98 protein-coding genes and 4 pseudogenes (2 of these 102 running past the window's edge) are annotated in these 115343 nt (G+C 58.1%); 54 read left to right on the top strand and 48 right to left on the bottom strand.

Annotated features, from left to right (window positions below; all coding sequences use genetic code 11):
- The 5 genes from BST95_RS16475 to BST95_RS16455 all read left to right on the top strand — a co-directional run.
- Positions 1 to 759 carry the 3' end of a phytoene desaturase family protein gene (locus BST95_RS16475; protein ID WP_084200586.1) on the top strand. Its footprint begins 861 nt before the window's first position, so the window shows 759 of its 1620 coding nt (coding positions 862–1620); its start codon lies off the left edge, out of view; it ends in the stop codon at positions 757 to 759.
- Between the two features lie 3 nt (positions 760 to 762).
- Complete coding sequence (locus BST95_RS16470) at positions 763 to 1959, top strand: aminomethyl transferase family protein (protein WP_084200585.1); 1197 nt, start codon at positions 763 to 765, stop codon at positions 1957 to 1959.
- A gap of 65 nt (positions 1960 to 2024) precedes the next feature.
- Positions 2025 to 3239 carry an MFS transporter gene (locus tag BST95_RS16465; protein WP_169843975.1) on the top strand — a complete coding sequence of 405 codons (1215 nt, stop codon included), beginning with the start codon at positions 2025 to 2027 and terminating at the stop codon, positions 3237 to 3239.
- A 154-nt stretch (positions 3240 to 3393) separates the two neighbouring features.
- Positions 3394 to 5343 carry a tetratricopeptide repeat-containing sulfotransferase family protein gene (locus BST95_RS16460; RefSeq protein ID WP_084200583.1) on the top strand — a complete coding sequence of 650 codons (1950 nt, stop codon included), beginning with the start codon at positions 3394 to 3396 and terminating at the stop codon, positions 5341 to 5343.
- Positions 5344 to 5498: 155 nt separating this feature from the next.
- Positions 5499 to 8054 (top strand): TonB-dependent receptor, encoded by a 2556-nt coding sequence (locus BST95_RS16455; RefSeq protein ID WP_169843974.1) that lies wholly within the window; start codon positions 5499 to 5501, stop codon positions 8052 to 8054.
- Between the two features lie 15 nt (positions 8055 to 8069).
- On the opposite strand, the gene BST95_RS16450 is transcribed toward BST95_RS16455, so the two are convergent.
- On the bottom strand, positions 8070 to 9002 hold the full coding sequence (locus BST95_RS16450; RefSeq protein WP_084200581.1) for a hypothetical protein: 933 nt from the start codon (positions 9000 to 9002) through the stop codon (positions 8070 to 8072).
- A 114-nt stretch (positions 9003 to 9116) separates the two neighbouring features.
- On the opposite strand from BST95_RS16450, the gene BST95_RS16445 reads away from it, so the two are divergent.
- Both BST95_RS16445 and BST95_RS16440 read left to right on the top strand, forming a co-directional pair.
- The gene (locus tag BST95_RS16445; protein ID WP_084200580.1) at positions 9117 to 9677 is read left to right on the top strand and encodes an aspartyl/asparaginyl beta-hydroxylase domain-containing protein; all 561 of its coding nucleotides are present in this window, start codon (positions 9117 to 9119) and stop codon (positions 9675 to 9677) included.
- A 66-nt stretch (positions 9678 to 9743) separates the two neighbouring features.
- A complete protein-coding gene (locus BST95_RS16440; protein WP_084200579.1) occupies positions 9744 to 10511 on the top strand; it encodes a helix-turn-helix domain-containing protein in 768 nt (255 codons plus the stop codon).
- An 18-nt stretch (positions 10512 to 10529) separates the two neighbouring features.
- Here the strand turns inward: BST95_RS16440 and BST95_RS16435 are convergent, their stop codons facing one another.
- Entirely contained in the window at positions 10530 to 11915 is a 1386-nt protein-coding gene (locus BST95_RS16435; protein WP_084200578.1) for a glutamine synthetase family protein, read from the bottom strand.
- A gap of 339 nt (positions 11916 to 12254) precedes the next feature.
- Between BST95_RS16435 and BST95_RS20710 the strand changes: the two genes are divergently transcribed.
- From BST95_RS20710 to BST95_RS16425, 3 genes are read left to right on the top strand one after another with little or no spacing between them, the layout of a single operon-like run.
- The gene (locus BST95_RS20710; RefSeq protein ID WP_240500222.1) at positions 12255 to 12401 is read left to right on the top strand and encodes a hypothetical protein; all 147 of its coding nucleotides are present in this window, start codon (positions 12255 to 12257) and stop codon (positions 12399 to 12401) included.
- An 8-nt stretch (positions 12402 to 12409) separates the two neighbouring features.
- On the top strand, positions 12410 to 13555 hold the full coding sequence (locus BST95_RS16430) for an NAD(P)/FAD-dependent oxidoreductase (RefSeq protein ID WP_240500221.1): 1146 nt from the start codon (positions 12410 to 12412) through the stop codon (positions 13553 to 13555).
- A 1-nt stretch (position 13556) separates the two neighbouring features.
- On the top strand, positions 13557 to 14963 hold the full coding sequence (locus BST95_RS16425) for a sulfatase-like hydrolase/transferase (RefSeq protein ID WP_229801603.1): 1407 nt from the start codon (positions 13557 to 13559) through the stop codon (positions 14961 to 14963).
- A 5-nt stretch (positions 14964 to 14968) separates the two neighbouring features.
- Here the strand turns inward: BST95_RS16425 and BST95_RS16420 are convergent, their stop codons facing one another.
- Positions 14969 to 15331, bottom strand: coding sequence for a cupin domain-containing protein (locus BST95_RS16420; protein WP_084200577.1), 363 nt, complete (start codon positions 15329 to 15331; stop codon positions 14969 to 14971).
- Positions 15332 to 15489: 158 nt separating this feature from the next.
- Between BST95_RS16420 and BST95_RS16415 the strand changes: the two genes are divergently transcribed.
- Positions 15490 to 17073: a phytoene desaturase family protein gene (locus BST95_RS16415; RefSeq protein ID WP_084200576.1), complete on the top strand. Its 1584-nt coding sequence runs from the start codon at positions 15490 to 15492 to the stop codon at positions 17071 to 17073.
- Here the strand turns inward: BST95_RS16415 and BST95_RS16410 are convergent.
- The 6 genes from BST95_RS16410 to BST95_RS16385 all read right to left on the bottom strand — a co-directional run bounded on the left by BST95_RS16410 (position 17070) and on the right by BST95_RS16385 (position 20922).
- A complete protein-coding gene (locus BST95_RS16410; protein WP_084200575.1) occupies positions 17070 to 17618 on the bottom strand; it encodes a GNAT family N-acetyltransferase in 549 nt (182 codons plus the stop codon). The genes BST95_RS16415 and BST95_RS16410 overlap by 4 nt on opposite strands.
- On the bottom strand, positions 17611 to 18111 hold the full coding sequence (locus BST95_RS16405; RefSeq protein ID WP_084200574.1) for a GFA family protein: 501 nt from the start codon (positions 18109 to 18111) through the stop codon (positions 17611 to 17613). Before BST95_RS16405 ends, BST95_RS16410 begins: the two co-directional genes overlap by 8 nt.
- Before the next feature lie 16 nt (positions 18112 to 18127).
- Positions 18128 to 18472 (bottom strand): hydroxylase, encoded by a 345-nt coding sequence (locus BST95_RS16400; protein WP_084200573.1) that lies wholly within the window; start codon positions 18470 to 18472, stop codon positions 18128 to 18130.
- Between the two features lie 56 nt (positions 18473 to 18528).
- Positions 18529 to 19149 (bottom strand): MarC family protein, encoded by a 621-nt coding sequence (locus tag BST95_RS16395; RefSeq protein ID WP_084200572.1) that lies wholly within the window; start codon positions 19147 to 19149, stop codon positions 18529 to 18531.
- A 240-nt stretch (positions 19150 to 19389) separates the two neighbouring features.
- On the bottom strand, positions 19390 to 19995 hold the full coding sequence (locus BST95_RS16390; RefSeq protein ID WP_205737295.1) for a CPBP family intramembrane glutamic endopeptidase: 606 nt from the start codon (positions 19993 to 19995) through the stop codon (positions 19390 to 19392).
- 132 nt (positions 19996 to 20127) lie between these two features.
- A complete protein-coding gene (locus BST95_RS16385; protein WP_084200571.1) occupies positions 20128 to 20922 on the bottom strand; it encodes a methyltransferase in 795 nt (264 codons plus the stop codon).
- Between the two features lie 384 nt (positions 20923 to 21306).
- On the opposite strand from BST95_RS16385, the gene BST95_RS16380 reads away from it, so the two are divergent.
- Positions 21307 to 22335, top strand: coding sequence for a reverse transcriptase/maturase family protein (locus BST95_RS16380; protein WP_084200570.1), 1029 nt, complete (start codon positions 21307 to 21309; stop codon positions 22333 to 22335).
- Between the two features lie 23 nt (positions 22336 to 22358).
- Here the strand turns inward: BST95_RS16380 and BST95_RS20165 are convergent, their stop codons facing one another.
- Positions 22359 to 23252: a hypothetical protein gene (locus tag BST95_RS20165; RefSeq protein ID WP_205737294.1), complete on the bottom strand. Its 894-nt coding sequence runs from the start codon at positions 23250 to 23252 to the stop codon at positions 22359 to 22361.
- Positions 23253 to 24050: 798 nt separating this feature from the next.
- Here BST95_RS20165 and BST95_RS16365 point away from each other — a divergent pair.
- Positions 24051 to 24302, top strand: coding sequence for a TIGR03643 family protein (locus BST95_RS16365; RefSeq protein ID WP_066048773.1), 252 nt, complete (start codon positions 24051 to 24053; stop codon positions 24300 to 24302).
- A gap of 185 nt (positions 24303 to 24487) precedes the next feature.
- On the opposite strand, the gene BST95_RS16360 is transcribed toward BST95_RS16365, so the two are convergent.
- Positions 24488 to 26950 (bottom strand): GcvT family protein, encoded by a 2463-nt coding sequence (locus BST95_RS16360; protein ID WP_084200567.1) that lies wholly within the window; start codon positions 26948 to 26950, stop codon positions 24488 to 24490.
- Positions 26951 to 27037: 87 nt separating this feature from the next.
- Complete coding sequence (locus tag BST95_RS16355; protein WP_066048767.1) at positions 27038 to 28531, bottom strand: aldehyde dehydrogenase; 1494 nt, start codon at positions 28529 to 28531, stop codon at positions 27038 to 27040.
- A gap of 243 nt (positions 28532 to 28774) precedes the next feature.
- Here BST95_RS16355 and BST95_RS16350 point away from each other — a divergent pair, with 243 nt between their 5' ends.
- Positions 28775 to 30469, top strand: coding sequence for a sodium:solute symporter family protein (locus BST95_RS16350; RefSeq protein ID WP_229801602.1), 1695 nt, complete (start codon positions 28775 to 28777; stop codon positions 30467 to 30469).
- 11 nt (positions 30470 to 30480) lie between these two features.
- Here BST95_RS16350 and BST95_RS16345 read toward each other — a convergent pair whose 3' ends face one another.
- Positions 30481 to 32073, bottom strand: coding sequence for a phytoene desaturase family protein (locus BST95_RS16345; protein WP_084200565.1), 1593 nt, complete (start codon positions 32071 to 32073; stop codon positions 30481 to 30483).
- A gap of 130 nt (positions 32074 to 32203) precedes the next feature.
- Here BST95_RS16345 and BST95_RS16340 point away from each other — a divergent pair, with 130 nt between their 5' ends.
- Positions 32204 to 34060, top strand: a complete 1857-nt coding sequence (locus tag BST95_RS16340) for an FAD-dependent oxidoreductase (protein WP_229801601.1) — start codon at positions 32204 to 32206, stop codon at positions 34058 to 34060.
- Positions 34061 to 34072: 12 nt separating this feature from the next.
- Here BST95_RS16340 and BST95_RS16335 read toward each other — a convergent pair whose 3' ends face one another.
- A complete protein-coding gene (locus tag BST95_RS16335) occupies positions 34073 to 35284 on the bottom strand; it encodes an MFS transporter (RefSeq protein WP_229801600.1) in 1212 nt (403 codons plus the stop codon).
- 190 nt (positions 35285 to 35474) lie between these two features.
- On the opposite strand from BST95_RS16335, the gene BST95_RS16330 reads away from it, so the two are divergent.
- The 3 genes from BST95_RS16330 to BST95_RS16320 all read left to right on the top strand — a co-directional run bounded on the left by BST95_RS16330 (position 35475) and on the right by BST95_RS16320 (position 40015).
- Positions 35475 to 35924: a hypothetical protein gene (locus BST95_RS16330; protein ID WP_084200563.1), complete on the top strand. Its 450-nt coding sequence runs from the start codon at positions 35475 to 35477 to the stop codon at positions 35922 to 35924.
- A 317-nt stretch (positions 35925 to 36241) separates the two neighbouring features.
- Complete coding sequence (gene recA / locus BST95_RS16325) at positions 36242 to 37285, top strand: recombinase RecA (RefSeq protein ID WP_066048751.1); 1044 nt, start codon at positions 36242 to 36244, stop codon at positions 37283 to 37285.
- Between the two features lie 378 nt (positions 37286 to 37663).
- Complete coding sequence (locus BST95_RS16320; protein ID WP_229801599.1) at positions 37664 to 40015, top strand: TonB-dependent receptor; 2352 nt, start codon at positions 37664 to 37666, stop codon at positions 40013 to 40015.
- 100 nt (positions 40016 to 40115) lie between these two features.
- On the opposite strand, the gene BST95_RS16315 is transcribed toward BST95_RS16320, so the two are convergent.
- Together BST95_RS16315 and BST95_RS16310 are read right to left on the bottom strand one after the other, a co-directional pair.
- The gene (locus tag BST95_RS16315) at positions 40116 to 41012 is read right to left on the bottom strand and encodes an NAD-dependent epimerase/dehydratase family protein (RefSeq protein WP_084200561.1); all 897 of its coding nucleotides are present in this window, start codon (positions 41010 to 41012) and stop codon (positions 40116 to 40118) included.
- 339 nt (positions 41013 to 41351) lie between these two features.
- On the bottom strand, positions 41352 to 42608 hold the full coding sequence (locus BST95_RS16310; protein ID WP_084200560.1) for a hypothetical protein: 1257 nt from the start codon (positions 42606 to 42608) through the stop codon (positions 41352 to 41354).
- A 170-nt stretch (positions 42609 to 42778) separates the two neighbouring features.
- Here BST95_RS16310 and BST95_RS16305 point away from each other — a divergent pair, with 170 nt between their 5' ends.
- On the top strand, positions 42779 to 43645 hold the full coding sequence (locus BST95_RS16305) for a GNAT family N-acetyltransferase (protein WP_084200559.1): 867 nt from the start codon (positions 42779 to 42781) through the stop codon (positions 43643 to 43645).
- Positions 43646 to 43885: 240 nt separating this feature from the next.
- Here the strand turns inward: BST95_RS16305 and BST95_RS16300 are convergent, their stop codons facing one another.
- From BST95_RS16300 to BST95_RS16290, 3 genes are read right to left on the bottom strand one after another with little or no spacing between them, the layout of a single operon-like run.
- Entirely contained in the window at positions 43886 to 44932 is a 1047-nt protein-coding gene (locus BST95_RS16300; RefSeq protein WP_084200558.1) for a TRAP transporter substrate-binding protein, read from the bottom strand.
- Between the two features lie 17 nt (positions 44933 to 44949).
- The gene (locus BST95_RS16295; RefSeq protein WP_084200557.1) at positions 44950 to 46275 is read right to left on the bottom strand and encodes a TRAP transporter large permease; all 1326 of its coding nucleotides are present in this window, start codon (positions 46273 to 46275) and stop codon (positions 44950 to 44952) included.
- Positions 46275 to 46769: a TRAP transporter small permease subunit gene (locus tag BST95_RS16290; protein WP_102106088.1), complete on the bottom strand. Its 495-nt coding sequence runs from the start codon at positions 46767 to 46769 to the stop codon at positions 46275 to 46277. Before BST95_RS16290 ends, BST95_RS16295 begins: the two co-directional genes overlap by 1 nt.
- A gap of 148 nt (positions 46770 to 46917) precedes the next feature.
- Between BST95_RS16290 and BST95_RS21445 the strand changes: the two are divergent.
- Positions 46918 to 47211, top strand: a pseudogene (locus BST95_RS21445) (regulatory protein RecX); the annotation flags it as partial.
- 134 nt (positions 47212 to 47345) lie between these two features.
- Positions 47346 to 47426, top strand: coding sequence for a hypothetical protein (locus BST95_RS21440; RefSeq protein WP_420866363.1), 81 nt, complete (start codon positions 47346 to 47348; stop codon positions 47424 to 47426).
- Here the strand turns inward: BST95_RS21440 and egtD are convergent.
- The 4 genes from egtD to BST95_RS16265 all read right to left on the bottom strand — a co-directional run bounded on the left by egtD (position 47415) and on the right by BST95_RS16265 (position 51615).
- Positions 47415 to 48470, bottom strand: a complete 1056-nt coding sequence (gene egtD / locus BST95_RS16280) for an L-histidine N(alpha)-methyltransferase (RefSeq protein ID WP_084200556.1) — start codon at positions 48468 to 48470, stop codon at positions 47415 to 47417. The genes BST95_RS21440 and egtD overlap by 12 nt on opposite strands.
- Positions 48422 to 49717, bottom strand: a complete 1296-nt coding sequence (gene egtB, locus BST95_RS16275; RefSeq protein ID WP_084200555.1) for an ergothioneine biosynthesis protein EgtB — start codon at positions 49715 to 49717, stop codon at positions 48422 to 48424. Before egtB ends, egtD begins: the two co-directional genes overlap by 49 nt.
- Positions 49705 to 50505 carry a PhzF family phenazine biosynthesis protein gene (locus tag BST95_RS16270; RefSeq protein ID WP_084200554.1) on the bottom strand — a complete coding sequence of 267 codons (801 nt, stop codon included), beginning with the start codon at positions 50503 to 50505 and terminating at the stop codon, positions 49705 to 49707. The genes egtB and BST95_RS16270 overlap by 13 nt, the downstream gene beginning before the upstream one ends.
- A gap of 84 nt (positions 50506 to 50589) precedes the next feature.
- A complete protein-coding gene (locus tag BST95_RS16265) occupies positions 50590 to 51615 on the bottom strand; it encodes a TIGR03617 family F420-dependent LLM class oxidoreductase (RefSeq protein WP_084200553.1) in 1026 nt (341 codons plus the stop codon).
- A 222-nt stretch (positions 51616 to 51837) separates the two neighbouring features.
- On the opposite strand from BST95_RS16265, the gene BST95_RS16260 reads away from it, so the two are divergent.
- A complete protein-coding gene (locus BST95_RS16260) occupies positions 51838 to 52737 on the top strand; it encodes a transporter (protein ID WP_084200552.1) in 900 nt (299 codons plus the stop codon).
- A gap of 26 nt (positions 52738 to 52763) precedes the next feature.
- Complete coding sequence (locus BST95_RS16255) at positions 52764 to 54710, top strand: redoxin family protein (RefSeq protein ID WP_229801598.1); 1947 nt, start codon at positions 52764 to 52766, stop codon at positions 54708 to 54710.
- Positions 54711 to 54738: 28 nt separating this feature from the next.
- On the opposite strand, the gene BST95_RS16250 is transcribed toward BST95_RS16255, so the two are convergent.
- From BST95_RS16250 to BST95_RS16240, 3 genes are read right to left on the bottom strand one after another with little or no spacing between them, the layout of a single operon-like run.
- Positions 54739 to 55989, bottom strand: a complete 1251-nt coding sequence (locus BST95_RS16250; RefSeq protein ID WP_066048720.1) for an acyl-CoA dehydrogenase family protein — start codon at positions 55987 to 55989, stop codon at positions 54739 to 54741.
- A gap of 15 nt (positions 55990 to 56004) precedes the next feature.
- On the bottom strand, positions 56005 to 56760 hold the full coding sequence (locus tag BST95_RS16245) for an SDR family NAD(P)-dependent oxidoreductase (protein WP_084200551.1): 756 nt from the start codon (positions 56758 to 56760) through the stop codon (positions 56005 to 56007).
- A 9-nt stretch (positions 56761 to 56769) separates the two neighbouring features.
- Positions 56770 to 57534: an SDR family oxidoreductase gene (locus tag BST95_RS16240; protein ID WP_084200550.1), complete on the bottom strand. Its 765-nt coding sequence runs from the start codon at positions 57532 to 57534 to the stop codon at positions 56770 to 56772.
- A 131-nt stretch (positions 57535 to 57665) separates the two neighbouring features.
- Between BST95_RS16240 and BST95_RS16235 the strand changes: the two genes are divergently transcribed.
- Both BST95_RS16235 and BST95_RS16230 read left to right on the top strand, forming a co-directional pair.
- Positions 57666 to 58565, top strand: coding sequence for a LysR family transcriptional regulator (locus BST95_RS16235; protein ID WP_084200549.1), 900 nt, complete (start codon positions 57666 to 57668; stop codon positions 58563 to 58565).
- A 71-nt stretch (positions 58566 to 58636) separates the two neighbouring features.
- Positions 58637 to 59074, top strand: a complete 438-nt coding sequence (locus tag BST95_RS16230) for a YtoQ family protein (protein ID WP_084200548.1) — start codon at positions 58637 to 58639, stop codon at positions 59072 to 59074.
- A 26-nt stretch (positions 59075 to 59100) separates the two neighbouring features.
- Here the strand turns inward: BST95_RS16230 and BST95_RS16225 are convergent, their stop codons facing one another.
- The 5 genes and pseudogenes from BST95_RS16225 to BST95_RS16205 form a co-directional block, all read right to left on the bottom strand.
- On the bottom strand, positions 59101 to 60807 hold the full coding sequence (locus BST95_RS16225) for a class I adenylate-forming enzyme family protein (RefSeq protein ID WP_084200547.1): 1707 nt from the start codon (positions 60805 to 60807) through the stop codon (positions 59101 to 59103).
- Between the two features lie 12 nt (positions 60808 to 60819).
- Positions 60820 to 61449, bottom strand: coding sequence for a TetR/AcrR family transcriptional regulator (locus BST95_RS16220; RefSeq protein ID WP_084200546.1), 630 nt, complete (start codon positions 61447 to 61449; stop codon positions 60820 to 60822).
- A 129-nt stretch (positions 61450 to 61578) separates the two neighbouring features.
- Positions 61579 to 62532, bottom strand: coding sequence for an XdhC family protein (locus tag BST95_RS16215; RefSeq protein ID WP_084200545.1), 954 nt, complete (start codon positions 62530 to 62532; stop codon positions 61579 to 61581).
- A 239-nt stretch (positions 62533 to 62771) separates the two neighbouring features.
- Positions 62772 to 64598 (bottom strand): annotated as a pseudogene (locus BST95_RS16210) (xanthine dehydrogenase family protein molybdopterin-binding subunit); the annotation flags it as partial.
- Between the two features lie 197 nt (positions 64599 to 64795).
- Positions 64796 to 65257 (bottom strand): (2Fe-2S)-binding protein, encoded by a 462-nt coding sequence (locus BST95_RS16205; RefSeq protein WP_084200544.1) that lies wholly within the window; start codon positions 65255 to 65257, stop codon positions 64796 to 64798.
- Positions 65258 to 65420: 163 nt separating this feature from the next.
- Here BST95_RS16205 and BST95_RS16200 point away from each other — a divergent pair, with 163 nt between their 5' ends.
- The 6 genes from BST95_RS16200 to BST95_RS16175 all read left to right on the top strand — a co-directional run bounded on the left by BST95_RS16200 (position 65421) and on the right by BST95_RS16175 (position 73553).
- Positions 65421 to 67154: an N-acyl-D-amino-acid deacylase family protein gene (locus BST95_RS16200; protein ID WP_084200543.1), complete on the top strand. Its 1734-nt coding sequence runs from the start codon at positions 65421 to 65423 to the stop codon at positions 67152 to 67154.
- A gap of 39 nt (positions 67155 to 67193) precedes the next feature.
- A complete protein-coding gene (locus BST95_RS16195; protein ID WP_084200542.1) occupies positions 67194 to 68312 on the top strand; it encodes a hypothetical protein in 1119 nt (372 codons plus the stop codon).
- A gap of 103 nt (positions 68313 to 68415) precedes the next feature.
- Complete coding sequence (locus BST95_RS16190; RefSeq protein ID WP_084200541.1) at positions 68416 to 70650, top strand: TonB-dependent receptor; 2235 nt, start codon at positions 68416 to 68418, stop codon at positions 70648 to 70650.
- 62 nt (positions 70651 to 70712) lie between these two features.
- On the top strand, positions 70713 to 71213 hold the full coding sequence (locus tag BST95_RS16185; RefSeq protein WP_066048682.1) for a phosphate-starvation-inducible PsiE family protein: 501 nt from the start codon (positions 70713 to 70715) through the stop codon (positions 71211 to 71213).
- Between the two features lie 81 nt (positions 71214 to 71294).
- On the top strand, positions 71295 to 72689 hold the full coding sequence (locus BST95_RS16180) for a M20/M25/M40 family metallo-hydrolase (protein ID WP_084200540.1): 1395 nt from the start codon (positions 71295 to 71297) through the stop codon (positions 72687 to 72689).
- A gap of 93 nt (positions 72690 to 72782) precedes the next feature.
- Complete coding sequence (locus BST95_RS16175; RefSeq protein ID WP_084200539.1) at positions 72783 to 73553, top strand: glucose 1-dehydrogenase; 771 nt, start codon at positions 72783 to 72785, stop codon at positions 73551 to 73553.
- On the opposite strand, the gene BST95_RS16170 is transcribed toward BST95_RS16175, so the two are convergent.
- Positions 73554 to 75956: a TonB-dependent receptor gene (locus BST95_RS16170; protein ID WP_084200538.1), complete on the bottom strand. Its 2403-nt coding sequence runs from the start codon at positions 75954 to 75956 to the stop codon at positions 73554 to 73556.
- Positions 75957 to 76228: 272 nt separating this feature from the next.
- Between BST95_RS16170 and BST95_RS16165 the strand changes: the two genes are divergently transcribed.
- On the top strand, positions 76229 to 77356 hold the full coding sequence (locus BST95_RS16165; protein ID WP_084200537.1) for an Rv3169 family protein: 1128 nt from the start codon (positions 76229 to 76231) through the stop codon (positions 77354 to 77356).
- Positions 77357 to 77392: 36 nt separating this feature from the next.
- Here BST95_RS16165 and BST95_RS16160 read toward each other — a convergent pair whose 3' ends face one another.
- Entirely contained in the window at positions 77393 to 78295 is a 903-nt protein-coding gene (locus BST95_RS16160; protein WP_219722765.1) for a permease, read from the bottom strand.
- Between the two features lie 96 nt (positions 78296 to 78391).
- Between BST95_RS16160 and BST95_RS16155 the strand changes: the two genes are divergently transcribed.
- On the top strand, positions 78392 to 78697 hold the full coding sequence (locus BST95_RS16155) for an ArsR/SmtB family transcription factor (RefSeq protein ID WP_084200535.1): 306 nt from the start codon (positions 78392 to 78394) through the stop codon (positions 78695 to 78697).
- 15 nt (positions 78698 to 78712) lie between these two features.
- Here the strand turns inward: BST95_RS16155 and BST95_RS16150 are convergent, their stop codons facing one another.
- Genes BST95_RS16150 through arfB form a run of 3 tightly spaced genes read right to left on the bottom strand, consistent with a single transcriptional unit; the run spans position 78713 to position 80623 of the window.
- Complete coding sequence (locus BST95_RS16150; protein ID WP_084200534.1) at positions 78713 to 79471, bottom strand: glycosyltransferase family 2 protein; 759 nt, start codon at positions 79469 to 79471, stop codon at positions 78713 to 78715.
- A gap of 42 nt (positions 79472 to 79513) precedes the next feature.
- Positions 79514 to 80179 (bottom strand): energy-coupling factor ABC transporter permease, encoded by a 666-nt coding sequence (locus BST95_RS16145; protein WP_084200533.1) that lies wholly within the window; start codon positions 80177 to 80179, stop codon positions 79514 to 79516.
- Positions 80180 to 80182: 3 nt separating this feature from the next.
- Positions 80183 to 80623 carry an alternative ribosome rescue aminoacyl-tRNA hydrolase ArfB gene (gene arfB, locus BST95_RS16140; RefSeq protein ID WP_066048658.1) on the bottom strand — a complete coding sequence of 147 codons (441 nt, stop codon included), beginning with the start codon at positions 80621 to 80623 and terminating at the stop codon, positions 80183 to 80185.
- Between the two features lie 134 nt (positions 80624 to 80757).
- Here arfB and BST95_RS16135 point away from each other — a divergent pair, with 134 nt between their 5' ends.
- Entirely contained in the window at positions 80758 to 82365 is a 1608-nt protein-coding gene (locus BST95_RS16135; RefSeq protein WP_084200532.1) for a sulfatase-like hydrolase/transferase, read from the top strand.
- Positions 82366 to 82374: 9 nt separating this feature from the next.
- Here the strand turns inward: BST95_RS16135 and recQ are convergent.
- Both recQ and BST95_RS16125 read right to left on the bottom strand, forming a co-directional pair.
- Positions 82375 to 84173, bottom strand: a pseudogene (gene recQ, locus BST95_RS16130) (DNA helicase RecQ).
- 43 nt (positions 84174 to 84216) lie between these two features.
- The gene (locus BST95_RS16125; RefSeq protein WP_084200531.1) at positions 84217 to 84897 is read right to left on the bottom strand and encodes a response regulator transcription factor; all 681 of its coding nucleotides are present in this window, start codon (positions 84895 to 84897) and stop codon (positions 84217 to 84219) included.
- A 139-nt stretch (positions 84898 to 85036) separates the two neighbouring features.
- Between BST95_RS16125 and BST95_RS16120 the strand changes: the two genes are divergently transcribed.
- The 12 genes and pseudogenes from BST95_RS16120 to BST95_RS16070 all read left to right on the top strand — a co-directional run bounded on the left by BST95_RS16120 (position 85037) and on the right by BST95_RS16070 (position 95064).
- Positions 85037 to 85333, top strand: coding sequence for a hypothetical protein (locus BST95_RS16120; protein WP_084200530.1), 297 nt, complete (start codon positions 85037 to 85039; stop codon positions 85331 to 85333).
- Positions 85334 to 85588: 255 nt separating this feature from the next.
- Positions 85589 to 86125 (top strand): hypothetical protein, encoded by a 537-nt coding sequence (locus tag BST95_RS16115; RefSeq protein WP_084200529.1) that lies wholly within the window; start codon positions 85589 to 85591, stop codon positions 86123 to 86125.
- A gap of 92 nt (positions 86126 to 86217) precedes the next feature.
- On the top strand, positions 86218 to 86487 hold the full coding sequence (locus tag BST95_RS16110; RefSeq protein WP_066048644.1) for a DUF4212 domain-containing protein: 270 nt from the start codon (positions 86218 to 86220) through the stop codon (positions 86485 to 86487).
- A gap of 11 nt (positions 86488 to 86498) precedes the next feature.
- Positions 86499 to 88364, top strand: a complete 1866-nt coding sequence (locus BST95_RS16105; RefSeq protein ID WP_084200528.1) for a sodium:solute symporter family protein — start codon at positions 86499 to 86501, stop codon at positions 88362 to 88364.
- Between the two features lie 8 nt (positions 88365 to 88372).
- Positions 88373 to 88837: a hypothetical protein gene (locus tag BST95_RS16100; RefSeq protein ID WP_084200527.1), complete on the top strand. Its 465-nt coding sequence runs from the start codon at positions 88373 to 88375 to the stop codon at positions 88835 to 88837.
- Positions 88838 to 89068: 231 nt separating this feature from the next.
- On the top strand, positions 89069 to 89356 hold the full coding sequence (locus BST95_RS16095) for a hypothetical protein (protein WP_084200526.1): 288 nt from the start codon (positions 89069 to 89071) through the stop codon (positions 89354 to 89356).
- Positions 89357 to 89368: 12 nt separating this feature from the next.
- Positions 89369 to 89668, top strand: a pseudogene (locus BST95_RS20705) (CBS domain-containing protein); the annotation flags it as partial.
- 29 nt (positions 89669 to 89697) lie between these two features.
- On the top strand, positions 89698 to 90219 hold the full coding sequence (locus BST95_RS16085) for a 3'-5' exonuclease (protein ID WP_169843972.1): 522 nt from the start codon (positions 89698 to 89700) through the stop codon (positions 90217 to 90219).
- 202 nt (positions 90220 to 90421) lie between these two features.
- Complete coding sequence (locus BST95_RS16080; RefSeq protein ID WP_084200523.1) at positions 90422 to 91486, top strand: efflux RND transporter periplasmic adaptor subunit; 1065 nt, start codon at positions 90422 to 90424, stop codon at positions 91484 to 91486.
- Position 91487: 1 nt separating this feature from the next.
- The gene (locus tag BST95_RS21040; RefSeq protein WP_276205901.1) at positions 91488 to 93584 is read left to right on the top strand and encodes an efflux RND transporter permease subunit; all 2097 of its coding nucleotides are present in this window, start codon (positions 91488 to 91490) and stop codon (positions 93582 to 93584) included.
- Positions 93530 to 94633, top strand: coding sequence for an efflux RND transporter permease subunit (locus tag BST95_RS21035; RefSeq protein ID WP_276205900.1), 1104 nt, complete (start codon positions 93530 to 93532; stop codon positions 94631 to 94633). Before BST95_RS21040 ends, BST95_RS21035 begins: the two co-directional genes overlap by 55 nt.
- Positions 94630 to 95064: a VOC family protein gene (locus tag BST95_RS16070; protein WP_084200522.1), complete on the top strand. Its 435-nt coding sequence runs from the start codon at positions 94630 to 94632 to the stop codon at positions 95062 to 95064. The genes BST95_RS21035 and BST95_RS16070 overlap by 4 nt, the downstream gene beginning before the upstream one ends.
- Positions 95065 to 95067: 3 nt before the next feature.
- On the opposite strand, the gene BST95_RS16065 is transcribed toward BST95_RS16070, so the two are convergent.
- Genes BST95_RS16065 through BST95_RS20695 form a run of 3 tightly spaced genes read right to left on the bottom strand, consistent with a single transcriptional unit; the run spans position 95068 to position 96417 of the window.
- Positions 95068 to 95838 carry an NAD(P)-dependent oxidoreductase gene (locus BST95_RS16065; protein ID WP_084200521.1) on the bottom strand — a complete coding sequence of 257 codons (771 nt, stop codon included), beginning with the start codon at positions 95836 to 95838 and terminating at the stop codon, positions 95068 to 95070.
- Positions 95819 to 96082 carry a hypothetical protein gene (locus BST95_RS20700; protein ID WP_240500219.1) on the bottom strand — a complete coding sequence of 88 codons (264 nt, stop codon included), beginning with the start codon at positions 96080 to 96082 and terminating at the stop codon, positions 95819 to 95821. The genes BST95_RS16065 and BST95_RS20700 overlap by 20 nt, the downstream gene beginning before the upstream one ends.
- A complete protein-coding gene (locus BST95_RS20695; RefSeq protein ID WP_240500218.1) occupies positions 96052 to 96417 on the bottom strand; it encodes a TetR/AcrR family transcriptional regulator in 366 nt (121 codons plus the stop codon). The genes BST95_RS20700 and BST95_RS20695 overlap by 31 nt, the downstream gene beginning before the upstream one ends.
- Before the next feature lie 109 nt (positions 96418 to 96526).
- Here BST95_RS20695 and BST95_RS16055 point away from each other — a divergent pair, with 109 nt between their 5' ends.
- Both BST95_RS16055 and BST95_RS16050 read left to right on the top strand, forming a co-directional pair.
- Positions 96527 to 98548, top strand: a complete 2022-nt coding sequence (locus BST95_RS16055; protein ID WP_084200520.1) for an oxidoreductase — start codon at positions 96527 to 96529, stop codon at positions 98546 to 98548.
- A gap of 84 nt (positions 98549 to 98632) precedes the next feature.
- Positions 98633 to 99184 (top strand): PadR family transcriptional regulator, encoded by a 552-nt coding sequence (locus BST95_RS16050; RefSeq protein WP_066048616.1) that lies wholly within the window; start codon positions 98633 to 98635, stop codon positions 99182 to 99184.
- Here BST95_RS16050 and BST95_RS16045 read toward each other — a convergent pair.
- Both BST95_RS16045 and BST95_RS16040 read right to left on the bottom strand, forming a co-directional pair.
- On the bottom strand, positions 99177 to 100475 hold the full coding sequence (locus BST95_RS16045) for a serine hydrolase domain-containing protein (RefSeq protein WP_084200519.1): 1299 nt from the start codon (positions 100473 to 100475) through the stop codon (positions 99177 to 99179). The two genes, BST95_RS16050 and BST95_RS16045, sit on opposite strands and share 8 nt — an antisense overlap.
- Before the next feature lie 61 nt (positions 100476 to 100536).
- Positions 100537 to 102312 carry an acyl-CoA dehydrogenase C-terminal domain-containing protein gene (locus BST95_RS16040; RefSeq protein ID WP_084200518.1) on the bottom strand — a complete coding sequence of 592 codons (1776 nt, stop codon included), beginning with the start codon at positions 102310 to 102312 and terminating at the stop codon, positions 100537 to 100539.
- Positions 102313 to 102455: 143 nt separating this feature from the next.
- On the opposite strand from BST95_RS16040, the gene BST95_RS16035 reads away from it, so the two are divergent.
- The gene (locus BST95_RS16035) at positions 102456 to 103766 is read left to right on the top strand and encodes a UDP-glucose dehydrogenase family protein (protein WP_084200517.1); all 1311 of its coding nucleotides are present in this window, start codon (positions 102456 to 102458) and stop codon (positions 103764 to 103766) included.
- On the opposite strand, the gene BST95_RS20690 is transcribed toward BST95_RS16035, so the two are convergent.
- The 4 genes from BST95_RS20690 to BST95_RS16020 form a co-directional block, all read right to left on the bottom strand.
- Complete coding sequence (locus tag BST95_RS20690; protein WP_240500217.1) at positions 103763 to 104140, bottom strand: hypothetical protein; 378 nt, start codon at positions 104138 to 104140, stop codon at positions 103763 to 103765. The two genes, BST95_RS16035 and BST95_RS20690, sit on opposite strands and share 4 nt — an antisense overlap.
- Positions 104137 to 105000 (bottom strand): HD-GYP domain-containing protein, encoded by an 864-nt coding sequence (locus tag BST95_RS16030; protein WP_240500216.1) that lies wholly within the window; start codon positions 104998 to 105000, stop codon positions 104137 to 104139. The genes BST95_RS20690 and BST95_RS16030 overlap by 4 nt, the downstream gene beginning before the upstream one ends.
- 143 nt (positions 105001 to 105143) lie before the next feature.
- On the bottom strand, positions 105144 to 106019 hold the full coding sequence (locus BST95_RS16025; protein ID WP_146004147.1) for a DMT family transporter: 876 nt from the start codon (positions 106017 to 106019) through the stop codon (positions 105144 to 105146).
- Complete coding sequence (locus BST95_RS16020) at positions 106016 to 107485, bottom strand: M48 family metallopeptidase (protein WP_169843971.1); 1470 nt, start codon at positions 107483 to 107485, stop codon at positions 106016 to 106018. The genes BST95_RS16025 and BST95_RS16020 overlap by 4 nt, the downstream gene beginning before the upstream one ends.
- 118 nt (positions 107486 to 107603) lie before the next feature.
- Between BST95_RS16020 and BST95_RS16015 the strand changes: the two genes are divergently transcribed.
- Entirely contained in the window at positions 107604 to 109286 is a 1683-nt protein-coding gene (locus BST95_RS16015) for an ExeA family protein (RefSeq protein ID WP_338073388.1), read from the top strand.
- Positions 109287 to 109296: 10 nt separating this feature from the next.
- Positions 109297 to 110142, top strand: a complete 846-nt coding sequence (locus tag BST95_RS16010) for a general secretion pathway protein GspB (protein WP_084200513.1) — start codon at positions 109297 to 109299, stop codon at positions 110140 to 110142.
- Here the strand turns inward: BST95_RS16010 and BST95_RS16005 are convergent, their stop codons facing one another.
- Positions 110143 to 111540 (bottom strand): alkaline phosphatase, encoded by a 1398-nt coding sequence (locus BST95_RS16005; RefSeq protein WP_084200512.1) that lies wholly within the window; start codon positions 111538 to 111540, stop codon positions 110143 to 110145. It abuts the gene before it with no gap.
- A 283-nt stretch (positions 111541 to 111823) separates the two neighbouring features.
- Between BST95_RS16005 and BST95_RS16000 the strand changes: the two genes are divergently transcribed.
- The 3 genes from BST95_RS16000 to BST95_RS15990 all read left to right on the top strand — a co-directional run.
- Positions 111824 to 112162 (top strand): P-II family nitrogen regulator, encoded by a 339-nt coding sequence (locus BST95_RS16000; protein WP_066048595.1) that lies wholly within the window; start codon positions 111824 to 111826, stop codon positions 112160 to 112162.
- 11 nt (positions 112163 to 112173) lie between these two features.
- A complete protein-coding gene (locus BST95_RS15995; RefSeq protein ID WP_084200511.1) occupies positions 112174 to 113478 on the top strand; it encodes an ammonium transporter in 1305 nt (434 codons plus the stop codon).
- A 144-nt stretch (positions 113479 to 113622) separates the two neighbouring features.
- Positions 113623 to 115343: the 5' portion of a DUF3604 domain-containing protein gene (locus BST95_RS15990; RefSeq protein WP_084200510.1), read on the top strand. The gene runs 166 nt beyond the window's last position; the window shows 1721 of its 1887 coding nt (coding positions 1–1721); it begins with the start codon at positions 113623 to 113625; the stop codon falls past the right edge of the window.

Raw genomic sequence — 115343 nt, 5'->3', positions numbered from 1 at the left:
TACGCCAATATCGTGGTCTCCAACCTGGATGCCAAGCGCACCTTTACTAAGGTGATGGACAAGAACGATTTGCCGCCGGGCATTTATGACCGCGCCAGCAAGTTCAAGATCCGCGGTTCTTCCGGCAAGGTCAATATCGCGCTGTCGGGCCTGCCCAAGTTCATCAACACACCCGACAACCCCTATGTGAATCGCGGTGGTCAGGGCTTTATTGGCTCGCTGGAAACCATGGAGCGAGCCTATGATTGCTGGAAGCGCGGTCGTTGGTCGCAGGATCCCTTCATTGAGTCGGTGATTCCCTCTGCATGGGATCCCACTGTGGCCCCACCGGGGCAGCACTGGATGTCGAACTTTGTTCAGTACTGCCCGGCAGAACTGGCTGACGGGCCATGGACGCCCGAGAAGCGCGACCAGTTCGGCCAGACCGTCGTCGATAAAATTGAGCGCTACAGCCCCGGGTTTAAGGAGTTAATTGTGCACATGGAAGTGCGAACTCCCCATGAAATTGAGAACGAGGTTGGCCTCACTGAGGGCAATATCTTCCAGGGTGAGTTGACGATTGACCAGCTGTTGTTCAATCGACCGTTCCCGGGCTATGGCCAGTATCGTATGCCGCTTAAGAACATGTACATGTGCGGCTCGTCCACACACCCCGGTGGCGGCGTGTCATCTGCGTGTGGTGCCAACGCAGCGCGCGAGATCCTCAGGGACCTCAAACGCCCCAATACCGTGCCTGAAGACGACTGTTACGACGAGTAGTTTATGACGACTGACGCTTTTGCCGGTGAACGGCTGAAACATTCACATTTCCATCCGCGGCAGGCGGAACGCAACCTGCGTGAAGCCTGGTCTTCCTGGAATGGTTTCAAGTTCGCCGATTATTACTACGATGCAGAATACGAGTATTTCTGTGTGCGCAATACCTGCGGCACCTACGATATCTGTCCCATGCAGAAGTACATGGTGACAGGGGGTGATGCGCTCGCCATGCTCAATCGCATGGTTACTCGCGACGTGAGTAAGCTGGGTATTAATCGAGTGACTTACGTGGCCTGGTGCACCGACGAAGGGCGTATGGTCGACGACGGTACGATTTTCCGTCTCGGCGAAGACAAGTTCATGCTCACCTGTGGCAGTCCTTGCCTGGCTTGGTTGCGCATGAGCAGTCTGGGTTTTGATGATTTACACATTGAGGATGTCACCGAGGGCTTTGCGGCACTGTCGTTGCAGGGGCCGACATCGTTTGCAGTGCTCAAGGCCATGGGCCTGGAGGGTCTCGAAAATCTGAAGCCGTTTGGCATCATGCATTTTCCCTATCACGGCGGCATGCTGATGGTGTCTCGCACCGGCTTTACCGGCGACCTGGGTTACGAGCTGTGGGCGCAGCCGGAACATGCGCTGACTCTGTGGGACGAGCTCTATGGAGTGGGGGCTGACTACGGTATTCATCCCTATGGAGAATCAGCGACCAATATGGCTCGCCTCGAGGCGGGCTTCATTATGCCTGATATGGAATTCAATGAGGCCCTTAAAACGGTGAATTTCCAGCACGACCAGACGCCCTTTGAGCTGAATCTGGGCTGGCTGGTCGACTTCAAAAAACCGCATTTCAACGGTCGCAAGGCACTGCTGGCAGAGCGGGATAAAGGTGGGCCAAAGTACATGCTCACCAAGCTGGATATTGAGGGGAATAAGCCGGCTGAAGGTTCACACCTCTACAGCAATGAGAACTGCAGCAGAGAGATCGGTTACGTGACCTCCGCTATGTGGTCGCCCGCGGCCAAGGCCAATATTGCCCTCGCCATGATCGAAACGGACAAGCTCCAGGGCGAGATTTGGGCGGAAATTTACTACGAGAAAGAGTTGCGACATATACATAAAGTGGCTCGCTGCACGATCCAGGACAAACCATTCTGGACGCCTGCGCGAGCTCGGCAAACACCGCCGCCGCTTTATTAGCATGCCGATAGCCTTTGACGATGACCGTCTGATAAAACTCTTCCTGCGCCATGCCGGGGCGGAACTTGGGTAGGTCAAACACCCCTTCAGGGGGCCTCTCCCCGCGTCTGCTGGTCGCTGTGACCGCCTGTTGGTATCTGGCCCAGATGGGATACTACGCCCAGGCCCAGCTGTTCGGTCCGGTGATGGAGCGTTACAGCCTCGATGAGGCCGCCGTTGGCCTGATAATGTCACAGGAAGTCGCGATGTATGCGATTACCGCTCTGCTGATGGCCGGACCGGTCACACGCTTCCCCCGTTCCAGTATTGCTTTTGCAGGATGCGCGCTGGTACTTGCGGGTAACCTGATCGCTGGCTTTACCGAAAACTTCGAAGTCTTGCGCGTGGCTCGCCTCGCCACTGGATTTGGCGCAGGCATGATTGGGGCGGCTGGCGTGGCCTCTGCGGCGTCTTCTAATAATCCGCAGCGGATGTTCGCTGTTGTCTCGGTGACCTGGGGTCTCATGGCCGCGGGTGGTGCAATCATATTCCCTTACGTCACAGTGCCCTTTGGGGCGAAAGGAGGCTATCTGCTGATGGCGGCAACGGTTGTGTTGCTGTTGCCTCTGTTCCGATGGCTGCCGCCGCCACAGCGGAACTTGCAGGAGGAGGCGGCCAGTCAGGCCTTGCTTGCCTCGCTACCGCCGCTCAAGCGCTTTGCGGAAAAACTGGGCGTGCGGGATGCCCCCAACAAGGAGTTCGCGCTTGTTGCACTGCTGGCGCTGTTCATCTATGAAGTCGGCCAGGGCGCTGTACAGGTGTTTCTGGAGCAGTTCGGTCTGCGCGCCGGCCTCGAGGAATACAGGATTGGCGAAGTGCTGGGCATAGCGGGTTTTCTCGGCCTGTCCGGGGGCGTGCTGGCGGCGTGGTTGGCCGACCGATACGGCAATCTGCGCCCTGCGCTAATCGGTATTGCCACAAACGTTATTGTGGCTGCAGCATTGGCATTGGGTCAGAGCCCGATCGCATTTGCCGTGCTCTATCTGGCCTGGAATATGTGCTTCTATTTTGTGGTTCCCTACATCCTCGGCATTATGGCCGAAATGGATCCCAAGGGCCGCTGGGCTGTAGCGACGGATGCAGTGTGGTGGCTTGGCGCCGCACCTGGGCCGGCCATTGGTGGTTTCCTGGTGGCAGAGGCGGGTTACGGCGGGCTGGCGATGCTGCCGGTAGTAGTAGGCGTCATCAGTATATGTCTGTTTTATTTCACCCTGCGCCGTTTCTATGCAACGCAGCAGTAGTTTCTTTATCAATTACGGGCTTCACCCCGAGGCGGCTTCTAGTGTTGGTCTCGCCAGTATGCTGTACTACCTGCTTAGACAAACGACGAAATCGAGGTAGGGGACCATCCAGCAACTCAGTCCAAGAGAGTTTTATGGCAGGGCGGTGGCCCATATGCGCCAGAGCCGGCCTGACGATACCGTCAGCACCTGTGCAGAGGGTCTACGGCAGCACCCGGATGACCCCAACTTGCTGTGCCTGAGCGGTCAGGCGTTCATTGCGCTTCGGCGTTTCGATGACGCCGGCAAGTGCATTGAGCGCGCACTGCGCAAGCACCCGCACTTCGTGCCGGTGATCGAAGTCAGCGGCGACCTGTTGTTGGCTACAGGCAACCCTGCGCAGGCTATTGAAGCCTATCGGGAGGCAAAAACCCGGGCGCCTGAGAGAACCAGTCTCCAGGCCAAGATCGATAAGGCAAAGGAGCGACTGGAGACTGCCGGCAGCGCCACAGATGAGCGGAGCCAGGCTTTTTTTGCCGCTGCCATCGCACGTGCCGAGCAATTCAGGACCGATGGCGAGCCTGCAAAAGCTGAAAAGGTCTATCGAGATATTCTGCAGCGCGACCCGAATCACCCTGAAGCGCTGAGACTGCTGGCAGAAATCGCAGCAATACACAATCAATACCAGGATGCACATACCTTTTTGCAGCGAGCGGTAAAGTACGCGCCGCGTTACTCCCGCGCCTGGCTGGATCTCGCTCAGGTGCAGCAGGAGCTGGGCGACTATCCCGCCGCCATCGCCAGTGCGCGGCAATTGGTTGCATTGAACCCCGAGCTCGGCGAACCGTATGTGACACTGGCCAATGCGCAGGGGCACGCAAACCAGCACAAGGAGGCTATTGCCAGCTACGAAGCTGTACTTGAGCGAGCCCCCACACACCCCGGCGCATTTTCCGGCCTTGCACACCAGTTGAAAACGATCGGGCGCCAGGATGAAGCTGTGGCGGTGCATCGTCGCAATATCGCCGCCAACCCGGGTAACTCGGAACCCTACTGGAATCTGGCTAACTTGAAGACCTTCCGCTTCGAAGATGCGGAGGTTGAGGCGATGGAATCGATTCTGGCGGGCGATGGGTTGCAAGAGGCCGTCATTGAACAGCTCAACAACGCGCTGGGGCTTGAGTATGAGTCCAGGCGTGACTACCCGCGTGCGTTTTCACATTTCCAGCGCTGTAATGAGGTCAGGCGCTCTCGAGAAATCTATGATCCGGTGGCGCATGAGGTTCAGGTCGGAAAAATACGCGAGGTATTCAACGCTGAGTTTCTGGCTGAACATGCTGGTCTGGGTGACCCTGACCCAGCACCCATCTTTATCATTGGCCTGCCGCGCTCAGGCTCGACCCTGCTGGAGCAGGTGCTGGCAAGTCACAGCCAGGTAGAGGGGACCCACGAGCTCAGTGATCTGCCTCATCTGGTGCAGTCACTGAATACGCGCAGCGGCCGTGGGGTCCATTTTCCCGAGAGCCTGGTCACGCTGGAACCTGCGCGTTGGTCGGGTCTGGGAACAGCCTACCTGCAACAGACCAGTAAATATCGGTCCGGCGCCGCCTACTTCATCGATAAGAATCCCAACAACTTCATCTATGTTGGGCTATTGCGGCTGGTACTGCCCAACGCAAAGATCATCAATGCGCGTCGCCATCCCTTGGACAGTTGCTTCGGCAGTTACAAGCAGTTGTTCGCCAGCGGCCAGCCATTCAGTTACGACCTGATGGATATTGGCGAGTACTACCTGCTCTACGATGAGCTGATGCGGCATTGGCATGACGTCATTCCCGGCGCAGTGCTGGACGTCAATTACGCCGAGGTCGTTGCGGATCTTGAAGGCCAGGTCCGACGACTGCTGGCTTACTGTGACCTGCCATTTGAGCAGGGATGCGTAGAGTTCCACCGTACGGAACGGGCCGTCAAGACTGCGAGTTCTGAGCAGGTGCGCCAACCGATTTATTCGAGTTCGGTCAACCTGTGGCGCCGATACGAGCCGCAGCTGGGTGACTTGATAGAAGTTCTGGAACCCCTGCTGCGCGCATTGCCGCCTGAAGACAGGCCCGACGCACTGAACTAGTGCGGTCTGGCTGGGCTAGGTTGCGAACCGTTCCGAACCTATAGGCGAGGTAGCTCGGGTCGGCGAAGTTTGCGAAATTCAGCTATGAGAAGAAGCGAACCTCGGCATGGTGGGACGTTGCCGAAAATAAAAATCACACTCAAAGGTGAATGGTTATGAAGAATCTTCCTGGCTTGAATCGTGCTCCGCTGGCCTCGGCACTTGCCGCTATCCTCGGTACGTCTCCCTTGGCCTATGCGCAGAATGAGGATCCGGAAGCAAGGTTACTTGAGGAGATTCTTGTCACCGCCCGTAAACGCTCCGAGTCCGTAATGGATATTCCCGGCAGCGTCCAGGCTTTGAGCGAAGACGACCTGCGCGAACTCGGCACGCGGTCTGTCAATGACATCAGCCGTTTTGTCCCATCCATTAATACCGTCGATTTCGGTGCAGGCATCACCGATATTGTATTTCGTGGGGCGACCTCTGACCCGGGCTATGTTGTCCAGTCAACCTCTTCTGTCTACTTCGATGAAGTCTCTGTCACCACTCAGGGGCAGCAGCCCTATATTCGCATGGTAGATGTTGCCCGCGTTGAGGCGCTGGCGGGCCCTCAGGGCACACTTTACGGTGCGGACGCCCAGGCGGGCACATTGCGGATCATCACTAATCGGCCTGACACGCAGGCATGGGAAGTGGTGTTCGATGGCAGTTTCCGCGATGGCAGTGACGCCGAGAGCAGTTGGGACGGCTCGCTGGTGGTCAACCTGCCTATCGTGGATGATACGCTGGCTCTGCGTGTTGTTGCCTATGGCGCCGAGGACGGCGGTTTTGTTGACAATGTCTTTGGCTCTACGATCACCAACGACCGCAAGACTGACAACGCTTATGGCCGCTCACCGGCCGACTGGGGCACCCTTAACAATGCGGATGTGGTCGAGGACGACATCAACGACTTCGAAGTCGCTGGCTGGCGTGCCGCACTGCTATGGAATATCAACGAGAACTGGCAGGCGACGGTCAGCTATCTGCACCAGGAAACTAATGCCGGGTCCTATTCCGTGTTTGATGAAAACGTCGGTGACCTAGAGGTCAATCGCTACAACGAGGAATTTTATGATGTGGAATTCGATATCAGCTCGCTGGTTATCGAGGGTGACCTAGGTTTTGCTCAGTTAGTGTCAGCTACCTCCTATTACGATAGTGAGGGCAGCTTCACTCAGGACGTGACCAACTACCAGAAATCGTACTCAGCCTACTACTGTATCAACTACGGTGGCGACTCCAGTTACTACAATGGCGATTACTACTACCTGCCTCCCGAAGGTGGCGTCCTGTTCCAGGCAGGCGCGTATTGTAATGCGCCCACAGTGGAAGGCGACTTCCTCTCAGCCTTCGATGAAGACCCCACTAGCGACCGTTTCGCCCAGGAACTGCGGCTGTTTTCCTCGGGAGAAACGATCGATTGGTTGGTGGGGGCGTTTTATGAGGAAAGTAACTATTCCTATGAGGAATTCTTCGGTTACCCCACGGCCAACGCGGATGGGCGTGGAGACGCACAGGACCTATACCAACAGACCATTTCGCTAGACTGGTTTGAATGGGCCTCGGGTGAGTCCTACCCGAACGCAACGGCGCCTTTCTATGCAAACAGTTCCTCCGACTTTGAACAGGTGGCGGTATTTGGCGAGGTCACCTGGCATGTAGGTGAGAGGTGGGACCTCACCGCCGGAGCGCGCTGGTTTGATCGTGAGAACGAGACAACCTACATCCAGCGCCAGCCGGAGACGGCGCCAGATGCGGATGCGGCCGTGCTCAAGGGTGATGACTCGGAAATCGCACCCAAGTTTTCTGTGGCCTACAACCTCAGCGACGACAGTATGGTCTATGCACTTTACTCAGAGGGTTATAGACCGGGCGGAACCAATCGGCAGCGGGGTGAACCGGCTACGCCTCAGAAATTTGACCCCGATAAAATGATCAATTACGAGGCCGGTTATCGAAGTACCATGGCCAACGGTGCAGTGCGCCTGGCAGCCACGCTGTTCTACATGGACTGGGAGGATTTCCAGTTTGAATTGACCGATCCAGCGAGTAGGCCCTGTCCGGATGGAGGATCCATCGCGGGTGTGTGTGGGCAGCCTTTCCAGGTTGCGGTGTCAAATGCAGGTGACGCGAGTATTCTAGGGTTCAACGCCGAGTTCGACTGGGCTGTGACTGATAACCTTGAATTAGGTTTCAATGCCCAGTGGTTGGAGGCAGAGACTGACACCGATATCGATTCCGACGGTGACGGGGCGACCGACATACCATCGGCTTCTCAGCTTCCAAATACCCCGGACTGGACTGGCGCAGCATGGGCATCGTACAGCTTCCCTGTGCCGATCGCGGATGCCAACGGTTACGCGCGTCTCCAGTGGTCTTACTCTGGCGAGCGTCTGAGCAATCTTGAGCCCTCACCGCTGACCGACGATAACCCGTATCCGCAGTTTACGATGCCGTCCTATGATATTGGTGATCTAACGGTGGGCCTACAGGGCCGAACCTGGGACGTCTCACTCTTCGTCTATAACCTCACAGACGAGCGAGCTATTTATGGCCACGCCCGTCAAGGTGGCTGGTCGCAGGTCAACGTTAACGAGGGTCGCGATCATGTCGATCCGGTTTACGTCAACCGACCCCGCGAATATGGTATTCGGTTCGTGAAGCGCTGGGGCGGTCCGGGCGGCTAGCCGCCCGTTTGAGCCTCAGTAGGGCCAGAGTTCGAGGCCGTGGATCGCGTTGCGGATGTCCATGGTCAGATTAATACTTGCCAGAGTCGCGCCGGTCTCCAGGTCGTGAAGGGTCACAGTGGACGGCGACGAGCCACCGGCGATAGTCGTCCCGTCAATGACGCAGAGCCCGCGGCCGAAGCCCTGGCGGGCGATACGCGATGTGTCCACACCGGCAAACTCAATACTTTCCTCGGCGTATTGCGGCACCTTGAAGGCGCGCTGTGCACCGACATGGGGCACATGGCGCAGGCAGTCCGCCTGTGTGTCATTCAGCAGAATGCCCTCACCGAAGGGCCGCGCGTTATGACAGCCTTGCGGCAGGCTGCACAGGGCGGTCACGCCTGAGCCGCCACTATTGCGCAGCAGAGCACCTGTACGCAGGCCGCTAATGAAGATGCCGCCTCGATCAACGTGGACCATGTTGATGTGCTTCGCATTGCTGGGTTTCGGGCCCTTGTCGCTGCGCGGGTCGAAGCTGAAGCCACTCCACTGGCCACCCTGACTCTGTAGGTAAAAGCCCCAGGAGAACGCTTGCTTGTCGAGATCGAAGGCGAGAATGCTGTCGAATCCCGTCGAGGTCAGAAACAGCATGCGCTGGTAGACACAGATTTCGTGACAGTGTTTTAGATAGGGGTTGCGCCAGGCGCCCACCTGATTGAACTCCGGATCGAAGCAAAAAAGTTCGTCGGAAGCGGCGATAAAAATATGGTCGCGGTCAAAGGCGATGCCTCGCAAACCGCGGTCGGCACCTCGCCCGGCGAAGTCGATGTCTGTGGTGTTCCAGTCGATGTGCTGGGTCACGGCGCAGTTATTGAAGTCGATCGTATAGACACCCCCGTGACTTTCCCCCTGGTGAGAGCCGCGAACGACAGAGGTGGCGATCACGGTAGGAAGCGCTGTATTCATAGTGACTCACGGAAGTTGTTGTGCAGGCTATTATGCCTTTGCGCCGGCGACAGGTCTCCCGTTATAGTATGAATTGTTGTGTGAAAGCACGCGCCCTTTGCTTTGGGAAAAACGATGGATATCGAAGTAGCACTCAAGGATCTTGGCCCGGTCGATCAGGTTGCGCTGTCGGATGCGATCCTGGCATTGCCGCAGGCCGCCTGGGAGGCGAACCGCCAGCGACAGCAGGACTATGACGTGCATCGACGCACCGAATCCGTGGTTCTCATTTTCACCGATGGTGAAGGCTGGCCGGATATCACGGTCAGTCGTGAGTCGGGTTGGGAGTGGCTCAGTGATTTGGCTGTACCGCTGATGAACGAGATTGTGAATACCCATTATGCACCGGGTGGCACCATCATTCGCGCCATGGCAGCCAAGCTGCTCCCAGGGGAGGTGATCACACCGCACCGGGATCACCATCCGTCGTTCCATTCCGGCCACCGAATTCATATCCCGATAAAGACCAACACCCGGGTGCGCTATACAGTGGCCGGTCAACCATATCGGATGACGGTGGGGCATGCCTATGAAATTAATAACCAGAAAACCCACAGCGTGATGAACAAGGGTGCGGACGACAGGATTAACTTTATCTTTGATTACGTACCTCCAGACCGGGTCGCGGGCGCGTGACACGCGAGGTAGCACCCGGTATGGAATATGCATAGAATTAGACCCATAAAATAAAAGGGCATTCGCATGGTAAGCGCAGATTTTGTAGCGAGTTATATAGACGCCTGGAATCAACACGACCCCGCCGGTGTGGCTGAGCACCTGGCAAAGGGGGGGACCTACTTCGACATACCCACACAGCAGCAGATGAACCGCGACGATCTCGTGAGGCATCTAAAGCAGTACTTCGCCAACGATACAAACTACTACACCCTGGTGGGTGAGGTGCTCTCCGGGGAGAGCTCCATCGCATTCCAGTACCGTGCATGCCCTGACGGCGAAAATGGCGAGGGCGGTTGGATGGGCGCCGAGTTCATAACGATGGACGGGGAGGGCGCCGGTCTCATCGAGGATTACTACCGCGATCCGGAACTAGTCTCGCGCCGCAGGAGTGGTGAGGCTGGTGGCAGCCGTTATGCAAAGTCGGGTCTTAACCCCGCAGCGAGGCAGGCAGTATTGACGAGGCTGTTGGACGCAATGGAAAAAGAGCAGTTGTTCCTCGATTCGCACCTGTCACTGCCTGAACTTGCCACCCGGCTTGGCTGTTCGATCAATCACCTCTCCCAGGCGATTAACGAGGGACACGGTGTCAGCTTCTTCGACTTTATCAATCGCTATCGGGTGCAGGAGGCGACGAACATCCTGGTGCAGGATGAAAGTGCGTCGCCCTCAATTCTCGATGTTGCACTGGCGGTAGGGTTTAACTCCACCTCAACCTTTTATGCGGCCTTCAAGAAAAGCACCGGCCTTACTCCCGCTCAGTACCGACGCGAATCCCTCAATGAAAAGAAATAATCTGGCCGGCAGCGCTATTTACAGCGCTCTGAGATACCACTCATAGTCCAGGTCGGGAACCTGGCCATTGTAGTCGTCACTCTCACCCTGACGCAGCGCGGCGAAGGTAGAGCAGTAAGTAGCACCCAGATAGTCTTTCAAGATACTCCCTTTACGAAAATACTCCAGAGCTGCATCCCAGCGCCGGGGTAGAGTGACTTCTGCCTCGGATAGGTCGGCATCTACCGGTACCGGTTCGCCGGGATCAGACTGATGGGTAATACCGTGGAGCATACCTGCCAGTACCGCGGCGGTGACCAGGTAGGTGTTTGCATCTGCGCCAGCTACACGATGTTCCACCCGCCGGTTATGTTCAGACGACACAGGGATGCGCAGGGCAACTTCGCGATGGTTATAGCCCCAGGTCGGTGAGGATGGCGCGAAAGCGCCTGGCTTGAAGCGACGATACGAGTTGGCATTGGGGGCGAATATGGCCATGGCCTCGTCCATGGTGTCTGCCAGGCCACCAATGGCATGGCGCAATGTGTCGCTGTAATGCTCGGGCGGACCGCCTGCGTCGCAGGCAAAAATATTGTTGCCGTCGGCGTCGTAAATGCTGGCGTGAATATGCAGCCCATTGCCGGCGATATCGGCAAAGGGCTTGGCCATGAAGGTCGCCCCCATGCCGTGCTTGCGGGCTACACCTTTAACAATGCGCTTGAGCAACATGCCGTGATCACAAGCCTCGAGCGGGTCTTCAGTATGATGGGTATTGATTTCCCATTGGCCGGAGGCAAATTCGGAATGGATTGCCGTCAGGGGCACGTTCTGCAGGTCACAGGCCTTGCGCACATCGTCGAGAAAGGCGTCGCAGTCGATCAGATCGTCAGCCATGCAATATTGAATACCCTGTTGTACGCGTCCAGTGCCAGGGATATTGCCCTTCAACGGTTGCGGACTACCTTCTGTGCCAGGGGCCAACAGGTAAAACTCCAGCTCAGTGGCCACGACCGGACGCAGGCCGGCTTCCCGGTACCTTTCGAGTACCCGCATCAGTACGTTGCGTGGATCGGGCCATGAGGGCTGCATCTGCATATCGACAAAACGCGTGAGTACCTGCGCCGTGGATGACGCAAGCCAGGGAATTCGAGCGAGGGTGCCGGGAATGGGCAGGAGCAGCTGATCGGGGTCACCGGCCAGCAAGGAGTGGTCCAGGCCTTCGTCGTACAGATCACCACTCATGCCCAGCAGCGGTACGCTCAGTGGAGCTTTGAATTTGTTGTCGAAGAGCAGATCGAACTCGCGTCGGTGAATGCGCTTACAGCGAAGAATGCCGTTAATGTCAGGCATGAGCAGTTCCAGCATCTGAATGTCCGGATGCTGCTCCAGAAACGTATCGACTTCTGTCGCCGTCTTGTTATTCATGATGATAAAAGGCTCCTTGCCTATATCCTACTTTTATCAACAGCGTAGATAATCCTCTCGCTACGCGCCCGTCTACCTGACGTATAGGGCTGGAGCAAGCCGATAGAATTGACTTGGCTGTGCGGCTGTTGCTCAATAGTAACCAGTTAGTAACGGTGCACGAATGAAAAATCGCGCAGACATTACCCCCCCTTTGTTGCCTGGAGTCACTGGGTCTGCACACCTGCGGCCTGGCAAAATATCTTTCAGGGCGAAGACGAAGACCCCGCCTCGATCTGCTGAATCAGACAAGTGCGCTCGCGTGTAGCGGGCAGACATTGATAGCAGGAGGAACAGGTCATGTTCGGACTCAAAAAAACCGCTGAAACCCGTGAGCACACGGGCTCTTATTACGCAGCATCTGCCAACTGGCAAACGGCCTACCCACGCCTGGAGAACGACATCGAGGCCGATGTCGTGGTGGTGGGGGGGGCTTTACCGGGGTAAACACCGCGGTGGAGTTGGTAGAGAAAGGCTACGATGTGGTGTTACTCGAAGCCAACCGCATCAGCTGGGGCGCAAGCGGTCGCAACGGCGGTCAGGTGATTGGTGGCATCGGCCACGATCCGGAGCGTTTTGAAAAACAGATCGGAGCCGCTGGCGTCAAGGCGATCTACCGTATGGGCATTGCGGCCCGGGATATTATTCGCGAGCGTGTGGAGAAGTATGGCATTGATTGTGACCTCACCTGGGGTTACTGCGATGTCGCGCTGAAGCCCCGGCACCTCAAACAATTTGCCGAGTGGCGCGATTTCGAAAAAGAGATTGGCAATCCTCATGAGTACCGTTTGCTTGATCGCGATGAACTCAAGGAGTACGTCAACAGTGATGCCTATCTCGGTGGTTTGATGAATACCGCCAATGGGCATGTGCATCCGCTCAACCTGTGTATTGGCGAGGCCCGCGCTGCAGAACGCGGCGGTGCCAGAATATTTGAGCAGTCACGGGTTCAGGAAATTGTGCAGGGCCAGCGGGTTAGGGTGCGCACGGATGAGGGCAGCGTGTTGGCCAAGAAGGTGGTGCTGGCGGGCAATGCGTATATGGGCGGCCTGATTCCCAAACTGGCGACCCGCGTGTTGCCCTCCAACAGCTCAGTGGTCGCTACGGCACCATTGCCGGAGAGTATGGCCCAGCAGCTTATGCCGGGTAATGTGGCAGTGTGCGATCCGCGCACGGCGCTCGACTATTTTCGCCTCTCCGCTGACCGGCGGATGCTGTTTGGTGGCTTGTCTAATTACACCGGGCTGGAACCCAAGGACCTGGAAGGGACCATCCGTCGCAAGATGGAAAAGGTCTTCCCGGAGCTGACCGGCATTCCCATCGATTACGGCTGGAGTGGCCAGATGGGTATCGGCCTGAATCGCATGCCGCAATTGGGGCGACTGGCGGACAACATCGCCTATATACAGGCTTACTCCGGACACGGCGTGGCGCCCACCCACATGATGGCGAAAATTACCGCGGACATGATCGACGGCAAGCCCGACGACTTTGATATATTTTCCCGCATTCCCCACTGGCCCTTCCCTGGCGGTAAATACCTGCGGCGCCCCGCGCTCGCAGTGGGCATGGCGTACTTCAAAGTAAAGGACGTGCTTTAACGTGAATAAGACGCTAGTGAACATGTTGACCGGGGTTTGCCTGGGTTTGTGCTGTACCTTCGCGGGTGCAGCACCCGGTAGTGCCGCCAAACCCAATATCGTGCTGCTGCTGATGGACAACTTCGGCTATGGCGAGGTTGGGGTGTATGGTGGAGGCGCGTTGCGCGGCGCCCCTACGCCGAATATCGACAGCATTGCCCATCAGGGTTTTCAGCTGACCAACTTTAACGTGGAGGCGGAGTGCACACCCTCGCGCGCGGCCTTGATGACGGGGCGTTACGGCATTCGGACCCGGCTGCGTGCTGAAGGTGAACCGCGCGGCATTTGGTATGGCATTACGCCCTGGGAGGTCACCCTGGCGGAAATGCTGTCCGAGGCCGGTTACAGCACCGGGATGTTTGGCAAGTGGCATCTGGGTACAGGCAAGAATCGATACCCCACTGATCAGGGGTTTGACGAGTGGTACGGTATTCCCAACTCCTCCGACCAGGCATTCTGGCCCGACAGCGACAGTTTCCAGGCCGATGCCGGCGTAGAGCTGACCCGGGTGATGACCGCCAAGCGCGGTGAGACGCCGAAGAAACACGAACTGTATGGCCGCGCCAAGCGCGCCACCATTGATCGGGAGATTACCGATCGGGCTATTGATTTTATCGAGCGAGAGGCCAAGGCGGGCAAGCCGTTTTTCGCCTATCTGCCTTATACACAAACCCATGAGCCGGTGGATGCGCATCCTGATTTCAAGGGTAAAACCGGCAATGGCAGCTTCGCCGATGTGCTTGCACAGACGGACACATATGTAGGCGATGTGTTGGCGACGCTGGAAAAATTGGGCGTGGCTGAGAACACCATTGTGATCTTTTCTGCTGATAACGGCCGCGAGGGCATTAAACGTTCCTTCGGTTTTACCGGCCCCTGGCGCGGCACAATGTTTTCACCCTATGAAGGATCGCTGCGAGTGCCGTTTCTGATCCGCTATCCCGGAGTCATTCCCGCCGGTCAGGTATCCAACGACATTGTGCACATAATCGACGTGTTTCCCACCCTTGCGAACTTCGCAGGTGGCGAACTGCCCGATGATCGCATGCTGGACGGTGTTGACCAGTCAGATTTCTTCAAGGGCAGCGCGCCCAAATCGGCCCGGGAATCAATGGTTATCTACATTGGCAACGAACTCTTTGGCGCCAAGTGGCGTAACTGGAAGATGCTGATCAAGGAAATCGACGAGGACAGCTATGCAATTATGAACATGGCATATCCCTCGTACTACAACCTGATTGTGGATCCGAAAGAAGAGGAGCCGGAGAAGTTCTACCTGGATGATACCTGGGTGGATGGGCCCCTGTGGGAGACGGTGGAAGCGCACCAGGCGTCACTTGAAAAGGACGCCGGCACGCCTGATCCCTGAGGGAGTTATTCGGTGTACAGCATCATGTACACCTTGCGCACCTTCTCGATGACCTCGGCGGTGCCTTTCCAGCCCCGGGGAAAGACCCAGCTGTCGCCGGCCTTGATGTCGGTGACCTGGCCGGATTCCGAGGTGAGGCGCCAGTGGCCTTCCAGCAGGTGGCAGAATTCCACCAGATCCAGGTCCAGCTGCAGAGTGCCCACCTCACATTCCCAGGTGCCTGTCACCATTTTGGCGCCTTCAAATTCACCGTTGAAAAAGCCGGCATCGGTCTGCAGGGGCAGGGGGCCTACCGGGTCACCGAAGCTGTCTACTTCGACGAGTCCGGTGAGAGAGGCACATTGATGTTGTACGCTGATTTCTGGCATGAGTAAGATCTCCCGTTGGTTCTATATGACGACACTGCGTGCAAGTGTGTAGCGAGTGAATCACAGGCCCGAGCTGTGATCTTCCTAGCCGGTCGGCACGGAGGCCGTCAGCGTCGTCGCGGGTATACTGGTTTTTTAAGCGCAGGGGGCAGGGATCAGTGAGTACACCAGACGTCGATGTTGTTATTGTCGGGGGCGGGCACAACGGCCTGACCTGCGCCGGTTATCTCGCCCGCAAGGGACTTAAGGTAACGGTACTGGAGGCCCGCTCCAAAATAGGCGGGGCCGCGGTGACCGAAGAGTTCCACCCCGGCTTTCGCAACTCGGTATATTCTTACTCGGTCAGTCTGCTACATCCCCAGGTGATCGCTGACCTGCAGTTGGAGCAACACGGATTGGAGATCATGGAGCGTCCTGCCGGCACACTCAGCCTGCTGGATAATGATCACTTGCTCATGACTCGCGACGGCGAGCAGGCGCGTCGCGAGATTGCCCGTTTTTCCCGGCGTGATGCCGATCGCATTGATGCCTTCGACGCAGAGATCGCCGAAGTGGCGATTGCCCTGCGTGCGCTGGCCACCCAGGCTCCGCCCAATGTCGGTGGCGGCTGGGGTGACCTGGTCGGCCTCCTCAAAGCCGGCAACGTGATGCGTAAACTTGATGGTCGTCATCAGGCGGTACTCGCGGAACTGATGACCCGCTCCCTGGGTGATTACCTGGACATGTGGTTTGAAGGCGAGGCGCTTAAGGGGGTGCTCGGGCTGGAAGGGGTGATTGGCAACTTTGCTGAGCCCTACCAGGCCGGCACGGCTTACGTACTGCTGCACCACGCGTTTGGCGAAGTAAAGGGCCGGGCTGGCGCCTGGGGGATTGCCCGCGGAGGCATGGGGGCGATTACCGAGGCGATGGCCTCGTTTGCGCGCAGCCGCGGGGCGACCATCGAAACCGAGTGTCCGGTGAATCGCATTGTGGTTGAAAAGGGCAGGGCCGTCGGTGTCGAAACTGCCGATGGCCGGACCATTACTGCGCGCCATGTGGCCGCCAGTGTTCACCCGCAGGTGCTATTGCAACGCCTTCTGGACGTGGAACTTCTCGATGAGGCGGACCAGCGGCGGATTCAGGGGTATCGCAGTCACTCTGCTACATTCCGGATGAATGTGGCGCTGTCTGAGCTTCCGCAATTCACCTCGATGGCCGGACGTGGTGAGGAACACTTCAAGGGGGCTATTGAAGTAAGCCCCTCACTGCAATACATCCAGAACGCCTACTTTGATGCCAGGAACGATGGCTGGTCGAAGCGCCCGGTCATTTCCATGCAGGTGCCTTCCACCCAGGACGATTCACTGGCGCCGGCGGGCGGCCATGTGGCATCGCTGTTCTGTCAACATTTTCAGCGTCATCTGCCCGACGGTCGCAGTTGGGATGAGGTTCGCGATGAGGTGGCCGACCAGATTATTGGTACGATCGACCAGTATGCGCCGAATTTCAGGGCGTCTGTGGTGGGCCGTCAGATCAAGACACCGCTGGACATCGAGCGTGACCTGAACATGGTGGGCGGCGATATATTCCATGGTGCACTGCACCTGGATCAGTTCTATTCATTGCGTCCGATTCCTGGCTACGCAGCTTACAAGATGCCCGTGGAAGGGGTTTATCTCTGTGGTTCTGGTGCGCATCCTGGTGGCGGCGTCAGCGGGCTGCCAGGTCGTAATGCAGCGCAGGCGATTTTGAAAGCGCGCTAAACGGGCGACGTGGTTGCGCTTTCGCCCCCTGGGCCTATCGGTCGCAGCATAACCAGATCCTGCTGCAGATCTGTGCCGAGCATGAACGTATTACCACCAACCGGGTGAAAGCCGTGCTTACGGTAGAACGCAATCGCGCGCGGGTTTTCTTCCCACACACAGAGCCAAAGCACCCCGGCACCCGCCGATTCAGCCTGCTCAATACAAGCCTCCATCAGCGCCTGCGCCACGCCCCTACCATGCCATTGGCTGTGCACATACAGACGTTGAATTTCCATTGAGCTGGCTGCGTCGATGCAGTTGAGATGGGTGTCGACACGTAAGTACGCGTAGCCGGCGATTTTCCCATTCTCTAAATACAGCAGCGTGCTGCTATGTGGGTGCTCGATCTCGCTTTGTTGAATATCTTTGCCAAAGCTTTTCCGACAATACAGGTCCATATCCTCCATTGAGTTGGATGACGCAAATGCGTCTCTGAACGCGTACTCGGCAAAACCTGCAATGGCTTCGGCATCGGTAGTGGTTGCTTCCCTGAGCTCAGTCATCGCGGTCACAGCGTACCTTGGTGGTGGGATTTACGGAAATAGGTGCCTGGTGCTCGTAAGCGGATTGGGCCAGCATTAACGGCGGGTTCAGCATTACAGGAAACCACACCTGGCGCCAGCGCGTCAGTGTCTCGGTTGCGCTCAGCTGCTGGGGCGATGCTGGCGTGGATGGCAGTGTCACGTCAAACATTGCGCTGGCCTGACAGTTAATGGCGCCAATGTAGCCATCGCCATCGGCGATGACGCCACAAATCAGGCGCTCACAGTTAGGGCAGAGCAGAAAAACAGCCTGGTCTGACCCCTGCCGAACTTGTGGCGGTTCAGCCGCGAACGTTACTGTGAGTTGCCCCGCTGGATCGGAAAGATAAGCAGCACCTCGCCGGGTGCAGAAGCTGCAGTCACAAGCGCGCGGCGAATACTCGCTCAGCGGTTTCGGCAATGACAGATCAAGTGTCGCTGAACCGCAGCGACACTCGCCCTGGTAGTGATACATTCGCCTGCCTCTGTTCCTAGAGTTGCCACAAACCGTGGTCATTGCCGCCTTGAATATAGATAGCAAACGAGCCTTTCCCGGGCACGGTCATCGGTGGCATGGCGATCCCGGCGCCGGCAGCGGCGACATGGGCGATCGCCTCATCGATGTCTTCAACCAGCCAGTATGGGCGCACCAAAGTTGCCTCTGTCTCCCTGAAAGGGCCGCGGACTCCAACGATCGAGTCATCTGACAGTGTGGCAGTGCGGGCGCCGCCGAGCAGTTCATCCGGTGCACTAAAGCTGACTCTCTGGGACAGCTCACAGGCATGGCATACCGCATCAATGTCGTGGGTGCCGATTTCGAGATAGTGAACTTTCATGATGCTCTCTCTTTTCCGCTAGATATGTCCTGATGAATGGGTGATGCGAACCTGCATTAGGCCGCAGGGCCGAGACCGAAGTAAGAGTCGATACCTGATAACACGCTGGTGACCGCAACGGCGGAGAGAATCAGCCCCATAACCCGGCTCACGACGCTGGCACCGGCGAGCCCGATTATGCGCGAAATCAGATTGGAGCCCAGCATCAGAATCAGCGCGACAAGCAATACAGCGAAAATCACCAGTGCGACCTGCATCTGGTCGGTGATGCTGTAAACCGCATTCTCAGTTTGCATGACCGCCGCGAGCATGGCGCCGGGGCTGGCGATGGAGGGTACAGCGAGAGGAAATATGGCGTGGTTCTGTTTCGGGGCAAGCATTTTCAGTTCTTCATCGGGTTTGCTGTCGCCAAAAATCATGGTCAGGGCAAACAGGAATAAGACGATGCCTCCCGCAATTTCGAATGCCGGTAAAGGAATGCCGATTGCCACCAGGATTAACTCGCCTACCGTGACGAAAAATACCAGCACTGCTGCGGCGACCAGAATGGCCTGCATGGCCGCTTTTGCCCTGTCGCGCTGTTCCATGCCGGCAGTGACGGCAATAAATACCGGCACAGTGCCTATGGGGTCGATAACGGCGAAGAAGGTAACAAAGGTGGCTACATAGTCGATCATGGGTTGATGGGAAGCTGCCTTGGAAATGTCTAGTAAAAAGTGTAGGTGACGCAGCGGATTTTGGAATGAAAAATCGGAGCTCTCCGTGAACAATTTATGCCGATCACTCCCGCATGGCAGGAGCCATCACTTGTTATCCTGGGAGCCTTTGGTTTGAATCTCGCTGACGAAAAATACCGCACCTTCACAAGGAATCATATGGAGGCCACTACCCGGCTTACACTCGCCCCCAGCCAAAGATCATTCTGATTTCTCAGACCAAAAGCCTAGCCTGTCTCTAGCCGCAGAAATAACTAGTCCCGGTTCAATCATGGCTGTGATGATAAAATGGGCAGCGATGCAAGGTGCCAAGCTACGATCGCCAATGACATAGACGCAAGCCAGGGCTGTACCTAGAATCGTCGTGGATAAAGCGGCATTGATTCCTGCCTTGTAGTTCCTAAGACCCCACAAGAGGTGGGCCAGGCCAAAGGCCAATCCAGACAATACAATTTGCAAGTAGATAGAAAAATTTTTGCCGTGCAAATAGTCCATTATCCACTTTCGAAACACCATTTCTTCAACGATGCCCGCACACACAGCTGCAACAATCGCCGCGGCCTTCAAAAAATCGAGCTTGAAAAGATAGCGTCGAATGTCGGTATTTTTGGACGCTGACTTGATGTACAGGGCCGCGATGATAAGTGCGCAAAGCCAGCTTATTAAATTGCCTGACTCGCCTCGCGCAAAGCCAAGGTAAGCGGTGAATGCGGGGATATCATTTGCAGCAAGAACCACGATGAGAGCGCCCATCCAGAGGATCATCGAGAATAAAACTATATATGCTGATTTTATTGCACTATCCATTGCCGTTCAGGGATATCCATTTATCGACTGGTAGCTTAGGGTCAGAAGCGGACGCTTTCTCAACCGCCGCGCGACTTCCGCTTCCAATTAAACCCGACTACTCAACTAATCCACTTTTCGCACAGATTTAACCTAGATGATGAACGGGATTAGCACCTTCCGCTCGCGCGGGTAGTCGGGAAATTTCTCCTGATACCAATGATGCACCTGGAATGCTCTCGGGATCAAGTTAGCCGCACTCACTGCGAGCACGAAAACTGCTCCCAGCGACCAAGTGGCAATCGCGAACCCCGTGAATGAGAGCAGTTCGCTGAAATAACTAGGATTGGTAACGTACTTGAATAATCCTCCTTCTGGTACCCGATAAACTTTCTCCCCAGATTCAACTTCTTGTCGACTCCGAAGATTGCGAATGATCGAATCGGACTGCAGATTAAGGAGGAAGCCACAAATATAGATGGCAATACCGATGATGAATCGAGGGTCTGACAGCCACTCTGCGGTGATGTGCGTACTCAGGTGTGAGATGAAGACCGCATTGAGGTAGCCGTGGAGAGTAGTTACAAGCCAGCCAGAGACCACCACGATGATCGAGAAAGTTCCTTTCGAACCTTTGGCAACTCGCATCAACAGAGGAAAGATGAAACCTCTATTACCATAGTGAACCAACCATATACCCAGAAAAATCATCGGGACCAAGGCTTGGGCATTCTTCCCATGTATATAGAACCAGACAAAACTCAGCGTTGCGGGTAACTCCATAAGAAACCACCCAAGTCTCGGTGAAAGGTTGATTCCTCCACGCTCCGCCCCCAGCTTCCCATATGGAGCCTCGGTCATAAAAGCGCCGACCAGAATCAATGCCGCATACACAAAGCTCCCTATCAGTACGAACTTGTACACTTCGGCGGACATCAACCAATCCATTTCCAATTCCTACCCCAAGTATTCTCTTTGAGGTCGGCATGTTGGGGGAATCGAAGTCAGTTTTATATAGCCGATCAAGTCACTTAGATTTACATTTTCAGTCAGAAACTGTCGGCTACTAGGCGAAAGCGGGCATTGAAGGGCCGAAATGGCCCAGGTGTCCAGAAAGGTCCGCTATCACCTCAAAGGGGACGTTGATCAAATTTCTTTTCTTGCCGGCTTTATAGTCTCATAGATCATATCGATCTGGGGACAGAGGTATAAAATCGCATATCTGTCGTTGCAGTCAGCGGGCACTCAAGCCTGCACCCTGTCTCTGCGGGCAAACGGGTCTATGCTGTTATAAGATTCAACTCGGAGCCTTCTGTGCGCTTGCAACGCCCTATGAATAGACAGCTCGCATCATCCCTGCTTGACGCTATCGCCGATGACGCCACCATCGATGCAGCCTATGCCTGGCTCTGCCAGCAACGCCGTCGCTACCCAGCCAACGCCGATATTTGGCATCTGCGTTTTCATTGGCAGAGTCGTCGCCCCGCACTCATTGCGCAACTGCGCAGCGGCAACTATCACTTTAGACCGCAGCAGCGGCTGCTGAGTGCCAACGGCAAGCCCATCCACCTGTGGTGTGCCGAAGATGCCCTGGTACAGAAAGCGATGGCGATGGTACTGGGCTCAGCCTTGCCGGTCTCGCCGCGCTGTACTCATGTAAAAGGCCAGGGAGGCCTGAAGGGGGCGCTGCGTTGGTTGCGCGCTAAACTGCCGCAGAATCAGTTTGTCTTTCGCTCCGACGTCAAGGGTTACTACGAGAACATCGACCACACCGTGTTGTTGCAACAGCTGGATGCGCTGGTGCCCGATAAAGCGGTGTTGCGGCTACTCACGCAGGTCATTGGCCGCACGGTGGAATCGGGTGGCATCTTTAACGTCATCAAAAAAGGCATAGGCCGGGGCTCGCCCCTGAGTCCGCTCTTAGCGGCCATCTATCTCAAGCCATTGGATGATGTGATGGACCGCGCTGGAATTGCCTATGTGCGTTACATGGATGACTGGGTCATCATGACGCCTCGCCGTCACCAACTCAGGCGGGGTATTCGCCTAATCCAGCAGACCTTGCAGCAGCTCAAACTCAGCACCCATCCAGACAAAACCTGGGTGGGCAAGATAGACCGGGGCTTTACGTTTCTGGGCTACCACCACACCCGTGCTGGCGTGACGCCAGCCAAGGACACCATCGCGTGTTTTCGTGAGCGAATCACCCAGCTTTATGAGCAAGGTGCGGGCCAAGCCCGCATTGGGGTTTACGCAACACGCTGGTGGCGTTGGGTGTGTGCGGGTTTGCCCGGGACGCAGGTGCTGGTCGAACAGAAAGCCCTCACCCGGACCACGCGCGGGCTATCACCCGCACCGTGACATGAGGCGCTGCCGATGCGTGGCTATTGTTCAAAACAATAAAGACGACCGTTAGACTCGCATGTACGGTTTTCGTTTTCGGTCCATGTAAAGATCGGCCCCAACCCAGAAGCGCCCATGTTTCCGGTGGAACTAAAAAGCTGTCCCCAGGACTCGCAATGTGCAGCCGGATCGGTCGATACAGCGTTCCCGGTATTAGGATCAACATTCGACCAGACGCGAGAAGGTACAGTGGTATTACCGTACTCGTCGATTTGTATATCGTTGAAAAGGCACTGATTTTGCGGTGGGTTTTTGTTGCATTGAAATAAATCTTGGTACGAACTCGCGACCTCGAGACCATTTACCTGACGGTAAGGGAGGTCTTGGGGTAACGAGAAACGGGTCGACGGAGATCCGGTATTGTCCGCGAGCCAGGCCAAGTAGGTGCCATCAAGACCAGCGGCATTCGCAAGCCCCTGGCATAAAGCATCCGCGCCCACGAGTCCGCCGCGGTTGCCATCGTATAAGCCGCTGGAGATAAAAACGGTCTTATACCCTTTAACGCAAGGCACCTCAACGGAGGTGTTGTCGCCGCAGGTAAGCGTTGCCGTGGCGGACGCGGCGCATTCGGAAACGGTGCAGGAATCACCCGGCGCTCCATCTGCTCCCGGTGCTCCATCTGCTCCCGGTGCTCCATCTGCTCCAGCCGCACCTGGTACGCCCTGTTCGCCCTGTTCACCTTTGGCACCAGCAGGCAGGCTGTTAATACCATCGGCCAGCGCCTTGAAGTTTTCGTTCACCTCGTCGGCATCGGCGACTTGGCCATTCTCAAACACATTGGGCACTGTAACCTGCGCGTTCGCTATGGGCGACAGAGCGCCAGAGAGCAGTATTGATACAGTCACAACTAAGCACCGGTGTTGGCTCTGTTTCATCCTTCAATCCTATTTATTACTAATTAGCTGTGTGACGACCTACCTGCATATCAGCGTGGGCGTCGTTTTATTTGATGGGTAGCGATTGTTTTGTTAGGCGCTTGCGCTTCAATAGCGGCCTAAAGGCCTTCCAGAAAGGCAGCAACGCCATGAGAGCGACCAGTGCAGCCAAACCCTCAATCGGCATGGCAGGTATGGGGGCTGCACCTGCAGGCCCACTGGTGCTTGCACCCCAGGTGGCTTGACCCCATCTAGCTTCACCCAACACAAATGACGTTTGGGCCATCGCGCTTACAGAAACAGTCACCAGAAGAAGAGAGCAAAAACGCTTTATTGAAAACATCCGTTTTCTACGCCCCATTGTGCTTTTAGACTTTTTTCGACAATAATCTAAGTATTTGACACTGTCAAACTCATTCAATCATGCGCAATTGCCTGTATTCACGATTTTTTGACCAGTGCCGCGTCCGATTAAAGCTCGCTAGAAGGCAGGAATTAGGCGATAGAAGCTTATTCGGCTTAGGCAATCAAACGGCCGCTTTGTGGACGAAAGCGGACGTTTGCGAAACGATACCAAAAGACCGCAATTAGGCGATAGCGGACAGCGTAAGTAGTCTGTTGCAGCAATCCTGGGCGTACAGCCACTAACCTCGTTATATCCACCGTTGTGGCTGTTTATTCCTTGGGATTCAGTTTTTTGTTGTGTGACGCGGCGACCCTAGCTCCAATAGGAGCTTACGACCGTATATACAGTCGACACTTTGCATCTAACGTTGCCCATTGAGACATTCACGCACTATGACATTCACTGAAGACGAACAATCGCGAATTATCGAAATGTCCTGGGAGGACAGGACACCTTTTGAAGCTATTCACGAGCAATTTGGGATGGGCGAGAGCGAAGTGATTGCGTTTATGCGGCGCCATCTCAAGCCTGCATCCTTTAAACGCTGGCGGGCGCGCGTCAGCGGCAGGAATACCAAACACCAGGAGTTGCGCAGTCCGGAGATCTCGCGCGGCTACTGCCGCACTCAGTACAAGCAACGCTAACCCATCCACACCTTTCGAATCTCCCTTACCTAGAGGTAGATAAGGTGTTCAATTCAAAGCTGACACGAAACTTTTTGGACAGGATGCCCGATAACCGCTTTGTAGGCGAAAGTGGAAACCGTATCACGTAATGCCGTTTCGTGCTCTGGATGGATGTTGCGATGAAGACCTTGCTAGATACTGATTCACGCGCGGATGCGTGCCATCTCCGCATCGTAAAGAGGTTTTAGCGAGCAGCGGCAGGGATAGCGCTGGTCCGCGATCTCGATTTCCCAGTCACCGCTATCAAGATAGGCACTGTCGACAACCTCATCAGCTTCGATCATGGCTAAACCTACTGCGCCGCCCAGCGTATGACCATAGCTGCCGGCGCGGATGTAGCCCACGCGCACGCCGTTGCGGTAAATCACTTCCGCATGCCACAGCATGGGTTGCGGGTCCTCCACCAATACTGAGACCAGGCGCTGCTGATAAGGGGCCGCGTCTTTGAATGCCTGGGCCGCCTCGCGGCCGATGAAGTCCGCCTCTTTGTTCAGGGCCACAGCAAAGCCCAAGCCGGTATCAAAGGCATTGTCGGTGTTGTCGATATCGTGGCCGTAGTCGCGGTAGCCTTTTTCCAGGCGCAGGCTGCCCAGGGCGCGCAGGCCGGCATGTGTGAGACCATAAGCGTCGCCGGCTTCCACCAGCTTGTCATACACGGTGAGGGCAAATTCACAGGGCACGTACAGTTCGTAGCCCAGTTCACCGACATAGGTAATGCGAATACACAGGGCGCGGCCGTAGCCGATATCGATATCGTGGGCATCGCGGAATGGGAAGGCGTCATTACTCATGTCGACAGAGGTGACAGATTGCAGCAGTTCGCGGCTGCGCGGACCCTGGATGTTGATCTGGGTGAGGGCGCCGGTGACGTCGGTGACGGTGGCGAATTCGTCGTCTTCAATATGCCTGCGCAGCCAGGTCTCGGTGTGGCGGTGCATGGTGTCGGCCACTACCACCAGGAATTTGTCTTCCTCGAGCTTGGTGACGGTGAGATCGCCTTCCAGCAGTCCTGCCTCGTTCAGCCATTGGGTGTAGGTAATGCGGCCGCATGCGCCGTTAACACGATTAGCGGATACCCGGTCCAGTACGGTGCCGGCATCACGGCCTTGCACCATAAACTTCGACATGAAGCTCATGTCCATCAAAATCACACCCTCGCGGCAGGCGCGGTGCTCCGCTTCCCAGTGAGGCCACCAGTGCATGCGCCCAAACGACAGCTCACCTTCGGTGGGTGTTTCCCCGGGCGCGGCAAACCATGCTGGCGATTCCCAGCCGCTGGTTTCGGTAAAGTAGGCGCCCTGGGCTGCGAGACGATCGTGTAGCGCAGAGCGCTTGGCATTGCGTGCCGTCTCAATGGCTTTGGTCGGGTAGTGGCACTTGTACATGAGGCTGAGCGTCTCTTTGCCGCGATCCCGGCGGAAATCCGGGTTGGCCTGGTAGCGAGCTGCGCGGTCAATATTGAACCCAGTTACATCAACATCGGGCTGGCCGTTGAGAATCCAGTGCGCCAGTACCCGACCCATGCCGCCGCCGGTGAGAATGCCCAGCGAGTTCATGCCGGCGGCCACAAAGTAGTTCTGGAGTTCAGGGGCTTCGCCGATTAGGGGCGAGAGGTCAGGCGTGAAGCTTTCCGGTCCGCAGAAAAATTTCTTGATGCCTGAGTCAAGTGTGACGGGTACCCGGCTCATGGCTGCTTCCAGGTAGGGCGTCATGCGCTCCCAGTCGGGCTCGAGTTCACCAAAGGAGAAATCCCGAGGGATGCCCTCCACCCGCCAGGGAGCGGCGTGACCCTCGAATAGCCCCACCATCATGCCGCCGCCTTCCTCGCGGTAGTAGCCGTATTTTGATGGGTCTTCCAGTACCGGCCAGCTGTTGCTGATGCCGGGAATCGATTCGGTAATCAGGTAGTAGTGCTCGGCGGCCTGGTTGGGAATCACCACGCCGTGCTCCTCACCAAACTGGCGCGCCCACATGCCGGCGCAATTCACCACGTACTCGCAGGCGATGGTGCCTTGGTCGGTGATAACGCCTGTAGCGCGGCCGTTGTGCCGAGTGATGCCTGTAGCGGCAATCCCGGTGAAGGTTTTGACGCCTTTCATCTTGGCGCCTTTGGCCAGTGCCATGGTGACATCTACCGGGTTCACCCGGCCATCGTCCGCCACATAAAACCCTGCCAGCACATCGTCGACGTCGGCCAGGGGAAAAAGCTCCTGTACCTCGCGGGGTGAAATTTCCTGCACGTCGATATCACAATAGCGGTTGAAGGCCGATGCTCGGCGGAATTCTTCGAGCCGGTCCGGGTCGGTAGCCACTTCAATAAAGCCGCACTGATTGAGGCCGGTCGCCTGGCCCGTTTCCGCTTCCAGGCGGGCGTAGAGATCGCGGGTGTATTTGCGAATTTCCGTGGTGGTGTATGACAGGCTGCCATAGGTGACCATCAGGCCCGCGGCATGCCAGGTGGTTCCCGAGGTGATGTCGTTCTGCTCGAGCAGTACGACATCGTCACAGCCCATGTGGGCCAGGTGATAGGCCACAGAGTTACCGATGACGCCCCCTCCCACGATGACGATACGGGCGGAGGATGGGAGAGACTGTGACTGGGTCATTCAGGGTTTCCTGTGGTGAAAAATATCAGTCATCGTACCAGTATTTATCGGGATTGCCCGGACAAATACTTTGGCTTTCATCCCGGCCTAATCGAATTCAAGCCAGGTTGTCTTGAGCTCGGTGTAATCGTCGAAGGCATGCATGGACTTGTCGCGGCCATTGCCGCTCTCCTTGAAGCCGCCGAAGGGCACTGTAATGTCGCCGCCAAAGTAATTGTTAATGCCCATGGTGCCCACGCGCACCTGCTCTGCCACGCGGTGTGCCGTATTGATATTCTGGCTCCACACGGCGCCGGCCAGCCCGTAGATCGAATCGTTGGCGATGGCTACCGCCTCACTTTCGGTGCTGAAGGGTATGACTGCCAGTACGGGGCCGAAAATTTCTTCCTGCGCAATCCGCATCTGGTTGTTTACGCCGGCGAAGATCGTCGGCTCGTGATAATGACCGCCGGTGTCTTCCATCACCGTACCGCCGCCGGCGACCAGTTTGGCGCCCTCATCGCGGCCAATCGCCACATACTCGGCCACGGTATCGCACTGGCCTTTGTCCACCATTGGGCCCATCGCGGTGGCGGGGTCCAGGGGGTTGCCGGGCGCCCAGCCACTGGCAGCTTCGATGACTTTCTCAATAAAGGTATCGTGGATTGATTCGTGCACAATCAGCCGGGTGCCGGCAGTACAGGTCTGGCCGCCGTTGTAGTAGACCGCCAAGGCAGCGGCGCTCGCGGCTTTGTCGATGTCAGCATCCGGGAACACAATGTTGGGGCTCTTGCCGCCCAATTCCAGGAATACGCGCTTCAAATTGGATTGCCCCGAGTACACCATGAGCTGCTTGCCCACGGGGGTGGAGCCGGTAAATGTCAGGCCGTCGATACCCATGTGCGTGGCAATATGCTCGCCCAGGCTGCCGCCGGGCCCCGGTAATACGTGCAGCACGCCGTCGGGCAGCCCCGCCTGGGTGGCTAGGTCGGCAATACGCAGCGCGGTCAGCGGCGTGTTGGACGCGGGCTTCAGGATGACCGAATTGCCGGTGGCCAGCGCCGGGGCCAACTTCCAGGCCGTTGTGGACAGGGGGAAGTTCCAGGGTACGATCGCTGCGACCACGCCCAGGGGCAGGCGGGTGATCAGGCCCATACAGTTGTCGCGAGTGGGTGAGATCTGGTCGTACACCTTGTCGATGGCTTCACCGGTCCAGCGGATGGTGCGCACGGAGGAGGGCACATCCACGTTCACCGTATCGGCAATCGGCTTACCTACATCGAGTGTCTCCAGTAACGCCAGTTCGTCGGCGTGTTGCTCGATCAACTCCGCCCAGCGCACCAGTACCATTTTGCGCTCTGCCGCGGGCATGCCTGCCCACGTACCCTGCTCGAAGGTTTCCCGCGCTATGCGCACGGCTTCATCGGCATCGGCGGGAGCGCAATTGGCCACCTCCGCCAGAGCCTGGCCGGTGGCGGGGTTATAGGTGGTGCGGGTCTGGCCGGAGGCGGCATCCACGCGACGGCCGTTGATGAAGGCGCGCCCGTCGATACGAATGTCGGCAGCGGCCTGCTGCCAGTCTGCTAGGGTTTTCTCTGTCACGGTTGATTCCTGTGGGATCCAATGAGTCGGGTGGCCGAGGGGCCAGTCTGGTTAGCCACCCTATGATTTCGGGGGCATACTGTCTTGCGAACCGATAGGCACGGAAGTGGCTGGCGCGCGCTCGTGGCAGTCTGTAGTTTAGCCTAATCGGCGAGGTAGCCCAGGCGCATAATAACGACAGCCAACGCGCGAACAGGAGACGCTCCCATCGACTTATACACTGCCACTATTGCCATAAGTGTTGTGATCTTTGTTGTTGTCGGTGGTTACAGTGGCCGCAAGGTCCGGGCCCTGGATGACTACTTTGTGGCCGGGCGCCGCGCGCCCACACTGCTTATCGTGGGCACACTGGTCGCCAGTGTCTTCAGCACCACAATTTTCCTTGGTGAGGCAGGCTTTACCTACGACGGCCAATTGGGTCCCTACATTCTGCTGCCCGGTATTGCTGTGGCGGGGTATGTGTACGGCGCGCTGCTGTTTGGGACCTTTTTGCGCCGCAGTCGCGCCCCCACAGTGGCAGATTTTTTCGGCCAGCGCTTTAACAGCCGGCGTGTGCAGCAGGTGGCCGGTATTACGATTATTCTCGGCCTGGGCGGCTACCTGTTGGTGGTCACCCAGGGAGCGGCGATTCTATTGTCGGATCTCACCGCCCTGAGCTACTACGAAAGCCTGGTACTGGCGTGGCTGAGCTATACCGCCTTCACGCTGTATGCGGGCAGCCGCGGCGTCATTATCACTGACACCCTGATGTTTCTGTTGTTTTTGGGTGCCACCGTTGCCTTTGTGTATGTGCTGATGGAGCAGTTTGGCGGCGTGGCCACGGCGGTAGAGACGCTTACCGCCGAGCAAATCAAACCCGACCTGACGGCCTGGCACGGCACTATCGGGCCCGGGACAGGCTGGCCCACGGCACTGGATTTCTTTATCTGGGTGGTGGTGATCGATGCGGCTTGGGGGGTGGTGTATGCGGTGAGCCCCTGGCAGGCGAGTCGGCACCTTATGGCGCGGGATGAACACGTGGTGGTGCGTTCGGCCATATACGCCTGCTTTGCGGTGATTCTCATTCAACTGCTGGTGTACGCTGCCGGTGGCTTTATCAATCTCGCCAAACCGGATATCACACCGTCTGAAACCGTGATTCTCTGGGCGGCGAAAAACCTTGTGCCGGAGTTACTCGGCGCTTTGCTGCTGGCGGGCATTATTGCGGCGGCACTGTCTTCGGCGTCGACGTTTTTGTCGCTGGTGGGATTCAGTGTCAGTAATGATGTGCCGCGTAGCAGCGGTGGCCTGACACTCGGCAAAACACGGCTCGCGGTGTTGGCCACAGGTGTTGTGGTTCTGGTGGCCAGTTTTGTGGTGCCGCCCAATGTTTTCTGGATCACCTTGTTTATCGGTACGGTGTTCGCCTCCGCCTGGGGTCCGGTCGGTTTTATGAGTATCTGGAGCAAGCGAATCACTGCGGATGCGGCCTACTGGGGCATTATCGCCGGGTTCTTTGGTAATGTGGTTCCCGCGGCGCTGGTGTACTTCGGCTGGATCTCGTTGCCCAGTTATTTTGACCCGGCGGTGCTCGGTGTGATCGCCAGTGTTGTCACAATCGTGTTGGTGTCGCGGCGCGGTGAAGTGAGTGAGGTTGAGGCGGCGTATCGGCAACGCCTGCATGAGACGCCGGCCGAGGACCGCGATGCGGCGAAGCTGCGCACCACACTGATCGCACCTGTCCTGCTGGTGCTGTACGGCCTGCTCATGCCATTTGTGCTGCTGTACGGCTATGTCTTGCCTTATCAGCGCGGTGCCGGCGAACTGGCAGCGGATGGCGGCATAGATTTTGCGGGCGCAGAGGCCCTGTTCGCCTTTGGCCCGGCAATCCTGTTCATTCCGCTTGGGCTGGTCAGCACCTGGGTGGTGTGGCGCCGCTACCGCCCATTGTCTGATTAACCGTCGGCTGGTTAGCGGCGATCGCGAAGAATCCGTTGGGCGGCATTGTGCCCCGGCGCACCGGTGACCCCACCGCCTGGATGAGCACCTGAACCACACAGGTATAGTCCCGGCATTGGCGTGGCGTACTGGGCTGCCTGAGGGTGGGGACGGGCGCTGTAGAGCTGATCCGGTTCCAGGCGGCCGTGGCAGATGTCGCCGCGGGTCATGCCAAAAGTGCGTTCCAGGTCCAGGGGTGTCAGGCACTGGCTGGCGACCAGGATATCCGGCAGGTTTGGAATGAACTTCGTTACATGATCGAGAATGGCCTTTACCACCTGTGGCTTGCGATCATCCCAGTGGGCGCCGTCAGCTAGATCATAGGGCATGTATTTGCACAGCAGGCTCATGACATGGGTGCCCGGCGCATCGGTGAGACTGTCATCCATGGTGCTGGGGATAATGGCCTCGATGATCGGGGGATCGGCGGGAATCCCCGCGCGGGATGAACGATACGCCTGGTCCAGGTGCTCCATGCTTTCGATCAGGGTAATGCTGGCGCGATGTTGCGGGCCGGCATCGCTGCCTGGCAGCGCGGCAAATTCCGGCAAGCCCCGCAGCGCAAGGTTCATCCTCAGTGAGGCCGATTCCTGGCGGAACGCTTTTATATCGCGACCGAAGCTGTCTGGCAGGTGCTCCTCACCGAGCAGTGTGAGGAACGTGCGTTTGGGGTCGGTATTAGCGGCGATGACCGGGGCGTTGATCCGCTCGCCATCGGCTAGCAGCACTCCGCATGCGCCGCCGTTTTCAACGAGTATTTTCTCAACCGCTGCCCCGGTGCGAATCTCAACGCCCTTGTCCCGGGCCGAGGCTGCCATGGCCTGGGTAATCGCGCCCATGCCGCCGCGCACAATACCCCATGCGCCTTTGCGTCCAGCGATCTCGCCGACGGCGTGGTGGAGCATGGCCAGGCTCGCGCCCGGCTGGGTGAGGGGGGCGTAGTTGGCCGGCATGATATGCGCTGCCACCATCGCTTTTACCTTGGGGCTCTCAAACCAGCGGTCGATAATGCTCTGGGGGGCACCGATAAAGAACTGTAGTAGGCGCCAGCGCTCATTTTCGCTGAGGCGATAGGCATCCAGCCCGAGTTTAAGCGCCTCCAGCAAATCGCCCAGGCCGCCGCCATGGATTTTGGGCGGTGTTTTCAACCACTGCTTGGCGAGTAGGCCGCCCACGGTATCGATGCTTTCCTCGAAGGCTTCCATGGCGTCGTAATCAACATCGGAAAAGCGCTGGTACTCAGCGCGATCGTGTTGTTCATCGCCATTGAGCAACAGGTAGTCGCCGGCAGAGTCGAGATAGAGAGAGTTTTCCAGCAGGATAGGCTGGTAACCATAGCGTTCCAATTCCAGATCGCGCACCACCTCCGGGCGCAGCAGGCTGACCACGTAGGAGGCCAGTGAATTGCGATACCCTGGGTGAAACTCTTCGCTGACGGCCGCGCCGCCGACGACATCGCGCTGCTCCAGCACGCACACCCGCATGCCCCCCATGGCCAGGTAGTTGGCTGTGGTGAGACCGTTGTGTCCTCCGCCGACGATGACAGCATCGAATGATCTGGGCATATTGATGTCCTTGGTTGATTGACGGCATGATAACGGGAAAAGCCCGCGCCGTGATCATCGCCTATACGTCAGGAGGTACGCGTACGGTCAACGCGCAATCATAAGGCCTTGTCGTCTGCAGGAGCGAGTGGTGAAAAAAACAGACAGCCAATTAGGTATGCATCGACCGATTACCCGGCGCGATTTCGTTCAGGGGGTAAGCATGCTCGCCGCGGGTGCGTCGCTCGGCGGTTCAACGCTGGCGTTTGCCGGCCAGGCAACCGATAGCGATTATCCACCTACCCTGACCGGGATGCGCGGCTCGGCACCCGGATCGTTTGAACTTGCCCACGCGTTGCGTGATGGGGCGCGTATGGGTGCCGCCAAAACGCTGGAGGAACGCTATGACCTCATCGTGGTGGGCGCCGGCATCTCTGGACTGGCAGCTGCGCTTTACTATCGGCAGCGCTTTGGCGACAAGGCGCGAATTCTGGTGTTGGACAACAATGACGATTTTGGCGGCCATGCCCGGCGCAACGAGTTTCATCAGGGTGGGCCTATGCGCCTGGCGCTGGGTGGCACCCAGAATATGGAGCACTGGAGTTACAGCGAGGTTGCCCGCGGCATGATCGAAAGCCTGGGCATCGACATGCAGGCACTGCTGCGCGAACGCACTTTCGCCTACGGCGACCACCCTCAGAATGGCGATGCGGCCTGGTTTGATGAGGCGACGTTCGGCGAAAACAAACTTGTTACCAACTACACCCTAGAGGGCTGGGCGCTGGGAGATTCACTGGACTGTATCGACGAATTGCCGCTCGGTGATGAAGCCAGGGCCGATTTGCGCCGCCTCTACACGGAGCGCACCAACGTTTTGCCGGACCTGGATGACGAGGCTCGCTACGCATTCCTGCAGAGCATCAGTTACCCGGAGTTTCTGCAGAAGCATTGCGGCATTAGCCCGGAGGTGACGCGTATTTTCGACACGACCATGCACAGCTCCTGGGGGGTGGAACTGCGGGCCCTTTCTGCGGCGGAAGCTATGGACACCGGTGCGCCTGGCAGGAATATGGTTGGCTGGGACTTCAACCGCGAAGCATTTCAATACCCGGTGGCCATGTTTCCTGACGGCAACGCCAGTATTGCCCGCCTGATGGTACAGCGGCTGATTCCAGAGGTGAGCCCGCAGGCAACCGCAGAGAATGTCGCCATGGCCAGGTTTGACTATGCGAAGTTGGATCGTGCTGAAACGCCTGTGCGGTTGCGCCTGAATGCCATGGTCACCAATGTGCAGAATCAGGATGATGGCGTGGCCGTGACTTACGTTAAGCGCGGTGAAGCATTGCGCGTCCAGGCCAGGCACTGTGTGATGGCGACGTACCACAGCATGATTCCATATCTGGTCCCGGCGCTTTCGGAAGCCCAGCAAGAAGCGCTTAAGTATCAGGTGAAAATTCCCATGCTGATGACCAATGTGTTGATTCGCTCAAGTAAACCGCTGGAAAAACTCGGTATTGAGGGGGCGCGCTGCCCCGGGCGTATGCATGGCGATATGTATGTGTGGCGCGGTATCGATACCGGCGGCTATACCCAGGGCGCCGCCGAGGATGAGCCGGTGGTATTAGGCTTCTCGGGTACACTGTCGCCGCCTGATGACGCCTACGATCTCAAGGCACAATTACGAGGCTCCCGGCAGCGCATGCTAGAGTTGGAATTTGCCGATTACGAGCGAGAGGTGCGTACGGTACTCGATGGCCTGCTAGGGCCAGCGGGCTTTGATGTGACCGAGGATATTCTGGCGATTACCGTTAATCGCTGGCCCCATGGCTATGCCTACGAGTACATGGATTTGTGGGATGACGACTTTGCACCCGGGCAGGCGCCCCACGAAATTGCGCGTCAGCCCTTTGGCAATATCACCATTGCCAATACCGATGCCGGTGCTGAGGCCTATACCCATACAGCCATCGACCAGGCCTACCGGGCCGTGGGTGAGCTGCCGGCCTGAACAATGATGTCGTTATGATGCGTCGGCCAGCGCCGGGATGGCCCGGCGCAGCCGCACGTACATAAACAGGTAGATGGCGAAGGCAATCAGTGACGCGATGGCACACATGATGAACACGCTGCCATAGCCCGTATTGGCGGCGAGAAGCGACGCGGCCATGTTCGGGCCAATGATCTGCCCCAGGCCCTGGGCGCCAGGCATCAGCGCAGCGAACTTGCCGGTGTGATCGACATTGGCGATGGTGGCCGACTGGTACACATCGACAAATATCCAGCAGAAATTAAAGGCAAACATGCTCACCATCACGTTGATGTTATTGATGCCGTTGGCGAGCATGGCCACGATAATGGCCTGTGCAACCAGGGTGACCAATAGCGGCCTCGCCAGACCGAAGCGGTTGCTGATCAGGGTGGCACAGGCACAGCCAATGACCGAGAACACCGAGGTGTAGACCAACATCTGGCCCACCCAGTCGGGGTCGGCCTCGGAGGCAACGCTCGCCAGTTCGATATACGTCCAGTAGGCGCCGATATTGAGATAGGTGAAGAGTACCGCCGCCAGCACCAGCCAGGGCACCGAGCGGGGAATTTCAATGGCGTTGTGTAGTGGCTGGCCATCGTCGTCGATATAGGTCTCCAGTTGCAGGCGTTTTTCCACCGGGCGTGGTGGCAGCCAGGGCAACAGCAGCAGGCCGACCACATAAGTGCCGATGAAAAACAGGTAGATCTGGTTCATCGTCAGCTGCGGCAGCAGCCATAACTCGCCGCCCTGGGAGAAGGCGAAGGCGAACAACAGCAGGTTGAATGCGCGCGCGGGTTTGGCGGTGCCTGCCAGCGTGGCCACCGCAATGGCGGTGAATGCCCCGCTGCCGGCCCCGGCAATGGCGCGCAGCCACAGGGTCTCCTCATAGCTGGTCATCACCGTGCACAACGCATTGCCGGCAATCACCACCACGGCGGCACCGAGCACCAGCAGCCGGCGGTTGACCCGGGCCACCAGCGGTGCCATGAGCACCGCGCCGAGGGAAAAGCCGCCCAGATCGGCGCCGGCAATCCTGCCGACCTGTACTTCGGTGAAGCCGAGTAACTCCACCCAGGCGGTGCTGATCACCGGAATTCCTACCATGACCGTGTAGCCTGCCAGCGCCATGTAAATGGCCACGGCGATGGAGCGCCAGTCGTCGAAAATGGTGCGCGTGTGGGCCGTTGAGCCAGTGTCAGCCACGTACGTTATCCCCTGTGTTGTTATGGTGTTTGGTGACGAGTCTAGAGTCGCGTTGGGCGAGCGTCTAGTGGGCGTATAGGACAGGAGCTCTATCCTATGCCCGGGCTGCGTTCATGTTCTGTCCGGGGGCTATACTGTACAGAGGCTCCCGGTGCTGCCGGGCGAATATAGGCGAGAGTGAGGTGAGGCAATGACCCACGGCACACTGCTCGAAGAAGAACTTCACACCCGGGTGGTGGCAACCTTTCCCGACACCGATACCGCGCGGGCGGCTCGCACCGCGCTTGGTCGGCAGTTCAACCTCGACCACGCCCGTATGAGCGTGCTCACACCCGACCAGGCCTGCCTGATCACCCAGGGCAGCAAGTTTGATCACGGCCCCAGCGGGCGGGTGCTGCAGCGGCGCCAGCTCAAGTTTACGCTGATGGCGTTTGGCCTGATGTTGGTGGGTATGCTGGTGCTGCATGTTCTGGAGATCAACGGCGTACTGAGCGAAGGGCAGATGAGTGTCGGGCTGGGGGTGTTGATTACCGCAGTGATCATTCTCACAGTGCACGGACTGTTGTCGTGGCAGCATGTGCGTATGCTGGGCGGGCCCAGCCGGGGAAGGAGGGGCAATACTCCTGATCGACCTGCATGATATCAGCGAATCCTATGAGCTCTGCGAGGCCCTGAAAGCCCCGGGGGTGACGGTATTCACTTCATCCATTGCCGGTGACACCTGAGCCGCGTTTACCTACCTGCCTGAAATGGCGACATGTGATTTCCCCCGGCCGAAATTAGTGGCCTGAGGGGGTTGCAATTCAATTTCAAAGCACTGAGTATATATACAGTAGTTTTGCTGTATGACGTTATGTGGGTAACGACGCTGATGGCAGAGCTCGAAAGTAAGTTGTTTTGTTGAATACGTGGGATGTCATGAAAAAAGTGGTTAAAAAGAGTAAAGGGAGCACAACAATGGATGCAAATAAGGAAAAAGCACTCGATGCAGCGCTGGCCCAGATTGAGCGCCAGTTTGGTAAGGGTACCGTTATGCGCATGGGCGAGCAGGAGCGAGAGGCTATTCCCGCCATCTCCACAGGCTCACTGGGCCTGGATGTCGCGCTCGGCATTGGCGGCCTGCCCAAGGGCCGTATCTGTGAAATTTATGGCCCGGAATCTTCCGGTAAAACCACACTCACCCTGCAGGTGATCGCCGAGGCCCAGAAGGCCGGCGGCACCGCGGCGTTTATCGACGCCGAGCACGCGCTGGATCCGGTGTACGCCGAGAAACTGGGCGTGCAAATGGACGACCTGATCATGTCCCAGCCGGATACCGGTGAGCAGGCCCTGGAAGTGGCCGAGATGCTGGTACGCTCCGGTGCAGTGGATGTACTCGTCGTCGACTCGGTGGCGGCGCTGACGCCCAAGGCTGAAATTGAAGGTGAGATGGGTGATTCCCACGTGGGCCTGCAGGCGCGTCTGCTGAGCCAGGCCATGCGCAAGCTCACCGCCAGTATCAAGCAGACCAACTGCCTGGTGATCTTTATTAACCAGATTCGCATGAAGATCGGTGTGATGTTCGGCTCCCCCGAAACCACCACCGGTGGTAACGCCCTGAAGTTCTACTCTTCTGTACGTCTGGACATCCGCCGCATTGGCGCAGTGAAAGACGGCGACGAGGTGGTCGGTAACGAAACCCGGGTGAAGGTGGTGAAAAACAAGGTATCGCCGCCCTTTAAGCAGGCCGAGTTCCAGATCATGTACGGCAAGGGTATTTACCACATGGGTGAAGTCATCGACTGGGGTGTAAAGCTCAACCTGGTGGATAAATCAGGCGCCTGGTACTCCTACAAAGGCGACAAGATTGGTCAGGGTAAGGCCAATGCTTCCAAGTTCCTGGAAGACAACCCCGCGGTGGCGAACGAGATTGAGTCCGCTATCCGCGCCCAAACCCTGAACACAGGTAAGCCCGAAGCGGCAGAACAGGAGACTGCCGAGGAGGGTACCGAGCAGGAGTAATCCCGCTCACCTGATCTGCTGATTGTTCCCACAAGGCGCCGGGGCTCCACGAATCCCACTCTCGGCCCCGGCGCCTTTTTTATTCCCCCTCTCCCCAAAAAATAGTTCGCTGTGCCAGTCGTGACACTATCCGAAGTCAGTGCATTGAATGGCGTATCTACTGGCGGACTGGTTCTTTTTTGAAAGTTTATTGTGAATATTGGTGAATATTGACTATTCATCTGACAAATCAGTGGGTTACGTGCAGCCTTGAGGGATAGATTTAGTCTCTGGGATGGGCTATGGTTGTCGCAGTCGCAGTAGGGACAACTAATCCGGTTTCTCCGTGTTGCCGTAGTTAGCCCCGTAAAAAATGCATAACAAAGCAGAGGTAATATAATGAAGTTTCGCAAAAATTTACTCGCCGCAAGTATCGCAGCAGTGCCCGCCCTGGCCCTGACAGGAAACGTCATGGCGCAAGGCATGCTCGAAGAAGTGATTGTGACTGCCCAGAAGCGTTCTGAGAGCCTGTCCGACGTACCTATCTCGGTGAATGTGGTCGGTGGCGAACAGATCTCCAATGGTGGTATCACCAACCTGAACGACCTGGCCGACTGGGTCCCCAACCTGAGCATGAACCAGACCGGTCTGGGCACCAACGTGACCATTCGCGGCATTAGCTCCGGTATCAACCCGGCGTTTGAGCAATCGGTTGGTATGTATGTCGATGACGTATTCTACGGCCGTCCGCAGTTGGCCCGCGTGCCTTACCTCGATGTTAACCGCGTGGAAGTCCTGCGCGGCCCGCAGCCTATCCTATTCGGTAAAAACGCTATCGCGGGTGCGATCAGCGCCGTGACCAACCGCGCTGCCACCGATGTTGTAGAAGGCTTCGCTGAAGCGTCTTATAACTTCGACCAGGAAGGCTATGAAGTTCAGGGTGCGGTCAACATCCCCATCGGCGACACATTTGCCATTCGTCTGGCAGGTTTGAAGCGCGACGAGGATGGTTACTATGACAACACCTTCCTGGACCAGACTGAGTCCCAGTTGGATCACGAGATCATACGAGCCAACATTCAGTGGGATGCAACCGACAATCTTTCGTTTAATCTGAAGATTGAAAACGCCGACTTCACCACAGAAGGTCGTTTCCTCGAAATTATTAATCCCGTAGGTGGACCGCCCACCTATGCCGATGCCCTGCTGGCCGCCACTGGCGGCGCGGTGATTCTGGATGACAAGCAGGACTTTAAACGTCAGTCCAACGGTGACTCCGACGAGACTGAAGTAGATAACATCACCCTGACGATTGACTGGGATATCGGCGAACACACCCTGACCTCGGTGACAAGCTCGCTCGAGTACGACTACTTCCAGAACTGTGACTGTGACTTTACAAGCGCAGTGATTATTGAAACCGCGGGCAACGAGAATTACGAGCAGTTCAGTCAGGAGTTTCGTTTCGCGTCGTCCACGGGCAACACGATCGATTATATCCTGGGTGCATACTACTCAGACTATGATATAGATAACGATGAGCTTCTCGCGATTGACGCTAACAGCATCTTGGCAGCCGCTGTACCAGCCGCTGCGCCGGTCATCGGTACGGGCAACACTCGCCTCTACACCATGTCTAGTGAGCAATGGTCAGTCTTCGGTCAGTTCACCTGGAACATTAGCGATACGCTTCGCTTGACGCTTGGCGGTCGCTACAGCGACGAAGATAAGGAAGGTACCCGGAACTTGAACGTTGTGGATCTGCAGGGCCAAACCGGACCGTTCGATCAAACAACGTTCCCCATCGTTGATGGAACCTCTTTTGCACCTCTGGTTTACTTTGCTGGTTTCGGTATTGATTCCGAACAGTTCTCCGGCAACGGTGAGGGCCATAACCTGGCTGCATCCCGGAGCGAGTCAAAGTTTACTCCGGCTGTGAATGTCCAGTGGGACATCTCTAACGACACCATGCTGTACGCTTCTTACACCGAAGGCTTTAAGGCCGGCGGCTTTGATGCGCGTTCTAATCTGAACACCAACTTTGAGTTTGAAGAAGAGTTTGCCGAGAGTTATGAAGCTGGCGCCAAGATGAGCCTTGCAGACGGCGCTGCCGAGCTGAACGTTGCTGTCTACTACACAGAGTATAGCGATCTGCAAACCAGCCAGTTCGACGGCGTTCTGGGCTTCAACGTGACCAACGCAAGTTCGGCCACGACTCAGGGTATTGAAATGGAAGGTCGCTGGCAGGCAACCGACTCGCTGTATCTCACCGGCGCGGTGGGTTATCTCGACTTTGAATTCGACAACTTCGATATCTCCCAGTGTTACTACGGTGAAACACCCGATAACCCCGAAACTGGCCTGTGTGACCGCACCGGTGACACTCGTGAGTATGCTCCCGAGCTGACTGCAAACCTCGGCGGTGCTTACGATATTGAAATCACCAACAACATCGGCCTGACCTTCGGTCTGGATCTGGCATACAGCGACGACTACTTCGTCTCGCCCACACTGGACCCCAACCTGAAGCAGGACTCTTTCGTCAAGCTGAACGGCCGCATCGTGGTCGAGGATCTTGATGGAACTTGGTCTTTGGCCTTGATTGCTGAGAACCTGACTGACGAAGAGATCATGACCTTCGGCAACCAGGCGCCTCTGTCTACCACCCTCACCGGCGGTGCAGCGACGGCTTACTACGCTTTCTACGAAGCGCCTAGCAATGTAGCGGTCAAATTCCGCTATAACTTCTAAGCTATAGCGATGCTGAGAAACGGGGCCCTGTGCCCCGTTTTTTTTGCCTTAAAAAAGGCCCGAGTTGCCATCATTTCGAGCTTGTTCCCAACTGCTACAGCTACCTGGGTAAATACGTTTCCACTACTGCTTCGATCGCAGCTGCAATACTGCCAGTTGAGTAGTCGAGAGGCGCATTTTCAGGCGTATACCTGACCTCCGCATTGCGGCCCGCGTACATAATCATATCTGGCAGTAGCGGGTGCTCATCCCGGCTCACAGCCAGTGTTTGGGCATTCCCAGCCTCGCGGCAGAACGCTTCAATGTATTCTTGCCAGCTCCAGTACTCATCCCCCACCAGGTAGGCCTTGCCGGCTACTCCACGCAGTAGAGCTCCTTCCAGTGCCTCTGCCAGTGACTGTGCAGTGATGTGAAATACCCCACCGTCCGGGGAAATCGGCGTCAGGCCTTCGATCAATCCAGCGGCATACTGGGTCATTGCTGCAAGGTGTGCGTCTACAACACCTGGAAACGTACCGATGATGAAGGGCGGATTGACCGAGCATACAGAAAAGTCGTCATCAGACATTTCGCGAATGGCTTTGTCTGCGCGATAGCGCGATTGTACGTAGCTATCGCTTTCGATTTTCTCAGGGGTTACTTGTGGGTAGTAAGTGCCAAGGTAGGCAGCTCGCTTGATACCGGCATGCTTGGCGCAATTGAAGAAACGTGGAATAGCCTCCGTATTGGCTCGATGGAAGAAGGCGGCGGGATCTTCACCTTCGGGCAGCATACGGATATCGGCACCCGCTGCGAAGATCAGCGCGTCGAAACCACGCAGCGATTCTACGTCTATCTTGCTGTCGATATAGTCAGCGCAAATATGTGCAAACTCAGCCAGCGCCGGGTTGGACGGTGCTGAGCGCGACATCAATGTGATCTGGTGGCCCTTGGTGCTGAGGTGTCGGGCGGTGGTTGCCCCCGTCAGGCCGGTACCGCCAACGATGAGAATGTTCATGATGTCCCGCTCCGGTCGTAATCGTATTGAAGGTGTATTGTCAGCTGCTATTGTGTTTCACCTTGCGCTACGGTCACGTGCTCAGGGTGTAGTGCAGGCTGTGATCCTGCTCTCCCGGCTGAACGCTGATGCTTTTCCCAACCAGTTCCTCGTTCAGTGACTGTTGCACTGTCACCTGGTCGGTGGGCGCGCTGCTGCATACGAAGCGCTGTCCTGATGGCGTCTCTGCCAGCGCGGTAACATCCGTGGCTGCGCCGCCGCGAAAGTTGATGGAGTAACTGACGACAATGCCTGAGTCGGGTTGGGTGGCGCGTTCACATTTGGGCGCAAACTCAGAACCTATCTTCGTGTTCGCTGCCGACCAGTCGACCGTACTGGCAGTACCGGAAAATATGCCCGTGGCATGTTTGGTAAGAAAGCCACCATTGGCATGCACCAAGGCAAACTTCCCGGGCGCTTTGCGCAGTTGCCAGACGGTTTCTGCCAGCCCGTGCATGCTGTAGTTGTTGCCGGGCCACCAAAGAAGGGCAGGCCGCCGGTAAGCGTGAGAGGCAGGGAGCCGTCTGCGGGCAAGTGCAGGTGGTCGCTGATAGCAGTGACAGCACAGGGGAAGCAACTGTAAATGTCGAACATGTCGATGCTGTTATGTGAGCGGCCAGCCATAGCCAGTGCAGTATCGAGAACATGACCCGCTACCACAGAGCCACCCAGTGTCGGGCGTACGCTCACGTCGACATCCGTTCCTTCCGCGGCCCCGTGCATAAATATCCAATTGTCCTCGGGAATGCCGAGCTCGCGTGCCTTGCCCACACTGGTAAGCAGTAGCGCAGCGCCTTGATTCACGCTGTCCTGGGCAATCATCCGCTTGGTGTAGAGATGAGTAAGCAGGTCTGCCTGGAGAATGTCGTCGGCAGACTGTGCCCCAGGCCACTGGGAGTAAGGGTTGTGGGAGGCGATCTCACTGAAGGACGCCATGAGCCTGGCAGATTCCGCCAGGTAGCCCTGGCGATCCTGCCCCATGGCGGTGCGCCGGGCCTGTTCTATAAGGGTGTAGTAGTGCAGCGGCATGATCATGCCATTGGCCAGTTCTTGTGGGTCCGGGAAAATATTCCCAATACCACGGTCTTCCAGAGGCTCGTCGTAATCTTCAGCCCAGTCGAGCGCAAGGCCCTGCTTTTCGGCCTTGCGTTGGTTGCGCAAGGCCTCGGCGCCTGCCAGCAGCACCATGTCCCTGTCGCCCCGGGATATGTCGGCGAAAAATTCCATCAGCAGTGCCTGTGGCTCGTTGCCGCCGGCCTGTGAGTAGATGCGGTGGCGGGGCTTGGCGCCAATGGCCCTGGCAATGGATTCGGGCGGGTTATTACTGCGTCCCAGGTTGGCCTGCCACGCAGGTGCAATATCCGAGAACAGCCGAATCATGGCAATGGTGTCGATACTGTCTGCAATGCCCTGCGCGCCGGTATCCTTGACGGCCATGGCGGCAGCCCGGGCAGCCATGCCGACGTGTGACGTGCTGCCCGCGTCGCGTTCAACGCTTTGCCCGGCCCCCACGATAATGGGTGTATTGGTGGGGAGTTTCGAAAGTTCTACGGTCACTGCGAATTATCCTTAAACACGTTTTGCAAAACCCCCAATATAAAGGCAGCGGCAGCGATGTGACAGAGGTGCTGGTGAGTTTTTGTGGGCCGGGGAGGCCGCCAAATTGCAACTCACTTGAACATGTTCCACACTGAATCTCGCGCACACAATGTTGAAGGAGTTCCACTATGTCCGAATCGTTGACGGTCAGGCCAATGGCAAGAGCGGGAGTGGATACACTGGTGGAGTGGGCCGCACTGGAAGGCTGGAATCCCGGCTTGCAAGACGCCGACATTTTCTGGGCGAACGATGCTGACGCCTTCGTCGCCGCTGAGATTGATAATGAGGTCATAGGGGGCGGTGCTATTACCTCCTATGGTGGCGCTTATGGATTTATGGGCTTCTTTATCGTGCGACCCGCGCATCGCGGTCGCGGCCTGGGCGATCAATTGTGGCATGCGCGCCTGAACCGATTACGGCAAAGGCTCGATGTCGGTGCCACCATTGGTCTGGATGGTGTGTTTGATATGCAGGCTTATTACGCCAAAGGCGGGTTCAAGTTTTCCCATCGCAATTTGCGGTATCAATTGGACGATGGTGCGCGTTGCTCGCCTGAGGTGGCGACTGAAATCGTCGCCCTGGATGATATAGCCATGGCCGAGGTTGAGGCCTATGACCTGCGGTGCTTCGGTTTTCCCCGTGACGCCTTTCTGAGCCGCTGGATAGCCCAACCGCAGGTGAAGGCGTTGGGTTGGTACGACGCCGGCGAGTTGAAGGGCTATGGCGTTCTGCGCCGCTGTCGGGAAGGCGCCAAGATTGGGCCGCTATTCGCGGACAACGCCGGTATTGCGCGGGGATTGGTTACTCATCTTTGCGCGACAGTTGCGGGCGGCCCTGTGTATCTCGACGCCCCTGAGAATAATTCCGCTGCCATGGCGTTGGTCAAGGAATTCAATATGACCGAAGTGTTTGGCTGTGCGCGCATGTACATTGGCGAGCCACCGGCGGTTGAGCACGATAAGATCTTCGGGATCAGCACGTTCGAGCTGGGTTAAAGCGGTATTCAGAATCTTGAGTTTCAATAGAGACTGATTACGCGATAAGCATCGATTACCCACGCGACCCGGTTGGCCATTGCCGACCAGCGGTGTGAACAATTTATGCGAACAGGCATATGAGCAAGCAGGCTTATCAGATACATCCCCCATCAAGCTCTACCGTGATTCCTTCGATCCCGCTCCGTTTGCCCGGGCGTTCGGCCTGGCTGAATAAAGCGGGCTCGAGGGTCAGCGGACTCAGGAGTAGCGATACGGTCGCCCAGCCTTTTGCATATCTGCGTTATAGCGTTTGAAGATATCGACCACCTGTTTCTTGGTGGCCGATTCCGAAGCCACCTGGTCCCAGAATTTGACCGCGGCGGCCTCTACCTGGGTCCACTCCTCGTCGGGAATGCTGGTGAGCTCCATCTTGGTGCCGTGCACGCGCAGTGAGGCTTCGCCGCCCCAGTACCACCACTGGCGGTAGTAGTGCGAACTGTCCATGGTGAGCTTGAGCAATTCTTTGAGCCGGTCGGGGAGCTTGTTGTACTGGTCCATATTGGCGTAGAACGAGCCGGCCCAGGCCCCGGAGATATTGTTGGTGAGAAAGTAGTTGGTGACATCTGCCCAGCCCACCGTGTAGTCCTCGGTGATGCCCGACCAGGCCACACCATCGAGCTCGCCGGTTTGTACGGCTACTTCAATGTCTTCCCAGGGCAGGGTGACAGGGATCACACCAAACTGGTGCAGAAACCTGCCAGCAGTGGGGAAGGTGAATACGCGTTTACCTTTCAGGTCAGCCAATGAGCGAATGGGCTCCTTGGTAGCGAAGTGGCAGGGGTCCCAGGCGCCGGCGGACAAATGTTTCACTCCGACTTTGGCGTACTCTTTATCCCAGATTTCATTGAGACCGTATTGATTAAACAGTACAGGCACATCCAATGAGTAGCGGCTGGCGAAGGGGAAGTAACCGCCAAACACGGTGACCTCGGTGGGTGATGCCATGGAGTCATCGTCGGATTGCACGGCGTCGATGGTGCCCTTTTGCATGGCGCGGAATAATTCGCCGGTGGGCACGAGCTGGTCCGCAAAGTACAGCTCAATCTGCATTTCACTGCCGGCGATCTTGTTGAACGATTCGATGGCGGGTTTGACCACGTGCTCTGCCAGAGCAGGCCCGGCGTAGGTTTGCATGCGCCATCTGATGGTGGTTTTCTTGTTGGCGTGCACCGCCGGTGCGCCGAAGGCCGCTGCACCTGCGATACCCATGCCGGCTTTGCCAATGAAATCTCGTCGTGTCGTCACATCAGTCTCCAGGTTGCTTATCCTTTGTTGTAAACCGTCTCTGGCAGCCAAAGGGCGAGCTGCGGAAACAGCATCACCAGCGCCAGCGCTGCCACCATAATCAGTACAAACGGAATAATGGAAATATAAATATCCCGTAGTGAAATCTCTGGCGGCGCCATTGCTCGCATTAAAAACAGATTGTAGCCAAAGGGCGGCGTCATGTAGGCGATCTGGGTGGTGATGGTGTAGAGAATGCCATACCAGATCAAATCAAAGCCCAGCATGCCTACCAGCGGCACATATAGTGGTGCCACGATGACCAGCATCGCGGTGTCGTCCAGGAAAGTGCCCATGATCAAGAACGACAGCTGCATCAGAATCAGGATCACCCAAGGGTTGAGGCCCAGCTGATCGGTAAACAGCGCCTCGATGGCGCGCACGGCGCCCAGCCCATCAAACACCGCACCAAAACCCAGTGCCGCGAGAATAATCCACATAAACATACAGCTGATGGCGAGTGTCTGGCGCACCGAGGTTTCGAACACCTGGCGATTCATGCGGCCCTTGAGTACCGCGGCCAGCAGGGCAGTGAGCGCGCCTATCGCCGAGCTCTCCACCAGGCTGGTCCAGCCATTGATGAAAGGCACCATCATGGCGGCAAAGATGATTATGGGCAGCGCGCCGGCGCGCAGCAGGCGAATTTTCTCGGCCAGTGGCACATTGCGCTCCTCTTCGCTCAGGGCCGGCCCCAGCTCGGGATGCAGTCGGCAGCGGGTGGCAATGTAGACGATGAACATGGCGGCCATAATGAGTCCGGGTACAACGCCTGCCAGCCACAGTTGTCCCACTGGCTGTCGAGCAATCATGGCGTAGAGCACCAGCACCACCGACGGGGGTACCAGAATGCCCAGGGAGGAGCCCGCCTGGATAACGCCAGTAACCATGCGTTTGTCGTACCCTCGGCGCAGCAACTCAGGTAATGCAATCGTTGCGCCGATGGCCATGCCCGCCACTGACAGGCCGTTCATGGCGGACACCAGAATCATGAGCAGTATGGTGCCTACCGCCAGGCCGCCATTGAGCGAGCCCATCCACACGTGAAACATGCGATAGAGATCGTCTGCCAGCTTTGACTCGGACAGCACATAGCCCATGAAAATGAACATGGGTAAAGTCAGCAGCGGATACCATTTCATCAGTTTCATGGTGGCCGCATAGGGGATGTCGGAGCCGCCGGTGCCCCATAGTGACAGCGCAGCGATGGCGGCCACGGCACCGATTGCGCCGAACACTCTCTGGCCCGTCATGAGCATGAGCATGAGTGACGAGAACATCAGCAGGGCAATCAATTCGTAGGGCATCAGAGCGTGACTCCCCGTAGGCGAGCAACGTCCTTGAAGAACTCTGAAATGGCCTGTAGCAGCATTAAGGTGACCCCGAGCACGACCACCAGCTTGATGGGCCACATGTAGGGGCGCCACACGGTATTGCTGCGCTCGTTGTACTCCAGTGCGTAGCTGGCACTGTCCATCGCGCCGTATAGCAGCACGCCTAGATAAAACATCAGGAATAGAACGGTGAAGGCATCAAACCAGGCTTTGCGGCGATCCGACCAGCGGTGGTAGAACAAATCCATGCGCACGTTGGCGCCCATTTGCATGGCGTATGGGCCGCCGAGCATGTAGTAGGCCACCATGGCGAACTGGGCCATTTCCAGGGTCCATAGTGACGGCAGGAAAAAGGTTTTGGAGATGGAGGACCACAATAAAATGGCGATAATGGCGAAAATGCCATACATCACAACGCGGCCCAGGCGATAGTTGATCGCATCAATGATTGCGACGTAGCGTCGCATGAACCCTGTCAAAAAAGCCCCCGGTGGCAGTCGTCTTGTTGCTGTTATTGCCGTCTGAAAATCTAGAGTACTAGAGATCAGGAGCACGCCCTAGCGAATTTTCGACCACACTCCGGCCGATTTTGCGGTTGAAGCCGGGTCTGTATGGATGTACAGTTTTCGTATGTCTGAACGTTGGCAACAAGATGAGGATAGCGATGGCGAATTTGATCAGCTGACGGCCATTAACCCGAATGATATCCGTATTGCGGCAATGGACTTGCTGGCCCGCCGCGAGCATTCACGGCGGGAACTCAAGCAAAAACTGCTGAAGCGATTTAAAGCGGATGACCTGATCGAGACGCAACTTGATCGGCTCATTGAAGACAACCTGCAGTCGGATGCTCGCTACGCCGAGAGTTTTCTGCGCCAGCGTATGAACCGTGGCCATGGCCCGATGCGGATTCGCCAGGAAATGCGCCAGAAAGGCATTAGCGATAGCGAGATTGCGCTCGCGATGGAGGAGGAAGCGCCTGACTGGTTTGCGCTCGCTGAAGCTACCTACCAGCGCAAGTTCGGCGCCTTACCCCGGAAGACATCAAGGAAAAAGCCAAGCGCAGCCGCTTTATGCAGTATCGCGGTTACGCCCTGGATCACTACCAGCACTTATTCGACTAGCGGCTGACCTAAGCTGGCGGTGAAATACTGCAGGCTGAATAATTGATCTTCATCCACCCAATGTTCCCGCGCGTGCAGGCCTGCCTCGGCGGCGAGTTGGGCAAAGCTCTCTACCGTGTATTTGTAGGAGTACTCAGTGAGAATTCGCTCGTTCTTTTTGAAGTCGAAGCTTTGGCCGCCGATCACCACACTTTGACGTGAATCACTCTCCAGGTGCATTTCAATACGATGTTCCGATTCGTTGTAAAACGCGATGTGTCGGAACCGCTCGGGATCGAAATTGGCCCCGGTCAGTGTGTTGATGTTGCTCAGGCAGTTGCGGTTAAAGGCTGCGGTAACACCGGCGGCATCGTTGTAGGCGAGGTTCAGGATGGCGGGGTCTTTCTGCAGGTCTACACCGATAAGCAGCCCGCCGTTGTCGCCGATAGTCCTGCGCACGTGGCGTAAGAATTCAACCGCCTCTGCCGGTGTGTAATTGCCAATGGTCGAGCCAGGGTAGAACACCATACGTGGAATGCCATCCAGATTGTCGGGCAGTTGGATGTCCGCCTGCATGTCTGCGGCCACAGGGCGAATGGGAATATGTGGAAATTCGCTCTGTAGCTGCTGCGCTGCGGCAAACAGGAACTCGCGGGAAATATCGATGGGTATATAGCATGCCGGTGCCAGTGCCTCAAGCAGCAGGCGTACCTTGGCGCAACTACCGGCACCAGGCTCCAGGAGTACCGAGCCGCGACCTGTGGCACGGGCGATATCCTCGGCGAATCGCGTGAGTATGGTGATCTCGGTGCGCGTGGGGTAGTACTCGTCGAGTTGGGTGATCTGGTCGAACAACTGTGAGCCGTACTCGTCGTAGAAGTACTTGGGGTTAATGTGGCGAGCCTCTGCATTCAGCCCAGACTGGATCTCAGCACTGATGGCGTCATCGCTTGCCTGCTCTGCACTCGATGCCAGAGTACTGGTGCTAGCCTGTGCTGTGTCGCTGTCCGTCAGGTTTAGGATGGCTCGCTCTCCCTGGCAAGGCGTACGCCCGTGAATTGCCATTTGTCTGGTGGATAAAAGAAATTACGATAACTGTGCCGGTAGTGCCCCGGACTGGTGGCGACGCTGCCGCCGCGCAGCACTAATTGATTCGCCATGAATTTGCCGTTGTATTCGCCAATGGCGCCCTCGGCGGTGCGAAAGCCCGGGTAGGGTGAATACGCGCTGCTAGTCCATTGCCAGAGTTGGCCAACAGGCGAGACGGACACAGGGTGCGCGGTTTCGTCTGCAGCTGCCTGCTTGGCGGAAGCGGCTGCCAGCTCCCATTCAAACTCTGTCGGTAGCCGGCACCCCTGCCAACGGGCAAAGGCGTCGGCTTCATAGGCCGAGAGGTGGCTGGCGGGGCGGTGCAGGTCCAGCTCGACGAGGCCGTGCATCGTGTACTCCAGCCAACCACCATCGCGTTCAACCCAGTATAAGGGAGCGGTCCAGTCCGGGCGCTCCAGACGTGTCGCCCAGCCATCGGCCAGCCATAACTCCGGTCGATGGTAGCCGTTGTCCTGAATAAAGGCGAGGTACTCACCGTTGGTCGAAAGCCGGTCCGTTATGCTGAAACGCTCGACATACTGTTTGTGGCGGGGTAGTTCATTGTCGAAGCAGAAGTTGTCATCGTCGTGCCCGAATTCGTGTAAACCTGAAGGGAACATTTGCCACTGCAACGGCGCTGCAGTTGGCGCGGTCGGTAGCGGGCTCGCGTTATATGCCGGGTAGAGGGGATTCTGGAACCAGTTGTACTTTAAGTCAGTAAAGAACAGCTCCTGATGTTGCTGCTCGTGGTGGCAGCCCAGTTCGGTTCGGTTCAGCACGTCTTCGGCAGCGGCCAGTGGTGTGCCGGCGAGCAGTTGCAGCATCGCTTCATCAACGTGCGCTCGATAGGCGTAAATCTCCTCTACCGTGGGCCGGGACAGCAGGCCGCGTTGATGGCGCGGGAACTGGCTGCCGACGGCGTTGTAGTAGGAGTTGAATAAATACTCGTAGTGGTCATCGAATACGCGATAGCCCGGCATGTAGGGCTTGAGCAGAAATGTCTCGAAAAACCAGGACGTGTGGGCGAGGTGCCATTTGGCCGGGCTGGTGGATGCCATGGCCTGTAGACCGTAGTCTTCAATGGCTAGCGGCTGGCAAATCTGTACGGAATACTGCCGCACGCCGGAGAACAGCTCGGCCAGCGCCAAGGCCTGCTGTGAGGCAGAAACCTCCCCGGATTGAGCGCGGGGCGATTCAACCATGTCCAATTCTACGCTTGCCATGGGGTCGGGAGATCCTTGTCATCGACCAGTCGGATGTTGCCGCTAATAGCTACACTATCATCTGTCTTGCGAGCCGTCATCCTGCCACCCGTGGGTGAACATTGGATGACATCGAATACGGCTATGTTACTCAGTGTATGCAGGTGGGGAATCAATACCCGGAGCACCGAGCCTGTCGCGCCATCTTCATCGTTGCCATATTGCGGTGCGAAGTATCTCACCCGAACCACGGTCGGGTTCGCTGAATCTGACTGCCAGAGCAATACCGCCCGCCGGGTGTGGTGGCTAATCGTCTCTATATCGACGGATAGTTCGCCGAGATCGTGCTCGGCGGGGAGTTCCAGCAGGAGATAACCATCGGCATTGGCGGTGGCCGCGGCTGCCTTCGGCGCTATTGCTCGATTGCTGCTGTCACGTGCCAGCGTGTCAGTCCATGCCGGAATCCGTGTCGTTGCGGCAATGAGTTCAGGCAGGTACAGCCAGAGGGTTGAGCCGCCGGTCGGGTTGGGCTCGCGCTGAGCCCACACGCCATTGCCCAGCTCTGCGCGAGTCAGGGCCTGTGTATCAAGAAGCTCATGGGCGGTTGCCAGCAAGCCGTGTCCGCAGCACTGTATCTCGCGATTGTGCTGCTCACAGCTAACGTGGAAGCGGGCGTTGCCGGAGGTCGTGGCAACGCATGTGGGAAGCTCGGTGTTAGCGCGCCGGTCGTGCGCAGCCGCTGAAGTCGTGACACTGGCGAGATTGCCCTGTCGCTGCGGAAGTTCGTGGAACACCTGGTACAAGCGCATAGTGGTGGGCTTGTTTGCTGTTAGATACTGCCAGCTTACCGAGCCGCTGCCATGAAAGCGAGCGCTGCAATTGCCTAGTCTGGCTCAGCACCTTTGCAGTGCGCTGATCGCCTTTGCTGCCAGTCCATCATCGGCAGGGTTGTCCGGCATGGGGAAGGTGATACGTCGAGTGAGATTAGCGTAGCGGTTCTTGTAGGTATCAACGATCTCACTATAGGTGCCTCTCGGCACAAACGCCGCCAGCATCTCGTCCGTCACTATGTCTGGCATTGCCTGCCAGTTGCCGGCGCGGGTCATGTCCAATAATTGCTGGCCTTTCGCCTCCCAGCCGAACAGTTCCAGGCTCGGCCAGTAAGCCGGAGTAGAATAGAGAAAGCCAAGCAGATTGCGTTGCTTTTCCCACTGCGCAGCGACCGTTGCTTCGTCTTTGCCGGTGGCGGTCAGCGGCCCGAGTACGAGCTTGAAGTCATCCCCGGTGTTGCCCGCCTGCTCGAAGCCGCCCTGTAGCCGTGGCAGGCAGACGTCACGAATGTACTCCGGGGGCGTATTGGTGGGATGGGTAATCATGCCGTCGGCGATGCGACCTACCATACGGGTCATGGCGGGTCCCACCGCACCACACAGAATAGGGATGTTGGGATGATCGATAGGGCCCGGATTGAAGAATGGTTGCAGGCGGGTCAACTGGTAGTGATCGCCCTCGAAATTCAGACGATCCCCGGTCTGGAAGCTATGGAAAATCGCTCTCAGTGCCTGCACATATTCCCGCAGCTGCGGTACCGGCGAATCCCAGCGTGCGGAATAGCGCTGCTCGATGTTCTGCTTGATCTGGGTACCAAGGCCAAGCTCGAACCGACCGCCGGACATTTTTTGTAGATCCCATGCGGCGATGGCGGTAATCATCGGACTGCGCGGGAAGGCCAGCAATACACCGGTGCCAACCAGCAGTGTTTCAGTGGCGGCCAGCGCCATGGCAGACAATAACAGGCCGTCGTGCACCGCATCAGGAACATGGAGGCCGTCGAAGCCCATGGCCTCCGCGCGCGCTGCATGCGCGCCTATTTCGCCGGGGCCCATATTCTCTGGCGTAGTAGCAAATACCTGGAACACAGATTGTCCTAAGTGTTGTTCAGCAATTGAGGATTCTAAATCTACGGGGCAGTTAATGCAGTGAACCAGCGGACTATTTTTATTCGAGACGGGCTGATCGAACCATCCTAGTTTCGCCTCATGACGGGATACTCCTCTTGTCGATGTTATTTGAGAGCGAAGCAAAGCGTGACACGCTATAGTTAGTACTCATTATCGGCAAGCAGGGAGCGGGTTGTCAGCATGCGGCTTACGATCGCGACGGGGTGTGTTGTTTTTCAGCTGTTGCTGGCGGGGCAGGCGTCCAGCCAGGCACTTGAGCCTCGCAGCTTCAACAATATTCCCGTCGGGGAGACGTTTTTGTTGGTGGGCCTGGGTCGTTCCGATGGTGATTTGAGTCCCTCGCCGTCGTCACCCTTACAGGATGCCGAGCTCACCATGGATGTTGGCCTGGTCGGGGTTTCCCATACCTTTGCCCTGGCGGGCAGTTCATCCAAGGTCGACTTTGTGGCCGGACGTACCTGCTATGAGGGTTCCGCTATCTTTATGGGTGAATTCGCTGAGGGGCGGCGCTGTGAGTACACGGATCCAAATCTCAAGCTCACCTGGAATTTTTATGGTGCTCCTGCTATGGGTCTAGAAGAGTTTGGCGGCTGGCAGCAGGGATTAGTCGTGGGGGCCAGCGTGGCTGCGCAGCTGCCCTGGGGGAGTTACAGTTCCGAGCAATTGATCAACGCCGGTGCCAATCGCTGGAAAGTGACGCCCGCTCTGGGTGTGACCTGGCGCACGGGTCGTTGGCAGTGGGAGCTCAAGGGGCAGGTGAGTGTGTTCGAAGAAAACGATGATTTCTTCAACGGCAATACCATTGAGCAGGATCCGCTCTACCAGGTGAGTGGGCACTTGATTCGCTTGCTGGGTAAAGGACGCTGGGTATCACTGGATGCGAACTACTTCGCGGGTGGCCGCACCGAAGCCAATGGTGAACGCCAGGATGATCGCCAGGAAAACTCGCGTCTGGGAATTACGTTCTCTATGCCCTTCACCCGGCATCAGAGCCTCAAGTTATATGCCAGTCGCGGTGTACTCACCCGGATCGGCAACGAGTTCGACACCTTTGGTGTCGGTTGGGTCTATCGCTTATGAAAAAATTAGGGATTGGAGTTACTGGCATGTTGTTTTCACGTCTGGCCCCGTTGTTGGTCGCATTGGTTTCTCTACTGGCGCAGCCGGCTGCTTCCGAAGGTATGCGAGTCGATGATTTTGTGCTGCTCGATCAACAGGGTAATGCACATCGCATGCACTACCACGCGGACGCGCCGGCGATTGTGCTGATTGTCCATGGCAATGGCTGTCAGATCATTCGCTCCACCATGCCCGACTACAAGGCCCTGCGCGATAAGTACGCGGGCGAAGGCGTGCAGTTCGCCATGATTAACAGCAACCTGCAGGACACCCGCGAGAGTATTGCTGCTGAGGCCGCCGAGTGGGAGGTGGATTTCCCCATTCTGGTGGATGAAACACAGGACATCGGCCGTTCCCTGGCACTGACCCGCACCGCCGAGGTGATCGTGGTCGATCCGAAAACCTGGCGTATTGTGTATCGCGGTGCGGTGAATGACCGGGTGCACTATGAGCGCCAGAAAGATGACGCGGGCGAGCACTACGTGGCCGAGGTACTCGATGCCATGATTGCCGGTGACAGCCCTGCCTACCGCGAAGAGCGCTCGCCTGGCTGCATTGTAAATATCCAGCCACAGCAGGCGGATATCAGCTACAGCGAGACCATCGCGCCGCTGCTCAGGGACAAGTGTGCGGCCTGTCACGTGGAGGGCGGCATTGCCCCCTGGGCAATGTCCGAGTACCGCATGATCCAGGGTTTTGCGCCTATGATCCGGGAAGTGTTGCGCACCCGGCGTATGCCGCCCTGGCATGCAGACCCTGCAGTGGGCGAGTGGCAGCACGACGGTGGGCTGTCCAGTGAGGATCGGTCTGTATTGATTGCCTGGCTTGAAGCGGGCGCGCCCCGCGGTGATGGCCCCGATCCGCTGCGCGATATTCCTCCCCGCCAGAATGACTGGACCCTGGGCGAGCCGGACCTGGTGATTGAGGTGCCGGCGTTTGAGGTGCCTGCGACCGGCACTGTTGACTACCAGTTTCCCCAAGTGGCCAATCCGTTGGACGAGGGCGCCTGGGTGGTGGCGGCCACGGTGATCCCTGGCGACGCCCAGGCAGTGCATCACGTGCTTATGGGTACGGTGAACGAGAAGATCAACGTGAAGGATGCGGACGAAGAGGATATCTTCGAGAACTACATCATGGGTTATGCACCCGGCAATGAGAGTGCATTTATGCCTGGGGGCACGGGTGTCTATGTCCCGCCGGGTGCCTACTATACGTTCCAGATGCACTACACACCCTATGGCAAGGCGTCGACGGATGTCACGCGTATCGGGCTGTATTTTGCGGAGGAACCGCCAGCGCAATTCCTGCGCCAGGAAGTGGTGGTGAACCCCGCCATACGCATTCCGCCCCGCGCGGCGAATCACGAGGAAATGGCGTCGGTGCGCTTCTATCATGACGCCACGCTGTATTCACTAACCCCGCACTCTCACTATCGTGGCAAGAGTTCCACTTTTGAGCTGATTTATCCCGACGGTCGCGAGGAGCTGATTCTGTCGGTGCCGAATTACGACTTTAACTGGCAGCGTACCTACAACTTTGTCGAGCCGATGCAGGTGCCTGCCGGTACCCGGATTGTGCATCGAACAATTTACGATAACTCCGCGAACAATCCGGGAAATCCTGACCCGGATGCAGAGGTGTCATGGGGGCTGCAGAGTGAGGAGGAAATGCTCTACGGTTCAGTCAGCTTTGCCTGGACGGACGAGCTGGCGAGCGAACCTATTCATGACGATCTTCGCTCCGGTGTGTCCCAGTGGGTGGGTTACCTGGACCAGAATCTGGATGGCAAAGTACAGCGCAAGGAAATGTCGGAGCGCATGCGTAAGAATATCGGGTTCAAATGGATTTTCCTCGATCGCAATTTTGATGGCGGCCTCGACCACGATGAAATGGAAGCGATGATCCGGCGGTCGATGGAGAAAGAAGAGGGATAGGCCTCCCGGAGCGGGAGGCCTGCGGCGTTTAGTCGCGAAGGGGCGGCGTGAGGTAGGCGGCGCTGGCGCCGAGCGTCTCGCGGCTCTGCTTGATCTCCATGCGGGCAATACCCTGCAGGTGAACCTCGTCCGGACCATCGGCGAAGCGCAGTGAACGACCCATGGTGTAGATATCGGCCAGGGGGGTGTCCGGGCTCAGGCCCATCGCACCAAACACCTGAATCGCGCGGTCGCTGACCCGGCACAGCAGTTGCGCGGCCATCACCTTAATCATCGAGATTTCCCGACGGGCTTCCTTGGCGCCCACGTTGTCCATCATCCATGCGGCCTTCAGTACCAGCAGGCGCGTGGATTCGATTTCCATACGTGACTGGGCAATCGCTTCGCTCACGGAACCGTGCTGGTACAGGAACTTGCCAAAGCTCTTGCGCTCCTGGGCGCGCTCGGTCATGAGTTCCAGGCACAGCTGGGCAGCGCCAATGGCACGCATGCAGTGATGAATGCGGCCCGGTCCGAGACGGGCTTGCGCCAGGGCAAAGCCTGACCCTTCCTCGCCGAGGAGATTGCTGGCGGGAACGCGCACGTCCTTGAACACGATTTCGCAGTGACCTTCACGCGAATGGTGGTTCATGACCGTGGGTGCCCGAAGAATCTCCATACCGGGGGTGCCTGCCGGTACCAGTATCATGCTCTGCTGCTTGTGCACGTTTTCGTTATCGGGATCGGTCTTGCCCATCACGATAAAGATTTTGCAATCGGGACGTGCGGCATTGGAGATAAACCACTTGCGGCCATTGATGACATACTCATCGCCCTCGCGACGCATCAGCGTAGTGATGTTGGTCGCATCGGAGGAGGCGACGTCGGGTTCGGTCATGGCAAATGCAGAGTGGAACTCGCCGTTAAGCAACGGGTTCAGCCATTTCTCGCGTTGTTCCTCGGTGGCAAACATGTGCAGTAGTTCCATGTTGCCGGTGTCTGGCGCGTTGCAGTTAAACACTTCCGGTGCCCAGCCTACCCGGCCGGTCAATTCGGCGACCGGAGCATACTCGAGATTGCTGAGGCGGGTGCCGGGCTCGTCATCCTTGAGGTGAGGCAGGAACATGTTCCACAGTCCCTCGGATTTTGCCAGCTCGCGAAGCTCTGGAAGAAACGAGATCTCGTAGCCCTCATGTGCCTCCTCATTGAACTGGCGAATGCGGGGAACAACGTGCTCTTCCAAAAAGGCGCTGACGCGCGCGCACATTTCCTGGGTTTTGGGGGAGTAAGTAAAATCCATGATAAATCCTCTCGATCAAAAGGCCGACGTGCCGCCATCCACGGCAATGGTCTGGCCTGTCATATAGCTGTTGTTCGGGTCGATAAGCGTGATCATGACATCGACCATTTCTTCGGGTGAGCCGAGGCGCTTCATCGGGCAGCGCTTGGCGAGCATGCCCTGCATACCTTCGTCTGCCATGCTGGTGACCATGGGGGTGGGGCTGAAGAACGGACAGATGGCGTTTACCCGGATATTTTTGTCGGCGTATTCCACGGCGGCTGTCTTGGTCAGGCCGACCACTGCGTGTTTCGCAGCGGCGTAGGCGCCCAGCATCGGGGCTGCGCCCAGGCCTGCCATTGAGGCCACATTGAGGATGATGCCGCCGTCCTGCTTAAGCATTTGCAGTACCTCATGCTTAATGCCGAAGAAGACCCCCTTGGCATTGACGGCCAGGTTGGTATCGAACTCCGCTTCATCAATCTCAATCAGCGGTTTGAACAAGCCGGATATTCCGGCGTTGTTCACCGCGATGTCCAGTTGTCCGAACTCAGCTGTGGCGAGTGCTACCAGCGCAGCGACATCCGCTTCATTGCTCACGTCACAGCGCGCCGTGGCTACGTCGGCCCCACTGTCACGCAGCGGTGCGGCAAGAGCCTCCAGCGCATCCAGGTCCAGATCACCCAGCACCAGGCGTGCGCCGCGGGCAGCGGTTTTCTGCGCCAGGATCTGGCCAAAACCGCCGGCGGCGCCGGTGATCAGAATGACCTTTTCTTGAAATGTATTGTTCATGATCGCCTCTTACAGTGTCAGGCCGCCGTCGACCACAATGCACTCGCCGGTGGTGTAGCTGGATGCGTCGGAGACGAGGTATAGCACAGTGCCGGCCATCTCTTCGGGCTCGGCGTGGCGGCCCATGGGGATGTTCTTGATGGCGTGTTCGTAAATGTCGTCGTTGGTGAACAGGGCGCCGGCAAACTTGGTTTTAGTCAGGCCTGGGAGCAGGGCGTTACAGCGAATGCCCAGCGGTGCACACTCCTTGGCGAATGCTTTGGTCATGTTGATCACAGCGGCCTTGGTGATGCTGTAAATGCCCTGCATGGGGCCGGGCTGCAGGCCGTTGATGGAGGCGGTGTTGACGATGGTGCCGCCGCCTTGCTCGCGCATGAGCTTGCCGGCTTCGATCGACATAAAGAAGTAGCCGCGCACGTTGACCTCAACAGTCTTGTTGTAGGCGCCCAGGTCGGTGTCGAGAATGTGGCCGAAATAGGGGTTGGCCGCGGCGTTGTTTACCAGGATGTCCAGGCGGCCGTGATTGCTCTTAATGGCCGCAAAGGCTTCGGTAATGGCATCCATGTTGCCCACGTGACAGGCAAGGGCTTCCGCTTTACCGCCCGCGGCGACGATGGCGTCGGCAACGGTTTGGCAGTCCTCAATCTTGCGGCTGGAGACGATGACATGGGCGCCGTGCTGGGCCAACAGATGGGCGATCGCCTCGCCAATGCCACGGCTGGCGCCTGTGACCAGTGCGATTTTGCCGCCGAGATCGAAAATATTGCTGCTCATAGTGGGTTCCTCGTACATAGATTGTGCAGTTCAGCCCCGGAGCTTAGATAAGTGCGGTATATTTTTGAAATTTATTGCGTTAATGCTACTGTATAAGATCTGTCTATAGTGAAGACCCAATATCCGCCGATATGCGCCTTAATCGTGTCGACCTGAACCTGTTCGTGGTGCTCGATACCATCTATACCGAACGCAATCTCACCCGCACGGCTGACGTGTTGTGCGTCACCCAGCCCACGGTCAGCAACGCGCTTGCGCGTCTGCGCAAGACCTTTAACGACGAGTTGTTTGTGCGCACGCCCAAGGGCATGGTGCCCACCCCGCTGACGGAAAATATTATTGGCAGGGTTCGGGAATCCCTGCAGATGCTCGAGACCTCGGTGCTCGAGGGCGACGTGTTCGATCCACAATCCTGTGATCGCTTGTTTCAGCTCAGCATGAACGACGACACGGCGGCGACCTTGCTGCCGGACCTCATGGAAACGCTGGGTCGAGAAGCTCCCGGCATCAGTGTGCAGAATTACCTGGTGCGCCGCCGTGAACTCTTCTCGGCGCTGGCCTCGGGGCAACTTGATCTGGCGATCGATGTGATCGGCCGGGCCGATCCACAATTGTGTCACGAGCCATTGTTCAAGGAGCGGTATGTCTGCCTGGTGCGCCCTGATCATCCGGACCTGGGTGACAGCATCAGCATGGAGCAGTATCTGGCCATGGGGCATGTCCACGTGAGTAGTCGCCCTTCCGGGCTGGGGATTGTTGATGCTGAGCTCAATCGCCTGGGCTATCAGCGCGATATTCGCCTGCGCATGCAGAACCACTACACGGCACCGGAGGTGGTGGGGCGGACGGATCTACTGTTAACGGCCCCCAGTCACTGGGCGCGGCGCACGCAATTGAAGGCGCTGGAAATGCCGCTGGTATTGCCCGGACTGCAGCTTAACCTGATCTGGCATCGCAGTGCCGATAACGACCAGGCCAGTCGCTGGATTCGTGAGAAAATTATGGCCTTTTATCAACAGATACGCGGCTGATGCAGGCCTGTTGAAGCTTAACTGGTGGCGCGCAGCTCCTGCGCGAACGCCCAACTTTGGAGGTATTAATCATGCAATGGACGGTTTACCTGTCCGGTGAAATTCACACCGACTGGCGCGAACAGATTATTGAGGGCTGCGCGGCTGCGGGCCTGCCGGTGAACTTTGTATCACCGGTGACGGACCACGCCGCCAGTGATGCGGCGGGCGATGTCCTGGGCGAGGAGGGCAAGTCCTTCTGGCGCGACCACAAGTCCTCCAAGGTCAATGCCATCCGCACCAAGAATCTGATTGAGAAAAGCGACATTGCTGTCATTCGCTTTGGTGACAAGTACAAGCAGTGGAATGCCGCGTTTGATGCAGGCTTTTGCGCGGCCCTGGGCAAACCCTACATTACGCTGCACGATGAAAGCATCGTCCACCCTCTCAAGGAAGTAGATGCAGCCGCGATGGCCTGGGCCGAGGAGCCAGCCCAGGTGGTTGAAGTTCTCAGGTATGTGGTGAGCTAGGCGCGCCGCGAGCGTCTGCCGCCGTATTACTCTGCGTCGTCCACGTCCAGGGTGGATTGCAGTTCACGCTTGAGGAACTTGCCCGTGGCATTGCGGGGCAGGGGTGTGTCGGTAATCCAGATGTAGCGGGGAATCTTGTAGGCTGCCAGGTGGTCTTTGCAGAAGGCCCTTACTTCAGCGGCGGTAAAGGTGGCCCCCTCTTCAGGCACAATTGCAGCACCAACTTCTTCGCCCAGGCGATCATCCGGCACGGAGAACACTGCGCACTCTTTCACGCCCGGGAACTTGAACAGCGCCACTTCCACTTCCGAGCAATACACGTTCTCGCCGCCGCGCAGCACCATGTCTTTGGCGCGGTCCACGAGGAAAATAAAGTTGTCCTCGTCGACATAGCCGATGTCACCGGTGTGCAGCCAGCCGTCGACAATGGTCTCGGCCGTGGCGTCGGGGCGGTTCAGGTAGCCCTTGATGACCTGCGGACCGCGAATGCAGATTTCGCCGACCTCGCCGGCGGGCAATGGGTTACCCTCGGTGTCCACGGCGCGCACGTCGAACACAGGAACAAAGCGTCCGGCAGCGCCGGGCTTATCTTCGAGGAATATGCCGAAGCTGGCGGCGACGATGCCGCTGGTCTCAGTGAGGCCATAGCCCTGTGCGGGCGAGGCATTGCGGCCCTTTTTGGCCACTTTGTCCACCAGGTCAGGCTGTACCGGCGCACCGCCACCACCGAACATCTGCAGGCTTGAGGTGTCGCGCTTGGCGTAATCCGGGTGGGCGATCATCTCGCGGGTCATAATTGGCACGCTGGAAAAGCTGGTGATTTTTTCCGCTTCAACGATGCGCAGGGCTTCCCCCGCATCCCATTTGTACATGTGCACCAGTTTGCCGCCGAGGAAGGTTTGTACCTGGGCGCCACAGTTATTGGTGGTGACGTGGAACAGCGGGGCGGCAATAATCGACGCCTGTTGCTCCGGCGGCGGAGTGGGCTGCGCATCGGGGTCGGCCGCCGCACGCAGTTTGCCCACTGCCGTGACCTGGCTGAGATTGCCAAAGATCGTGGACACAATATTGTTAGCGCAACTGCGGTGGGTCAGCTGGGCGCCTTTGGGGCGTCCGGTGGTGCCCGAGGTATAGAAAATACAGACGTCGTCATCGGGATCAATCTGGGCGTCGGGCATTTCAGCCGGGGCAGCCACCACGGTCTCCCAGGGCGCGGCCCATGCAGGCGTCTCGGCGCAGCGTACGGTCACTACCTGCATATCGGGGAGCGCATCGCGAATCGGTGTCAAGCGGTCCAGACGCTCCTGGTCGCAGATCAGCATTTTGGTGTTGCTGTCCTCCAGCCCGTACTGTAATTCATCGGCCACCCACCAGGCATTCACCCCCACGGAGACGGCACCGACGCAGGCGATCGCCCAGTAGCTGAGCATCCACTCCGGGTAGTTGCGCATGGCAATCGCTATCCGGTCACCTTCCTTGATGCCGTTAGCGCGCAGCCAGTTGGCGATGCGGGCTACTTTTTCATGGGCCTGGGTGTAGGTCAGGCGTTCGTCGTTGTAGACCAGGTAGTCTTTGTCGTCGTGACCGGCAGTGGAGAGCCAGAATTCGCGCAGGTTGGCCGGGGCATGGGTCCATACTTTCAGGGTCTGGCCGCGCACCTCGGCTTCGGAGATAGCAAACATCTGATCGTCGGCGGTGAGCTCTTCGATGGTTTCTTGCAATACGTCGTACATGAGAATGTCTATTTACCTTGTTGGGTCGAGTTGTTGCCACAGCATGGCCGCGGTCGAATCGCAGAGTTTCTTCAGAGAGGTGGTATCCGTAAATACGCCGTCCAGCAGGAGTCGACTAATGCCGTGCAGGGTGCCCCAGTACATTTGCGAGAACTGTACCGCGTCCACCTCGGCGGCGATCAGGCCGCGCTGCTGGCCTCGCTTGAGGCGTTCGATGTCCTGGCGAAGCACGCCGCGGGCCGTTGATTTGAGTGTAGGAGTAAGCTTGCCGGAGCGCCAGAAATCACTGCCGTACATCAGGTCGTAGTATTCCTGATTATTGCGAGCGAAATCCAGATAAGCTCTGACCAGGGCGCGGGTCAGCACTTCGCCACCCTGGCCGCGATGTTTGTCGCGCACGTCCTGCATGGTCTGGTTAAAGCGGGCAAAGCCCTCTTCGGCAATCGCACACAATAGCGATTGCTTGTTTTCGAAGTGATTGTAGGGGGCGGTACGTGAGACCCCCAGATTGGCCGCGAGGGCGCGCAGTGACAGTGCGCTTTCGCCTTCTTCGCGCAGGATACGAGCGGTTTCATCCAGTAACGCCTGTTTCAGGTCGCCGTGGTGATAGCCTTTTTTGTCGCTTGAGGGTGGCTTGGCCATAGGGGGTCCAGAGAATTCACTGTGCCACGCTATCACTGCATATTGACAGCGTCAATATGCGTCCGGGGCTTTGGCTTCCGGTACCACGCGAGGTCGCGATACCACTGGGCTGGTAGTGCCAATCGCTATTCAGGTGCTGGCCGCGCGTCGCAACTGGGTCAGCTCTGCCATGATGGCGACAGCAATCTCCAGCGGTGTCTTGCTGCCAATAGGAAGGCCCACCGGCGCGCGTAGTTTTGCAATGGCGCGCTCTTCCAGTTCCAGCGCTCGCAGCCGCTGCAATCGTTTCTCGGTGGTGCGCACCGAGCCCAGCGCGCCGATATACCAGGCGTCCGTCTGTAATGCTTCCATGAGCGCCATGTCATCAATGCGTGGGTCGTGGGTCAGGGTGATGACGATAGAGAAGTGGTCGGCAGCATGTTCGCGCACAATGTCGTCGGGCATACCCTGCAGCAGTGGTACATCCGGCCCCATCCATTGGTCGAGCATGGCCTGGCGGGTGTCTGTGACCAGCACCTCGTAGTCCATGGCCAGGGCCAGTTCCGCCAGTGATTGAGCCAACTGGCCAGCACCCACGAGCAGCATGCGCATCCGTGGGCCGAAGCACTGCCGCAGGCTGGTTTCGCGCAATGCCAGGTGAGTGAAGTGGGGCACTTCCCCGGTGGTGCTGATGCCGGTATCGAAGTCCAGGTGACGCTCGATGCAATGGCGCTGGGTAATTGCAGCCAGCGCAGCGTCCAGCCAGGGCAGATCGGCGTCACCTAGTTGCTGTAACAGCACATAGAGGCGCCCACCGCAGGGCAACCCCAGCTTTTCGTTCTCCTCCGGCGATACGCCATATTCGATAACGCGGGGCAGGCTTGCGGCCAGGGCGCCGCCCTGAATACGTTCCAGCAAATCTTCCTCGACGCATCCCCCCGACAGGGAACCCACTAACTCGCCATCGGCGAGGCAGGCGAGCATGGAGCCCACCGGTCTAGGCGATGATCCCACTGCCTGCACAATGGTGCACAGCCAGGGCGAGCGTCCATCTGCGCACCACTGCCGGGTGCGCTCGAGAATATCCAGTTCAAGCGTGCGCATGAAACGTAATCGCGCTCCCGTTTAAACCGTGAACTGTTTATTGAACGGGAATTCGCGCACGCGTTTGCCGGTGGCTGCAAAGATGGCGTTGGCAATGCTCGGCGCAACAGGTGGTACCCGGGTTCGCCCACGCCGGCCGGGAGCGCTTCGCTGGGGATGATGTGGGTTTTGATCACATCGGGAGTCTGATTGATCCGTGCCACGGGATAGTCGTGAAAATTTGACTGCACGGCTGCACCGTCCTCAAAGGTGATTTCTCCCATTAGCGCCAGACTGAGACCGAAGATCATGGCCCCTTCCATCTGCGAATGTACGCGATCCGGGTTTACGACCGTGCCCGCATCGATGGTAGTGTGCATTTCCAGCACGCGCAGGCGTCCGTCCTTCACTTCGACCTTGCAGGCCACGGCGACATAAGCAAGGAAGCTGCGAGCGGCGGCCAGTCCCCAGCCTTGTCCTGCGGGTAGTTTTTCGCCCCAGGGCAGGGTCTCCGTCAATGCCGAAATCGACCGCTTGAATCGCGCCGTGTCGTAGGGATACTCCTCCAGGCTGCGGCCGTAGTTGCCGAATTCAAGGCCTTCTTCTGCGAAGGTAATATGGCGGTCCTCACCGATGCTTTCGAGCCAGAAGTCGCGGGGGTCTTTGCCTGCGGCGTGGGCCAGCTCGTCCATGAAGGAGCCGACGCCGAACGCGTAGGGAATGTTGTATACCGAGCGCAGCCAGCCAATGCGCATATGCGCCGGCGCCTTGTGACTTTCGATGCGCAGATTGGGCACCGCAAAAGGCACGGTACCGAAGCTCTGGCCCAGCGAACCACCGCTCTGGATGTCGACGCTGGCGTCGAAGGTGGAGCTGATGGTGGGGGTGGCCTCACGGGCCAGCCAGGCTGAGAGAACGCCGCTATTGTCGAGACCGCCTTTGAAGTGTTGGGCCGAGCAGGAGTGGAAATAGTCCTGATGAATATCATCTTCGCGGGTCCACACGACCTGCACGGGTTTGCCGGTGGCCTTGGCCAGCAGTGCCGCTTCGACACTGAAGTCCGGCTTGGATTTACGTCCGAAGCCACCGCCTAGTAGGGTAACGTGCACTTTGACCTGCGCCGGTTCCAGTCCCAGGACGTCGGCCACAGTGCGTTGGGTTGATTGCGGGGTTTGGGTGCAGGCCCAGATCTCACAGATGCCGTCGTGGATATGGGCGGTGGCCATGGGCGGCTCCATAGAGGCGTGTGCCAGATACGGCGCCTTGTAGGTGGCCTCAAGCGTTTTTTCCGCAGCCTTCAGGGCGGCATCGGTATCGCCGCGCTCGCGCTGGACAACGCCCGGGCCGCCACTGACTGCACGGGCAAGGCCTTCGAGGTAGCTGGCTGAATCGTAGCTGCCGTGCTCACCGGTATTCCATTGCACATTGAGTTTGGATCGGCCCTGCATAGCCGAGTAGGTATCTGTGGCGAGTACAGCCACGCCTTCCAGCGCATTGTAGGCAGACGGGAGAGGGCTGCCCTCCATCTTGATGACATCAACAACGCCGGGGAGCTTGCGCGCCGCCGCCTCGTCATAGCTGACGGCCTTACCCTGCAATACCGGGGTGCGCTCGATGCTCGCAAACAGCATACCGGGTACGCGCACGTCCACGCCGTAAGTGGTATTGCCGGTGCAGATATCGTCGAGATCGACAATGGGCACGCTCTTGCCGATGTAACGGAAATCCTGTTTGTCCTTCAGCGTCAGACTGTCCAGCGCCGGCATTGGCAGGCTGGCCGCCGCTGCAGCTAATTCACCAAAGCCCAGCGAACGACCGTCACGGTGATTGACCCGATGCTCACGGGCACTCACGTCGGAGAGTTTGGCCGACCACTGGTTGGCGGCGGCCTGTTCCAGCATGGCTTTCGCGGCTGCGCCCATCTGGCGCATGATGTGATAGAAGTTGCGTATCGAGCGCGAGCCATCGGTGTTCTGGCTGCCGTAATCGGCGTTCGCCAGGCCCTGAATGACCTTGACCTGCGCCCAGTCGGCTTCCATTTCGTCGGCGACAACCTGGGGCAGGCTGGTGCGAATGCCCGTGCCCATCTCCGAGCGGTGAGCAATGATTTCTACCGTACCGTCGCCTTGCACGCTGACGAACAGGTTGAGCGACTGACCGGCGGGCTCATCAAGCACACCTGCCAGCGCTGTTGCAGGCAGGCTGCCCATAAGCACGATGCCGGAACTGGTTAAACCGGTCAGTGCCAGAAATCGGCGCCGGGAAATTTTGCGAATGCTGTCCATTATTGTTCAACTCCCATGTCCGCTGCGGCCTGCTTGATGGCGCTGCGAATGCGAGGATAGGTGCCGCAGCGGCAGATGTTGCCTGCCATGGCTGCATCAATCTCCGCGTCGGTAGGGGCGGCATTGGTCGCCAGCAGCGCTGCGGCCGACATGATCTGCCCGGACTGGCAGTAGCCGCACTGGGGTACATTCTGGTCTTTCCAGGCTTTCTGCACCGGGTGCGAAGCGTCGGTTGCCAGCCCTTCAATGGTCACGATCTGTTTGCCTTCAGCGAAGGACACGGGAATAGAGCAACTGCGCAACGGGCTGCCGTCGAGGTGCACGGTGCAGGCTCCACACAGGCCCTTGCCGCACCCGAATTTGGTGCCGGTCAGGCCGATATGGTCTCGCAGGGCCCAGAGCAGGGGCATGTCGGGAGAAACGTCCAGAGTGTGAAGCTGGCCATTTATGGTTAATTTCATGGTGGTATTCCAATGTGGTTCGGTGAGCGACCGATGTCGTGGTGCGAATTATAGTACTTTGCCGCGCTTAAAGTGGGCTTAAGGTTGTCATTCGGTTGAAAGCCCGCGGCGATCTGCCTACCTTGGAGAGGTTACTGGCAATAAATATAACGAGGTAGAGGCAGTGTACGATTTGATTATCCGTAACGGTAGTGTGGTCGACGGTACCGGCCGGCCCGCATTTAGCGCCGATGTGGCGGTGAAGGACGGTGTCATAGCGGCCGTCGGCGAAGTGGCTGGCGACGCGGTTCGAACCATTGACGCCGCCGGCAGAATAGTCACGCCGGGCTGGGTCGATGTGCACTCCCATATGGACGGCCAGGCTACCTGGGATCCACTATGCAGTCCCGCTGCCAACCATGGCATTACCACCCTGGTGATGGGCAATTGCGGCATTGGTTTCGCGCCCTGCAAACCGACCGACGAGGCCCGCGACCAGCTGGTGTCGGTGGTCGAAGACGTTGAGGATATTCCCGGCGCTGCACTCCACGAGGGCATTGAATGGAACTGGGAGACCTTTCCTGAGTATCTTGATGAACTGGACAAATTCCCCCGCGCCGTAGATGTGGCTGCCCAGGTGCCACATTGCGCAGTCCGAACCTACGTCATGGGCGATCGCGGCACGCACAACCAGAAAGCCACCCCCGAAGATGTTGAGCAGATGGCGCAAATCGTCAAGCAGGGTATTGAAGCCGGGGCCCTGGGCTTTACGACCTCCAGAACGGAGCTGCACACCACCCGCCACGACGAAGTCATGCCGGGCACATACGCAGATGAGGCGGAGCTGCTGGGGATTGGCAAAACCATCGGCGAGCTGGGCAAAGGTATTTACGGGGTGGTGTCCGACTGGACCAACTGGGAAGAAGAGATGGAGTGGATGAAACGCCTGTCTATCGACAACCAGTGCAAGGTGAATTTCGTACTGTTCTTCCGCGAGGAGGATGATTGGCCCCGGGTCCAGAAGCAGCTCGCTTATGTGCGCGATGCCCAGCGGGAAGGCGCACAATTGATTCCCCATGTAGGCGCGCGGCCCGTCAATATTCTGTTGAGTTGGGAAGGTACGATCAATCCCTTTAGTTTCAATCCCAGCTATGCAGAACTCTCGATTTTGCCGGACGCGGAGCGCATTGAGCGCCTTAAGGATCCGGAGGTTCGTGCCGCGATTTTGTCCGACGAGCCGCCGCTTATGGGCGATGACTTTATGGATACGATGATTGCCGGCTGGGACAAGCTTTATGTACTGGGAACACCTCCCAACTATGAGCCAGGGCCGGAAGATTCGATTGCGGCCAAAGCGCGTGAGGCTGGCGTAGAGCCTGCCGCCTACGCCTACGACGCCATGATGAAGCGCGACGGCAAGAACGTATTGTTTTTCCCCTGCTTCGGTTATAGCGCGAATGATCTGAGCCGCCAGGTGGCCATGCTGGAAGATCAGGATTCGGTGATCAGCCTGGCTGATACCGGCGCGCATTGCGGTGTGCTGTGTGATGCCAGCGTGCCGACCTATCTGATCTCGTACCTGACGCGCGATCGCAAGCGCGGCAAGCGCTTTGATCTGGAGTGGGCGGTGAAGCTGCACACTCACGATACCGCGCGCTGTGTAGGACTCGAGGACCGCGGCACGCTGGAGGTTGGGATGAAGGCTGATATCAATGTCATCGACTACCAGAACCTGCAACTGCATGCCCCCGAAATTGTGCACGACTTGCCGGCCGGGGGGAGGCGTGTGTTTCAGGGGGCCGATGGCTACGATGCCACGATTGTCAGCGGTGAGGTGGTCATGGAGAACGGCGTGGCCACGAGTGCCCGCCCGGGCAAGCTGATCCGCGGTTCGCAGGCGCGGCCAGTTGCAGCCTGATAGTCCGTTAATGACACGCCACCTGAGGGAGAGACCGCATTGAGTATTGCCACTGAATCCCGCGCTGCCCTGCGCGAACTCATCGATACCCTGGAAGAAATCGATGCCCGCTGGGCCGGCGAGGAATGGAACCTGTTTTCTCCCGACGACGTTGTGGGTGCGCATCGCAATCTTATGCATTTACTTGAGGGTGGGCTGGTCGGCCATTTTGAATATGATCCGCTCAATCCGCAGTTTCGCCGCATTGTCACGCCGTCGCGGAAATTCACTGGCGACAATGCAGATGCCCTGTACTTCGATGCGCCGGTGACCGACGCGGGGCAGTACCGCGTAGTGGGTGAGATGGATGGCGCTGTTTATGTGTCCATTACCATTGAGGCAGGTACGGAAAGTGGCAGCATGGGCACCGGAACCGCAGGTGTCATCAACAGCGAAATGTTTGACGTCAATGACGGCCGGTTCGAACTGTTCCTTGGTGGTGAACCCCGCGACCGGAACTGGCTTCCGCTGGACAATGCCTCACGTATCACAGTGCGCTACTACTGGGAGGAGGAGGAGTCCGTGGCGGCCGATCTCAGTCGCGAGCCACAGATTGTCATCGAGCCACTGCACGAGGTGGCTCCGGCGGCTCCGCCGAGCGACGCCAGTGTGGCAGCCGGTATGCGTCGCGTGAGTGAATTTCTCAGGGCACGCACGCTGGGCATGTTGCCCATGGCCCAGCGTGAGCAGCCCGAGTTTGTCAGCATTGTGCCCAATGAATTTCCGCCGCCGGTGAAACCGGGTGCGTTTGCGCTTGCGGCATTCGACGCCGCTTATTCCATGGCTCCTTATTACCTGGAAGATCACCAGGCGTTGGTCATCACCGGTAAGTGGCCTGAATGTATTTTTGCCAATGTAGTGCTGTGGAATCGATTCCAGCAAAGCTACGATTTCGTCACACGTCAGATCTCCCGCAATCGCAAGCAGACAGAGCTGCAAGCCGATGGCAGTTTCCGGATGATTATCGCCCACCGAGACCCTGGGCTACCGAATTGGATTGATACTCAGGGTACCCCACTGGGGTTGGTGTTCTGGCGATTTATGTTGCCGGAAGGGGAGATCGAAACGCCTCAGGCGGAAGTGGTGGACTTTGCCGATATTGCCTTGAGCACAGGTTGAGCAACAGCGCCTTCGGCGGGTAATGGGCCGTACTGGCCATTGAGAGGTCCGCTATGGCGTTTTACAAACAAGGCATCCAGATAACAATAAATAAGGATAGTGTATGCTACGGTTAGTGTGTAAGCGCAGTGTCATGGCAGCGGCCATCACTGCGATGTATGTTACTCCTGCGACGGTCATGGCGCAGGGCGCCGCGCTTGAAGAAGTGATCGTTACCGCCGAAAAGCGCGAGCAGTCGCTGCAGGATGTTCCCATCTCCATTGTGGCACTCAATAGTGAGGCGCTGGCTACCCAGGGCATTGATGAACTCGATGACCTGAGCACGAATATTCCCAACCTGTACGTCAACAACTTCAATAACGATCCGGTGGCCGTGCGGCTGTTCATCCGCGGCATTGGCCAGAACGATGTTCAGCTCACTCAGGACCCCTCCGTCGCGCTGTACCTCGATGGTGTGTATATCGGCACAACTTTCGGTGCCGGTTTCGAGGGCGTCGATCTGGAGCGAATCGAAGTATTGCGCGGCCCCCAGGGTACGCTTTACGGGCGCAACGCGACGGGTGGTGCGGTTAACCTGATCACCCGGCGGGCGAACCCGGAACAGTTTGAGTTTCATCAGACGTTCACCGCCGGCAATCTGGATCTGTTTAAAAGCCGCACCTTTATCAACGTGCCATTGGGCGACCGCTTCGCCGCCAAGGTTGGTTACATCATGACCGACCGCGACGGCTACGTAGAAAACACGGGTGTGGGAGAGGATTTCGGCACTGAGGATCGCGAAAGCGCGGTTATCGATCTGCACTGGGATGCCACGGATACTCTGGTATTTGACTATCGCTATGAAACAGCGGAGATCGCCGACGCCGGGCGCATGGAACAGTCACTGATCGCCGGACAGGAACAGGAACTGCCGCCGGGCGTGCCAGATCTGAGCTTCTTCACTACACCGGGTACTGTGTCTGATGATCGTCAGGACAAGGTCGAGTCACTGTGGCAGAACGGCCCGACGGATCTGGATATCAATGCACACACTCTGCACGTTGACTGGGAGTGGGGCGATGTTTTCACCCTGCGCTCGATAACCGCGCAGCGTGACATGGAATCTTCAGTGCAGGCCATTGTGCTGCCGGACTGGCGAGTCAATCTGATACCGGGCGGCGGCTCCGTCAGCACCATGATTAACGACATTGAATTTGAACAGTTCTCCCAGGAGTTTCAGTTACTGGGTAGTTGGGACAATGTCGAACTGGTTACCGGGCTGTACTACTACGATGATGAAGGTACCCACGATTCCAGCGGCAGTGCCACTCTGGGCCTGCCCGGGCCCGAATTCGATATCACCTTTACCGACAATACCTCCATGGCGGTTTTCGCCCAGGCGACCTGGAGCCCGGAAGCGCTGGACAGTCGCTGGCACTTTACTCTGGGCGGGCGCTACTCCGATGACGAGCGCGAAGCGTTCCGGCGCAACACGCGCTCAGCAGATTTTGCGGAAAGTGCCCCCGACGGTGCCAGCTACAAACGCGACTTCAGCAACTTCAATCCCTCTCTTACCGTGGCCTGGGACGTCAGCGATGACGCCAATGTCTACGCCAAGGTGGTCAGTGGGTACAAGTCGGGGGGAACCTCCACGCGCTCTGCGAATGCCGACCTGTTCCGCGCGGGCTTCGATGAGGAGGACGTTTTGTCCTACGAGCTGGGCCTGAAGGCCGACTTTTTCAGTCACCGGCTGCGCTTTAATGGTGCGCTGTTCTATATGGATATCGACGGCTCACAGACCAGTATCCAAACGGGTAGCACCGCCGGCGAGCGCGATTTCCTGCCCGTGGATGGCAACGTGATCCAGGGCGTGGAAATGGAGCTGACAGCGGCGATTTCTGAAAACCTCATCGGCAGCTTTAACTATGGTTACCTTGATACCAGCGTGGGCGAGGACTTTGTCGACAGTGCCGCGGGTGTTTTTTATCTCACCGATCGCTATTCCTATGCGCCAGAGAACAGTGTTTCTGCCGCGCTGGATTACCGGCGGGATCTGGCCAATGGCACTGTACACGCGCGTCTTGGCTTTTCCTACCAGGATGAAACAGTGAGCTCGGTCAATGAACTCGACCTGACCGACCAGGATGATCGTAGCATTTGGGATGCCAGTCTCGGTTGGTCAGGTATTAGTCTGGGAAGCCTTGCCGGTGAAGCCAGTGTCATGCTGTGGGGCAAGAATCTCACGGATGAAGAGTACGTGATTGTGTCCGCCGCTTCCTGGGGGTTCGTGGGTTCCAACTACACTGGCACGTTCGGTGATCCCCGCACGTATGGCGTGACATTGACTTGGGACTACTAGCGGCGCTTGCGCCGCCAATGGCGCGCTGCTAACTTGCTCAGGCGAGTATCAAGGAGCGCCGCATGAGCGAGGAGGAAACGGTCAGAAAGGAAATCCACGAGGAATTTCCCGAGGAGCATCCTGACCCGCTGATCCGTCAGCTGCATCATGTTATCCGGGTGGCGGTTAAATTCATGTCGGTGCTGATGGCTATCGTCATTCTGCTGGGCGTCGCCGATGTGATCTGGGTGCTATACGAGCGCCTGAGCACACCGCCCTATGGACTGCTGCAAGTTGCGGATATCTTCCAGGTATTCGGTGCCTTCATGGTGGTGCTGATTGCCATCGAGATATTTATCAACATCCGGCTTTACCTGGGTACCAATACATTGCCGATCAAACTCGTGCTGGCCACCGCCCTGATGGCGATTGCGCGGAAAGTCATTGTGCTCGACCTGAACAACGTCGACGCTATCTATGTCTTTGGTATTGCTGCAGTGGTGCTGGCGCTTGGTGTGACCTATTACCTAGTTGGTAGAACGTCAAAATACTTTGCCTCAGACTCCACCGTATCCTCAGACTGAATCTGGCCGCCGGTTCCGGCGGCTCGAAAGACGGCGCCAACCGCAGTAAAATGTCGCTGTTTACCTGATTCTGGATCCACTATGCGTTACTTCAAGCTTTTCTCTGGCCTGGCGGCCGGACTGTTGTTAACAGGCCAAACTCTGGCCCAGGGGCCCACACCGGCCCAACTGGCCAAGTCAGAGGAGTTGGCGCAGTGGGCGCTGGGGCAGCACCTCGGCTATGAAATCGTCGAATCGCTGACCACGGAAGTGGGCCCACGGCTCGCCGGCACCGAGGCGGAAGAGCGGGCCCGGAACTGGGCGGTGGCCAAACTCAAAAAGCTGGGCTTTAAAAATGTTCGGGTGGAGTACTTCGACCTTCCTGTGTGGGAGCGCGGGCTGGAGCGAGCTGAAATCCTTGAGCCTTACCCGCAGCCGCTGGTCATTATTGGCCTTGGTGGCAGCACCTCAACAGGGCACCAGGGCGTTGAAGGCGATGTCGTCGGCTATCCCAGCCTCGCCGCTCTCAGAGCCGCTGAAGCAGACGAGTTGAAGGGCAAGATTGCTTATATCGGCGAGGTTATGACCCGCACCCAGGATGGCTCAGGCTATGGCGTGGCGGGGCAGAAACGCCGTGAAGCCGCCTATGTTGCCAAGGAGAAGGGCGCAGTTGCCGTGCTGATCCGCAGCGTCGGGACTACCAGCAATCGCTTCGCCCATACCGGACAAATGCGCCGGGTAACCAGTCAGCCGATTCCTGATGGCGTCCCCGCGGCGGCATTGGCCGCCCCGGATGCCGACCAGTTGGAGCGCATTCTCGACAGCGGCGAAACCGTTCGAATTCATTTTTTGTTGACGCCTGAGAGCCGTCCCGCGGGGCGCTCGGGCAATGTCATTGCCGAGATTCCCGGCAAGAAGAAACCAGAAGAGATTGTGCTGCTTGGCGCGCACCTGGATTCCTGGGATATGGCCACCGGCGCTGTGGATGACGGCGCTGGTGTAGGTATTGTGGTCGCTGCGGCGAAGCACCTGATGGACGAGACCAAGCGCCCTGATCGCACTGTGCGGGTGGTATTGTTTGGTGCCGAAGAAGTCGGTCTGGTGGGGGGGAAAGCGTACGTGGAGGCCCATAAGGACGAGTTGGCCCAGCATGTGATTGCCTCCGAGTCAGACTTTGGCGCCGGCCGTATCTGGCGCTTCGAAACGCGTGCCGGTGAAGGCCGCATCGAAGCCGCGCAGGCGCTGGGCCACGGCGTGAAGAAGCTCGGTGCTGCGCCCGGCGGCAATACCGCCAGTGGTGGCCCGGATCTGTTGTTTATGCGTCAGGCCGGTGTTCCCGTGGTTACGCTCAAGCAGAATGGCTGGGACTATTTCGACCTGCACCACACGCCCAATGACACCCTGGATAAGATCGACCCCGACGATCTGGCCCACAACGTGGCGGCCTGGTTGAGTTTCGTATACCTGGCGGCAAATACCGGCGAATACTATCGCTGAGTAACACCGCGGTCGGGCTAGTCCAATCTGTTGGACCGGCCTGCTACCGGCCCCCGCGTATAATCTCTCGCTGATTTGCAGGAGAGAATAACTATGCAGCGTTTAGCAGGTAAGGTCGCCATTGTCACCGGTGGCGCCAATGGTATGGGTGAAGCGACAGTGCGTACGTTCGTCGAGAACGGCGCCAAGGTTGTCATCGGTGATATCGCCGAGCAGCAGGGACAGGCCCTTGCCGATGAGTTGGGAGACGCTGCGGTCTTCCTGCGCATGGACGTGACCTCAGAGGCAGACTGGGCTGCAGCGGTTGCCGCCGCCGAACAACTGGGCACCCTCAATGTCCTGGTAAACAACGCCGCAATTCTGCACATTGCCTCGATCACTGATACCACGCCGGAAGACTACATGCGGGTGGTGAGCGTGAATCAGCTCAGCGCCTTCCTGGGAATCCGGGCGGTGATTCCTTCGATGAAGGCCGCGGGTGTCGGTTCCATCATCAATGTATCCTCCATTGACGGCTTGCATTCGCAAGCGGGTCTTAGCGCCTATTCCTCGACCAAGTGGGCTCTGCGCGGTCTGACCAAGTCGGCAGCGATTGAACTGGGCCAGTACAATATTCGTGTGAATACCGTGCATCCCGGTGGCATCTTTACCCAGATGGGCGGCAAGGGTGCTATTGAAGAAGAAGACATCAATCGCACCATCTACAACAAGATGCCGATTCCCCGGGTGGGACAGCCGGAAGAAGTCGCGGCAGTCACTCTGTTCCTGGCCACGAATGAGGCCAGCTATAGCACCGGGTCTGAATTTGTCGCCGATGGCGGCTGGTTTGCCGGTCAACTCGGCAATGGCATGCCCACTGCCTGATCAGAGCTGGTATTCCAGCCGCAGCCCGTAGGTTCTCGGCGGGGTGAGCTCGCTACTCACTCCCAGATTGCGGCTGACAGTACCCGGCCGCTCTCGAAATACCCAGTTGCGTTCATCGCGTAGGTTTCTGACCCACGCGGTGATCGTCCAGGTGTCCCAGCTGAGTCCCAGTTGCGTATCCCAGCGGTCCCAGGCATCCACCAGATCGTATTCATCCAGGTTAAATGGCGACATGTACTGTTCACCCACATACATGTAGTTCAGCATGTACTGCATGTCTATGTCGTTCCAGGTCCAGTTGAGTAGCGCATAGAGATTGAGCTTGTGCTCGGGGGTTAGCGGAAACGTATTGCCCTCGAGGTTCTGCTCATCGGTGCACAATGGATTCTGGCTGTTGCCCTGGGCCAGCGGCCCCAGCGCACAGGCGTTGGCATCCTTGGAATAGAAATCACCGTAGCGGGTCCGGTTGTAGGACCAGTTACCGCCCACGCTGATCAGTTCACTCAGCTGGCTGGCGGCTTCCAGTTCAAGGCCCCAGGCGGTGGCCTCCTCGGCATTTTCAAATGTCCGCACGCCCACGCCATTCACGACATCCTGACGGATGACTTGCAGATCCTGATAGTCGTAGTAATACGCCGCCCCGGACAGGCGCAGCTGCCCGTCGAGCAGCGCACCTTTATAACCGACCTCAAAAGAAAGCAGGTCCTCGGGCGCGACCTCGTCCACGTCTGTGGAGGCGGTGGGTTTCATCAGGTTGAACCCACCGCTGCGATATCCCGTGGCCAGGGTGGAGTAGAACAGCTGGCCGGTGAGGGGACGCCAATTCAGCCCAAGGCGCCAGTCGACGCTATCCCAGTCGTCCTCGACATCTCTGGAGATATAGCCGTCGCCGACCCACTGAACGAAGGTGGTATCGCCGCCGCGCTTGTCGTCCTGTGAATAGCGGAGGCCCGCAGTCAGGCTAAGCGCATCAGTAAAGTCCCAGTCTGCCTGGCCATAGGCCGCTTTCGATGTGGTAATCAGTTGTGACTGGCCCTCGTAAAGCCAGTTCTCGTCGCTGGTATTGCGGCCCACCAGGTCACCGAGAAACTGGTAGACCGCCATGATGTCGTCGTTTTCTTCCTCGACGGCAAAGTACTGGTTTTCATCGCTGCGATAATAGTAAAGACCGGCCACAAAATTGAGGTTGCCGGGCAATTCCGAATACAGCTGTAAATCGTGTGAGGTGAAGTCGGCTTGTTGGGCAATGGTATCGGTCATGCGCGGGCTGGTCTGGCTGATGCCGGTGAGCGCCGATACCGGCAGGCCGAACAGAAACAGATTGTCCCAGTTGAAATTCGACAGATCGCCATTTATCGCATCGTTGTCGACGTAGCGGTCGTATTCGTACTCTGAGTAGGCTGCGAGGTACTTAACGCGGTAGTCGCCAAAGGCTACCTCATTGAGTAGCCAGGCACCCTGGGTATCGGTCGCTTCAGAGGGCGTTACATCTGCCTGGGTTTTACTCTCGTCGCGCACCGCGGCGTTGGGCTGCGGATAATCCTGATGAGGATTGACAAAGTTCTGGCCGGGAAATGTGCCCGGTAGGTTGAGTACGGCACCGGTGTCGATGTCAGTAACGGGTTGCACGTAGTCAGTGCTGAAGTCCAGGGGGCGGTAACCAATTGAGGGGGTGCGGTCGAGTTTGACCTTGGTGGCCTGAATTTGTGAGTACCAGTTGTGAGTCCAGTGGAATTTGAACGAAGCCCGCAGTGTCTGGGTGTCACGGTCATCAAACTCTTCGCCCCGGGTGACCTCTTCCTGATAGCCGTCGCGGGTAATCGTCGACCCTGAGACAACCATGGAGAGCTGGTCGGTAATTGGGCCGCTCATCACGCCCTGCAGTACCTGATAATCGTAGTTGCCAAGTTCGGCAATCACCTTGCTGCGCCAGGTAGGGGAAGGGCCCATGGTTACCAGCTTGATGGCGCCACCTACGGCATTGCGGCCGTACAGCGTGCCCTGTGGGCCGCGCAAAACCTCCACGCGCTCCAGATCGAAGAGGTTGTTGTATTCCATCAGCGCGGCTTCAGTGTTGTAAACACCGTCGGTATAAATCGCGACCCCCGGGTCGGAGCCCAGCGCATTGTTGGGGCGACCCACACCGCGCAGGCTGATTTTGCTCGGGGTGCCGGTAATGCTCAGGGAAGGTGTGCGCGATGCTAGGTCCTGGCCGTTGTCGATACCAAAATTGTCCAGCGCACTACTGTCATAGGCGGAGACGGCCAAGGGAGTGTCCATCAGCCCAGTGGCGCGTTTGGTGGCGGTGACCACCACCTCTTCGAGTATTTGCGCAGCGATCGGGCCACTGGCAAAGGAGAACGCCAGACTAAGCAGGACTGGCGGCAATGTTGTACGGTTCATACAGACTTTTTTGTTGTTATTTCAGACTGAGATAGTAACCGATTTCTGCATCGCGCGGGAAGTTAAGAGTCCTTTCGTTTGATAGCCTGCCCGTCGCGCAGGCGCTCGAGGCCGCGCACGGCCACGCAGTCGCCTGGCTGCGGCCGGTAACTGTTGTGAGACGGGTAGCTAAGCATACCCCTCAGCCTGAAAACGGGACTGGAGCTAATCTGTCGGTTTCTCGTACTATACGGTCGTACAGTGAGATGCAGGCATACACTCCGGGAGGTTTCATGCTGTCCAAATTCGACGACTATCCAATCCACCAGACCGCTGAGCCGGTGTTTCATACCGCCAGTAGCGATCGCTTCCAATACGACCGCTTCTGGTACAACGCCCATGCGCTGGATGGCAGCTTTTACTTCGGGGTAGGGCTTTGCCGTTACCCCAATCTTGGCATTCTCGACGGCAGCCTGAGTCTGGCAATTGATGGCCGTCAGTATGCGTTTCACGGTTCGCGTCGTGCGCCCCAGGAGCCTACTGAACTAAGCGTTGGCCCTATGGAGTTGCAGATTCTGGAGCCCATGGGGCGTCATCGCCTGGTGATTGGCGAGAACGAAACCGGCATTAGCTGTGACCTGACTTTTACGCCGCGCACGGCCTGTATCGAGGAAGGCCGCCAGACATTGCGCAATGAGCGGCACATCGTGATGGATGCCACTCGCCTGGATCAATTCGGCGCCTGGTCGGGTTGGATCCGCTATGACGGCAAGGAGCTCAAAGTGGATGGCGCGACCACCTTCGGTCTCAAGGATCGCTCCTGGGGAATTCGCCCGGTGGGCGATGCCTATACCGGCGGAGCCCCCATGGCAGACTTTCAGGCCGTGCACTTCAACTGGTTGCCCATTTTCTGGGAAGACCACTGCAGTTTGGCAGGCTGGTTTGAAGACGGCGAAGGTCATCAGTGGCATACAGACCAGGGTTTCCTGCCGCTCTATGCCGGAGTTGAAGACGTGCCCGGCACCAACGATTCCGGCACGCGACTCTGGCAGGGCAAGGTGCAGCATAAACTCGACTTCATTCCCGGTACTCGAAGAGCGCGCAGCGGCGTGATTACCATGCACCACAAGTCGGGCGAGAGTATGGAGATCAGCGTGGAGCCGGTGCTGGTGCATCGCATGAAAGGCCTGGGCTATCAGCACCCCGAGTGGGGACATGGCAAATGGCACGGTGAGCTGGTGATTGGTGGCGAAAGCTGGACTGACGCGGAGCTCGACCCTCTGGCACTGGAAAATATCCACGTACAACAGATTGTGGTGGCGCGCTGTGGCGACAAGGTTGGCCACGGTGTGCTCGAGCAAATGCACATTGGCCCCTCGCCGACACACGGCTTTGACGACTGGTTCGACGGTGCCAAATAGTGCGGACCGCGGCTTGGCCGCGGTCGCTGAGGTGCTTTAGAACGCCCATTGGTAGAAGAAGCCTGCTCCAATGGCCATGGACAGGATGACGGCGACAAAGGCTGCGACCAGCGCATTGCGGAACAGTGACTTCAACAGAATAACCTCTGTCAGACTGGCCCCTGCGCTGCCAATAATCAGTGCCATTACCGCACCCAGCCCCATGCCTTTTGCCGCGAGGGCAGCGCTCAGGGGGATCACGGCTTCCGCGCGGATGTAGAGCGGTATGCCGATGACCGCGGCGACAGGGATCGCCCAGGGGTTGTCTTCGCTCGCGACACTGGCGACCAGGTCTGAGGGCATGAAACCGTAGATAAAGGAACCGACCGCGATGCCGCCCGCCAGGTAGGGAAGGGCTTTCTTGAAGTCAGCCCAGGTGGCATCCCAGATGACCCGCCACTTACTGGGCACTGCCTGCTGAGCGCCACAGCTGGCGCTGCATCCGGAAGCCTGGGGTGCCATATAGGCCTCTGCCTTTATGTACCGCTCGAATCCCAGCTTCTCCAGGACAATACCGGCCACAATCGACGACACCATGGCAATGGCGAAATAGGTGGTCGCGACCTTGATACCGAAAGTCACCACAAACAAGCCGATGATGATCGGGTTTAGCAGGGGCGAGGCAAACAGGAACACCATCATGGTGCCAAAGCCGGCCTGTGCGCGCAGCAGTCCCTTGAGAAAGGGAATGGTCGAGCAGGAACAGAAGGGCGTAATTGCACCCAGTAAAGCGGCGATAAAGTAACCGCGACCGCCCCGCGAGGCGAGGATGGACTGAATACGCTCCGGTCCCAGGTGATGCTGCAGTAATCCCACACCGTAGCTGATGATCAGGTACAACAGGGTCAATTCCACACTGAGGAACAGGAACATGTGCATGGCTTCTTGAAGCATTTGCATATCAAATGTCATGGGGTTCAACTCTGTAATTCTAGAAATATCGAAATATAGAGGCGCCATGTTCCCTTGTCAAGAAATTACTAGTAATATCGAATTATGAAAAACAACACGACTCTCTCCCTCGAGGAGGCTGCCAAGGCGCTCAAAGAGTTGGGCCACCCGGTACGGCTTTCCATTTATCGGCAACTGGTGCGAGCGGGGGCCGATGGCACGCCAGTGGGCACTGTGCAGGCGCAGCTGGATATTCCTGGCTCAACGCTTACCCATCATCTTTCGGGGCTGGTATCCGCGGGGCTGGTGACGCAACGCCGTGAGGGGCGAACGCTTTATTGTGTGGCGCAGTATGAAGAGCTCGACGCGCTCATCGACTACCTGCAGGAAGAGTGTTGCGCCGGCAGTTGACGGCGCATCCGAGGCCTAAAGAAAGCCGGGATGAACGCCCGGGAAAAATTGCGCTACGGCAAACCCGGGCATGGAGTGCTGTGGATAGCTTTTACTGGTATTGGATTCATGCAGTATTTGCAGCACCAGGCCTTCCTGGTCCTTCATCGCGTGGCAGTTGAATTGCTCGATCGCCTCGAGAATAAAGGTCGTGTCCTCTGACCAGTTTTTGTCTGGAAAAGGAATTTGCTCGGCGACGTGTCGCCGGTAGGCATAGCTGAAGCCATAACCCCAGTACGCCTCTTTGTGGACGTGTGTATTACTCAGATCCTTACGTGCCAGGCCCAGAGGGCCCGCAGACCAGATCTGGCAATAGTCATCTTCGCTGCTCAGGTCCCAGTAACCCAGCTTGCGGTAAACGCTGCTATACAGGAAGAAACCACTGAGTTTGACCAGATCGTGGCCCTGCTCGAGTGCTTCGACCATGGTTTCCACGTACGTTGGCGCGTAAAAGTCATCGTCGTCCAGATGGATGATGACGTCGCCTTGAGCTTCTCCAATCAGGAAATTACGCTTGCTACCGATGCTCATTTCACCCGGCTGGTGGTAGTACCTGATGCGCGTATCGTCGCTTGTCGAGAGCGTTTCGCTCGCAGCGTCGCTGCTATCGTGAACCAGCCACTCGATGTTGGAATAGGTCTGGTCTTTGAGAGTCTGCGTTTGCAGCGCGAGAAATTTTTCCAGGTTCAGGGTCGGGGTGATAAGGCTTGCAAGGGGTTTGGTGGAACAGGACATGGGGTACCGCAAAAAGATCCGTTTAATGTGGTGAGGTCAAGTTTACCCTTCTCCGAGGTATTTATCAGAATCAAAGTTTTTTACCGCTTCCGGGTTCAGCACCACAATGACACTCAAAATCATGCCGTTGATGAAGCCCTCCGGGAACGCAATGAGCGCAATCATAGGCCAGTTTTCCAGCGCGCCACTGACGTAGTTGGTCTGGCCGGCCATGCTGAGGATAAACAGGCTTGCGGCGACCAGTGCGAATGAGGCGAGCACACCGCCGCCGAACCCTGCGCCCAGCAAGTAGATAAACAGGTTGCTCTGGGGGCGTTCGCTGAGCCACTGCACCAGCAGTCGGGTAACCCCTGCAGGCACAACGACATTTACCAGCCACGCCACTGGCGCACCTGCCAGCGGTTGCTCAATTAACAGTGCGTGAACGCCACACGCTATGGCGCCCACCATCAGGGTAAATCGCAGACCAATAAGCAACGTAACGGCGGTGACGCCCAGTAAATGCAGCCAGAGACCGTCAAAGGTGCGCACCGAGATCATCCACAGTGCTACCAGGCCCAGCAGGCTGCCCAGTACCAGGTGCTGACGCAAGGGAACGGCAAGTGCGCGCCACTCGGCCGTGCGCACCAGAGCAGCCAGCCCAATGGCTGCCAGAATCGTCGCCGCCCAGGCGATTTCGTCGGGTATAAGGGCGATATCCAGATACATGAGCTAGTACGTTACCTTGCCGCGCAGTGATTTCACCTGGCCGCGTTTTGTCTTGCTGTCCATACGTTTACGTTTGGCGGCGCGGCTTGGCTTAGTGGGGCGGCGGGTTTTTTGTACCACTGCGACAGAACGGATCAGCGTTTGCAGACGCTGCAGCGCATCCTCGCGGTTCTTTTCCTGGGTTCGGTAGCGCTGGGCCTTGATGACTAAAACGCCCTCGTTGTTAATGCGACGATCACGCAGGGCCAGGAGCTTCTCCTTGTAGAACAGCGGTAGTGAAGAGGCATTGATGTCGAAACGCAGATGAATAGCCGAGGACACCTTGTTGACGTTCTGGCCGCCGGCGCCCTGGGCCCGGATCGCCTGCATGTCGATCTCCTCCAGTGGCAGGTGGACCTGATTGGAGATGGCCAGGGTATTGTCGCTAGGCGATTGGGTCGTCATGACTGCGTTGGGATCCGGGGTTTAACAAACTGCGCCGCGCGGTGTTTGGCGCCTAAAATGGACGTTAAGTAATACGGTGGTATTACATTTTATGGCATAGTGGACTCTTGATGCTCCCCGGAGGGATTTCCCCAATGCGCAAGCTGATAATTATGCTGTTCGCTGTGCTGCTGCCAATGACAGCCGCGGCGAATGACCGTCCTAATATTATCATTATGGTCGCCGATGACCTAGGCTGGGCAGACGTTGGCTTCCACGGTGGCGACATTGATACGCCGTCGCTGGACCGAATTGCCGCCGAGGGTGTGGAATTGAGCCGTTTCTACACGACCCCGATTTGCTCGCCGACCCGGGCCGCACTGATGACAGGCCGCGACCCGATTCGCCTTGGCGTCGCTTACGCGGTGATCTGGCCCTGGACGAATGCGGGCATTCATCCCGAAGAACATTTTATGCCCCAGAGTTTCCAGGCGGCCGGCTATCAGACGGCCATGGTGGGCAAGTGGCACCTGGGACACTCGCTGCAGGCCTATCACCCGAACGAACGGGGCTTTGATCACTTCTACGGTCACCTGCATACGGAAGTCGGCTATTTCCCGCCCTTTGCCAATCAGGGCGGCAAAGACTTCCAGCAAAACGGTGTCTCCATCGAAAAAGAGGGCTACGAGTCGTACATCCTCGCCGATGAGGTATCGCGCTATATCCGCGATCGTGAACAGGACAAGCCCTTCTTTATCTACATGCCGTTCATTGCACCGCACACACCGCTGGAAGCCCCCGACGATCTGGTGGCCAAGTATGCTGACCTAGAGGACAAGCGCGGTCCGGCACGCAGTCGCAATACCGATGAGTCCCGCAAGATCAGTCGCCTGACCGGCCAGCCCACTGCCAGACCCATGTTTGCCGCCGTGGTAGACGGCATGGATCAGGCCATCGGCCGGGTGCTGGACACCCTGGACGAGGAGGGGATTGCCGACAATACCATTGTGTTGTTCTTCAGTGACAACGGCGGCGCGGCTTACGCATCCGGTGGCGCCGATAACGCACCGCTGCGCGGCGGCAAGGGCGAGACCTGGGAGGGAGGCATCCGGGTGGTATCGCTGCTGCGCTGGCCTGCTGCGCTCGAGGGTGGTGCCAAGATGGATCAGATCATGAGTGCTATGGATGTTTTTCCCACGCTCGCTGAGGCTGCTGGTGTAACGCCGGGCAATGAGCAGTTTGAACTCGATGGGCGCAGCATGTGGCCGGCTATCGCTGACGGCAAGCGTCAGCCCCGTGAAGACCTGTTGTTCTTCACCTCGGAAACCCCGATTCGCGGCCGCTTCATGTTCACGGCGTTCAACGATCACTGGAAGCTGGTGCAGGAGGTGGAGCAGGGGCTATTGTCAGCCACAGTGACCAATCATCTGTTCAGGATTTCCGAGGATCCGAATGAGTACAACAACCTGGCGAGTGAATACCCGGAGGTTGTGGAGGAACTGGCCGGTGAAATTCACTACTGGCGCACCCTTTACCCTGTCGCAGGTACCCGCTCTGAACTGGTGCCACCGCCGGGCTGGCGCGCTCCCAAAGACTGGGCGACTTATCCGCGCCCCATTGAAGAGACTCAGGAGACATCGGCCCCGGGGATGCCGCCGCCCTATGCGCTCAAACCCCTGGACTGGCAGCACGGTGAAGCTGGCAGGCTTATTTACAACTGCGAGCCGTATAAGTTTGCTGGCGGCGGCCTTTGCAAGCAGTGAGCGAGCGGGTTAGGCCTGCTCCAGATGGCGGTCAATCACGGCGATAAAATCATCCCCGTACTTGTCGAGTTTGCGCTCGCCGACGCCGCTAATGCGCCCGAAGGCGGTTTTGGAGCGCGGCAGGACAACGCACATTTCCTGTAAGGTGCGATCGTGAAAGATAACGTAGGGTGGCACGCCCTGTGACTCTGCCAGTTCCCTGCGGCACTCGCGAAGGGCTTCCCACAGTGCAACGTCGATGTCTTGAGGCAACGAGGTGCGGGTGGTTTGCCGGGCGGTTTTTTTCTTCACATCGCGACGCAGGTCTATCCGCTCTTCGCCCTTGAGCAGTGGCCGGCACTGTTCCTCAAGGCGCAGCGCCCCGAAGCGTTCCAGATCAACACTCAAATAGCCCCGTGCGACCAGTTGGCGAAACACCGAGCGCCATTGATTATTGTCGAGATCCTTGCCGACCCCGTAGGTGGGCAACTGGTGGTGATCGAACTGATAGATTTTCTCGCCTTCGCTGCCGCGCAAGACATCCACCAGGTGATTCACGCCAAACCGCTGACCAGTGCGATACACCACTGACAGGGCTTTTTGCGCCGCTTCCGTGCCGTCGAAAGTGTCTACCGGCTCCAGGCAGGTATCGCAATTGCCGCAGGGCTGTTCGAGATCGTCGCCGAAATACGCCAGCAGACTCTGGCGGCGGCAACTGGTGATTTCGCATAGCCCGAGCATGGCGTTCAGCCGGTGCTGCTCCGCGCGCTTGTGGGTCTCGCTGCCCTCGGAGCTGTCGAGCATCTGCCGCAACTTGATGACATCTTGCAGGCCGTACACCATCCAGGCGTTGGCGGGGTCGCCGTCGCGCCCGGCTCTGCCGGTTTCCTGATAGTAGGCCTCGACGGTTTTCGGCATATCGAGATGAGCGACGAAGCGCACGTCCGGTTTGTCGATGCCCATGCCGAAGGCAATGGTTGCCACCATGATGATGTTCTCTTCCCGCAGGAAGCGCGCCTGATAGTCAGCGCGAATCGAGCTGTCCAAGCCGGCGTGATAGGGCAGTGCGTTGAAGCCCTGCTCCTGCAACCAGAAGGCGGTGTCCTCGACTTTCTTGCGCGACAGGCAATACACAATGCCCGCGTCTTGCGGGTGTTCCTCCCTAAGAAAGCCCAATAGCTGCTGACGGGCGTTGTGCTTGAGCGCAATGCGGTAGCGTATGTTGGGCCGATCAAAGCCGGCGATAAATTGGCGGGCTTCGCCGAGATCCAGGCGTTGAATGATTTCTGCGCGGGTACGCTCGTCAGCGGTGGCGGTCAGGGCGATACGCGGAATGGCCGGAAACCGTTGATGTAACAGGCTCAGCTGGAGGTAGTCGGCGCGAAAGTCATGGCCCACTGGGACACACAGTGGGCTTCGTCGATGGCGAACAACGCGATTGGTGCTCGCTCAAGTAGTGCCAGGCTGCGTTCCTGGTTAAGCCTCTCGGGGGCGATGTAGAGCAAATCGAGTTCACCGCGCAGCAGGTCTTCCTCAACCTGCATGACCTGCCCTGGATCCAGGGTGGAATTGAGGTAGGCGGCCCGTACGCCGAGCTCCCGCAGCGCGCTGACCTGGTCCTGCATAAGGGCAATCAGCGGAGAGATCACGATGCCACAGCCACTGCGGGCCAACGACGGAATCTGGTAACAGAGTGATTTACCGCCGCCAGTAGGCATGAGTACCAGGGCATCGCCGCCGTTGATGACGGTGTCGATGATCTGGTCCTGGGGCGAGCGGAATTGGTCGTAACCGAATACGGTGTTGAGCAGGGATAAGGCGTCTTTCATGGCCGCGCAGTATACCGCTTTTGGCCGCGCTCGCGGCCATCATTTAAGCTGACGGGGGCTCGTTCAAATCCTGGGGCAGTTCCACTTGGAGGCTGCTCAGGGCGAGGACCGCCTGGGTGCGCGAATGTACGCCGAGTTTGCGAAAAATTTCAGTCATGTGGGCCTTAATCGTGGCTTCCTTGACGTCCAGCGCATAGGCAATCTGTTTGTTGAGCAATCCCTCTACCAGCATAGACGCCACCCGGAACTGTTGTATTGTGAGACTCGCCAATGCCTCCGCAACGTCCAGTGACTGCAGGCTGGCGCCGTCCGCTCGCGAGTCCAGCCCCGGGTGCAGACCACGCTCGCCGGCGATGACGCGCTGGATACAATCCTGCATATCATTGATATCTGCCGATTTGGACAGGAAGCCTGCTGCGCCGTGGTCGATTGCCCGGCGCACGGTTTCGGGGTGGGCATTGGCGGAGATCATAATGACCGGCGTGGCTGGCTTGTGGCCCACGAACCACGAAAGCGCTGAAAAACCCAGCGCTCCCGGCATATGCAGGTCCAGCAGCAGCAGGTTGAGGTCGGGGTGTTGTTCCACCTGGGATTGCAGCTCGGCGACATTGGCTGCCTGATGGAGAGTGGCTTCGGCAAACAAGGGCCCAAGCACCTGCTGCAGGGCGCTGCGGAACAGCGGGTGATCATCGGCGATCAGAATGGAGTGCGGTGCATTGCTCAAAGGAAATACGCCTCGACTTATTGTATTTAGTTGTACGGTCTATCACCGCTTGTGTAAAGCAAAAAAACCGGGCCGTGGCCCGGTTCAACACATCGGCCCCAGAGGGCCTTGGGGGTGAGAAACACACTGCAAAGTTTAGGTGAGTGGTTGTGGCGCAACATTCAGTGACAGCGAGGGTAAGCCGGGTAATAATCTCATCGAGGATTTCCGGGTGCCGTCATTCATTCCCGTGTCCGACGGCTCAGCCGATTCCTATAGCTCCAGCAATTTACACGCGAAAACCTCTCGATTCTTCTTCACCACGGCGACCGATACTGACGTGGGCAAGATATCCACGCGCGTAGAACTCGACTTCCTGTTGGGGAACAGCGGAGATGAGCGTATCTCGAACTCCTGGAACTCTCGCCTGCGCCACGCGTTTGTGAAGTGGAACTAAGACGAGGGCCAGTCGCTGCTGGCGGGGCAGACCTGGTCGACGTTCTTTAATGTGGGCGCCCTGCCCAACCGGATCGATTTCGTTGGCCCGGTCGGTACCTTGTTTAATCGCCAGCCCATGGTGCGCTGGACCAGTGCCGGCCTACAGTTCGCGGCCTAGAATGCCACCACCCGCCTTAACTATGCCGTCTCTGACGGGAAGGGCGGACTTGGCCTGTCGGCCCCGGTAGATAACTTTCATGCGGGTATCCCGGATATGGTCGCTCGGTACAACGGCAAGGCCGGTGATCTGAATTGGAGTGTAGCGGGGATATTGCGCGAGTTAAGCTATGACAGCGGCAGCGCCGATGATGCCCAGATGGGCTACGGACTGAGCCTGTCGGGCAAGTGGCTGCTGGGCAAAGACGACTTGCGCTTTATGATGAGTTACGGCGATGCGCTGGGTCGTTATCTGGGCCTGAATGCCTTTAACGATGGCTATGTGAATGCCGACGGTGATATCGAAAACCTCGATCAATGGGGAGCGTTCGTGTCATACCAGCATTTCTGGAATCCAGAGTGGTCCAGTTCGTTCACGCTGTCGATGGCTGCCGCGGATAACCCGGATGGCGGCGATTTTGCCCCAGCCGGCTCGCTGGGGAAGGAATACCAGTCGGCGCATGCGTCGCTGTGGTATCACCCGGCGCCGAAGTACTCTGTGGGCGACGAACTCATTTACGCCACCAAAGAGCAGGAAGACGGCCGCGATGGCGATCTGAGTCGCCTGCAGTTCGCCGTGACGTACGCATTCTGAATGCGTCGACCAAGGTCTAAATGATTAACCTGGCTGCCTTGGATAGTATCTGAGGCAGCATCAAACGATAAAAACACCACAGGAGGTGTGCGATGTCTCCACTTAATGAAGATCAGGCGAAGGAGTACTGGCGCCGCAACGTGGCCTTAATGGTCAAGTTGATGGTGATCTGGTTCGTCGTCAGCTATGGCTGCGGCATTATCCTGGTCGATGTCCTCAATACCATCCAGATCGGCGGATACAAGTTGGGCTTCTGGTTTGCCCAGCAGGGTTCTATTTATGTGTTCGTGGGGCTGATTTTCTATTACGCCAAAAAAATGGGCGACCTGGACCGAGAGTTCGGCGTCGACGAAGACGAATAGGAGCCCGGGCCATGGAACTTCAAACAATGACTTATATCGTAGTGGGCATTACGTTTGCCCTCTACATTGGTATCGCGATCTGGGCGCGTGCTGGATCCACCAAGGATTTCTACGTCGCTGGTGGTGGGATTAACCCTGTTCAAAACGGTATGGCCACGGCGGCAGACTGGATGTCGGCGGCCTCCTTTATTTCGATGGCGGGCCTGATTGCCTTTATGGGTTACGGTGGCTCGGTATTCCTCATGGGATGGACCGGTGGCTATGTGATCCTGGCGATGCTGCTTGCACCTTACCTGCGCAAATACGGCAAATTCACCGTGCCGGAGTTTATCGGCGATCGTTTCTATTCAAATGCGGCTCGCGCCGTGGCGGTGGTCTGCCTCATCATCTGTTCGGTCACCTATGTGATTGGCCAGATGAAGGGGGTCGGTGTGGCGTTCTCGCGTTTCCTGGAAGTGGATTACGATACCGGCCTGTATGTGGGAATGACGATTGTATTCTTCTACGCCGTACTCGGCGGCATGAAGGGGATTACCTACACCCAGATCGCCCAGTACTGTGTACTCATTCTGGCTTACACTATCCCCGCTATTTTCATCAGCCTGCAACTAACCGGTAACCCGATTCCGCAGTTGGGCCTGGGTAGCACCATGGTGGGCACTGATGTCTATCTGCTCGACCGCCTCGATCAGGTCGTGATGGAGCTTGGGTTTAAGGAATACACGACTGATGTGCGCCTCAGTGGGCTCAACATGTTCGCCTACACGCTGTCACTGATGATTGGCACGGCGGGGCTGCCGCACGTCATTATTCGCTTTTTCACAGTACCCAAGGTCAAGGACGCGCGGTCCTCCGCCGGTTGGGCGCTGGTGTTCATCGCCATCCTCTATACCACGGCGCCCGCGGTTGCCGGCATGGCTCGCCTGAATCTCATGCAGACGATTGAGCCTGAGCCCGGTAACTACCTGGCCATCGATGAGCGCCCGCAGTGGTTCAAGAACTGGGAGACCACCGGTCTGCTGGGCTTTGAAGACAAGAATGGCGACGGTCGCATTCAATACAGCGCCGACCCTGAAGTGAACGAGATGACCAAGGTCGACAACGACATCATCGTGCTCGCCAATCCTGAGATTGCCAAGCTGCCAAACTGGGTGATTGCCCTGGTGGCCGCCGGTGGCCTTGCCGCTGCACTATCGACAGCCGCAGGACTGTTGCTCGCAATATCTTCGGCAATCTCACACGACCTGCTTAAGGGTATGATTGCGCCGAATATCAGTGAGAAAACCGAGCTCAACGCATCGCGCGCCGCCATGGCCGTGGCGATCGCCGGTGCCGGTTATCTCGGTCTTAATCCGCCGGGCTTTGCGGCCGGTACGGTGGCCCTGGCCTTTGGCCTGGCAGCATCGTCCATCTTCCCCGCGCTGATGATGGGTATCTTCTCCAAGGGTATTACCAAGGAGGGCGCTATCGCCGGTATGGTGGCGGGTATCGGCATCACCCTTTACTACGTGTTCCAGCACAAGGGCATCATGTTTATCCCCGGTACTGCTTGGGTGCAGCCTGGTGGCGAGAACTGGTTCATGGGTATCGAGCCCAACGCCTTCGGCTGTGTCGGTGCGATCGTCAACTTTGCAGTGGCCTATGGCGTATCCAAAGTCACTGCTGCTCCCCCGCAAGAAGTGCAGGAACTGGTCGAACACATCCGTGTGCCGGTGGGGCCGGAGAGGCCACTGGCCACTGAATCATTCAGCGTTCATCTTGAGGGAGGTGCCGATAGGCACCTCCTTTTTCTGTCACTTTTGCCCAATCTACATTCGATGATGTTCCCACTGAGTGTGGATAGTGCAACAGTGAATCAACCGGCGACTGAGAGATAACCCAGGCAATGTTGAGTAACAAGCACGTTATTATCGCCATGATCGTCGCCCCTATTCTGGCAGTCCTCGCCTGGATCGCGGTGGGGCAACTGACGGGCGAGCAGCCTCGGGCCGCGGTGGAGGGGCAATCCTATCCTTTGGTTGAAAAGAGCAACTGCCGCTATGCGAGTGGTGCCTGCGATCTAGAGAACGAGAGTTTCAAATTGCGTCTCACTATTCAGGACGGCGCTTCCGGGCCGGAATTTCTGCTCAGCGCATCCCACCCGTTGGAGGGGGTTGTACTGGCCGTCGCTGCAACAGAAGTCGAGGGAGCACCAGTGGCTATGCGTGCCCTGGATGGTCAGGGTCTCAGCTGGCTGATGCCGCTGCAGCGGACCCCCCAGCCCACTGACAGGATTCGGTTGGTCGCTCGTGCCGATGGCAGCAGCTTTTACGCCGAGGCCTCAACGGCGTTCCTGCAGCCGGCCCAGTAGGCAATCCAAATGTCTGGCCACTACCAAGATAAGCAGGCAAACCATCAGCAAGACGATATAACGCCTCCGGAGTTGGAGACGCCTGAGCTGGTCTCACTTGCGGAATTCATTCAGCAAATGCTTCCGTTCAATGCGCTGGACGAAGCGCTCTTGTACCCAATAGTGGGTAAAATACTCATTCAGTAGCACTGTCAGGGAGACAGTTTTACGGCCGCGACCCCCGAGCGCGGTTTGCGCATTCTTCGCAGTGGCGCGGTCGAGTTGCGCGACAGCGACAATAAATTGCTTGTCCGATTGGGGGAGGGCGAGAGCTTCCACATAGCGGGTCTTAATGCCGAGCGGGGTGAGGTTATCGCCACGGTTATCGAGGACGCTCTGTTCTATCTTGTTCCCGACGACGTCTACCGTCAGCTGCGCGATAGCGATCGCAACTTCGATCGCTATTTCTCTGGACAGCGCAATCGGCGCTTGCGACGCGCCGCGCGCTACCAACCCGAGCCCAATACCATGATGCAGTAAGTGAGTACGGTGATGAGCACCGAATTGCTGACGGTTCTGCCTGATGACACGGTACAGCAAGCGGCAAAAGCGATGTCCCAGCGGCGTGTATCCTCCGCTTTTGTGGTGGAGAATGACACGCTGCTGGGCATTGTTACTGATCGGGACTTGCGGGTTCGATTCGTCGCCGAGGGCCTGCCCACGGACACCCCGGTGCGCGAGATCATGTCATCGGATATCGAATGGGTTGATGGATCGACCACGATCTTTGCCACCACGCTGTTGATGACCCAGCGCCGTTTCCACCATTTGCCGGTCAAGATTGATGGCCAGACGCGCGGCATTAATGCTGGTAGGCGCCCTTGCCGTCCACTTCGAGCGACTGGCGGCGGGTGTCGTATCTGGTCGTCGATGAGGAGATGTCGTCGCTGGACGCGGCCACCGGAGAGCTGCTCAGTGTCGGTTGGGTCATGGTCGAGAGCGGTTCGATTGTGCTGGGAACGGCGGAGCACCATCTGATCCGGGCTGAACGCTCCGTCGGCCAGAGTGCGACCATTCAACACCTGCGAGATTTCGATCTTATTGACGCCGCCAGTGTCGATCGCATCCTGACCCACTTCCTTGAGGTTGCTGCGGGTAAGGTACTGGTGTTCCACAATGCGGCACTGGACCTGGCGTTTTTGAACAAGATCAGCCGGCGTTACTTTAATGCGCCACTGTTGATGCCGGCCGTCGACACGCTGGCACAGGAGGAATTACTGCTGCGGCGCCGGGACGCACCTTTGTTGCCAGGTGCGCTGCGTCTGCAGGCATGCAGGGAGCGCTACCAGCTGCCACACTTTCACGGCGCACAATGCGCTGTTGGATGCCCTGGCTACCGCTGAATTACTGATTGCACATGCCTCGCATCGCAGTCGGAACGGAATGCTATCTTTGCGGTCTATGATGTAGCGTCTGCCTGGCAGGCGATGGTCAGATTTACAATTCTTTAGCTTTTTTCAATCTGTAAATTATCGATCTCACGTAAACTAGCTATCTTTTTGAAAGGCGCACCCGGAACGGGCGTGCCGCTTTTGAGTGTCTGGAATGCCCAAACTAGCCAAAAACCTGCTGTTGCCACTGGTAGTGATCGCCCTGGCAGCCTTGATTGCTTTTCTTATGGTCAATAGCCGGCCAGATCTGCCCCGACGTGACCGCGTAGCAGCGCTGCCACATGTCGATACGGTGGTGGTTGAGCCCGGGCCCGTGGCGGTGCAGATTCACTCGCGGGGTATTGTGACGCCGCAGCACAGTATTGAGTTGGTGAGTGAGGTTAATGGCAGAGTGGTCTGGGTTGATCCCGGCTTCCTGCAGGGCGAGGAGGTGTCTGCTGGCCAAATTTTGCTGCGCATAGATCCGATTGATTACGAGGTGGCTGTGTCTGAAGCCAGATCGGCGGTGGCCACCGCGGAGTTGGCACTTCAAGAAGCGACCGTGCTGGTACAGAAAGCCTCGATGGCGGAGGCAGAAGCCAGAGTGGCTGCTGCCAAAGAGCGCTTGCGTCAGGCCGAAGTCGATCTGGCCAACACGGAAATTCGAGCCCCCTATAACGCGGTAGTCGATGTAAAGCGTGTGGATCTGGGGCAGTACGTGACGATGGGCGCCGCGCTAATGGAGCTGCTAAGCACTGATATTGCAGAGGTGCGTCTGCCGATTTTGAGCTCTGACATTGCGTTTGTACGCGCAGGTTCTGGTCAACCCATCACCTTGACCGCGTCTTTCGGTAAGCAGCAGCTGTCCTGGGAGGCACAACTTGCACGTGTCGAACGGCGGGTCGACGAGCAGACCCGGGTGTTTTTTGGCGTGGCCCAGGTACGCAACCCCTACGATGTGAGTCTGCATGAGCAGATACTCGCACACGGTTTATTTGTAGAAGCAGTATTCCCCGGCGATGCCGTGCAGGATGCGGTGCGGCTGCCGCGTTCCGCCGTGCACAATAATGCCCACGTATACCTGGTGGAGGAGGGCAAGCTGGTGCGGCGCTCCGTGGCCGTGTTGCGGCGTGAGGGTGACGCGGTGGTAATCATTGATGGCCTGGACAGTGGTGACCCGGTGGTGTTGAGTCGTCTCGACCTGATGGTTGAGGGCATGGCGGTCGAAGCGAGTGAGTAGTATGCAGCCATTAGAGGAGACGGGGGCAATCGCCTGGATGGCGAACAACCCGGTGGCCGCCAACCTGCTTATGCTGGTGGTGTTTATCGGCGGCCTGGCGGCGATAAACAACCTCACCAAGGAAGTCTTTCCTACGTTTCCTACCGAGCTGGTCACCGTTACCGTTCCCTATCCGGGCGGTGCCACCGAGGAAGTGGAATCGGGCATTGTGCGGGTGCTCGAGGAAGAGTTGCAGGACATTGTTGGCGTAGAGGAAATTACCTCTGTGGCCCGGGAAGGTGCCGGTGTCGTGACGGTGGAAATGGAGACCGGTTCGGATATGGCCCAGGCTCTGGTGCAGATTAAAACCAGGGTAGACGGCATCACCTCGTTTCCCACCAATGCTGAAGAGGCGGTGGTGGAAGAAGTACTGGCGCGTACCCGGGCGATGAATCTTACCCTGTACGGCAACCTCGACGAGCATCAGCTCAAGGAGATGGCCGACGATATGCGCGATGAGTTGCTCGGGCTGCCGGGGATCACCCAGGTGGCCGTCGTGGGCACGCGCAATTATGAAATTGTTATCGAGGTGTCCGACGAGGCACTGCGGCGTTACGACCTCAGTTTTGATGATGTCGTCAACGCGATACAGGTGCGCTCGCGAGACCTGCCAGGTGGCAGACTGCGCACCAGCGAAGGATCTATCACCCTGCGCTCGGTCGGGCAGGCCTATACAGCCGAAGAATTCGATCGCCTCAACCTGATTACCCGGGCCGATGGCACGGTGCTGGAGGTGGGTGATGTGGCCACGGTTATCGATGGCTTTGAGGACCAGCCGATTCTTAATCGGCTCAATGGCCAGCCCTCGATCACCCTGCAGGTGGATCGAGTCGGCGACCAGGACGTGCTGGCAATGACTGACAACCTGCGTAAATTTGTCGATAGCAAACTCGACGAGCTGCCACCGGGTGTGGAGTTTACCGCCTGGGCGGATCGCAGTGAGATTCTCAAGGGACGCATCAACCTGATGCTGAACAGTGCCTTTCAGGGTGCGATTCTGGTGATGATTACCCTGGCGCTGTTTCTCAATACGCAGCTCGCCTTCTGGGTGATTCTGGGCGTGCCGTTCTCGTTCCTCGGCGCGCTGCTGGCGATTGATGTGCTCAACATCGGTATCTCGATCAACGTAATGTCGGTGTTCGGCTTTATCCTGGTGCTGGGTATGCTGGTGGACGACGGTATTGTCACCGCCGAGAGTGCCTACGCGCAGCTGGAGGAGGAGCGCAAGGGCGTTGACAGTGTGGTGCGCGGCGTCCGGCGAGTGACCGTGGCCACCGTGTTTGGCGCGTTGACCACCATGATTGCATTCTCGCCGGCCTACGGGCTAAGCGAGGGGATTGGCCGGCTGTTTTCGGTGATTACGCCGATTGTGGTGTTCAGTTTGTTGTTTTCCCTGATTGAAACCAAGCTGATCCTGCCCGCCCACCTGCGCCATATTCGCATCGATCACGACAGCGAACCCGGCCGCGGCCCGCTCGGTTGGCTTCAGCGCGCCCAACGTCGCTGTACCGAGGGCATGGTCAATTTCAGCGAGAATGTATACCGGCCGGTGCTGCAGCTCGCAGTGGAATTTCGCTACGTCACGGTGGCGATCTTTATCGGCTCGCTGTTGATCACCATCGCCCTTGTGCCCTCGGGCATTGTGCGCTTCGTGTTTTTCCCTAACGTGCCGTCCAACAGCGTTAATATCGATTTGCAAATGCCCAATGGCACGGCCTGGCAGCAAACCCATGAGTACGCCCTGAAAATTGAACAGGCGGCCATGGCCATGAATGATCGCTACCGGGAGGAAACCGGCGAGGCCGACGGCGTGATAGTGGAGCTGCTGACCACCTCCAGCGCCGATACCGAGGCGCGGATTCAGGTAGAGCTGTTGCCGAGTACCGAGCGCGATATTACCTCCATGCGCCTCGCCGGCTGGATACGCGAGGCGCTGGGCGAAGTCAGTGGCGTGCAGTCGCTGACTTTTGATTCCAACGCGGGCCGGGCGGGTCACCGATTGACGTGGAGTTGTCGGGCGACGATCTTGACGAGATGCGCTCTGCCGCACAGGCCCTGAAACTGGCGCTGGTGGATTTTGAAGGCGTTTCCGATATTCGCGATACCTTTGATGCCGGCGGCCCGGAACTGGATATCCGGGTGACGCCCGAAGGCGAAGCCCTTGGTCTGGGGCAGGTAGAGCTGGCCCGCCAAGTGCGCCAGGCGTTCTTCGGTGCAGAGGTGCAGCGTATTCAGCGCGAGCGTCATGAAGTGCGGGTTTACGTTCGATTGCCGGCCCAGGAGCGAGGATCCCTCGACGCATTGCGGCTGCTCTGGATCGATGTGCCGGGCCACGGCAAGGTGCCCTTTGATGTGGTGGGCGAGGCGGTCGAGCACACTGGCATTAGCGTCATTAATCGATTTAATCGTCAGCGTGTCGTGAATGTGCGGGCCGATGTCGATCGCACCCTGGTGGAGCCGGGCAAGGTCAACGCTGAAATCGTCACTGAGATTCTGCCGGATGTCCTGGCTCGCCATCCCGGTGTAAAGCACCGGCTTGCCGGTGAAGCCGAAGAGCAGGCGGAAACCACCAGTTCGCTCGAGCTGGGCCTGGTTGTCATCCTGCTGGTGATTTATGCCGCGCTGGCGGTACCGCTACGCAGTTATACGCAGCCACTGCTGATTATGGCGGTGATACCGTTCGGGATTACCGGGGCCATTCTGGGGCACCTTATTCTTGGGGCAGATGTCAGCATGCTCTCTGCCATTGGCATACTCGGGCTGATCGGCATTGTCGTTAACGATAGCCTGGTGCTTGTCGATCACGTGAATCACCGCCTCAAGGATCGCGGCGAGTACTGGAAAGAGGCGGTGATTACCGGCGCTGTGCGCCGCTTCCGTCCCGTGGTGCTTACCTCAATGACGACCTTCCTCGGCCTACTGCCGATTCAACTTGAGACAGCCATCCAGGCGCAGTTTGTGAAGCCCATGGCGACCTCGGTGGCCTTCGGCGTGTTGTTTGCCACTGGTGTCACGCTGGTACTGGTGCCTGTACTGTATTTTGTCGGGCGCGATATTCGCGACTTGTTTGTCGGGCCGGAAGCACAAGGACAAGAGGTGAATGTATGAAGCTGACGCCGTTTCATCTGGCCGTGCAGGTGCGGGATATCGCAGAGGCACGCCGTTTTTATGGTGAAGGTCTCGGCTTTGCCGAGGGACGCAGCGCCGAGCAGTGGGTGGACTTCGATATGTTCGGGCACCAGTTTGTGGTGCACCACAATCCCGCACTGGGGCTCGACGGGCAGATCGCCCAGATCAGCAATGCCGTCGATGACCACAGTGTGCCGGTACCGCACTTCGGTGTGGTGCTGGAATTTCCTGACTGGGAACAACTGGCGGCGCGGGCCCGGGCGCTCGTGGATAACTTTATCATCGAACCTTATATCCGCTTCGAAGGGCAACCGGGCGAGCAGGGCACGATGTTCTTTGCGGACCCTTCGGGGAATGCGCTGGAATTTAAGGCGTTTCGGGATATCGAAGCCGAGTTGTTCGCTACCTAGGCTTCAGTCGCTGGCCAGAAAAGGCGCGCGCCGCCTGAATTGTCCATTCTCGATTTCATCCAGCGCAAATCGGGCCAGCGCCCCCGCCTGGACCCGCCAGCCCGGTGGCGTCGAAAGCGACATATCCGCCACGTTTTCACCCATGGCCGATTCGATCAGGGGACATCGCAGCAAGATCCATGGGATTGGGCTTTCTGCCAGCAACTCATATTCCCGCTGTCGATCGGCCGCCAATGTCGGATAGCGCCACAGCGCCAGTCGCCTCATCACCTTCCCGCTGAAATTGCGCTCATCGACCGATAACTTCACAGCTGCACCACTGACGATCAGGTACGGCCTCGTCGCCGTATTGCTCATGGCCGCAATCACGTTAGACGTCGTCCGGCTGTTTAGATTTTCAGGCCCGTTCGCGCCGGGGCCAATGGCACTGATAACGGCGTCACTGCCTTCGAGCAGGGCGGCAATAGTCGACGGATCAAGGGCGTCACCGACCACAACTTCAACCCGATCGGACAGGTAGGTGAACCTGTCGCTGGCGCGGCTGAGTAAGCGTATCCGATAGCCTCGGGCCAGGGCTTCGCGCAGCAGATAGCCCCCGGTCATGCCGGTGCCGCCGAGCAGGGCGATGGTTTTCTCTCTGGAGACGGGCGCGCTGGCTGATTGAATTGACGCGGGGTCGAGTCGGGTTTGTGTGGGGGCACAGCCCACTACGGCGAAAGCCAGCAGGAGCAGGCCCAGGCTGCGGCGGACGCGACTAATCCAGTTTGAGTTCATGCCAGAACATGGCCGCCGCCTGGTCACAGGCCGGGCCCATGGCTTCCCGATCGAGGTAAATGCCGTCGATGAGCAGGCGGCTCATACCGTGTAGCGTGCTCCAGCTCACCTGGGCGTAGCGCAGCGGGTCGAGGTGCGCCGAGACCGCGCCCTGTTCGAGCCAGTGGCGCACCTGTTCCAGGTACATTTTAAAGGCGCTGTAGGCCTCCTGCTTCAGGGTTTCGGTAATCCCGGGGACTTCCACAGCCGGCTGCCAAACATCAGGTCGTAGTATTCGACGTTATCGAGTGCGAAATCCAGATACTCGCGCACAAAGCGCTGTAGCCGCTGTTCCGAAAGATTGCCGGCATCCAGGCTCAGGACTTCGATGTAGCGCCGGAAGCCCTCTTCAGCAATGGCACACAGCAGTTCCTGTTTGTCTTTGAAATGGTGGTAGGGGGCCGTGCGCGAGACGCCCACCCGGGCCGCCAGCTGGCGCATGGACAGCCCCGCTTCGCCTTCTTCACGCAGCAATTCTGCGGCGGCATCGAGCAGGCTACGGCGCAGGTCGCCGTGGTGATAGCGCGTCTTTTCAGTCATGGGGGCATCATACATTTAATCTTGACAGTGTCAAAATTGAGGCTAGAATGGCTTGTCATAACTTGACGGTGTCCAGATGGGCCCATTGCCACACGCTTGGAGAATTCACATGACCGCATACCCCAAGATGCTAGAACCACTTGATCTCGGCTTTACCACGCTGCGCAACCGCGTGCTGATGGGGTCGATGCACACTGGCCTTGAAGAGGCCCCGGATGGCCATGAGCGTATGGCCGCGTTTTTTGCCGAACGGGCTCGAGGCGGTGTTGGGCTCATTGTTACGGGCGGGTTCGGCCCGAACAAGCGTGCCGCGACCCACGAGCACACCAAGATGCTGTCCTCTGAGGCGGACTGCGCAGACCACAAGATCATTACCGATGCTGTGCACGCCGAGGGCGGCAAAATCTGCATGCAGATTCTGCACACGGGGCGCTACGCCTTTAACGAAAATCCGATCGCGCCTTCGGCAGTGCAGGCGCCGATTAATGTGTTCAAGCCCAAGGCCGCGACGGAAGACGAAATTGAGCAGCAGATTGAAGATTTCGTCCGCATGTCAGTGCTCGCCCAGAAGGCGGGCTACGATGGCGTTGAAATCATGGGTTCGGAAGGTTACTTCCTGAACCAGTTCCTGGCGGCACGCACCAACCACCGTGAAGACGAGTGGGGCGGCAGCTATGAAAACCGTATGCGCCTGCCTGTAGAGGTCGTGCGCCGGGTACGCGAAGCTGTGGGCGAGGCGTTTATCATCATCTACCGCTTGTCCATGCTCGACCTGGTGGAAGGGGGCAGCTCGACCGAGGAAATTATCCAGTTGGGCAAGGCGGTGGAACAGGCCGGGGCGACGATTATCAATACCGGTATTGGCTGGCACGAGGCGCGCATTCCGACCATTGCCACCAAGGTGCCCCGTGCTGCGTTTACCTGGGTGACTGCACGCTTCCGCAAAGAATTATCAGTGCCAGTGGTGACATCCAACCGGATCAATACACCGGAGGTGGCCGAAGAGGTCCTGGAGCGCGGCGATGCGGACATGGTCTCTCTGGCGAGACCGTTCCTGGCGGACGCGTTCTTCGTCCAGAAGGCGGCCGAAGATCGCGCCGATGAGATTAATACCTGCATCGGTTGCAACCAGGCCTGCCTCGATCACGTGTTCTCCGGCAAGATGACCAGCTGTCTGGTTAACCCCCGCGCCTGCCACGAGACTGAGCTGGTGATTGAGCCGGCGGCCGAGAAAAAGACCTTTGCCGTGGTCGGTGCCGGCCCTGCTGGATTGGCCTTTGCCACCACTGCTGCCAGCCGAGGCCACACCGTGACCCTGTTCGATGGCGCCGATGAAATCGGTGGTCAGTTCAATATCGCCAAGCTGATCCCGGGCAAGGAAGAATTTTACGAGACTCTGCGCTATTTCCGGGGCGAACTGGAGCGTACCGGGGTTAATGTGCAACTGGGTACCCGGGTATCTGCTGATGACCTTGCCGATGGCGAATTTGACGAAGTGGTTCTGGCGACAGGTATTACGCCACGTGTGCCCGCGATTGAAGGTGTCGATCATCCCAAGGTGCTGAGCTACCTAGATGTGCTCAGGGACAAAAAACCAGTGGGTGAAAAAGTTGCCGTTATTGGCGCTGGAGGCATTGGTTTTGATGTGTCGGAATACCTGACTCACGGCGAAGAAACGCCCTCCACCAATATCGAGCAGTTTATGCAGCAGTGGGGTGTGGATATGAACCTCGAGGCCCGCGGCGGCATTGAGGGTGTGCAGGCAGTGGTGCCGCCTTCACCGCGTCAGGTAAGCCTGCTGCAACGCAAGGCCAGCAAGGTCGGCGGCGGCCTGGGTAAAACCACGGGCTGGATTCATCGCGCGGGTCTTGAGCAGAAGGGCGTGCGCATGATGCCCGGCTGCGAGTATCACAAGGTTGATGACGCGGGCCTGCATATCTCCATTGGCGGTGAAGCCAAGGTACTGGAGGTCGATAACGTCATTCTGTGTGCCGGACAGGAGCCCAACCGCGAACTGGCGGCAGGCTTGAACGGCAAGCCGGTGCACCTAATCGGCGGTGCCGATGTGGCAGCGGAGCTGGACGCCAAGCGCGCCATCGATCAGGGCACCCGCCTGGCCGCAGCCGTGTAAAACGTTGCAATCTTTTGCACTCCATCGGCGAAGGTCTATGCTTATCACGAGATAATGTAGAACTGACGCCGTTGGAGTTTTGCCATGGCACTCGCCCAGGCAATCATGACATCACTGTTGGATGCTGACCTGTCTGGGTCGGAGCTCGCTCGCGACTTTGAAAAGTCCATGGGTTTTTTCTGGCAGGCATCCCATCAGCAGATCTACCAGGAGCTGCGTAAGCTGGCGGAAAAGGGCTGGCTTAACAAGCGCGAGGTCAACCAGAGCGGTAAGCCCAATAAAATTGTCTACGGGCTGACCCTGGCCGGTCGCGAGGCCCTGGCCGACTGGGTGTTCGGCCCTACCAAGGTGCAGCCCACCAAGGATGAGCTGCTGCTCAAACTCTATAACCTGACCGAAAACAATGTGGAGCACCTGGTCGGTGAGATCAGCCGCCGTCGCGAAGAGGTGATGCAGCGCCTGTATCTTTACGAGGCCATTCGTCGACGTCACTACGATGCGCCCGAAGAATTGCCGGTGCGCCACAAAGGTGTCTTTCTCGCCCTGCAATCGGGTATTCACCAGGGCGAGCAGTTTCTGACCTGGTGCGACGAGGCACTCGCACTGCTGGCGACGGTGGAAAAGGCCCCTAGCTAGACGCCAGAAAATCCAGTGATTGCTTGTGCATATCCCTCACTGGCGGGCAGTGACGTGAAATCCCCCACAGTAGCCGCGGCAGCGCTAGCAGATGGCTGCCAATAACCGGTTTGCCGCTGTTGAGGATGGCGACGGAGATATCCCGCTCGGGATCGGCCCAGCAGAACACGTTGGACAGGCCCAGGTGGCCGTAGGCGTAGTGGCTGTTCTTGCCATAGATCCCGGCGGGGCTGCCGCCTAGCATAAAGCCAGGGCTGTAGCGCATGGGCACTTTAAGTGAAGCGTCGATCTCGGCTTTGCCCGCTTCCTGGATGGCGCGGTGCACCGTCAGCGGCTGCATGATCTGTTTGCCGTCATACCTGCCATAGTCGAGCATCATCTGGAAAAAGCGGCTCGCCTCTTCGGCAGTAGCGTACATGTTGCCCGAGGGCAGGACGGAGCTCATGAACTCGTCGGAGTTCGTCACATCCATGACTTCCATGTAGTCCAGACCGAGCACGTTTTTCAGGGTCTCGCCGATATAGCCTCCAAGGGGCAGGCCGGTGAAGCGGTTCTCAGCGGCGCGGGGGATATCCCGTGCGGTCAGGCCGTAGCGGAAGTAACGCATGCCCATGGGTTTGCGCACATGAGCGTCCAGGTACTGGGAAACCGTTTTGCCGGTGGTGCGTCGAATCAATTCATCCAGCAGAAAGCCACCGGTAATGGCGTGATAGGCCGAGGTGCGACCCAAGGCGTCGATCGGGTCTGCGGCGCAAATGGCCGCCACTGCGGCTTTGCGGTCGAACAGCAGTGAGGGATCGACGTTCTCGCCGAGTCCGGGCACGCCGGCGCGGTGGGCCAGCAGTTGGTAGATGGTGATATAGCCTTTGCCGTTCGCTGCGAACTCGGGGATGTAATAACTGAGCGGGTCCATGAGGTGGATTTTGCCCTGCTCCTCAAGCAGGTGGACGAGCATGGCGCTAACCGACTTGGAGGCCGAGAACAGGCAGACCGGCGTGTTCACGCTGGCAATCACCGCATCGTCGCTATGCGCGTCGCCACGCTGGTAGCCGAGGCTGCGGTTCAGCACGATCTTGCCACTGCGGCGAATACACAGGCTGAGCAGTGGATGCATGCCGGTGCGGAACAGTCTGAGCGTGTCGTGCCAGATGGCGTCAACGCCGGCCTGGGACAGGCCGACGTCTTGCGGGTCGGTTTCGTTGGCGGAGTCGATATCGATGAGCGAATCGATATCGTCCGGTAGCGGGGTGCGGTTAAAGCGTGCTTCCAGGCTCTTGCGGAGCATGCGCATGGCTGATCTCCTGTGCGTCCGGGATCAGCTTACTCCTCTTGAGCCATGCATAAAAGGAACATCACAGGTGCAGCAGTGATTCCTCCAGATCCATGACGGATCCCGCGCCGGCCACGGCTGCTCGCGCATGTGCTTCCGCTCTGGGCAGAATGCGTTGGAAGTAAAAACGTGCTGTGGCGAGTTTGGCGGTGTAGAAGTCGCCGTCTTGTTGCAGGGCAATCTCCGCCATTTGGGCCCACATATAAGCGAGGGCAACATAGCCACCAAACAACGTGTAATCAACACTTGCGGCGCCGATTTCATCGGCGTTTTCCATGGCCTTCTCGCCAACCTGCATGGTGATCTCACCCCATTGGGCGTTAACGGCAGCCAGCGGCTCAATAAATTCGCTGATGGCGCTGTTGCCGGCCTGGGCTTCACAGAATTTGTGAACACGCTTGGTGAAGTTGCGCAGCAATTTGCCTCCGGACCCCATGACCTTGCGCCCGAGCAGGTCCAGTGACTGGATGCCGGTGGTACCCTCGTAAATGGTGGCAATGCGCATGTCGCGCAACAGCTGTTCCATGCCGTGTTCGCGAATGTAGCCATGGCCGCCGAACACCTGTACCCCGAGATTGGTGACCTCGACACCGGTCTCGGTGCAGAAGGCTTTGGCGATTGGTGTCAGCAGCGACATGAGGTCGTCTGCCTCTGCGGCCTGTTCTTCGCTGCCGTACTGCGTCAGGTCGTTAAGACGCGACAGCCAGTGAATAAACGCGCGCGAGCCTTCGATCAGGGCTTTCTGGGTCATCAGCATGCGCCGTACATCCGGATGGGCGATGATCGGATCGGCCGGCCCGTCGGGATTCTGCACGCCAGAGAGGGCGCGCATCTGCAGGCGCTCGCGGGCGTAGGCGAGGGCGCCCTGGAATGCCGCTTCGCCCAGGCATACACCTTGCAGCGCAGTGCCGAGGCGGGCGGTATTCATGATCTTGAACATCACTTCCAGGCCCCGATTCTCCTCGCCCAGCAGGAAGCCGGTAGCGCCGTCGAAGTTCATCACGCAGGTGGCGCTGCCCTTAATGCCCATCTTGTGCTCGATCGAGCCGCAGTGAACCGCGTTGCGCTCGCCGAGGCTGCCGTCGTCGTTGACCATGACCTTGGGTACCAGGAACAGGGAGATACCCGAGGTACCTTCAGGAGCGCCTTCTACACGTGCCAGCACGGCGTGAATAATATTCTCGGTAATGTCCTGCTCGCCGCCGGAGATGAATATCTTGGTGCCGGTAATGGTATAGCTGCCATCGCCGTTGGGATTTGCCTTGGTGCGTAGGAGGCCGACGTCGGAGCCGCAGTGGGACTCAGTCAGGCACATTGTGCCCGCCCACTCCAGCGAATACAGCTTGGGCAGGTAGGTGGCTTTCTGCGCTTCGGTGCCGCCGGCGCGTATGCAGGTAATGGGAGCGTGGGCCAGGCCCGGGTACATGCTCCAGGCGTAGTTGGCCGCGGCGGTCATTTCAGTGAGCAGGGTGCTCATGGAGCCTGGCAGGCCCTGGCCGCCTTCGTCCGTGGGAATGGACAGGCTCTGCCAGCCCGCTTCGCCGTACTGGCGGAAGGCCTCGGCGAAGCCCTCCGGCGTGCTGACCTGGCCGTTGTCGAAATCGCAGCCCTGTTCGTCGCCGTTGCGATTGAGCGGGGCGAGCACGTTCTCGGCAAATTTGGCGCCACCGTCGACAATGGCGTCCCATAGGTCTTCAGTCAGCGGTTCACAGCCGTCGAGCTGCTGGTAGTGATCCATACCCAACAGTTCCTTGTTAACAAAGGCCATGTCGGTCAGGGGCGCGCGATAGTCAGGCATTACTAAATCCGTGATGTTTTCAGTGGGCGTACTACACCAGTTCGCGAATGCTGCAGCAATGCTCCCTCGGGCCAATAAAAAATGTCACAATGATCAGCGATCATCCGCCATCTGGTGGTCAGGAATCCAAGGAGTTTTAAGGAATGAATGTAGTCATGATCGGTGCCGGCTATGTCGGGCTGGTGTCCGGGGCCTGTTTTTCGGAATTCGGCGCCAATGTCATGTGTATCGATCTCGACGCGGAGCGCGTCGAGCGATTGGCGGCGGGCGAAATGCCCATTTATGAGCCAGGCCTCGAAAACCTGGTGGAGCGGAATCTTGATGACGGGAGGCTGCAGTTCGGCACAGACCTGGCAGCAGCGGTGAGTGAGGCCGATCTGGTGTTTATTGCCGTCGGTACACCGACCCGGCGCGGTGAGGGCTATGCGGACCTCAGCTACGTGTACCAGGCCGCCCGCGACATAGCGCCTCACCTGAGTGGCTATACCGTTGTTGTGGACAAATCCACGGTGCCCGTGGGTACCGCGGCGGAAGTGAAGCGGATTATTTCGGAGACCAACCCGGAAGCCGATTTCGATGTGGCCTCCAATCCGGAATTTTTGCGCGAAGGGGCGGCGATCGGGGATTTCATGCGGCCCGACCGGGTGGTGCTCGGGGTTGAGTCTGAGCGCGCCGAGCGAGCGCTGCGCGAGCTTTATCGGCCCCTCAACTTGATAGAGGCGCCCATTCTGGTGACGGACCTGGAGAGCGCCGAGCTCACCAAGTACGCTGCCAATGCCTTTCTGGCCACCAAGATCAGCTTTATCAATGAAATCTCCCAGCTTTGTGAAGAGGTGGGGGCCGACGTACACGCGGTGGCCAAGGGCATGGGGCTCGATGGGCGCATCGGCAAAAAGTTTCTCCACGCCGGTCCGGGTTATGGGGGCTCCTGTTTTCCCAAGGACACCCTGGCTCTGGTGCGTACAGCCCAGGAGTACGGTGTGTCCTCGCGCATTGTTGAGGCGGTAGTGGAAGTGAATGCGGCGCAAAAAGCCCGCATGGTGACCAAGATTCGGCACGCCCTGGACGATACGGTGTCGAGTAAGCGTATTGCGGTTTTGGGACTGACCTTCAAACCCGGTACCGACGACATGCGCGACGCCCCGGCCCTAACGATTCTGCCGCAGCTGGTGGACCGCGGTGCCGATATTATTGCCCACGACCCCCAGGGCATTGATGAGGCTCGCGAGCTGCTGCCACCGCAGGTCAGCTACAGCGATGATATTTATGCCACGATAGAAGGCGCCGATGCGGTCGTGTTAATGACTGAGTGGAACGCCTATCGCGGCCTGCATTTCAAGCGGGTTCGAGAGCTGATGCGGGGCAATGTCTTTGTCGATCTGCGCAATGTCTACGAACCACAGACCATGCGTGACCACGGTTTCCACTATGCCTGTGTGGGCCGCGAGGCCTAGAGATTAAGCTGGTAGTTGCCCAGGTGAATACCGTGGGTACCGGGGGGTAGGTTGGAGGCAATCGCCACAGGCTCGCCCCGACTGCGCCCCGACGCTTCCTGTAAATCCACCAGCTTTGGTGTGTCGTACTCGCGTTTACGCGGGTCCAGCACCAGGATGATTTTGGGCAGCAGGCGACGGGTGCGGCTGTCCGCTACTACGATGCCGACCTCACCGCTGGTCAGTTCCACCAGGGTGCCCGCGGGGTAAATGCCGATAGCCTGGATAAAGGCCTCCACCAATTCGCTCTGGAACAACTGGTCGCGCTCCTGGTAAAGCTCGCGCAGGGCATCTGCGGGTGCCTTGGCTGGCGCGTAGGGTCGCTCTGAGGTCATGGCGTCGTAGGCATCGACAATCGCCGCGAGGCGGGCAAAGGGGGAATGTTGTCGCCGCTCAAGCCGCGCGGGTAGCCGCTGCCATCCCAGCGCTCGTGGTGGAAACCCACCATGTCGAGTACATCCTGATTCTGAATGCCGCTTTTTTTCACCAGATGCACACCGTGGGCCACGTGATGCCGCACTTCGCGCATTTCCTCCGGCGTCAGGGTACGCTCGGCCCGCAGTAATTCCGGGTCCACCAGCAGCTTGCCCACGTCCATCAACATGCCGCCTACGGCGAGCGAGCGCAGATCGTGGCGCTGCATACCGAGCTGGCGGCCCAGGGCAATCGCCCAGATGGTGGTACTGATGGAGTGGTGATAGCTGTACTCATCGTGCTGTTTGAGTCGCCCCAGCCACAAACAGGCATCCGGGTTGCGACTGATACTGTCGATGAGAGGGCTGGCAACTTTCTTGATCCGCACCGCATCGATCTTGCCGCGAACCGCTGCCTGGTCGTAAATGTCGCTGATGTCGACCACGAGCTTGTCGAGCGCGGCCTTGGCTCGCGGGTGCTCGTCTTTCCAGTCGTTGGCGTCGCGGTAGGGGGTGAGATTGCGGCCGGTAAAAATAGCGTCAAGTGGGATGCGGTTGCGCCCCACCTGGCCCTGACGGGCTATCTTAGGGGTAATGTAGCGACTCTTGCGCGTATCGATATAGACGAAGTTGCACAACTCGCGCACCTGGCGCAGGTCATCGTCTGATTCGAGGAGAAACCCCTGGGTATAGAACGGTGTTCCCAGCCACGGCCTGTCCAGTCCACTGACGAACATGCCCATGGCGAGATCGGAAACACTGACTTTCAGGGTTTGGAGCATGGCGCCCAGCCCAACTCAACTACTATTGCAGCGTTGAACATATCCCATGGTCCGGGGGATGTCCGTTAAAACCTCGACATTTCTGCAATTACTGCGAAACAGGTCAAAAAAGCAGCAAGGGGTTAAATTTGGCCAATATTCGGCTAGCGGACGCTGGCGTGCCGCTGGCGGGCGAGGTATACCGTTAACAGGCCGCCTGCAATGACCAGCGCACTGCCCAGCAGCGACCAGGCGTCGGGTACCTGGCCCCAGATAAGCCAACCCCAGAACCCGCCGAGCACCACAGCGAAGTAGTTGATCGGTGCAATATGGTGGGCCGGCGCCAGGGAGTAGGCGAGGGTATACAGGCGTAATGTGAAGTAGATGGCGACACCCACGTAAAGCATGGCCAGCCAGATCTGCCAGTCGAGCCCGCTGAAATCGCCGATGCTAAAGGGTGCGACGCAGGCCAGCGACAGCACAAAGTAGTAGAACAGGATGCGCGAGGCCGGCTCGGTGGGAGCCAGTTTGTGGGTGGCGACCATGGAGATCGCCAGGCAGAGCGCCGACAGGAATCCGCCGGCGTGCCACCAGCTCAGCCCTTCCGCGCTGGGCCGGAGAATCACGCCCACACCGATAAAGCCGATAATCAGGGGCAGCCACGAACTGGCAGTGATGCGCTCCTGACTCCAGGCCCACACGACCAGGGGCACGGTGAGTGGAGCGCTCTGGCGCAGCAACATGGCATCGACCATGGGGATGTTGTCGAGCGCCGCATAGAACAGATAGAACCCCAGTACCCCGACGGCGCCGCGAAAAAGGTGCAGGCCTGCCTTTCGCGTGCGCAGATTGTGCAGTCCGGGGCGCAGGGTAATGGGCAGGCACAGTAACAGGCAGATCAGGTATTGCACGGTCACAATGGCTTCCGTGCTGGCTTGGCTGGAGGCTAACTTGGTGGCGACCGCTGCCGTACTGGCAATGGTCACCATGAGCAGGGACAGGTATATCGCCCGCCTGACGTTGGAGGGGCTTGTGGTCACTCGAGGCCCTGGTAGCGTTCTTCCCGCGCGTACTTACGCCGTTCTCCCTCGCCTTTATAGTCGTCGCTCAGGCCATTCATGGAGGCGCTGAATTTGGGGCCCCACTGGCTGCCCAGACGTTGGGTCCAGGCCGTCAGCGATTCGCCCGGAGCGATGCTGGCGGTACGCAGGCGCAAACCGCCGACACTGTCACGCTCTGAGCTTGTCAGTGGGCGCATGCTGGCGACGGTCTCGCGGAGCTGTGGGCGGAACTTCTCCAGGCCCATGGCCATAATCGTGTAACTGCCTTCCGGGGTAGCAAAAAATACATAGTGCAGGCTGACCGGCGCCTCGCCGCTGCTGTCGGTGTACGTGAGCTGGTGTCCAGGCCAGTCGCCGATGGTCACTGGGCGATTCATGTCGGGGCTGATTTCTGCCCGGTCGCGCATGCGGGTCACCAGGGCCGCTGCATAGCCTTCCGGGCTGAATTCGCCGGCGTTGGAACCCAGAGCAATATAGGCGCCTTGCTCGTCCTGCTCACCTGCGCCGACGAAGCGGGGCGTGTTCACTGTCTCCCAGCTTTCGGGGAAGGTGATGGTGAGATCCATATCGAAACTGAGAAACTGGTTGTCATCGACAAAGATGCCCTGCTGCGGATTCTGGGTGCCCCACCACATACCGTCCAGCGTCTGATACAACTCATCACGCGTGGCGATCGGTGCGGTGGTGGAATAGGTCAGGCCGGCGATGGTCTTGGCAATATCCTCAACGCGTTGCGGCGTCGTAGGATGGGTGTCCATGTAGTCAGCTTCGTGGTGCTCACCGGTAAGCAGGTACAGGGTGCGTTCGATGCCTTCCAGCGCAGCCGCCAGGGCGTGAGGGTCATAGCCCGCATCGGCAGCCAGACGCAGGCCGTACTCATCCGCTTCGGTTTCCTGCTCACGGCTATAGCCCGACAGGTAGACCTTGCCCGCGTGCTCGATCGGCGAGTTAATCATGTTGCCGAGGTCCTCGCTGACCACGCCGACAGCGCGACCGGGCAGGGTGAGCAGGCCTGTGCCCAGCGAGCGTCCCATTTGGCGCACATGGTGGCGGCGGGTCACGTGACTGATCTCGTGAGCCAGTACGCCGGCGAGCTCATCCTCGCTGTTCATTTGCGAGAGCAGGCCGCGCGAGACATAAATGAAACCACCGGGTGTGGCGAAAGCATTGGGCTCGAACTGGTCCACAACGGCGAAATTGAACGTGTACGGGGTGTCTACCAGATGCGAGGCCAGGCGTTGTCCAACCTTGTTAACGTAGGCTGTCAGCGCGGGGTCGTGATACAGGCCGATCTGCTCGCTCACCTGCTGTGACATGGCCTGCCCGGCAGAGGTTTCTGCCTCGGGGGTGATCACGGTGGTGATGCAACCGCTGAGGTTGATGACCGCTGTGTAAGACAGCAGGCGTGCCAGAAAGCGGGGAGAGAAAACGGCAGAGGCAGACATAGTTGTCATTCCGAATCGTTGCTTTGAGTGGCCTGCATTATCCCAGCACAATCTGAAGCGGTCCATGCTCGAGCGCAATCGACAGTTGTCGGTGTGATATAGCGGACGATGGTGCATAATGCCCTGCATGTATTTTCAGTACTTTGGACTCAACGAGGCTCCATTTTCCATCGCCGTCAATCCGCGTTATTTGTTTATGAGCGCGCGGCACCGCGATGCCCTGGCGCATCTGCTGTATGGAGTGGGCGCGGGCGGTGGTTTTATTCTGCTAACTGGCGAGGTCGGTACCGGCAAAACCACGATCAATCGCTGCCTGCTCGAACAGCTGCCCGAGGACACGGATCTCGCGATTATTCTCAACCCCGCGCTCAATGCTATGGAGCTGTTGGCTACAGCCTGTGATGAGCTGGGAATTGAGTACGATCGGGAAGGACATACGCTGAAGAGCCTCACCGATGCCCTGCACGCCTACCTGCTGGAGAATCACAGCAAGGGGCGCAAGACCGTGCTGATGATTGACGAGGCACAACACCTGGATTTTGAGGTGTTGGAGCAGATTCGCCTGCTGACCAACCTCGAAACTAACAGCGAGAAACTGCTGCAGATTATTCTCATCGGCCAACCGGAACTGGCGCAGCTGCTCGCGCGACCAGAACTGCGCCAGCTAAACCAGCGCATTACCGCACGTTATAACCTGGAACCGCTGAACCTCGCCGAGACCGGCGCTTATATCCAGCATCGCCTGCAGGTGGCTGGCATGACAGCGGATCGGCAGATATTTCCACCGGCGGTGGTCAAGGGTATATATCGGCAGACCCGGGGTATCCCCAGGCTGATCAACGTACTCTGTGACCGTATTATGCTCGGTGCCTATGGCCGCAATAAGGGCCGCGCCGATATGGCGATGCTGCGCCTGGCCACGCGCGAGGTCATGGGCGAAGAGATGACGTCGACATCGGCGGGTCGCTGGTGGCCCTGGGCGGGCGCCGCTGCGCTGATGGCCATGCTGTTTGCCGGAGGTTGGTGGTATTACGGGGAATTGGCCCAGACGCCAGCCCGAGCGCAGTCACCAACAGCCAATCAAACCATTCCGATGGCGGCGTCTGTGGCTACTGCCCCTGCCCCTGTCGAGGAGCCGATGGCCGAGCCTGAGCCTGAGCCTGAGCCTGAAGCCACGCCAGAGATTAACTGGCTCTTGGCACCCGAAGAGGCCGAGGGCCTGTTGTGGTCAATGCATTCGCGTCAAGCCTACCTCGGATCACTGTGTGAGTCTCGGCAAGAGCCTGGCCTGCGCTGCGGCGACGGCGTGGTGTCCACCTGGGATGAACTCACTATTTATGATCGCCCGATTCTGATCAACCTGGTGACGCCGGAGCGGTTTGCTGCCGCGGCCCTGTTGTTGGGCGTGCAGGGTCGCGAGGCCTGGGTTGTGGATGCCAATGGCTCCGTGCAAAGCCTCGCACTCGCCGAGATGGCACCGATGTGGGACGGCAATTACCGCTTTCTCTGGCGCGCCCCGGCTACCTTTGAGCAACCCCTGGCCGAGGGCGATGAAGGACCGGCGGTGGTTGATGTAGCGGCCCTGTTTGCACGTTTGGACGGGCAGACACGCCCACTGACCACGCGTCGTTTCAATCGCGCGCTGACCCAGCGTGTCATCTATTTCCAGGAAGCGCGTGGGCTTGAGGCTGACGGTGTCGTGGGAGAACAGACCCTGCAGCAACTGAATGCAGCGCTGGGCATAGATCCAGTGGCCAGTGCCCTGCGCCAGCAATTGGCGGACGGCTCCGCCGCGCAATGAGGAACATCGCTTGTCACTAATTCTCGACGCCCTGAATCGATCGCGTACGGAGCAGGGCGCAGTGCCGAACATTGAAACCCAGCACAGTCATGCTGCCGAGCCGGGCGATGTACGCCGCTGGCCGGTGCTGCTGGCGCTGGCCGTTGCCCTGCTGGTGATTGTCATTTTACTGGTGGAGCGGATTACCACTGAAAAGCCAACGCAACCCGCGGCCGTCGTAGGCGAGCAGGCCCCCGTGGTGGTGCCGCCCGAACCGACAACGTCCGAATCCATGTCGATTAGCGGTGAAGCGACAGGAACCGTTCCGGTTGCAGCCTCACGTCCGCAGGTTTCCTCGGCGCCGCCGCCTAAAGTCAGTTCGCGTGACACCGGAGTGCCAACGGCGGCAACCCAACCCGCGGCTCGCTCTGAAGTGAGTGCGCTGTATGCACAGCAGGAACAGCCCGCGGCCGAATCCGATCCGACCCCCAAACCGGTTGCTCGTTCCACTACCCCAACGCCTGCGCTCTCGGTCGAGCCAGAACCGCGGATGGCTGAGCAAGAGGTGAATATTGAAGCGATGGTGCGTCAGGCGGAAGCTGAGTTGGAAAACGCACGCCTGGAAGAACACCCTGCACCGTTTCTGGAGTCCTTATCTCAACAGGTCAAGGACACTATCCCCACGCTGTACTACCAGCGTCACGACTACTCCGGTAAACCGGGACGGTCGCGTGTCACATTGAATGGCAACCAGTTGGCGAAAGGTGGCAAGGTCGTTGGGGTCAGGGTCGACGAGATCCTCGCCGACTCCACCGTCCTCTCCTATCAGGGCACCACGTTTCGTCTGCGGGCCCTGAACAGCTGGGTCAATCTCTGATTACAGGCCGAGGTAGTTTTTCATAATGTCGAAGATCTCCGGCTGGCGCAGATAGGGCGGTACCAGGCCCTGGCCCTCGGCATTGGCGTATAACGGTACTGCCGCGCCGGTGTGTTCTTCCATCATGAAGTTGGTGGTTGCGTAGTTCACCATCATGACCCCTCCTTCCGGTGTCTCGATAAGCGAAACATAACCGGGGCTGTAGGTGGGAATGGGGTAGGCCGCAAACAGGCTGGGATGGGGAATCAATTGCGCGGCCTGGGAGTGGTCCGCCGTCACCAGGACCAGCGTATTCGGGTGCTGCTCGGCGAATGCCAGGGCGCTGGCCAGTGCCTCATCGAGCTGTTCCACCTCACCAATCGACCCGCAGGGCTTGCGCTCGTGTGACTGCTTGTCGATAGAGGCGGATTCAATGGTCAGGAAAAAGCCCTTGTTATTGTCCGCTGCGAGGTGGGTGAGGGCCGCGTCCGTCATCTGCTTGAGTGTCGGAACACTGGCAAATTCCGGGTTGGGCTGGCATTCCATCGATTCTGGCAGCGTGACATCGCCGAGATACTGATGGACATGGTTGAGCAGGCTCGGCGCGGGCTGCTCAGAGGCGCGGCCGTCTTCGCCCTGCATTCGCACCGGCATGGTGCTCTCAGAGAACAGGCCCAGCAGGCGTTCTCCAGTTGGTGCCTTGCTCAACGCATCAGCAGTTTCGACGACATTGAAACCGTTGCTGCGCGCCAGGTCGGCGACCGAAAGCTGGCTGCCCTCTGCCTTGGGGGTAAAGTGTTTGCTGCCACCACCGAGAATCACATCCACGTCCGACTCTGCGAGTTGCTGGGAGATCGCTCCCGGACCACCATTTTTCTGCATGTCCTGCGGGCAGCCACCAATGTGAATGCCACTGAATTCGACCCGCTCGATCTGGTCGGGGTTCTCGCAAAAGCGCTGGCTGACGTGGGCGGCAAAAGAGGCCGGTGTGGCATCGGTCACGCTGGCCGTTGAGACAATACCGGTGCGGTAACCTGCCGCCTCGGCTATTTCGATAATCGTTGGAATGTCCTCGTCACCGCCGGCGGTGGTCGCCAGTCGGCCGCGGCTGGTCACTACGCCCGTCGCCAGGCTGGTCGCGGTATTTGCCGAGTCAGCCACGTAAATCGGCTTGCCGTTGACCCGGTCCTCAATGGTGAGAATCTGGGAGGCACCCCGCACAGGCATGGAGTCCAGCAGCAGTTCGCCCTGGGCGCCCTTGAGGTAGTTACGAGCAATGGTGACCTGCTGTTCATCCATGCCGTCGCCGATGATGAGAATCACCTGGCGAGGTTCCTGCGACGCGGTTTCCGCCAGCAACGGCGCCCCTGGGATGGCGATGGCAAGTGCGGCGAGTGCCGCAGACACAGCTTTGTTCATGCTCAATCCTGTTATTGGCAAGTCGTTGGACAAAATAACGGCGTCATTGATAGCACAAAGCCTCTAGCGATGCCCAGAGCCTATGCGGCCTTTGCGTCCGGGAGCCTAGTAAATTTTACCGCTGCACGCATTTGGTGCCCGCGCACCGATATGGACGCCCTGTGCTTAAATTTTGCCCCGATATGTGGCACGATTTGCGGTTCTGTCCGGTTCAGCTTCCGCGGGCTGCGGCAGAGGGGGTGGCGCACAGCGCCTGACAAATAAGAAATTAGAGGTGATTTCAATGAAGATGATGACCGCCATCATCAAGCCTTTCAAACTGGACGATGTTCGCGAAGCCCTGCACCAGATAGGGATTGCGGGCATGACAGTGGAAGAGGTGAAGGGTTACGGCCGCCAGAAGGGCCATACCGAGCTATACCGAGGTGCAGAGTACCTGGTGGAGTTTCAGCCGAAAGTCAAAATCCAGATCGCGATTGCCGATGCGCAAGTAGACGCGGCTATCGATGCGATTTGTGAAGCAGCCAGCACCGGCAAAATCGGCGACGGCAAAATATTCGTCGCACCACTGGAACAGAGTATTCGAATCCGCACCGGCGAGACCGGTGAAGAAGCACTTTAAGGAGCGCGGCCATGCGTAATTTTTCCAAGCTGGCGGTGCTCGCCAGCACGGCGTTGGTGGCTAACACCGCCAGCGCCAGTGAACTTAACCAGGCGGATACCGCCTGGATTCTGACAGCCACCGCTCTGGTGCTGTTTATGACCATTCCCGGCCTGTCGCTGTTTTATAGTGGCCTGGTGCGCGCCAAGAACGTGTTGTCTGTGCTGATGCAGTGTTTCGCGCTGACCTGCCTCATGTCGCTGCTGTGGTTTGCGGTGGGCTATACCATTGCGTTCGGCTCAGACGGCGTGGAGCAGGGTGCCTTTATCGGTGACTTTGGCAATGTGTTCTTTGCCAGCATGACCATGGACAGCCTCAACGGCAGCATTCCCGCCACACTGTTCGCAACCTTCCAGATGACGTTTGCCATCATTACCCCGGCGCTGATTGTGGGTGCGTTCGCCGAGCGGATGCGCTTCTCGGCAATGCTGATCTTCAGCTCGATCTGGCTGCTGGTGGTCTATGCACCGGTATGTCACTGGGTTTGGGGTGGCGGCTGGCTGGGCAGCATGGGCTTGCAGGATTTTGCCGGCGGCACCGTCGTACACATTACCGCCGCTGTTGCCGCGATTGTCGCCGCCATGATGATGGGGCCGCGCAAGGGCTTTGGCACCGTGGCTATGCCCCCGCACAACCTGACCCTGACCGTCGCCGGCGCTGGCATGCTGTGGGTAGGTTGGTTTGGCTTTAATGCCGGTTCCGCCGTCGCTGCCGACAACAGTGCGTCCATGGCGATGCTGGTGACGCATCTGTCTGCAGCCGCAGGTTCACTAGCGTGGATGGCCATGGAATGGATTCGCCACGGCAAGCCCTCAGTACTGGGTATTGTCACCGGTATGGTCGCAGGCCTGGGCACCATTACTCCGGCGTCCGGTTCGGTTGGTCCTGCTGCGGCAGTGGTCATCGGCCTCAGTGCCGGTGTGGTGTGTTACTTCGCCACCAACTGGATCAAGAATACGCTCAAGATCGACGATAGTCTCGACGTATTCCCCGTACACGGCGTGGGCGGCATGCTCGGTACTATTCTGGCCGGTGTTTTCGCTTCACAGCAGCTGGGTATCTTCAGCGGCAATGGTTTCTCCGACGGCATTGACAGCATGGGCGGTCAGCTCATGGTGCAGGCCACCGGTGTGGTGGCAACGTTTGTTTACACCGCCGTTGTCTCCTGGATTATCCTCAAGGTTGTGGATGCCATGGTTGGCCTGCGGGTCGATGAAGAGGAAGAGACCCAGGGTCTCGACCTGGTGCTCCACGACGAGCGCGGCTACGATCTCTAAACCATCGCGATTAAGCAAGGGCGACCAACCGGTCGCCCTTTTTGTATCTGAGCGCGGTACAGAAAGCACGGGCTTGTTAAACTGGATGCGCGACCCGAACACCAGCGATCGGGTTTTGCCTATAGGGAATAGCGGCGGACAATAATGAAAAAAACTACAGTGCCATTCCTGGCGATACTGGCGCTCTCGGCCTGTCATCGCGTCGATGATCCAACGCTACAGTGGGAGCAGGCTGAACTGGCGCCGCCGATTGATCTGCCGTTGATCGTTGCCAATCCGCAGCGCGAGGTGTTTTTTGGCGATCTGCATATCCATTCCAGCTACTCTTTTGATGCCTATACGATGGGGGTGCGTGCCTTTCCCGAGGATGCTTATCGCTTTGCCCGCGGTGGGCAGGTGCGTCATGGTGTTGGGTATCCCGTGCAGATTGATAGGCCGTTGGATTTTGCGGCAGTCAGTGATCACTCTGAGTATCTAGGCATCGCCCGGCGTCAGGCTGAACTCGATGATCCGGGCAAAGTACAGGAAACCTACGACGAGGTGCTGGCGACGGCCCTTGCCGGGCGGGCCTGGCGCTATCTATGGCATTTCATGCGCGAGGGGATACGTTCTTCATCGGCGCAGGCGAGGGAGCGCAATTTCGGTGTGCCGGAACTGGCCCAGGCGAGTGTCAATGCCTGGGCGGATATCCGGCGTGCGGCCCAGGTGCATAATGCGCAGGGTCGTTTTACGACCTTTGTGGCTTACGAATGGTCCTCGATGCCGGAGGACCAGCACCTGCACCGGGTGGTGCTTTACGGTGACGATAAGGTACCCGGGTTGCCTTGGTCTTCACTTGAGTCGGAGAATCCTGAGGATTTGTGGAAAGAGCTGCAGCGCCAGCGCGATGCGGGTCATGAGGTGATTGCCATCCCGCATAACAGCAACCTCAGCAATGGGTTGATGTTCAGCGCCAGCCAACACAGCGGCGAACCCTATACAGAGGCTCTGGCTGCGTTGCGTCGCAGTATCGAGCCGGTGGTCGAGATCTACCAGGTCAAGGGGCAGTCGGAAACCCACCCGGCGTTGAGTCCCGATGATACGTTCGCTGATTTTGAGTTGGTTGAGCAACCCGTGATGGCCTCGGCTCCGGCCAGGGAAACTCGGGGCAGCTATGCTCGCGATGCGCTGCGACTGGGCATGGAAATGAATCACGCGGCCGGGATTAATCCGTATCGACTCGGCGTTATCGGCAGCAGCGACAGTCACAATGCAACCAGTCCGGTTAACGAGGCGACATATCACGGCAAGTTGCCGCTGCTCGACGGTACTCCCGGCATCCGCCTGGGAGCGTACTCCAAAGACGTGCATGAGCAGACAACCATGCATCGCTGGAGTGCCATGGGGCTGGCCGCCGTTTGGGCCCCTGAGAATACTCGCAGTGCCCTGTTTGCCGCGATGAATCGCAAGGAGACCTATGCCACCAGCGGATCTCGAATCAGGCTTCGCTTTTTTGCCGGCGACTATCCCGACACATTGATTGACGCGGCCGATGTCATCGAAGTTGCTTATGCGCGGGGCGTGCCCATGGGTGGTGAACTGCACGTGTCTCATGAACGGCCGCCGGCGTTTCTGCTGTGGGCGAGCAAGGATCCCGAGGGTGCCAATCTCGACCGCATACAGGTGATTAAAGCCTGGACCGATGCGAGCGGCCAGAGTCACGAAGCTATCTACGACGTCGCAGCTTCCGGTGATCGTATGCGGCAGGCCGGTACAGAACCGCTGGCGCCGGTGGGTAATACGGTAGACGTTGCGCGCGCCACCTACAGCAATAGCATCGGTGCGACTGAGCTGCGAGTGCTGTGGCGAGATCCGGACTATCAGCC

The organism is Halioglobus japonicus (assembly GCF_001983995.1).
GTDB classification, from domain to species: domain Bacteria; phylum Pseudomonadota; class Gammaproteobacteria; order Pseudomonadales; family Halieaceae; genus Halioglobus; species Halioglobus japonicus.
This window is presented reverse-complemented; position numbering and strand designations above follow the sequence as displayed.

Coding starts and splice junctions, on each gene's coding strand:
- BST95_RS16470 (WP_084200585.1), top strand. CDS start 763: ATGACGACTGACGCTTTTGCCGGTGAACGGCTGAAACATTCACATTTC.
- BST95_RS16460 (WP_084200583.1), top strand. CDS start 3,394: ATGCGCCAGAGCCGGCCTGACGATACCGTCAGCACCTGTGCAGAGGGT.
- BST95_RS16455 (WP_169843974.1), top strand. CDS start 5,499: ATGAAGAATCTTCCTGGCTTGAATCGTGCTCCGCTGGCCTCGGCACTT.
- BST95_RS16450 (WP_084200581.1), bottom strand. CDS start 9,002: ATGAATACAGCGCTTCCTACCGTGATCGCCACCTCTGTCGTTCGCGGC.
- BST95_RS16445 (WP_084200580.1), top strand. CDS start 9,117: ATGGATATCGAAGTAGCACTCAAGGATCTTGGCCCGGTCGATCAGGTT.
- BST95_RS16440 (WP_084200579.1), top strand. CDS start 9,744: ATGGTAAGCGCAGATTTTGTAGCGAGTTATATAGACGCCTGGAATCAA.
- BST95_RS16435 (WP_084200578.1), bottom strand. CDS start 11,915: ATGAATAACAAGACGGCGACAGAAGTCGATACGTTTCTGGAGCAGCAT.
- BST95_RS20710 (WP_240500222.1), top strand. CDS start 12,255: ATGTTCGGACTCAAAAAAACCGCTGAAACCCGTGAGCACACGGGCTCT.
- BST95_RS16420 (WP_084200577.1), bottom strand. CDS start 15,331: ATGCCAGAAATCAGCGTACAACATCAATGTGCCTCTCTCACCGGACTC.
- BST95_RS16410 (WP_084200575.1), bottom strand. CDS start 17,618: ATGACTGAGCTCAGGGAAGCAACCACTACCGATGCCGAAGCCATTGCA.
- BST95_RS16405 (WP_084200574.1), bottom strand. CDS start 18,111: ATGTATCACTACCAGGGCGAGTGTCGCTGCGGTTCAGCGACACTTGAT.
- BST95_RS16400 (WP_084200573.1), bottom strand. CDS start 18,472: ATGAAAGTTCACTATCTCGAAATCGGCACCCACGACATTGATGCGGTA.
- BST95_RS16395 (WP_084200572.1), bottom strand. CDS start 19,149: ATGATCGACTATGTAGCCACCTTTGTTACCTTCTTCGCCGTTATCGAC.
- BST95_RS16390 (WP_205737295.1), bottom strand. CDS start 19,995: ATGGATAGTGCAATAAAATCAGCATATATAGTTTTATTCTCGATGATC.
- BST95_RS16385 (WP_084200571.1), bottom strand. CDS start 20,922: ATGGATTGGTTGATGTCCGCCGAAGTGTACAAGTTCGTACTGATAGGG.
- BST95_RS16380 (WP_084200570.1), top strand. CDS start 21,307: ATGAATAGACAGCTCGCATCATCCCTGCTTGACGCTATCGCCGATGAC.
- BST95_RS20165 (WP_205737294.1), bottom strand. CDS start 23,252: ATGAAACAGAGCCAACACCGGTGCTTAGTTGTGACTGTATCAATACTG.
- BST95_RS16365 (WP_066048773.1), top strand. CDS start 24,051: ATGACATTCACTGAAGACGAACAATCGCGAATTATCGAAATGTCCTGG.
- BST95_RS16360 (WP_084200567.1), bottom strand. CDS start 26,950: ATGACCCAGTCACAGTCTCTCCCATCCTCCGCCCGTATCGTCATCGTG.
- BST95_RS16345 (WP_084200565.1), bottom strand. CDS start 32,073: ATGCCCAGATCATTCGATGCTGTCATCGTCGGCGGAGGACACAACGGT.
- BST95_RS16330 (WP_084200563.1), top strand. CDS start 35,475: ATGACCCACGGCACACTGCTCGAAGAAGAACTTCACACCCGGGTGGTG.
- recA (WP_066048751.1), top strand. CDS start 36,242: ATGGATGCAAATAAGGAAAAAGCACTCGATGCAGCGCTGGCCCAGATT.
- BST95_RS16320 (WP_229801599.1), top strand. CDS start 37,664: ATGAAGTTTCGCAAAAATTTACTCGCCGCAAGTATCGCAGCAGTGCCC.
- BST95_RS16315 (WP_084200561.1), bottom strand. CDS start 41,012: ATGAACATTCTCATCGTTGGCGGTACCGGCCTGACGGGGGCAACCACC.
- BST95_RS16305 (WP_084200559.1), top strand. CDS start 42,779: ATGTCCGAATCGTTGACGGTCAGGCCAATGGCAAGAGCGGGAGTGGAT.
- BST95_RS16295 (WP_084200557.1), bottom strand. CDS start 46,275: ATGCCCTACGAATTGATTGCCCTGCTGATGTTCTCGTCACTCATGCTC.
- BST95_RS16290 (WP_102106088.1), bottom strand. CDS start 46,769: ATGCGACGCTACGTCGCAATCATTGATGCGATCAACTATCGCCTGGGC.
- egtD (WP_084200556.1), bottom strand. CDS start 48,470: ATGGCAATTCACGGGCGTACGCCTTGCCAGGGAGAGCGAGCCATCCTA.
- egtB (WP_084200555.1), bottom strand. CDS start 49,717: ATGGCAAGCGTAGAATTGGACATGGTTGAATCGCCCCGCGCTCAATCC.
- BST95_RS16270 (WP_084200554.1), bottom strand. CDS start 50,505: ATGCGCTTGTACCAGGTGTTCCACGAACTTCCGCAGCGACAGGGCAAT.
- BST95_RS16260 (WP_084200552.1), top strand. CDS start 51,838: ATGCGGCTTACGATCGCGACGGGGTGTGTTGTTTTTCAGCTGTTGCTG.
- BST95_RS16255 (WP_229801598.1), top strand. CDS start 52,764: ATGTTGTTTTCACGTCTGGCCCCGTTGTTGGTCGCATTGGTTTCTCTA.
- BST95_RS16250 (WP_066048720.1), bottom strand. CDS start 55,989: ATGGATTTTACTTACTCCCCCAAAACCCAGGAAATGTGCGCGCGCGTC.
- BST95_RS16245 (WP_084200551.1), bottom strand. CDS start 56,760: ATGAACAATACATTTCAAGAAAAGGTCATTCTGATCACCGGCGCCGCC.
- BST95_RS16240 (WP_084200550.1), bottom strand. CDS start 57,534: ATGAGCAGCAATATTTTCGATCTCGGCGGCAAAATCGCACTGGTCACA.
- BST95_RS16235 (WP_084200549.1), top strand. CDS start 57,666: ATGCGCCTTAATCGTGTCGACCTGAACCTGTTCGTGGTGCTCGATACC.
- BST95_RS16230 (WP_084200548.1), top strand. CDS start 58,637: ATGCAATGGACGGTTTACCTGTCCGGTGAAATTCACACCGACTGGCGC.
- BST95_RS16225 (WP_084200547.1), bottom strand. CDS start 60,807: ATGTACGACGTATTGCAAGAAACCATCGAAGAGCTCACCGCCGACGAT.
- BST95_RS16220 (WP_084200546.1), bottom strand. CDS start 61,449: ATGGCCAAGCCACCCTCAAGCGACAAAAAAGGCTATCACCACGGCGAC.
- BST95_RS16215 (WP_084200545.1), bottom strand. CDS start 62,532: ATGCGCACGCTTGAACTGGATATTCTCGAGCGCACCCGGCAGTGGTGC.
- BST95_RS16205 (WP_084200544.1), bottom strand. CDS start 65,257: ATGAAATTAACCATAAATGGCCAGCTTCACACTCTGGACGTTTCTCCC.
- BST95_RS16190 (WP_084200541.1), top strand. CDS start 68,416: ATGCTACGGTTAGTGTGTAAGCGCAGTGTCATGGCAGCGGCCATCACT.
- BST95_RS16185 (WP_066048682.1), top strand. CDS start 70,713: ATGAGCGAGGAGGAAACGGTCAGAAAGGAAATCCACGAGGAATTTCCC.
- BST95_RS16180 (WP_084200540.1), top strand. CDS start 71,295: ATGCGTTACTTCAAGCTTTTCTCTGGCCTGGCGGCCGGACTGTTGTTA.
- BST95_RS16175 (WP_084200539.1), top strand. CDS start 72,783: ATGCAGCGTTTAGCAGGTAAGGTCGCCATTGTCACCGGTGGCGCCAAT.
- BST95_RS16170 (WP_084200538.1), bottom strand. CDS start 75,956: ATGAACCGTACAACATTGCCGCCAGTCCTGCTTAGTCTGGCGTTCTCC.
- BST95_RS16165 (WP_084200537.1), top strand. CDS start 76,229: ATGCTGTCCAAATTCGACGACTATCCAATCCACCAGACCGCTGAGCCG.
- BST95_RS16160 (WP_219722765.1), bottom strand. CDS start 78,295: ATGCAAATGCTTCAAGAAGCCATGCACATGTTCCTGTTCCTCAGTGTG.
- BST95_RS16155 (WP_084200535.1), top strand. CDS start 78,392: ATGAAAAACAACACGACTCTCTCCCTCGAGGAGGCTGCCAAGGCGCTC.
- BST95_RS16150 (WP_084200534.1), bottom strand. CDS start 79,471: ATGTCCTGTTCCACCAAACCCCTTGCAAGCCTTATCACCCCGACCCTG.
- BST95_RS16145 (WP_084200533.1), bottom strand. CDS start 80,179: ATGTATCTGGATATCGCCCTTATACCCGACGAAATCGCCTGGGCGGCG.
- arfB (WP_066048658.1), bottom strand. CDS start 80,623: ATGACGACCCAATCGCCTAGCGACAATACCCTGGCCATCTCCAATCAG.
- BST95_RS16135 (WP_084200532.1), top strand. CDS start 80,758: ATGCGCAAGCTGATAATTATGCTGTTCGCTGTGCTGCTGCCAATGACA.
- BST95_RS16115 (WP_084200529.1), top strand. CDS start 85,589: ATGGTCGCTCGGTACAACGGCAAGGCCGGTGATCTGAATTGGAGTGTA.
- BST95_RS16110 (WP_066048644.1), top strand. CDS start 86,218: ATGTCTCCACTTAATGAAGATCAGGCGAAGGAGTACTGGCGCCGCAAC.
- BST95_RS16105 (WP_084200528.1), top strand. CDS start 86,499: ATGGAACTTCAAACAATGACTTATATCGTAGTGGGCATTACGTTTGCC.
- BST95_RS16100 (WP_084200527.1), top strand. CDS start 88,373: ATGTTGAGTAACAAGCACGTTATTATCGCCATGATCGTCGCCCCTATT.
- BST95_RS16080 (WP_084200523.1), top strand. CDS start 90,422: ATGCCCAAACTAGCCAAAAACCTGCTGTTGCCACTGGTAGTGATCGCC.
- BST95_RS21040 (WP_276205901.1), top strand. CDS start 91,488: ATGCAGCCATTAGAGGAGACGGGGGCAATCGCCTGGATGGCGAACAAC.
- BST95_RS16070 (WP_084200522.1), top strand. CDS start 94,630: ATGAAGCTGACGCCGTTTCATCTGGCCGTGCAGGTGCGGGATATCGCA.
- BST95_RS16065 (WP_084200521.1), bottom strand. CDS start 95,838: ATGAACTCAAACTGGATTAGTCGCGTCCGCCGCAGCCTGGGCCTGCTC.
- BST95_RS20695 (WP_240500218.1), bottom strand. CDS start 96,417: ATGACTGAAAAGACGCGCTATCACCACGGCGACCTGCGCCGTAGCCTG.
- BST95_RS16055 (WP_084200520.1), top strand. CDS start 96,527: ATGACCGCATACCCCAAGATGCTAGAACCACTTGATCTCGGCTTTACC.
- BST95_RS16050 (WP_066048616.1), top strand. CDS start 98,633: ATGGCACTCGCCCAGGCAATCATGACATCACTGTTGGATGCTGACCTG.
- BST95_RS16045 (WP_084200519.1), bottom strand. CDS start 100,475: ATGCGCATGCTCCGCAAGAGCCTGGAAGCACGCTTTAACCGCACCCCG.
- BST95_RS16040 (WP_084200518.1), bottom strand. CDS start 102,312: ATGCCTGACTATCGCGCGCCCCTGACCGACATGGCCTTTGTTAACAAG.
- BST95_RS16035 (WP_084200517.1), top strand. CDS start 102,456: ATGAATGTAGTCATGATCGGTGCCGGCTATGTCGGGCTGGTGTCCGGG.
- BST95_RS20690 (WP_240500217.1), bottom strand. CDS start 104,140: ATGACCTCAGAGCGACCCTACGCGCCAGCCAAGGCACCCGCAGATGCC.
- BST95_RS16030 (WP_240500216.1), bottom strand. CDS start 105,000: ATGCTCCAAACCCTGAAAGTCAGTGTTTCCGATCTCGCCATGGGCATG.
- BST95_RS16020 (WP_169843971.1), bottom strand. CDS start 107,485: ATGTCTGCCTCTGCCGTTTTCTCTCCCCGCTTTCTGGCACGCCTGCTG.
- BST95_RS16015 (WP_338073388.1), top strand. CDS start 107,604: ATGCCCTGCATGTATTTTCAGTACTTTGGACTCAACGAGGCTCCATTT.
- BST95_RS16005 (WP_084200512.1), bottom strand. CDS start 111,540: ATGAACAAAGCTGTGTCTGCGGCACTCGCCGCACTTGCCATCGCCATC.
- BST95_RS16000 (WP_066048595.1), top strand. CDS start 111,824: ATGAAGATGATGACCGCCATCATCAAGCCTTTCAAACTGGACGATGTT.
- BST95_RS15995 (WP_084200511.1), top strand. CDS start 112,174: ATGCGTAATTTTTCCAAGCTGGCGGTGCTCGCCAGCACGGCGTTGGTG.